The 112,129-nt window shown below is 67.5% G+C and carries 105 protein-coding genes and 6 tRNA genes (1 of these 111 cut by a window edge); 84 read left to right on the top strand and 27 right to left on the bottom strand.

Going from position 1 to position 112,129, the window contains the following annotated elements:
* From ACODRX_RS12985 to folE, 16 genes are all read left to right on the top strand, one after another.
* Positions 1–4,449, top strand: partial view of an alpha-2-macroglobulin family protein gene (locus tag ACODRX_RS12985; RefSeq protein ID WP_488871920.1) — the 3' portion only. 1,494 nt of this gene lie to the left of the window's left edge; 4,449 of the gene's 5,943 nt are visible here — the last part of the coding sequence; its start codon lies off the left edge, out of view; it ends in the stop codon at positions 4,447–4,449.
* A 60-nt stretch (positions 4,450–4,509) separates the two neighbouring features.
* Positions 4,510–4,923, top strand: a complete 414-nt coding sequence (locus ACODRX_RS12980; protein ID WP_488871919.1) for a gamma-butyrobetaine hydroxylase family protein — start codon at positions 4,510–4,512, stop codon at positions 4,921–4,923.
* Positions 4,924–5,068: 145 nt separating this feature from the next.
* Positions 5,069–5,800 (top strand): bifunctional demethylmenaquinone methyltransferase/2-methoxy-6-polyprenyl-1,4-benzoquinol methylase UbiE, encoded by a 732-nt coding sequence (ubiE, locus tag ACODRX_RS12975; RefSeq protein WP_488871918.1) that lies wholly within the window; start codon positions 5,069–5,071, stop codon positions 5,798–5,800.
* 142 nt (positions 5,801–5,942) lie between these two features.
* Positions 5,943–6,968, top strand: a complete 1,026-nt coding sequence (locus tag ACODRX_RS12970; RefSeq protein WP_488871917.1) for a TIM44-like domain-containing protein — start codon at positions 5,943–5,945, stop codon at positions 6,966–6,968.
* 49 nt (positions 6,969–7,017) lie between these two features.
* Entirely contained in the window at positions 7,018–7,632 is a 615-nt protein-coding gene (locus ACODRX_RS12965) for an SCP2 sterol-binding domain-containing protein (RefSeq protein WP_488871916.1), read from the top strand.
* Positions 7,629–9,194 carry a ubiquinone biosynthesis regulatory protein kinase UbiB gene (gene ubiB / locus ACODRX_RS12960; protein WP_488871915.1) on the top strand — a complete coding sequence of 522 codons (1,566 nt, stop codon included), beginning with the start codon at positions 7,629–7,631 and terminating at the stop codon, positions 9,192–9,194. The genes ACODRX_RS12965 and ubiB overlap by 4 nt, the downstream gene beginning before the upstream one ends.
* Before the next feature lie 130 nt (positions 9,195–9,324).
* Complete coding sequence (locus tag ACODRX_RS12955; protein WP_488871914.1) at positions 9,325–10,803, top strand: high affinity choline transporter 1; 1,479 nt, start codon at positions 9,325–9,327, stop codon at positions 10,801–10,803.
* A 32-nt stretch (positions 10,804–10,835) separates the two neighbouring features.
* Positions 10,836–11,123 (top strand): FmdB family zinc ribbon protein, encoded by a 288-nt coding sequence (locus tag ACODRX_RS12950; protein WP_488871913.1) that lies wholly within the window; start codon positions 10,836–10,838, stop codon positions 11,121–11,123.
* A 37-nt stretch (positions 11,124–11,160) separates the two neighbouring features.
* Positions 11,161–11,778 (top strand): DUF502 domain-containing protein, encoded by a 618-nt coding sequence (locus ACODRX_RS12945; protein ID WP_488871928.1) that lies wholly within the window; start codon positions 11,161–11,163, stop codon positions 11,776–11,778.
* 48 nt (positions 11,779–11,826) lie between these two features.
* Positions 11,827–13,626 (top strand): aspartate--tRNA ligase, encoded by a 1,800-nt coding sequence (gene aspS, locus ACODRX_RS12940; protein WP_488871912.1) that lies wholly within the window; start codon positions 11,827–11,829, stop codon positions 13,624–13,626.
* A gap of 195 nt (positions 13,627–13,821) precedes the next feature.
* Complete coding sequence (locus ACODRX_RS12935; RefSeq protein ID WP_488871911.1) at positions 13,822–14,103, top strand: type II toxin-antitoxin system prevent-host-death family antitoxin; 282 nt, start codon at positions 13,822–13,824, stop codon at positions 14,101–14,103.
* Entirely contained in the window at positions 14,103–14,438 is a 336-nt protein-coding gene (locus ACODRX_RS12930; RefSeq protein WP_488871910.1) for a CcdB family protein, read from the top strand. The genes ACODRX_RS12935 and ACODRX_RS12930 overlap by 1 nt, the downstream gene beginning before the upstream one ends.
* Before the next feature lie 39 nt (positions 14,439–14,477).
* Complete coding sequence (locus ACODRX_RS12925) at positions 14,478–15,299, top strand: CsgG/HfaB family protein (RefSeq protein ID WP_488871909.1); 822 nt, start codon at positions 14,478–14,480, stop codon at positions 15,297–15,299.
* A 5-nt stretch (positions 15,300–15,304) separates the two neighbouring features.
* Complete coding sequence (gene nudB / locus ACODRX_RS12920; protein ID WP_488871908.1) at positions 15,305–15,763, top strand: dihydroneopterin triphosphate diphosphatase; 459 nt, start codon at positions 15,305–15,307, stop codon at positions 15,761–15,763.
* Positions 15,763–16,533, top strand: coding sequence for an endonuclease/exonuclease/phosphatase family protein (locus ACODRX_RS12915; RefSeq protein ID WP_488871927.1), 771 nt, complete (start codon positions 15,763–15,765; stop codon positions 16,531–16,533). Before nudB ends, ACODRX_RS12915 begins: the two co-directional genes overlap by 1 nt.
* A 112-nt stretch (positions 16,534–16,645) precedes the next feature.
* Complete coding sequence (gene folE / locus ACODRX_RS12910; protein ID WP_488871907.1) at positions 16,646–17,374, top strand: GTP cyclohydrolase I; 729 nt, start codon at positions 16,646–16,648, stop codon at positions 17,372–17,374.
* On the opposite strand, the gene ACODRX_RS12905 is transcribed toward folE, so the two are convergent.
* Complete coding sequence (locus tag ACODRX_RS12905) at positions 17,295–18,263, bottom strand: LysR substrate-binding domain-containing protein (protein ID WP_488871906.1); 969 nt, start codon at positions 18,261–18,263, stop codon at positions 17,295–17,297. The genes folE and ACODRX_RS12905 overlap by 80 nt on opposite strands.
* Before the next feature lie 122 nt (positions 18,264–18,385).
* On the opposite strand from ACODRX_RS12905, the gene ACODRX_RS12900 reads away from it, so the two are divergent.
* The 4 genes from ACODRX_RS12900 to ACODRX_RS12885 are packed head-to-tail and all read left to right on the top strand — an operon-like array spanning position 18,386 to position 21,459.
* A complete protein-coding gene (locus ACODRX_RS12900; protein ID WP_488871905.1) occupies positions 18,386–19,009 on the top strand; it encodes a LysE family translocator in 624 nt (207 codons plus the stop codon).
* A 5-nt stretch (positions 19,010–19,014) separates the two neighbouring features.
* Positions 19,015–19,905, top strand: coding sequence for an EamA family transporter (locus ACODRX_RS12895; RefSeq protein WP_488871904.1), 891 nt, complete (start codon positions 19,015–19,017; stop codon positions 19,903–19,905).
* 8 nt (positions 19,906–19,913) lie between these two features.
* Positions 19,914–20,765, top strand: coding sequence for a DUF429 domain-containing protein (locus ACODRX_RS12890; RefSeq protein ID WP_488871903.1), 852 nt, complete (start codon positions 19,914–19,916; stop codon positions 20,763–20,765).
* 34 nt (positions 20,766–20,799) lie between these two features.
* A complete protein-coding gene (locus ACODRX_RS12885; RefSeq protein ID WP_488871902.1) occupies positions 20,800–21,459 on the top strand; it encodes a LysE family translocator in 660 nt (219 codons plus the stop codon).
* 21 nt (positions 21,460–21,480) lie between these two features.
* Here ACODRX_RS12885 and queF read toward each other — a convergent pair whose 3' ends face one another.
* The 4 genes from queF to ACODRX_RS12865 form a co-directional block, all read right to left on the bottom strand.
* Entirely contained in the window at positions 21,481–22,338 is an 858-nt protein-coding gene (queF, locus tag ACODRX_RS12880; RefSeq protein WP_488871901.1) for an NADPH-dependent 7-cyano-7-deazaguanine reductase QueF, read from the bottom strand.
* Positions 22,339–22,356: 18 nt separating this feature from the next.
* Complete coding sequence (locus ACODRX_RS12875) at positions 22,357–23,211, bottom strand: 2OG-Fe(II) oxygenase (protein WP_488871899.1); 855 nt, start codon at positions 23,209–23,211, stop codon at positions 22,357–22,359.
* A 43-nt stretch (positions 23,212–23,254) separates the two neighbouring features.
* Positions 23,255–24,043, bottom strand: coding sequence for a peroxide stress protein YaaA (yaaA, locus tag ACODRX_RS12870; RefSeq protein WP_488871898.1), 789 nt, complete (start codon positions 24,041–24,043; stop codon positions 23,255–23,257).
* A 108-nt stretch (positions 24,044–24,151) separates the two neighbouring features.
* A complete protein-coding gene (locus ACODRX_RS12865) occupies positions 24,152–27,130 on the bottom strand; it encodes an Rne/Rng family ribonuclease (protein WP_488871897.1) in 2,979 nt (992 codons plus the stop codon).
* Positions 27,131–27,701: 571 nt separating this feature from the next.
* Here ACODRX_RS12865 and ACODRX_RS12860 point away from each other — a divergent pair.
* From ACODRX_RS12860 to ACODRX_RS12845, 4 genes are all read left to right on the top strand, one after another.
* Positions 27,702–28,775, top strand: a complete 1,074-nt coding sequence (locus ACODRX_RS12860) for an RluA family pseudouridine synthase (RefSeq protein ID WP_488871896.1) — start codon at positions 27,702–27,704, stop codon at positions 28,773–28,775.
* Between the two features lie 103 nt (positions 28,776–28,878).
* Entirely contained in the window at positions 28,879–29,535 is a 657-nt protein-coding gene (locus tag ACODRX_RS12855; protein ID WP_488871895.1) for an HAD-IA family hydrolase, read from the top strand.
* A 14-nt stretch (positions 29,536–29,549) separates the two neighbouring features.
* The gene (locus ACODRX_RS12850; protein WP_488871894.1) at positions 29,550–29,927 is read left to right on the top strand and encodes a Rieske (2Fe-2S) protein; all 378 of its coding nucleotides are present in this window, start codon (positions 29,550–29,552) and stop codon (positions 29,925–29,927) included.
* Between the two features lies 1 nt (position 29,928).
* Positions 29,929–30,957: a S49 family peptidase gene (locus tag ACODRX_RS12845; RefSeq protein ID WP_488871893.1), complete on the top strand. Its 1,029-nt coding sequence runs from the start codon at positions 29,929–29,931 to the stop codon at positions 30,955–30,957.
* Between the two features lie 23 nt (positions 30,958–30,980).
* Here ACODRX_RS12845 and ACODRX_RS12840 read toward each other — a convergent pair whose 3' ends face one another.
* Both ACODRX_RS12840 and ACODRX_RS12835 read right to left on the bottom strand, forming a co-directional pair.
* Positions 30,981–31,766, bottom strand: a complete 786-nt coding sequence (locus ACODRX_RS12840) for an SAM-dependent methyltransferase (protein WP_488871892.1) — start codon at positions 31,764–31,766, stop codon at positions 30,981–30,983.
* A gap of 8 nt (positions 31,767–31,774) precedes the next feature.
* Positions 31,775–32,362 carry a Maf family nucleotide pyrophosphatase gene (locus ACODRX_RS12835; protein WP_488871891.1) on the bottom strand — a complete coding sequence of 196 codons (588 nt, stop codon included), beginning with the start codon at positions 32,360–32,362 and terminating at the stop codon, positions 31,775–31,777.
* A gap of 28 nt (positions 32,363–32,390) precedes the next feature.
* On the opposite strand from ACODRX_RS12835, the gene ACODRX_RS12830 reads away from it, so the two are divergent.
* The 21 genes from ACODRX_RS12830 (at position 32,391) to ACODRX_RS12730 (ending at position 52,517) form a co-directional block, all read left to right on the top strand.
* A complete protein-coding gene (locus tag ACODRX_RS12830) occupies positions 32,391–32,942 on the top strand; it encodes a YceD family protein (RefSeq protein WP_488871890.1) in 552 nt (183 codons plus the stop codon).
* 111 nt (positions 32,943–33,053) lie between these two features.
* Entirely contained in the window at positions 33,054–33,236 is a 183-nt protein-coding gene (gene rpmF, locus ACODRX_RS12825; protein WP_005794249.1) for a 50S ribosomal protein L32, read from the top strand.
* Positions 33,237–33,346: 110 nt separating this feature from the next.
* On the top strand, positions 33,347–34,390 hold the full coding sequence (plsX, locus tag ACODRX_RS12820) for a phosphate acyltransferase PlsX (protein WP_488871889.1): 1,044 nt from the start codon (positions 33,347–33,349) through the stop codon (positions 34,388–34,390).
* 5 nt (positions 34,391–34,395) lie between these two features.
* Positions 34,396–35,373, top strand: coding sequence for a beta-ketoacyl-ACP synthase III (locus ACODRX_RS12815; RefSeq protein WP_488871888.1), 978 nt, complete (start codon positions 34,396–34,398; stop codon positions 35,371–35,373).
* Between the two features lie 50 nt (positions 35,374–35,423).
* Entirely contained in the window at positions 35,424–36,374 is a 951-nt protein-coding gene (gene fabD / locus ACODRX_RS12810) for an ACP S-malonyltransferase (protein ID WP_488871887.1), read from the top strand.
* On the top strand, positions 36,371–37,126 hold the full coding sequence (fabG, locus tag ACODRX_RS12805; protein ID WP_488871886.1) for a 3-oxoacyl-ACP reductase FabG: 756 nt from the start codon (positions 36,371–36,373) through the stop codon (positions 37,124–37,126). The genes fabD and fabG overlap by 4 nt, the downstream gene beginning before the upstream one ends.
* A 113-nt stretch (positions 37,127–37,239) precedes the next feature.
* Positions 37,240–37,479 (top strand): acyl carrier protein, encoded by a 240-nt coding sequence (gene acpP, locus ACODRX_RS12800; protein WP_460480271.1) that lies wholly within the window; start codon positions 37,240–37,242, stop codon positions 37,477–37,479.
* Positions 37,480–37,630: 151 nt separating this feature from the next.
* Positions 37,631–38,875 carry a beta-ketoacyl-ACP synthase II gene (gene fabF, locus ACODRX_RS12795; protein WP_488871885.1) on the top strand — a complete coding sequence of 415 codons (1,245 nt, stop codon included), beginning with the start codon at positions 37,631–37,633 and terminating at the stop codon, positions 38,873–38,875.
* Between the two features lie 134 nt (positions 38,876–39,009).
* A complete protein-coding gene (locus tag ACODRX_RS12790) occupies positions 39,010–39,456 on the top strand; it encodes a hypothetical protein (protein WP_488871884.1) in 447 nt (148 codons plus the stop codon).
* Between the two features lie 149 nt (positions 39,457–39,605).
* Entirely contained in the window at positions 39,606–40,244 is a 639-nt protein-coding gene (gene rpoE, locus ACODRX_RS12785) for an RNA polymerase sigma factor RpoE (protein WP_488871883.1), read from the top strand.
* A gap of 41 nt (positions 40,245–40,285) precedes the next feature.
* A complete protein-coding gene (locus ACODRX_RS12780; RefSeq protein ID WP_488871882.1) occupies positions 40,286–41,020 on the top strand; it encodes a sigma-E factor negative regulatory protein in 735 nt (244 codons plus the stop codon).
* A 192-nt stretch (positions 41,021–41,212) separates the two neighbouring features.
* Positions 41,213–42,694 carry a DegQ family serine endoprotease gene (locus ACODRX_RS12775; protein WP_488871881.1) on the top strand — a complete coding sequence of 494 codons (1,482 nt, stop codon included), beginning with the start codon at positions 41,213–41,215 and terminating at the stop codon, positions 42,692–42,694.
* 102 nt (positions 42,695–42,796) lie between these two features.
* Complete coding sequence (lepA, locus tag ACODRX_RS12770; RefSeq protein ID WP_488871880.1) at positions 42,797–44,605, top strand: translation elongation factor 4; 1,809 nt, start codon at positions 42,797–42,799, stop codon at positions 44,603–44,605.
* A gap of 13 nt (positions 44,606–44,618) precedes the next feature.
* Complete coding sequence (gene lepB, locus ACODRX_RS12765) at positions 44,619–45,584, top strand: signal peptidase I (RefSeq protein ID WP_488871879.1); 966 nt, start codon at positions 44,619–44,621, stop codon at positions 45,582–45,584.
* A gap of 30 nt (positions 45,585–45,614) precedes the next feature.
* Positions 45,615–46,301, top strand: a complete 687-nt coding sequence (rnc, locus tag ACODRX_RS12760) for a ribonuclease III (protein WP_488871878.1) — start codon at positions 45,615–45,617, stop codon at positions 46,299–46,301.
* Positions 46,302–46,308: 7 nt separating this feature from the next.
* Positions 46,309–47,343, top strand: a complete 1,035-nt coding sequence (gene era / locus ACODRX_RS12755) for a GTPase Era (RefSeq protein ID WP_488871877.1) — start codon at positions 46,309–46,311, stop codon at positions 47,341–47,343.
* Between the two features lie 102 nt (positions 47,344–47,445).
* The gene (recO, locus tag ACODRX_RS12750) at positions 47,446–48,207 is read left to right on the top strand and encodes a DNA repair protein RecO (RefSeq protein WP_488871876.1); all 762 of its coding nucleotides are present in this window, start codon (positions 47,446–47,448) and stop codon (positions 48,205–48,207) included.
* Positions 48,204–48,989 carry a pyridoxine 5'-phosphate synthase gene (locus ACODRX_RS12745; RefSeq protein ID WP_488871875.1) on the top strand — a complete coding sequence of 262 codons (786 nt, stop codon included), beginning with the start codon at positions 48,204–48,206 and terminating at the stop codon, positions 48,987–48,989. Before recO ends, ACODRX_RS12745 begins: the two co-directional genes overlap by 4 nt.
* 52 nt (positions 48,990–49,041) lie before the next feature.
* A complete protein-coding gene (gene acpS / locus ACODRX_RS12740; RefSeq protein ID WP_488871874.1) occupies positions 49,042–49,437 on the top strand; it encodes a holo-ACP synthase in 396 nt (131 codons plus the stop codon).
* A gap of 73 nt (positions 49,438–49,510) precedes the next feature.
* Entirely contained in the window at positions 49,511–50,593 is a 1,083-nt protein-coding gene (gene nagZ, locus ACODRX_RS12735) for a beta-N-acetylhexosaminidase (RefSeq protein WP_488871873.1), read from the top strand.
* Between the two features lie 109 nt (positions 50,594–50,702).
* The gene (locus ACODRX_RS12730; protein WP_488871872.1) at positions 50,703–52,517 is read left to right on the top strand and encodes an ABC transporter ATP-binding protein/permease; all 1,815 of its coding nucleotides are present in this window, start codon (positions 50,703–50,705) and stop codon (positions 52,515–52,517) included.
* Positions 52,518–52,574: 57 nt separating this feature from the next.
* On the opposite strand, the gene ACODRX_RS12725 is transcribed toward ACODRX_RS12730, so the two are convergent.
* Entirely contained in the window at positions 52,575–53,192 is a 618-nt protein-coding gene (locus ACODRX_RS12725; protein ID WP_488871871.1) for a mechanosensitive ion channel domain-containing protein, read from the bottom strand.
* Between the two features lie 28 nt (positions 53,193–53,220).
* Entirely contained in the window at positions 53,221–54,651 is a 1,431-nt protein-coding gene (locus tag ACODRX_RS12720) for a CHASE3 domain-containing protein (RefSeq protein ID WP_488871870.1), read from the bottom strand.
* Between the two features lie 84 nt (positions 54,652–54,735).
* Between ACODRX_RS12720 and ACODRX_RS12715 the strand changes: the two genes are divergently transcribed.
* Complete coding sequence (locus tag ACODRX_RS12715; protein WP_488871869.1) at positions 54,736–55,368, top strand: response regulator; 633 nt, start codon at positions 54,736–54,738, stop codon at positions 55,366–55,368.
* A 29-nt stretch (positions 55,369–55,397) separates the two neighbouring features.
* Here ACODRX_RS12715 and ACODRX_RS12710 read toward each other — a convergent pair whose 3' ends face one another.
* The 4 genes from ACODRX_RS12710 to gpmA all read right to left on the bottom strand — a co-directional run bounded on the left by ACODRX_RS12710 (position 55,398) and on the right by gpmA (position 59,095).
* Positions 55,398–55,799, bottom strand: coding sequence for a response regulator (locus tag ACODRX_RS12710; protein WP_488871868.1), 402 nt, complete (start codon positions 55,797–55,799; stop codon positions 55,398–55,400).
* Positions 55,800–55,904: 105 nt separating this feature from the next.
* Positions 55,905–56,666: a HesA/MoeB/ThiF family protein gene (locus tag ACODRX_RS12705; protein WP_488871867.1), complete on the bottom strand. Its 762-nt coding sequence runs from the start codon at positions 56,664–56,666 to the stop codon at positions 55,905–55,907.
* Between the two features lie 75 nt (positions 56,667–56,741).
* Positions 56,742–58,241: a S41 family peptidase gene (locus ACODRX_RS12700; protein ID WP_488871866.1), complete on the bottom strand. Its 1,500-nt coding sequence runs from the start codon at positions 58,239–58,241 to the stop codon at positions 56,742–56,744.
* Between the two features lie 110 nt (positions 58,242–58,351).
* Positions 58,352–59,095, bottom strand: coding sequence for a 2,3-diphosphoglycerate-dependent phosphoglycerate mutase (gpmA, locus tag ACODRX_RS12695; RefSeq protein WP_488871865.1), 744 nt, complete (start codon positions 59,093–59,095; stop codon positions 58,352–58,354).
* 224 nt (positions 59,096–59,319) lie between these two features.
* Here gpmA and ACODRX_RS12690 point away from each other — a divergent pair, with 224 nt between their 5' ends.
* From ACODRX_RS12690 to ACODRX_RS12675, 4 genes are all read left to right on the top strand, one after another.
* Positions 59,320–59,727: a rhodanese-like domain-containing protein gene (locus ACODRX_RS12690; protein WP_488871864.1), complete on the top strand. Its 408-nt coding sequence runs from the start codon at positions 59,320–59,322 to the stop codon at positions 59,725–59,727.
* Between the two features lie 17 nt (positions 59,728–59,744).
* A complete protein-coding gene (grxC, locus tag ACODRX_RS12685) occupies positions 59,745–60,002 on the top strand; it encodes a glutaredoxin 3 (protein WP_488871863.1) in 258 nt (85 codons plus the stop codon).
* A 92-nt stretch (positions 60,003–60,094) separates the two neighbouring features.
* Complete coding sequence (gene secB, locus ACODRX_RS12680) at positions 60,095–60,550, top strand: protein-export chaperone SecB (RefSeq protein WP_488871862.1); 456 nt, start codon at positions 60,095–60,097, stop codon at positions 60,548–60,550.
* A gap of 117 nt (positions 60,551–60,667) precedes the next feature.
* Entirely contained in the window at positions 60,668–61,669 is a 1,002-nt protein-coding gene (locus ACODRX_RS12675) for an NAD(P)H-dependent glycerol-3-phosphate dehydrogenase (protein ID WP_488871861.1), read from the top strand.
* A gap of 154 nt (positions 61,670–61,823) precedes the next feature.
* Here the strand turns inward: ACODRX_RS12675 and ACODRX_RS12670 are convergent, their stop codons facing one another.
* Together ACODRX_RS12670 and lysA are read right to left on the bottom strand one after the other, a co-directional pair.
* Positions 61,824–62,708, bottom strand: coding sequence for an NAD(P)-dependent oxidoreductase (locus ACODRX_RS12670; RefSeq protein ID WP_488871859.1), 885 nt, complete (start codon positions 62,706–62,708; stop codon positions 61,824–61,826).
* Positions 62,709–62,733: 25 nt separating this feature from the next.
* On the bottom strand, positions 62,734–64,002 hold the full coding sequence (gene lysA / locus ACODRX_RS12665) for a diaminopimelate decarboxylase (RefSeq protein WP_488871858.1): 1,269 nt from the start codon (positions 64,000–64,002) through the stop codon (positions 62,734–62,736).
* A 148-nt stretch (positions 64,003–64,150) separates the two neighbouring features.
* Here lysA and ACODRX_RS12660 point away from each other — a divergent pair, with 148 nt between their 5' ends.
* Positions 64,151–65,116, top strand: coding sequence for a LysR family transcriptional regulator (locus ACODRX_RS12660; protein WP_488871857.1), 966 nt, complete (start codon positions 64,151–64,153; stop codon positions 65,114–65,116).
* Positions 65,117–65,135: 19 nt separating this feature from the next.
* Here the strand turns inward: ACODRX_RS12660 and ACODRX_RS12655 are convergent, their stop codons facing one another.
* Positions 65,136–66,107 carry a tripartite tricarboxylate transporter substrate binding protein gene (locus ACODRX_RS12655; protein WP_488871856.1) on the bottom strand — a complete coding sequence of 324 codons (972 nt, stop codon included), beginning with the start codon at positions 66,105–66,107 and terminating at the stop codon, positions 65,136–65,138.
* A 171-nt stretch (positions 66,108–66,278) separates the two neighbouring features.
* On the opposite strand from ACODRX_RS12655, the gene ACODRX_RS12650 reads away from it, so the two are divergent.
* The 3 genes from ACODRX_RS12650 to ACODRX_RS12640 are packed head-to-tail and all read left to right on the top strand — an operon-like array spanning position 66,279 to position 69,747.
* Entirely contained in the window at positions 66,279–67,328 is a 1,050-nt protein-coding gene (locus ACODRX_RS12650) for a cyclase family protein (RefSeq protein ID WP_488871855.1), read from the top strand.
* A 17-nt stretch (positions 67,329–67,345) separates the two neighbouring features.
* Positions 67,346–68,947, top strand: a complete 1,602-nt coding sequence (locus tag ACODRX_RS12645; protein WP_488871854.1) for an AMP-binding protein — start codon at positions 67,346–67,348, stop codon at positions 68,945–68,947.
* Between the two features lie 26 nt (positions 68,948–68,973).
* Complete coding sequence (locus ACODRX_RS12640) at positions 68,974–69,747, top strand: GntR family transcriptional regulator (RefSeq protein ID WP_488871853.1); 774 nt, start codon at positions 68,974–68,976, stop codon at positions 69,745–69,747.
* Positions 69,748–69,777: 30 nt separating this feature from the next.
* Here the strand turns inward: ACODRX_RS12640 and panC are convergent, their stop codons facing one another.
* Both panC and panB read right to left on the bottom strand, forming a co-directional pair.
* Positions 69,778–70,617 (bottom strand): pantoate--beta-alanine ligase, encoded by an 840-nt coding sequence (panC, locus tag ACODRX_RS12635; RefSeq protein WP_488871852.1) that lies wholly within the window; start codon positions 70,615–70,617, stop codon positions 69,778–69,780.
* Positions 70,618–70,641: 24 nt separating this feature from the next.
* The gene (gene panB, locus ACODRX_RS12630) at positions 70,642–71,520 is read right to left on the bottom strand and encodes a 3-methyl-2-oxobutanoate hydroxymethyltransferase (protein ID WP_488871851.1); all 879 of its coding nucleotides are present in this window, start codon (positions 71,518–71,520) and stop codon (positions 70,642–70,644) included.
* A gap of 148 nt (positions 71,521–71,668) precedes the next feature.
* On the opposite strand from panB, the gene pabB reads away from it, so the two are divergent.
* Both pabB and ACODRX_RS12620 read left to right on the top strand, forming a co-directional pair.
* The gene (gene pabB, locus ACODRX_RS12625) at positions 71,669–72,817 is read left to right on the top strand and encodes an aminodeoxychorismate synthase component I (RefSeq protein ID WP_488871850.1); all 1,149 of its coding nucleotides are present in this window, start codon (positions 71,669–71,671) and stop codon (positions 72,815–72,817) included.
* Positions 72,817–73,452 (top strand): aminotransferase class IV, encoded by a 636-nt coding sequence (locus ACODRX_RS12620; protein ID WP_488871849.1) that lies wholly within the window; start codon positions 72,817–72,819, stop codon positions 73,450–73,452. Before pabB ends, ACODRX_RS12620 begins: the two co-directional genes overlap by 1 nt.
* A gap of 23 nt (positions 73,453–73,475) precedes the next feature.
* On the opposite strand, the gene ACODRX_RS12615 is transcribed toward ACODRX_RS12620, so the two are convergent.
* The 4 genes from ACODRX_RS12615 to ACODRX_RS12600 form a co-directional block, all read right to left on the bottom strand.
* Positions 73,476–73,844 carry a 5-carboxymethyl-2-hydroxymuconate Delta-isomerase gene (locus ACODRX_RS12615; RefSeq protein ID WP_488871848.1) on the bottom strand — a complete coding sequence of 123 codons (369 nt, stop codon included), beginning with the start codon at positions 73,842–73,844 and terminating at the stop codon, positions 73,476–73,478.
* Between the two features lie 6 nt (positions 73,845–73,850).
* Positions 73,851–74,297, bottom strand: coding sequence for a GatB/YqeY domain-containing protein (locus ACODRX_RS12610; RefSeq protein ID WP_488871847.1), 447 nt, complete (start codon positions 74,295–74,297; stop codon positions 73,851–73,853).
* A 97-nt stretch (positions 74,298–74,394) separates the two neighbouring features.
* Entirely contained in the window at positions 74,395–74,607 is a 213-nt protein-coding gene (gene rpsU, locus ACODRX_RS12605; protein WP_007833691.1) for a 30S ribosomal protein S21, read from the bottom strand.
* A 128-nt stretch (positions 74,608–74,735) separates the two neighbouring features.
* Positions 74,736–76,013: a BaiN/RdsA family NAD(P)/FAD-dependent oxidoreductase gene (locus tag ACODRX_RS12600; protein WP_488871846.1), complete on the bottom strand. Its 1,278-nt coding sequence runs from the start codon at positions 76,011–76,013 to the stop codon at positions 74,736–74,738.
* A gap of 150 nt (positions 76,014–76,163) precedes the next feature.
* Between ACODRX_RS12600 and ACODRX_RS12595 the strand changes: the two genes are divergently transcribed.
* Complete coding sequence (locus tag ACODRX_RS12595) at positions 76,164–76,640, top strand: acyl-CoA thioesterase (protein ID WP_488871845.1); 477 nt, start codon at positions 76,164–76,166, stop codon at positions 76,638–76,640.
* Between the two features lie 19 nt (positions 76,641–76,659).
* Here the strand turns inward: ACODRX_RS12595 and cobA are convergent, their stop codons facing one another.
* The 3 genes from cobA to ACODRX_RS12580 form a co-directional block, all read right to left on the bottom strand.
* A complete protein-coding gene (cobA, locus tag ACODRX_RS12590) occupies positions 76,660–77,457 on the bottom strand; it encodes a uroporphyrinogen-III C-methyltransferase (RefSeq protein ID WP_488871844.1) in 798 nt (265 codons plus the stop codon).
* 4 nt (positions 77,458–77,461) lie between these two features.
* Positions 77,462–78,418 (bottom strand): DNA-binding protein YbiB, encoded by a 957-nt coding sequence (ybiB, locus tag ACODRX_RS12585; protein ID WP_488871843.1) that lies wholly within the window; start codon positions 78,416–78,418, stop codon positions 77,462–77,464.
* Positions 78,419–78,494: 76 nt separating this feature from the next.
* On the bottom strand, positions 78,495–78,938 hold the full coding sequence (locus ACODRX_RS12580; protein ID WP_488871841.1) for an HIT family protein: 444 nt from the start codon (positions 78,936–78,938) through the stop codon (positions 78,495–78,497).
* A 269-nt stretch (positions 78,939–79,207) separates the two neighbouring features.
* Between ACODRX_RS12580 and guaD the strand changes: the two genes are divergently transcribed.
* The 4 genes from guaD (at position 79,208) to ACODRX_RS12560 (ending at position 83,697) form a co-directional block, all read left to right on the top strand.
* On the top strand, positions 79,208–80,500 hold the full coding sequence (guaD, locus tag ACODRX_RS12575; protein ID WP_488871840.1) for a guanine deaminase: 1,293 nt from the start codon (positions 79,208–79,210) through the stop codon (positions 80,498–80,500).
* Positions 80,501–80,602: 102 nt separating this feature from the next.
* The gene (dcd, locus tag ACODRX_RS12570) at positions 80,603–81,169 is read left to right on the top strand and encodes a dCTP deaminase (RefSeq protein WP_488871839.1); all 567 of its coding nucleotides are present in this window, start codon (positions 80,603–80,605) and stop codon (positions 81,167–81,169) included.
* Between the two features lie 124 nt (positions 81,170–81,293).
* The gene (gene ypfJ, locus ACODRX_RS12565) at positions 81,294–82,163 is read left to right on the top strand and encodes a KPN_02809 family neutral zinc metallopeptidase (protein WP_488871838.1); all 870 of its coding nucleotides are present in this window, start codon (positions 81,294–81,296) and stop codon (positions 82,161–82,163) included.
* Between the two features lie 94 nt (positions 82,164–82,257).
* On the top strand, positions 82,258–83,697 hold the full coding sequence (locus ACODRX_RS12560) for a DEAD/DEAH box helicase (RefSeq protein ID WP_488871836.1): 1,440 nt from the start codon (positions 82,258–82,260) through the stop codon (positions 83,695–83,697).
* Between the two features lie 104 nt (positions 83,698–83,801).
* Here ACODRX_RS12560 and ACODRX_RS12555 read toward each other — a convergent pair whose 3' ends face one another.
* Positions 83,802–84,647 carry a symmetrical bis(5'-nucleosyl)-tetraphosphatase gene (locus tag ACODRX_RS12555; protein WP_488871835.1) on the bottom strand — a complete coding sequence of 282 codons (846 nt, stop codon included), beginning with the start codon at positions 84,645–84,647 and terminating at the stop codon, positions 83,802–83,804.
* 24 nt (positions 84,648–84,671) lie between these two features.
* Between ACODRX_RS12555 and ACODRX_RS12550 the strand changes: the two genes are divergently transcribed.
* From ACODRX_RS12550 to ACODRX_RS12530, 5 genes are all read left to right on the top strand, one after another.
* A complete protein-coding gene (locus tag ACODRX_RS12550) occupies positions 84,672–85,979 on the top strand; it encodes a hemolysin family protein (RefSeq protein ID WP_488871834.1) in 1,308 nt (435 codons plus the stop codon).
* Positions 85,980–86,069: 90 nt separating this feature from the next.
* On the top strand, positions 86,070–86,357 hold the full coding sequence (locus ACODRX_RS12545; protein WP_488871926.1) for an H-NS histone family protein: 288 nt from the start codon (positions 86,070–86,072) through the stop codon (positions 86,355–86,357).
* A 272-nt stretch (positions 86,358–86,629) separates the two neighbouring features.
* Complete coding sequence (locus tag ACODRX_RS12540) at positions 86,630–89,536, top strand: aconitate hydratase (protein WP_488871833.1); 2,907 nt, start codon at positions 86,630–86,632, stop codon at positions 89,534–89,536.
* 170 nt (positions 89,537–89,706) lie between these two features.
* A complete protein-coding gene (locus tag ACODRX_RS12535; protein WP_488871832.1) occupies positions 89,707–91,458 on the top strand; it encodes a putative bifunctional diguanylate cyclase/phosphodiesterase in 1,752 nt (583 codons plus the stop codon).
* Between the two features lie 77 nt (positions 91,459–91,535).
* Entirely contained in the window at positions 91,536–92,735 is a 1,200-nt protein-coding gene (locus ACODRX_RS12530; RefSeq protein ID WP_488871831.1) for an FAD-dependent monooxygenase, read from the top strand.
* A gap of 18 nt (positions 92,736–92,753) precedes the next feature.
* Here ACODRX_RS12530 and ACODRX_RS12525 read toward each other — a convergent pair whose 3' ends face one another.
* Positions 92,754–93,950 carry an MFS transporter gene (locus tag ACODRX_RS12525; RefSeq protein ID WP_488871925.1) on the bottom strand — a complete coding sequence of 399 codons (1,197 nt, stop codon included), beginning with the start codon at positions 93,948–93,950 and terminating at the stop codon, positions 92,754–92,756.
* Between the two features lie 183 nt (positions 93,951–94,133).
* Here ACODRX_RS12525 and ACODRX_RS12520 point away from each other — a divergent pair, with 183 nt between their 5' ends.
* The 18 genes from ACODRX_RS12520 (at position 94,134) to ACODRX_RS12435 (ending at position 112,038) form a co-directional block, all read left to right on the top strand.
* Positions 94,134–95,036: a DNA-3-methyladenine glycosylase 2 gene (locus tag ACODRX_RS12520; protein WP_488871830.1), complete on the top strand. Its 903-nt coding sequence runs from the start codon at positions 94,134–94,136 to the stop codon at positions 95,034–95,036.
* 43 nt (positions 95,037–95,079) lie between these two features.
* Positions 95,080–97,029, top strand: a complete 1,950-nt coding sequence (gene uvrC / locus ACODRX_RS12515) for an excinuclease ABC subunit UvrC (RefSeq protein WP_488871829.1) — start codon at positions 95,080–95,082, stop codon at positions 97,027–97,029.
* 45 nt (positions 97,030–97,074) lie between these two features.
* Complete coding sequence (pgsA, locus tag ACODRX_RS12510; protein ID WP_488871924.1) at positions 97,075–97,641, top strand: CDP-diacylglycerol--glycerol-3-phosphate 3-phosphatidyltransferase; 567 nt, start codon at positions 97,075–97,077, stop codon at positions 97,639–97,641.
* 311 nt (positions 97,642–97,952) lie between these two features.
* Positions 97,953–98,225: an HU family DNA-binding protein gene (locus ACODRX_RS12505; protein WP_021026954.1), complete on the top strand. Its 273-nt coding sequence runs from the start codon at positions 97,953–97,955 to the stop codon at positions 98,223–98,225.
* A gap of 16 nt (positions 98,226–98,241) precedes the next feature.
* A tRNA-Val gene (locus ACODRX_RS12500) sits at positions 98,242–98,317 on the top strand.
* A 69-nt stretch (positions 98,318–98,386) separates the two neighbouring features.
* Positions 98,387–100,303, top strand: a complete 1,917-nt coding sequence (locus tag ACODRX_RS12495) for a SurA N-terminal domain-containing protein (protein WP_488871828.1) — start codon at positions 98,387–98,389, stop codon at positions 100,301–100,303.
* A gap of 65 nt (positions 100,304–100,368) precedes the next feature.
* A tRNA-His gene (locus tag ACODRX_RS12490) sits at positions 100,369–100,444 on the top strand.
* A gap of 203 nt (positions 100,445–100,647) precedes the next feature.
* Positions 100,648–101,178 (top strand): sigma-70 family RNA polymerase sigma factor, encoded by a 531-nt coding sequence (locus ACODRX_RS12485; RefSeq protein WP_488871827.1) that lies wholly within the window; start codon positions 100,648–100,650, stop codon positions 101,176–101,178.
* Between the two features lie 70 nt (positions 101,179–101,248).
* On the top strand, positions 101,249–102,430 hold the full coding sequence (locus ACODRX_RS12480; protein ID WP_488871826.1) for a FecR family protein: 1,182 nt from the start codon (positions 101,249–101,251) through the stop codon (positions 102,428–102,430).
* A gap of 118 nt (positions 102,431–102,548) precedes the next feature.
* Entirely contained in the window at positions 102,549–104,906 is a 2,358-nt protein-coding gene (locus tag ACODRX_RS12475; RefSeq protein WP_488871825.1) for a TonB-dependent siderophore receptor, read from the top strand.
* 534 nt (positions 104,907–105,440) lie between these two features.
* Positions 105,441–106,751 carry a trigger factor gene (gene tig / locus ACODRX_RS12470; protein ID WP_488871824.1) on the top strand — a complete coding sequence of 437 codons (1,311 nt, stop codon included), beginning with the start codon at positions 105,441–105,443 and terminating at the stop codon, positions 106,749–106,751.
* 117 nt (positions 106,752–106,868) lie between these two features.
* Entirely contained in the window at positions 106,869–107,474 is a 606-nt protein-coding gene (gene clpP / locus ACODRX_RS12465) for an ATP-dependent Clp endopeptidase proteolytic subunit ClpP (RefSeq protein ID WP_488871822.1), read from the top strand.
* Positions 107,475–107,571: 97 nt separating this feature from the next.
* A complete protein-coding gene (clpX, locus tag ACODRX_RS12460) occupies positions 107,572–108,846 on the top strand; it encodes an ATP-dependent Clp protease ATP-binding subunit ClpX (RefSeq protein ID WP_488871821.1) in 1,275 nt (424 codons plus the stop codon).
* Between the two features lie 208 nt (positions 108,847–109,054).
* The gene (lon, locus tag ACODRX_RS12455) at positions 109,055–111,499 is read left to right on the top strand and encodes an endopeptidase La (protein ID WP_488871820.1); all 2,445 of its coding nucleotides are present in this window, start codon (positions 109,055–109,057) and stop codon (positions 111,497–111,499) included.
* A 114-nt stretch (positions 111,500–111,613) separates the two neighbouring features.
* Positions 111,614–111,689, top strand: a tRNA-Gly gene (locus ACODRX_RS12450).
* 38 nt (positions 111,690–111,727) lie between these two features.
* Positions 111,728–111,801: transfer RNA gene (locus tag ACODRX_RS12445), tRNA-Cys, on the top strand.
* A gap of 48 nt (positions 111,802–111,849) precedes the next feature.
* A tRNA-Gly gene (locus tag ACODRX_RS12440) sits at positions 111,850–111,925 on the top strand.
* Between the two features lie 37 nt (positions 111,926–111,962).
* Positions 111,963–112,038, top strand: a tRNA-Gly gene (locus tag ACODRX_RS12435).
* Positions 112,039–112,129 lie beyond the last annotated feature (91 nt).

Here is a 112,129-nt window from a genome sequence, read left to right as displayed (position 1 = left end):
TCGCCGATGCTGGGCGAGGCGCTGCTGGGCGAGCAGTACGGCGAGCGGCGCACCATGTATGTGCGCACTTCGGCGCTGGTCACCAACCTGGGCGTGCATTTCAAGCTCGGCCGCGAAAACTCCATGGCCTGGGTGACCACGCTGGACAAGGGCAAGCCGGTGGCGGGCGCGCAGGTGCGTGTGTCCGGCTGCGACGGCACTGCGCTGATGCAGGCCGAAACCGACAAGGACGGCGTGGCCCGCTTCGAGGGCCTGTCGCCCGAGGGCGGCAAGGAATGCCGCTACAACCGCGCCTACTTCGTGAGCGCCCGCGCCACGGTGAACGGCGCGCCCGACATGGCCTTCGTCTGGAGCGACTGGCAGCGTGGCATCGAGAGCTGGCGCTTCAACCTCGACCACAGCATGAGCGCCTCGCCCGACTATGTGGCGCACACGGTGCTCGACCGCAGCCTGCTGCGCGCCGGCGAAACGGTTTCGATGAAGCACTTCATTCGCGCCCAGACCAGCGGCGGCCTGGGCAGCCTCAAGGATGCCGACCTGCCCGATGCGGCGACGCTGACCCATATGGGCAGCAGCGACGAGTTCAGCGTGCCGGTGAGATGGCAGCGCCGCGCCGATGGCGGCTTTGCCGGCGTGTCCGAATTCAGGATACCGCCGGCCGCCAAGCTGGGCCGCTACAGCATCGCCCTCAAGAACCTGGGCGAGCACAACAGCAGCCTGGAGACCGGCGACTTCCGCGTCGAGGAGTTCCGCCTGCCGGTGTTCACCGGCCGCGTGGCCGCCGCCAGCCCGGCGCCGCTGGTGCAGCCCAAGGACCTGGCCGCCAGCGTGCAGCTGTCGTACGTGTCGGGCGGCGCCGCGGCCCGGCTGCCGGTGCAGGTCTCGGCCATGGTGCAGTCCAAGTACCTGGAGTTCGCCGACTACGGCGAATACTCGTTCACGCCGCCGCAAAGGCGCGGCGGCATCTCGGCCGAGGACGACGCGCCCGAGGTCGCCAGCGGCAGCGACCGCCGCATCGTGGCCGACAAGCTGGCGCTCACGCTCGATGCCAACGGCAGCGGCAAGGTGGCGCTGGGCGACATGCCGGCCTCGCCCGCCGCTCAGGACCTGGTGATCGAGGCCAATTTCTCCGATCCCAACGGCGAGGTCCAGACCCTGTCCAGCCGCAGCACGCTGTGGCCCGCCGCGGTGGTGGCCGGCATCAAGGCCGAGAGCTGGGCCTCGGCCGGCAAGCAGCTGAGCTACCAGGCGCTGGCGCTTTCCACCGACGGCAAGCCCGCCGCCGGCGTGCCGCTTCAGGTACGCGCCAGCGCCCGCATCACCACCTCGGTGCGCAAGCGCATGGTCGGCGGCTTCTACAGCTACGACAACCAGCAGGAAACCAAGGACCTGGGCGTGGTCTGCTCGGGCAAGACCGATGCGCGCGGTCTGCTGCTGTGCAGCTCCGAGCTCAAGCAGGACGGCGAGGTCCAGCTCGTCGCCGAGGCCAAGGACGGGCAGGGCCGCGTGGCGCAGGCCGCCACCTCGGTCTGGGTCACCAGGCAGGGCGAGCTGTGGTTCGGCGGCCAGGACCATGACCGCATGGACCTGCTGCCCGAGAAGAAGTCCTACCAGGCCGGCGAGACCGCGCGCTTCCAAGTGCGCATGCCATTTCGCCATGCCACCGCGCTGCTCACCGTGGAGCGCGAGGGCATCATCGCCGCCCGCGTGGTCGACATCGAGGGCAGCGATCCGACGGTGAGCCTGAAGATCGAAGACGGCTGGGGCCCCAATGTGTACGTGAGCGTGCTCGCGCTGCGCGGCCGCCTGGTCGAGGTGCCTTGGTACAGCTTCTTCACCTGGGGCTACAAGTCGCCGCGCCAGTGGTGGACCGCCTTCTGGTACGAGGGCAAGGAATATGTGGCGCCCACCGCGCTGGTCGACCTGTCCAAGCCCGCCTACCGCCTGGGCGTGGCCGAGATCCGTGTTGGCATCCGGGAGCGCCAGCTCGCGGTGAGCGTGAAGGCCGACCAGGACAGCTACCAGGTGCGCGGCAAGGCCAAGGTGCGCATAGAGGCCAAGCTGCCCGACGGCAAGCCCGCCGCCGGCGCCCAGGTGGCGCTGGCCGCGGTGGACCAGGCGCTGCTGGAGCTGCGCCCCAACACCTCGTGGAACCTGCTGGAGGCCATGTACCAGAAGCGCGCCTGGGGCGTGGAGAACTCCACCGCGCAGATGGAGATCATCGGCCGCCGCCACTATGGCCGCAAGGCCGTGGCCGCGGGCGGCGGCGGCGGCCTGGGCCAGACCCGCGAGCTGCTCGACACGCTGCTGCTGTGGCGCCCCGATGTGCAGCTCGATGCCAACGGCCAGGCCGAGGTCGAGGTGCCGCTCAATGATGCGCTCACCAGCTTTCGCATCGTCGCGGTCGCCGACAGCGGCCTCGCGCTGTTCGGCACCGGCAGCACCACCATCCGCACCACGCAGGACCTGCAGATCATCAGCGGCCTGCCGCCGCTGGTGCGCGAAGGCGACCAGTTCGAGGCCCAGCTCACGCTGCGCAACACCACCGCCAAGGCGATGAAGGTCGAGGTCGCACCGCGCGCCACGCTGCTGCAGCTCGACGCCAAGACCGTCGAGATCCCGGCCGGCGAATCCAGGCTGGTGTCGTGGCCGGTCACCGCGCCGCAGCAGCTGGCCGCCACCCGCCCCGGCGAGCTGCTGTGGGAGCTGTCCGCCAAGGATGCGAACGGCGGCGCCAGCGATGCGCTCAAGCTCAGCCAGCGCATCGTGCCGGCCGTGCCGGTCAGCGTGCGCCAGGCCACGCTGGTGCAGCTCGATGGCAGCTATGAGCTGCCGCTCGAGATTCCCGCCACGGCGCTGCCCGGGCGCGGCGGCATCGCCATGTCGCTGATGCCCAAGCTCGCCGAAGGCCTGCCCGGCGTGCGCGACTGGTGGAGCCGCTACCCCTATGCCTGCCTGGAGCAGCAGTTCAGCAAGGCCATCGGCCTGGGCGACGCGCAGATGTGGCAGGGCGTGATGGAGCGCCTGCCCACCTACCTGGACGACGACGGCCTGGCATACTACTTCCCGCCCTCGGGCGGCAGCCGCAACAGCGGCAGCGACACGCTCACCGCCTACCTGCTCAGCGCGGGCGCCGAGATGCGCAGGCTCGATCCGGCCTACGCGGTGCCGGCCGAGGCGCTCCAGCGCATGAGCGCGGGCCTGGCCAACTTCGTGCAGGGCAAGATCGAGCGCAAGTTCTGGAGCCCGCGCGCCGACCTCGACATCCGCAAGCTCGCCGCCATCCATGCGCTGGCGCGCTATGGCAAGGCCACGCCGGCCATGCTCGGCAGCATCACCATCGCGCCCAACCAGTGGCCCACGCACGCGGTGATCGACTGGCTGTCCATCCTCAAGCTGATGAAGGATCTGCCCGAGCGCGCCCAGCGCAGCGAAGAGGCCAGCCAGATCCTGCGTGCCCGCCTGTCCTACCAGGGCACCAAGCTGGTCTTCAGCACCGAGAAGGACGACTACTGGTGGTGGCTGATGCAAAACGGCGACGTGAACACCGCCCGCCTGATGCTGGCGGTGATGGACGACCCGGCCTGGAAGGACGACATGCCGCGCCTGGCCAATGGTTTCATCGCCCGCCAGCAAGGCGGGGCCTGGTACACCACCACCGCCAATCTGTGGGGCGCGATCGCGTTGCAGCGCTTCTCCAAGGTGTTCGAGTCCGTGCCGGTCACCGGCACCACCCAGGCCAGCCTGGGCGGAAAGACGGCCGAGGTGGACTGGAGCAAGGTGGTGAGGAAGGCCGAGCAGCCCGACCAGCCCAAGCAGCACACCAAGACCTTCACCGGTGCGCCCACCGCGCCCGGCAACTGGCTGAACAACACCATGCTGCTGCCCTGGCCCAGTGGCGCGGGCAGCCTCAAGGTGCAGCAAAACGGCAGCGGCAAGCCCTGGCTCACGGTGCAGTCGCTGGCCGCCGTGCCGCTGGCCGCGCCGGTGGCCGCCGGCTACCAGATCAAGAAGACGGTGACCCCGGTGGAGCAGGCCGACAAGAGCCTGCCCGCCGGCCGCTACACGCGCGGCGACGTGCTGCGCGTGACGCTGGAGGTCAACGCCAGCGCCGACATGACCTGGGTGGCCATCACCGACCCGGTGCCCACCGGCGCCACCATCCTGGGCGGCGGCCTGGGCCGCGACTCGGCCATCGCCACCGAGGCGCGGGGCGGCGGCGAGAAGCGCGCGGGCTGGGGCTGGCCGGCCTTCGAGGAGCGCAGCTTCGAGGCCTACCGCAGCTACTACGAATACCTGCCCAAGGGCACGGTCAAGATGGAGTACACGGTGCGCCTGAACAGCGTGGGCGATTTCAGCCTGCCGCCCAGCCGGGTCGAGGCCCTGTATGCGCCGGAGATGTTCGGCGAGCTGCCCAACGCCAAGGTGCTGGTGCAGGCCGCGAAGTGAGGCGCCTGCCGGCCCGGGCCGCATCTGCGACAATTCCAACCTGGTTTCAGGAGTGGTTTCATGGCTGGTTTGCAGGCGGGCACCCCGGTGCCGCAGGCGCTCACGGTGCACGGCAAGTCGCGGGTGCTGGAGCTGGTGTTTTCAGACGGCAGGGCGTTTCGCCTGCCGTTCGAGTTCCTGCGCGTATATTCGCCGTCGGCCGAGGTCCAGGGCCATGGGCCGGGGCAGGAGGTGCTGCAGACCGGCAAGCGCGATGTGGCCATCGTGCAGATCGAGCCGGTGGGCAACTATGCGATCAAGCCGCTGTTCTCGGACGGGCACGAAAGCGGCCTGTACAGCTGGCAGTACCTGTACGAGCTGGGCAGCCGCCAGGACGAGCTGTGGGCCGACTACCTGCAGCGGCTGCAGCAGGCGGGGCTGGAGCGCGACCAGCCCATGGCGCCCAAGGGCGGGCACGGCTGCTCGCACCATTGATGGGATGGCGTGGCGCCGCAGCGGCCCCTCGGGGGGCAGCGGCTACGCACAGTGAGCCAGCGTAGGGCGATATTTTTCACGCATACCCTGCAGCACGGCGGGGTTGTAGCCGCTGGCGGGCCAAATGCTGGTTAGCATTGCGCTCATGACCACCACCCATTTTGGATACGAGACCGTAGACGAGCAGGACAAGGCGCGCAAGGTGCGCGGCGTGTTCGATTCCGTCGCCAGCAAGTACGACGTGATGAACGACCTGATGTCGGCCGGCCTGCATCGGGTGTGGAAGCAGTACACGGTCATGGTGGCGAACCTGCAGCCCGGCCACAAGGTGCTGGACATCGCCGGCGGCACCGGCGACCTGGCCATGGCGTTTGCCAAGAAGGTGGGGCCGAGCGGCCAGGTGGTGCACACCGACATCAACGAGGCCATGCTGCGCGTGGGGCGCGACCGCCTGATCGACAAGGGCCTGGTGCTGCCCACGCTGGTGTGCGATGCCGAGGAGCTGCCTTTTCCCGACGGCCATTTCGACGTGGTGAGCGTGGCCTTCGGCCTGCGCAACATGACGCACAAGGACCGGGCGCTGGCCGAGATGAACCGCGTGCTGAAGGCCCGCGGCCGGCTGCTGGTGCTGGAGTTCTCGAAGGTGGCCAGGCCGCTGTCCAAGGCCTACGACCTGTATTCCTTCCAGGTGCTGCCGCGCATCGGCCAGCTGGTGGCGGGCGACGCCGACAGCTACCGCTACCTGGCCGAGTCCATCCGCATGCACCCGGGGCAGGAAGAGCTCAAGCGCATGATGCAGGCGGCGGGCTTTGGCCATGTGGACTACCACAACATGACGGCGGGCATCACCGCGCTGCACGTCGGCATCAAATGCTGAATCAAGCCGCCTGATGGCGAAAAGCATGCGTGTTTCCCCCAGCGCGCATTGAAATACAACATAAAGGACATCAGATGGCAAACCATGGGGTACCGATGAAGGCGGCGCAAGCCGGCCTTCGCCAACAGGAGAAACGAAAGCGATGAAAACGAAAATCTGGTCGATGGTGCTGGTGCTGCTGCTCGCGGTCGTGCACCTGGACGCCGATGCCCGGCGCATGGGCGGCGGCAAGTCCATGGGCCGCCAGTCGAGCAATGTGACGCAGCGCGAAGCCGCGCCGACGCAGGCGCCGGGCAATACTGCGGCGCCGGCGCAAAGCGCGCAGAGCCGTCCGGCAACGCCCGCGGCGCAAACGCCGCAGGCCGCGCCCAAGCGGCCCTGGGGCGCGATGCTGGGCGGGCTGGCCGCGGGCCTGGGCCTGGCCTGGCTGGCGAACTCGCTGGGCCTGGGCGCGGCGTTCGGCAACTTCCTGCTGATCGCGCTGCTGGCGCTGGTGGCGGTGGCGGTCATCGGCATGGTCATGCGCCGCAAGGCGGGTGGCGCAGCCGGCCAGTCGCCTTATGCCTACCAGGGGCAGGGCGCCTCGGGCGCGCCGGGCGGCTTCGACAACGCTCCGCAAAATGCGCCGGTGGCGCGCCAGTACAACCCCGAGAAGATCGGCAACGACGCCTCGGCCCGGCCGTGGGAGCATGGCGCCACGCCGGCCGCCACGGGCGCCGGCGGCAGCATGATCGGCTCGGCGCTGGCCGGCTCGCAGAACTGGGGTGTTCCCGAGGGCTTCGACACCCAGGGCTTCCTGGAGGCCGCCAAGCGCAACTTCGTCACGCTGCAGGCTGCCTGGGACCGTGCCGACATCGCCACGCTGCGCTCGATGATGACCGACGACATGCTCAACGAGGTGCGCAGCCAGCTCGACGACCGCGAGCAGCACCGCGGCACGCCCCAGCAGGCCGGCCAGCCCAACCAGACCGATGTGGTGATGCTCGATGCGCAGCTGCTCGGCATCGAGGACCTGGGCCATGCCTACATGGCCAGCGTGGAGTTCTCGGGCATGATCCGCGAGGAAAGCCACACCGGCCCCAGCCCCTTCCGCGAGGTCTGGAACATGACCAAGCCCAAGGACGGCACCAGCGGCTGGCTGGTGGCGGGGCTGCAGGCGCTGCAATGAACGGTTTTTGGCGCTAGGGCGGCGGTGCGCCGCAGATAAAATGGGGACTATGGCAACACAGTCCCCTTTTTCTTTGGCTGGCGATCTGATCCAGCGTCTGCTTGGCTCGGCGCGGCCGCCCGAGTGGCTGGTGCATGAGGTGCAGCACCGCGCGGTGCTGTTCCTCAACCATGTGCTGATGCAGGAGAGCGAAGCCATGGACCGCCTGGCGCGCCAGAGCGGCCGCGTGGTGCAGCTGCAGTGGCGCTCGGTGAGCCTGGCGCTGCAGATCACCCGCGCCGGGCTGCTCGAGCTGGCCGCGCCCTCGGCCACGCCGGACCTGCGGGTGCACATGGCCGACGAGTCGGCGCTGGCGCTGGCCGGCAGCGTGCTGCAGGGCGAGCGCCCGGCCATCCGCATCGATGGCGACGTGCAGTTCGCCGCCGAGATCCAGTGGCTGGTCGACCATGTGCGCTGGGATGTGGAGGAAGACCTGTCCCGGCTGATCGGCGATACGCCGGCGCACTGGATCGCCTCGGCCGGCCAGCGCGTGGCGCAGGCGCTGCGCCAGTTCGTCGCCGCCGGCATGCGCACCATGGCCTCGCGCCGCCAGGCCGCCCAGCCCGAGGCGCCGCCCACGCCGGCGGGCTATGGCGCGCCGGCCGCTCCCGCGTCCGATTCATGAAGCGCTTTTTTCGCGGCTTCACCATCCTGTGGGTGGTGTTCCGGTACGGGCTGGACGAGGTGGTGCTGTCCAGCTTCGACCACCCCTGGCTCAGGCGCATCAGCTCGGTTGCGCGGCTGGGCCGCAGCTGGAGCGAGCCGCGCGGCATGCGCCTGCGCCAGGCGCTGGAGCGGCTGGGGCCCATCTTCGTCAAGTTCGGCCAGGTGCTGTCCACGCGGCGCGACCTGCTGCCGCCCGATATCGCCGAAGAGCTGGCGCTGCTGCAGGACCGCGTGCCGCCCTTCGATTCGCAGGTGGCCATCGCCACCATCGAGCGGGCGTTCCGCAAGCCCATAGGCGAGGTCTTCGTGCAGTTCGACGTGCAGCCGGTGGCCAGCGCGTCGATCGCGCAGGTGCACTTCGCCACCATCCGCACCCGCGATGGCGAGCTGCGCGAGGTGGCGGTCAAGGTGCTGCGCCCCGGCATGCTGCCGGTGATCGACAGCGACCTGGCGCTGATGCGCATGATGGCCAACTGGGTGGAGCGCCTGTCGGCCGACGGCAAGCGCCTCAAGCCCCGCCAGGTGGTGGCCGAGTTCGACAACTACCTGCACGATGAGCTGGACCTGATGCGCGAGGCCTCCAACGCGGCGCAGCTGCGCCGCAACATGGAAGGGCTCGACCTGGTGCTGATCCCCGAGGTCTACTGGGATTTCTGCCACCAGGACGTGATGGTGATGGAGCGCATGCAGGGCGTGCCCATCAACCAGGTCGAGACGCTGCGCGAGGCCGGCGTGGACATTCCCAAGCTGGCGCGCGACGGCGTGACCATCTTCTTCACCCAGGTGTTCCGCGACGGCTTCTTTCATGCCGACATGCACCCGGGCAACATCATGGTGAGCCTGGCGCCGCAGTCGTTCGGGCGCTATATCTCGCTGGACTTCGGCATCGTCGGCACGCTCACCGAGTACGACAAGGAATACCTGGCGCAGAACTTCACGGCGTTCTTCAGGCGCGACTACAAGCGCGTGGCCGAGCTGCACATCGAAAGCGGCTGGGTACCGCCCGAGACGCGGGTGGACGAGCTGGAGTCGGCCATCCGCGCGGTATGCGAGCCGTATTTCGACCGGCCGCTCAAGGAGATCTCGCTGGGCATGGTGCTGATGCGGCTGTTCCAGACCTCGCGGCGCTTCCATGTCGAGATCCAGCCGCAGCTGGTGCTGCTGCAAAAGACGCTGCTCAACATCGAGGGCCTGGGCCGGCAGCTCGACCCCAACCTCGACCTGTGGAGCACCGCCAAGCCCTTCCTCGAAAAATGGATGCTCGACCAGATGGGCCCGCAGCGGCTGTGGCGCGAGCTGCGCGCGCAGGCGCCGCGCTACGCCAAGCTGCTGCCCGACATGCCGCGCCTGCTGCACCGCTACCTGGAGCGCCAGGGCGATGCGCACGACGCGCTGATCCGCGAACTGCTGGAGCAGCAAAAGCGCACCAACGGCCTGCTGCGCATGATCGTTGCCGGCGGCATCGGCTTTGCGCTGGGGCTGCTGGTGGTGCAGCTGCTGATCCGCATGCGGCTGTTCTGATGGTTGTGGATAAAAAATAATAGCTGCTAGCGCTTTCCTGTAAACGATTTCAATATGAAAAATATTGGAAAACGTTTAGTAGCAAGCGCTGGCAGCTCCTGAATTTGAAATGCTTGACACGCCCTGAACCATGAACCACTTGATCGCGTGGGTGATTGCCTATCTGTTCGCCACCATCGCCATCGGCCTGTGGGCCGCGCGGCGCGTGAAGAACACGGCCGACTTCGCCATTGCCGGCCGGCATCTGCCGATGTACATGATCATCACCACCACCTTCGCCACCTGGTTCGGCTCGGAGATCGTGCTGGGCGTGCCGGCCAAGTTCATCGGCGGCGGCCTGCACGCGGTGGTCGAAGACCCGTTTGGCGCCGGCATGTGCCTGATCCTGGTGGGCCTGTTCTTCGCCGGCAAGCTCTACCGCATGACGCTGCTCACCATCAGCGACTACTACCGCACCCGCTTTGGCCGCGGCATCGAGATCATCTGCTCGCTGATCATCATGCTCAGCTACCTGGGCTGGGTGTCGGCCCAGGTCACCGCGCTGGGCCTGGTGTTCAACCTGCTGTCGGGCGGCGCGGTAAGCATCTCGATGGGCATGTTCATCGGCGTGGTCTCGATCCTGGCCTATACGCTGTTCGGCGGCATGTGGTCGGTGGCGGTGACCGATTTCATCCAGATGATCATCCTGGTGGCCGGCCTGCTGGTGCTGGCCTTCTTCGCCAGCGACATGGCCGGCGGCGCCACGCGCGTGATCGACCTGGCGGTGAGCCGCGAGCTGTTCAGGTTCTGGCCCGAGCCGAGCTGGCACGAGATCGTGTTCTTCTTCGGCGCCGCCATCACCATGATGCTGGGCTCCATCCCGCAGCAGGACGTGTTCCAGCGCGTGATGTCGGCCAACACCGAGAAATCCGCGGTGCGCGGCACGGTGATCGGCGGCAGCGCCTACATCCTGTTCGCCTTCGTGCCCATGTTCCTGGTGGCCAGCGCGCTGCTCATCATGCCCGAGCAAACGGCCTCGCTGCTGCAGGACGATCCGCAGAAAGTGCTGCCCACGCTAGTGATGGAGCGCATGCCGCTGGTGATGCAGGTGCTGTTCTTCGGCGCGCTGCTGTCGGCCATCAAATCCTGCGCCTCGGCCACGCTGCTGGCGCCCAGCGTCACCTTCACCGAGAACATCTGGCGCCAGTTCCGCCCGCACATCAGCGACCGCGAGAACCTGCTGACCATGCGCATCAGCGTGCTGGTGTTCGCCGCCTGCGTGCTGCTCTATTCCATCAAGATGCAGGGCACGCCGATCTACGAGCTGGTGTCCGGCGCCTACCAGGTGCCGCTGGTGGGCGCCTTCGTGCCGCTGGTCTTCGGCCTGTACTGGAGGCGCGCCACCACGCAGGGCGCGCTGGCCGCGGTGTTGCTGGGCATAGGCGTGTGGCTGGCCGGCCTGGGCATGGCCTGGGGAGCGCTGTTCCCGGCGCAGCTGGCGGGCGTGCTGGCCGCGATGGCGGGCATGGTGGCCGGCTCGCTGCTGCCGCAATGGGTGCGCAACCAGCACACGCCGCTCCAGCCCTTCGAGCCCGAGGCCGGGGCGATGGCTTCGCCGGCCCGCATATAATCAAGGGTTTTCCTCGATTTTGATGTAGCGACATGCCCATTTACGCATACAAGTGTGCCGCCTGCGGCTTCGCCAAGGACGTACTGCAGAAGGTATCGGATGCGCCCCTCGCCCAATGCCCCGCGTGCGGCGAAGCGCGCTTTTCCAAGCAGCTGACCGCGCCCGGCTTTCAGTTGAAAGGCACGGGCTGGTACGCCACCGACTTCAGCGGCAAGGCCAAGGCTGCGGCCCCCGCTGCAGCCCCGGCATCGGATGCCGCGGCTGCGGCCCCGGCTCCGGCTCCGGCTCCGGCTGCTGCGGCGCCTGCCGCCTCGGCCTGAGCACGGCGGCGCGGACATGGCGAAGGGGCAGGCGATGATGGCTACGCTGCGCAAATGGCTGCTGAGCGGCATGCTGGTCATCGTGCCCGGCGTGATCACCGTCTGGGTGCTGAGCTGGATCGTCGGCACGCTGGACCAGACGCTGAACATCCTGCCCGACCGCTGGCAGCCCGATGCGCTGCTGGGCCTGCACATTCCCGGCTTCGGCGTGCTGCTCACGCTGGCCATCCTGCTCGCGGTGGGGGGCATCGCCAGCAACTTCGTCGGCCGCAAGCTGGTGTCCTGGGGCGACGCGCTGGTCAGCCGCATCCCGGTGGTGCGCTCCATCTACTCCAGCGTCAAGCAGGTCTCGGACACGGTGTTCTCCGACAGCGGCAACGCCTTTCGCACCGCGGTGCTGGTGCAGTGGCCGCATCCGGGCATGCACACCATCGCTTTCGTGACCGGCACGCCGGCTGCCGGGGTGGCGCAGCATCTGCAGGGGGAGTTCGTCAGCGTTTTCGTGCCCACCACGCCCAATCCCACGGGCGGCTACCTGGTGACGGTGCCCAAGCGCGACTGCGTGGAATTGGACATGAGCGTGGACGAAGCGCTCAAGTACATCGTATCGATGGGAGTCGTGGCCCCCGAGCCGCGCCCCGCGGGTTCCAAATGAATGAATCGGGCGCCCACCAGGCGCCATACTTGAAGGCATAGAAACAACATGGCAATGCGTTCCCACTACTGCGGTCTGGTGACCGAGGCCCTGATGGGCGAAACCGTGACCCTGTGCGGCTGGGTGAACCGCCGCCGCGACCATGGCGGCGTGATCTTCATCGACCTGCGCGACCGCGAAGGCTATGTGCAGGTGGTCTGCGATCCCGACCGCGCCGAGATGTTCAAGACCGCCGAAGGCATCCGCAACGAATTCTGCGTGCAAGTCAAGGGCCTGGTGCGCGCGCGCCCCGCCGGCACCACCAACGACAAGCTCAAGAGCGGCCAGATCGAAGTGCTGTGCCACGAGCTCGCCGTGCTCAACGCCTCGGTCACGCCGCCGTTCCAGATGGACGACGAGAACCTGTCCGAGACCGTGCGCCTCACGCACCGCGTGATGGACCTGCGCCGCCCCGCCATGCAGCGCAACATGATGCTGCGCTACAAGACCGCGATCCAGGTGCGCAACTTCCTCGACAAGGAAGGCTTCATCGACATCGAGACGCCCATGCTGGGCAAGAGCACGCCCGAGGGCGCGCGCGACTACCTCGTGCCCTCGCGCGTGCACGACGGCCAGTTCTTCGCGCTGCCCCAGTCGCCCCAGCTGTACAAGCAGATGCTGATGGTGGCCGGCTACGACCGCTACTACCAGATCACCAAGTGCTTCCGCGACGAAGACCTGCGCGCCGACCGCCAGCCCGAGTTCACGCAGATCGACTGCGAGACCTCGTTCCTGAACGAGGAAGAGATCCGCGCGATCTTCCAGCGCATGGTCACCGAGGTGTTCAAGACCCAGCTCGATGTGGACCTGGGCGAGTTCCCGATCATGACCTACCAGGACGCGGCGCACCGCTTCGGCTCGGACAAGCCCGACCTGCGCGTCAAGCTCGAATTCACCGAGCTGACCGAAGTCATGAAGGACGTGGACTTCAAGGTCTTCTCCACGCCCGCCACGACCAAGGGCGGCCGCGTGGTGGCGCTGCGCGTGCCCGGCGGCGCCCAGATCTCGCGCGGCGAGATCGACGGCTACACCGAGTTCGTCAAGATCTACGGCGCCAAGGGCCTGGCCTGGATCAAGGTCAACGAAGTTGCGAAAGGCCGCGACGGCCTGCAGTCGCCCATCGTCAAGAACCTGCACGACGCGGCCATCGCCGAAATCCTCAAGCGCACCGGCGCGCAGGATGGTGACCTCATCTTCTTCGGTGCCGACAAGGAAAAGATCGTCAACGACTCCATCGGCGCGCTGCGCATCAAGATCGGCCACAGCGAGTTCGGCAAGGCCAGCGGCCTGTTCGAGGACCGCTGGGCGCCGCTGTGGGTGGTGGACTTCCCCATGTTCGAGCACGACGAGGAAGACGATCGCTGGGTGGCCGTGCACCACCCCTTCACCTCGCCCAAGGACGGCCATGAGAACCTGATGGACACCGATCCCGGCAAATGCATCGCCAAGGCCTACGACATGGTGCTCAACGGCTGGGAGCTGGGTGGCGGCTCGGTGCGTATCCACCGCGCCGACGTGCAGAGCAAGGTGTTCTCGGCGCTGAAGATCTCGCCCGAGGATGCCCGCGCCAAGTTCGGCTACCTGCTCGATGCGCTGCAGTACGGCGCGCCCCCGCATGGTGGCCTGGCCTTCGGCCTGGACCGTCTGATCACGCTGATGACGGGTTCCGAATCGATCCGCGACGTGATCGCCTTCCCCAAGACCCAGCGTGCGCAGGATCTGCTCACCCAGGCGCCGTCGCCGGTCGACGAAAAGCAGCTGCGCGAGCTGCACATCCGCCTGCGCAACGTGCAGCCCGCGGCGCAGTAAGCGGCTGGGCTCCTTGCCAAGAAAACGCCAAGGCGCTTCGGGGCTTTGGCGTTTTTTCATTGCCGGGCCGCCCCAAGATGAAAAGCGCCCCCTCGGGGGACAGCGGCTACACGCAGTGAGCAAGCTTGGGAGCCATTTTTCATGAAGGGACGAATGGCTAAAATGGCCATTCACCGATTCTGACCGGGAGTTCTCATGCGAGTCACTGCCACCGAAGCCAAGAACCGCTTTGGTTATTACCTCAGCCAGGCCGAGCGCGAGCCGGTGCAGGTGCTCAAGAACGAGCGGGTTGCCGGTGTGATCGTGTCTGCCGCGCGCTATGCCGAGCTGACCGCGCTTGAGCAGAAGAGGACCCTGGCGCAGCGCAGGCGCGAGTTCAATGAGACCTACAAGGACTGGATAGCCGAGCAGAATGCCCATCATGAGGCGCAAGGCCTATGGTGCGAAGGGCTGGTGGCCTGGCAGGACCAGGACTGATGGCCCAGTTCGACGTTTATCCCAATCCGAGTCCCGTCTCGCGGGAGGCGATGCCCTTTGTGATCGATGTGCAAAGCGGCCTGATCGACGCCTTGCCGACCCGTTTGGTGATGCCCCTGTCCCGGCTGGGTGCACAGCAGGCCAGGCCACCGGTGAATCTGTGCCCGCCCATGGAGGTGGGCGGGGAGACATTGACGCTGATGCCGCACCTGGCCGCGCCGCTCGACAAGCGCTTGCTGCGCCGGCCGGTGCACTCTCTCGCGCACCGTGTCCATGACATCAGCGCGGCACTGGACGCCGTGGTTGCACGACGTGCATGCACCTATGCACAGTAATCTTATCAAACGCATCGATTCTGATTTTTTCATCGAGGAATGAATATGCGGGGCAAGCTGTGTACGGTCGTAGGTTCTGTATTTGCGCTTCTTCTCGTCGCCTGCGGCGAGAAGAAGACCGAACTCGGCCAGGGCGGCTCGGAGATCTCCGGCTCCGCCGGGCCGGCCGGTGCCCGCGATGCCCATGCTTCGCTGGAGCGCTGCGATGCGCCCATCGCCACCGTGGCGCTGCTGGAGAACCCGCGCGGCTATGTGATGCCATCATCCGCCAGCTTGCCGCCCACGCCGGTGCCGCTGGTGCGCCTGCTGATGCAGCAAAGCGGGTGCTTTCGCGTGGTGGACCGCGCCGGCGGCCTGCAAGGCACGATCCGCGAAGGCGAGCTCCAGGATGCCGGCGTGCTGCGGCCGAACGGCACCGTGGCCAAGGCCAGAGGCTACGAGGCGCAGTACACCATGGTGCCCAGCCTGACCTTCAGCGAGCAGGATGCGGGGCGCGGCCTTGCAGGCATCATCGCGATGATTCCGGTGCTGCGCGACATCGCCGGCCTGGCCGGCGTGGCCGAGCAGGTCAAGCTCAAGGAGGCGCAGACCGCGCTCTTCCTCACCGACAACGAAACCACCGAGCAGCTGGCCGCGGCCACCGGCGCGGCGCGCGCCACCGACCTCGGCGTGGGCGGCGTGCTGCTGGGCCGCCTGGGCGGCGGCGCGGGCGCGGGCTGGAGCAATACCAACGAAGGCAAGGTGATCGCCGCCGCCTTCCTCGATGCGCACAACCAGATGGTGCGGCAGCTGCGCTTGCTGCAGGCCAAGCCGCTGCCGCCGGCGGCGCCCACGGCCAACCCGCCGGTGCGCAAGGGCTGAGTGCGATGCCGCGCGCCTGGAAGATTCCCGAATCGGTGCTGGTCATCATTCATACGCCTGCGCTGCAGGTACTGCTGCTGCGCCGTGCCGATGCCGACGAATACTGGCAGCCGGTGACCGGCAGCAAGGACGCGCCGCACGAGCCCTGGGCGCAGACCGCCGTGCGCGAGGTGCGCGAGGAAACCGGCATCGACGCCCTCGCCCCCGGCTGCGTGCTGCGCGACTGGAACCTGGAGAACATCTATCCCATCTACCCGCAGTGGCTGCACCGCTACGCGCCGGGCGTGTGCCTCAACACCGAGCATGTGTTCAGCCTGCAGGTGCCCGCCGGCACGCCGGTGGCGCTGAGCCCGCGCGAGCACACCGAGCATGCCTGGCACGGCTGGCGCGAGGCCGCGGACCGCTGCTATTCCATTGCGAATGCGGAGGCCATACTATGGTTGCCGCGATTCATGGCGCCATGATGAAAGACAAGCAACACCACGAGCAAGCGCACGACCACCCGGTCCTGCGCGTGGCTACCTACAACATCCACAAGGGCGTGCAGGGCATGGGCCCGGCGCGGCGGCTGGAGATCCACAACCTGGGCCTGGCGGTGGAGCAGATGGATGCCGACATCATCTGCCTGCAGGAAGTACGCAAGATGAACCACCGCGAGGCGGCCTACTTTCCCAACTGGCCGGTGCAGCCGCAGGCCGACTTCCTGGCCCCGCTGGGCTACGAGGCGGCCTACCACACCAATGCCCGCACCCGCTGGGGCGAGCACGGCAATGCGCTGCTGTCGCGCTGGCCCATCAGGGCGACCGGGCACATGGACATCTCGGACCACCGCTTCGAGCAGCGCGGCCTGCTGCATGCCGAGCTGGACGTGGCCGGCCATCCCGTGCATGCCATCGTGGTGCACCTGGGGCTGGTGCATGGCAGCCGGCTGCGCCAGGTGGCGCAGATCCACGGCTACATCAAGCGCAACGTGCCGCCCGACATGCCGCTGGTGGTGGCGGGCGACTTCAACGACTGGGGCCTGCAGGTCAAGCGCATGCTGGCGGGCTTCGGCCTGTTCGAATACGACGAGCGGCCACTGATGACCTACCCCTCGCGCCTGCCGGTGGTGCAACTCGACCATGTCTATGCCCGGGGCCTGACGCCCTGCGGCTGGATGGTGCCGCGCGGGCGCATCTGGCGCCGCATGTCGGATCACCTGCCGCTCATCGCGGAGTTTCGCCTGCGCGACTGAAGAACACCTTGTGTTGCTGTAAAAATAATAGCTTTTATCGCATGTACCAATTGGGATAAGGCCCAAAAACACCAATATTTGAGGGGCCAGCGTTCGCTGGTACCATGCCGCTATGTTTACAAAGCTTACCGATCCGAGCCAGGTGCAGGCGCCCGCTTCCAGCGAGGGCGTGCCTGTCTCCGTCAAGATCCGCGAACGGATCGTGGCTGCGCAAAAGCGCTTCCATGCCAACGACAACATCGCCGAATTCATCCGCCCCGGGGAGCTGGAGCTGCTGGTGGACGAGGTGGCGCACAAGATGCAGGGCGTGCTCGACAGCATGGTCATCGACACCAAGGGCGACCACAACACCCACAGCACCGCGCGGCGCGTGGCCAAGATGTATCTGGGCGAGGTGTTCAAGGGCCGCTACCAGCCGCAGCCGGCGGTGACCGCCTTCCCGAATGCCGAGCACCTGAACGAGCTGATGATCGTCGGCCCCATCACGGTGCGCAGCGCCTGCAGCCACCACCTGTGCCCGGTGATCGGCAAGGTCTGGATCGGCGTGCTGCCCAACAAGAACACCAATGTCATCGGCCTGTCCAAGTACGCCCGCCTGGTGGACTGGGTGCTGGGCCGCCCGCAGATCCAGGAAGAGGCCATCGTGCAGCTGGCCGACCTGATCATGACCAAGACCTCGCCCGACGGCCTGGCCGTGGTGCTCGAGGCCTCGCACTTCTGCATGTCCTGGCGCGGCGTGCGCGAGATGGACTCGAAGATGCTCAACTCGGTGATGCGCGGCGCCTTCCTGACCGACCCGAACCTGCGCCGCGAATTCCTGTCGCTGATTCCCGGCCGGTAGGGCTAGTGGCCACCGGCGCCGCGGCGCACAGCCAGTCCACGAAAGCGGCAACACGGGCCGAGTCGCGCCGTGTTCCCAGTGCGAAAGAATAGCCGCCTGTGCGTACCGCGCAGGTGCCCAGCTGGCGCAGCGCGCTGCTTTCCAGCATGGTGGATACGAACAATGCGGGCGCCACCAGCACGCCCAGCCCCTGTAATGCGGCCTGGATGGCCAGCACCGTATTGTCGAACCACAGCGTGGGCTCCAGCGGCGCCGAGCGCGGATACAGTTGCCGGCTCCAGCTCGGCCACAGATCGGGCCGGGAGTGCGCACCTATGCGCGGCGCTTCGGACAGCCAGCGTTTGCTCAACGGTCCGCCGCGCGCGGCCAGCAGCGCGGGGCTGGCGACGATGATGGCATGCTCGTCCATGAAGGGCTGGGCGGCCAAGCCCGGCAGTTCGCCGACGTCCCTGCGGATGTAGAGATCGGCCGGAGTCTTGGGATCGGCCGCCCCATCGCTGGTGCGCACTTCCACATGCCAGTGCGGATGCAGCTGCGCAAAGAAGCGCAGCTGTGGAATGAGCCAGTACATGGCAAGTGTCACGCTGGTATCCACGAGAATGCTCGAGCGCCGGGGCTGGTGCGCCGGAATATTCTCCATCGCCGCATGAATGGCCGCTACCGGCTCGGCCACGCGCTTGTAGAGCCGCCGGCCCGCCGGAGTCAGCTGCCCCGGCCCGCCTGCCGCGCGCTGGAACAGCGCTTGCGATAGATAGGCTTCCAATGACTGGATCTGGCGGCTGACCGCACCAGGCGTGACATGCAGTACCTCGGCCGCATTGCGAACGCCGCCCTCGCGCACGGCGGCGCAAAACACATTCAGGGCATTCAGGGGTGGGCGCAGGGACATGGCGGCGGGGCCGGTAAAGGGCCAAGTGTTGCGTGTTGTGCAACACAGCGTAGCAGAAGATTCGCTGGCGCTGTGGCGCTGCGTGCCGGACACTGCGGCGCATTCCAACCCCAGCGCGTTCCATGAACCAGGCATTTCTTTTTCTGGCAATGATCTGTGCCACCGTGGCCAGCCCGGGCCCGGGCGTGATGATGTCGCTGGACAACGCTGCGACCCTGGGCTGGCGCTCGTCGTTGTATGGCATTGCGGGCCTGGCTGTCGGCGCGGCGGTGATGGCGGGGCTGTCTGCCGCGGGCGTGGGGCTGCTGGTGCAGGCATCCCCCGCCATGTTCAAGGTGTTGACCTGCGCCGGCTCCGGCTATCTCTGGTATCTGGCCTATCGTGCCTGGCGGCGTTCTGGCGCGGCAGGCGCGCTGCCCGCGCAGCGGCAGGCATCCCAGCCGAGGCCGCATCAATTGTTGCTGCGTGGTGCGCTGCTGCAAACCAGCAATCCCAAATCGCTGCTGTTCTTTGTGTCGGTTTTGCCGCAGCTGGCAGCCGCCGATGCGATGGGAGGTACGCCAGCCACCAGGCTGCTTGCCGGTATTGCGGCCTATTGTGGAGTGCTGGTGTGCATCCATGCGGCATACGCCGGGCTGGCGGCGCGGGCGCGCAAGTGGCTGCAGAGGCCAGTGGTTGCGCGTACCATGGCGCGTTTGAGCGCGGCGGTGTTTGGACTGTTTGGGACGGCCATGCTGCTGCGCTGAGATTTATGTCGCTACAAGCATTTGCCCTGGTCCTGCTGGCCGGCGTGATCCACGCCGGCTGGAACATCGTCGCCAAGAAGGCGGGCGGCGATGCCCGCTTTTCGCTGTTCACCTCGCTGTGCATGGCCGTGGTCTGGGCGCCGCTGGGCTGGTGGCTGGGGCGCGATGCGGTACCGCTGTGGGGCGCCACCGAATGGGCGCTGGTGGCGGCCAGCGCGCTGCTGCACGTGCTGTATTTCGTGGTGCTGCTGCGTGGCTACCGCGTGGCCGACCTCACCGTGGTCTACCCGCTGGCGCGCGGCACCGGGCCGCTGCTCTCGTCGCTGGTGGCGGTGCTGCTGCTGGGCGAGCGGCTGTCGGCGCTGGGCGTCGCCGGTATCGCCGGCGTGGTTGTGGGGGTGTTCCTGATCGCCGGCGGCCCCGGCATGCTGCGCACTGCGGCGCACCCGGTGTCGCCGCAGGCCCGGGCGCGCGTGCTGGCGGGGCTGTACTACGGGGTGCTCACCGGGCTGTTCATCGCCGCCTATACCGTGGTCGACGGCTATGCGGTCAAGGTGGTGATGCTGTCGCCCATCCTGGTCGACTATGTCGGCAACCTGCTGCGCTGCGTGGTGCTGGCGCCGGTGGGCCTGATGGACCTGCCCGCCGCGCGGCGGCTGTGGCGCGAGCAGTGGCGCTTTGCCTTGCTGGTGGGCATTTTCAGCCCGATCGCCTACGTGCTGGTGCTGTATGCGGTGCAGCTCGCGCCGATCTCGCATGTGGCGCCGGCGCGCGAGGTGTCGATGCTGTTCGCCGCGCTGATCGGCGGGCGCTTGCTGGGCGAGGGCGACCGGGGCCTGCGCATCGTCGGCGCGGTGCTGATCGCGCTGGGCGTTGTGGCGCTGGGCCTGGGGTGAGCAGGCCCATGCCAGCCTCTATGCAGGTGCTGGGCTGCGATTTCAGCAGCAGCCCGTCGCGCCGCAAGCCGGTGGTGGTGGCGCTGGGGCGGCTGCAGGGCAGGGCGGTGCGGCTCGATGGCTTCGAGCGCTTCAGCGAGCTGGATGCCTGGGCGCGCTGGCTTGGCGCCGATGGCGCCTGGACGGGCGGCTTCGATCTGCCTTTCGGCCTGCCGCGCGAGCTGGTGCGGGAGCTGGGCTGGCCCGAGGACTGGCTAGCCTGCATGGCGCACTACGCCAGCCTGTCGCGGGCCGAGATCCGTGCCGTGTTTGCCGCGTTCTGCCAGCGCCGCCCGGTGGGCGGCAAGTTCGCCCACCGCGCCACCGACGGGCCGGCGGGCTCCAGCCCGTCGATGAAGTGGGTGAACCCGCCGGTGGCCTTCATGCTGCATGCCGGCGTGCCGCGGCTGCTGCAGGCCGGCGTGCACCTGCCGGGCCTGCACGCGGCGGCCAGCCCCAAGGTGGCGCTGGAAGCCTACCCGGGCCTGCTGGCGCGATCCATCGTCGGGCGGGCCAGCTACAAAAGCGACGCTGCCGCCCGCCAGAGCGCGGAGCGCGCCCGCGCCCGCCGCGATATCGTGCAGGCCTTGCTCGCGGGCGCGCATCCGCTGCGGCTGCAATTGCAGGCCAGTGGGCCGCTGCAGGCGCAGCTGGCCGGCGATGCCTCGGGCGACCACCTCGACGCGGCGCTGTGCATGCTGCAGGCGGCCTGGGCGCTGTGCCGGCGCCTGGAGGGTGACGCGCGGTACGGCCTGCCCGCCGGCATGGACCCGCTGGAGGGCTGGATCGTCTCTGCGCCCTGGCCGCAGAGCGCGGGATAATCGCCCGACACCCTTTTTCGCAGATCGATATCCGATGCCCGCTCTTCATACTCTGTTTGCCTTCTTCGGCGTTGCCGTGCTGCTGGCCCTGTCGCCGGGGCCGGACAACCTGTTCGTGCTGATGCAGTCCATCCAGCGCGGCTGGCGCATGGGGATCGCGGTGGTGGTGGGTCTGTGCCTGGGCATCGTGGTGCATACCAGCGCGGTGGCACTGGGGCTGGCGGCGGTGTTCGCGGCGTCAAGTGTGGCTTTCTCGGTGCTCAAGTGGTGCGGCGCGGCCTACCTGGTCTACCTGGCCTGGGGTGCCTGGCGCGCGCCGGTGTCTGCCGGCGGCAGTACCGCCGGCGCCGGTGCACCGGGCGGCGCCAGCGATGCGGCAAGCCACCGGCAGATGCTGCGCATGGTGGGCCGCGGCGTGGTGATGAATCTCACCAACCCCAAGGTGCTGATCTTCTTCCTGGCCTTCTTGCCGCAGTTCGCCGATCCGGCGCTGGGTCCGGTGGCGCCGCAGATCTTCGCCTTCGGCGCGGTGTTCATCCTGGCGGCCTTTCTGGTGTTCGGCGCCATCGCCCTGTTCTCGGGCGCGTTTGGCCAGCTGCTGCTGCGCTCGCCCCGGGCGCAGCGCTGGCTCAACAAGGTGACCGCCGTGGTGTTCGTGGGGCTGGCGGTGAAGCTGGCGACGGCGCAGCGCTGATCGAACAGCGGCGCTACTGCCCTACTGCCGCGCCGTGCGCACGTTGGCCGGCAGGCGCTGCGGATGGCTGGTGCGGATGGGGTTGATGTCCAGCCCGCCGCGGCGCGTGTAGCGGGCGTAGACCGTGAGCCTGATGGGCTTGCAGCGCGTCCAGAGGTCCATGAACATGCGCTCGACGCACTGCTCGTGGAATTCGTTGTGGTTGCGAAAGCTGACGATGTACTGCAGCAAGCCGGCCTGGTTGATCTCGGGGCCGCTGTAGCTGATCTGCACGCTGCCCCAGTCGGGCTGGCCGGTGACCAGGCAGTTGCTCTTGAGCAGGCCGCTGGCCAGGGTTTCGCTGACCGGGGGCTCGTCGAACAGGGCGGTCAGCAGCTGCGGCGCGGGCTGGTAGTGCGTGCATTCCACGTCCAGGCGGTCCAGGCTCAGGCCATCCAGCTCCTGCAGCGGCTGCTGGTCGAAGGCGTCGGGCGCGATCAGCTGCACGCCTATGCCGGCCGCATGCGGCGCGCCGCGCCATACGGCCTCGGCAATATCGGCCTGCAGCTTGGCGCGCACCTCGGCGGCCGAGGCGAAGCGGGTGTTGTTGAAGCTGTTGAGATAGAGTTTGAACGACTTGCTTTCGACGATGTTCGGCGTCTCGCACGGAATGGTGAAGCTCGCCAGCGCCACCTGGGGCTTGCCGCGCAGGTTCAGCCACGACAGTTCGTAGGCGGTCCACAGGTCGGCGCCGAAAAATGGCAGCTGGCCTTCGCTCAGCCCCAGCTCGGCGCGCTTGGCGCTGCGCGGCAGCGGAAACAGCAGCGTGGGGTCGTACTGGTCGATATAGGCCGAGGCCTGGCCGAGCGGCGATTGCTCGGGGGTGTGGGTGGGAGACATGGTAGTTGGGACGGTGGCTTAGTGGAATTCGCCCTGGCGCAGCCATTTGGTGGCCACCCATTTCTCGCCGCGCACGACGGGCGTGCCGCCATGCAGCGACTTGCTCGACGGATCGGGCGTGGCGTAGCTGAAGAACACCGCGTTGCCGCGGCGCGGCGCGACTTCGAGCTGTACGTCGGGAAAGACCGTGCCGCCGCCGGCCTCGGGGTTGTTGAGGTAGATGACCAGCGTGCCCACGCGCTGGCCGCCGCGCCTGAGGATGGTGGGCGTGCCGGGCTGGCCGGGGTCGAAATAGTCGTAGTGCGGCTTGTATTCGGCGCCGGGCCGGTAGTGCAGCACCTGCAGGCCTTCGCCGTTTTCGAGCGGCCAGTTCAGCAGCCTGGCGACGCGCGCCTCGAGCCGGGCGACGACCGGGGTTTCACCGCGCGCGAAGAACATGCCGTCGCTGGTGCGGTCGGCATTGATCTCTTCGCCGCCGGTCTGGTTCTGCACGGTGAGCGAGCGTTTCATGCGCGGGTCGGCATCGCTGATGAGGGCCTCGCACTCCGCGTCGGACAGCAGGTTGCCGAAGACCACGATGCGCGGATGCTGCATCGCGAGCAGCACCGAGACTTCGCGGTCGCCCACGTCGATGCTGCCGGGCGAGCCGCTGAGGTCGGGCCCGGGCAGCGGCGCGGCGGCGGCGCTGGGCGCTTGCTGCTGCGCGGCGAGGTGCTCGGTCAGCACCAGCTCCATCGCGTTCTCGGCCACGTCGGGGCTCCAGCCGGCATCGCACATGGCCTTGAAGACGGCTTCGGCGTTCACGCCCGCGCTGGCCTGCTCGATGATCCAGGCACGCAGTTCGGGTGTGATGGGCTGGCTGGCGGCGGACATGCAGTGTTTTCCTTTCGTTCAAACCAGGGGCGTTCGGGCCATGTTAAGCCACGCGGCGGCGAAAGACCAAATGGTCGGCCGTGGATACCTCGCTGGCGAAGGCATAGCCGTCGGCGTCGAATTTCTTCAGCGCGGCCACGCTGCCCAGGCGGTGCTGCACCGCGTGGCGCGCCATCAGGCCGCGCGCCTTCTTGGCGAAGAAGCTGATGATCTTGTACTGGCCGCTCTTCCAGTCCTCGAAGCTGCAGTCGAGCACGCGGGCGCGCAGCGCGCGGCGGTCCACCGACTTGAAATATTCCTGCGAGGCGAGGTTGACCACGATCGGGCGCTCCTCGTCGGCCTGCTGGCGGTTCAGGTGGTCGGCGATGCGGCTGCCCCAGAACTGGTACAGGTTCTGGCCATGCGCGGTGGCCAGGCGGGTACCCATTTCCAGGCGGTAGGGCTGCATCAGGTCGAGCGGGCGCAGCACGCCGTACAGGCCGCTGAGGATGGCGATGTGCTGCTGTGCCCATTCGAGCTGCCGTGGGCTGAGGCTTCTGGCCTGCAGGCCGTCGTAGACGTCGCCGTCGAAGGCGAGCACCGCCTGGCGCGCATTGCCGGCATGAAAGCGCGGCTCCCAGGCCGCGTAGCGCGCGGCGTTGAGCGTGGCGAGCTTGTCGCTGATGTCCATCAGGCTGGCGATCTGCGCGGGCGTCTTGCCCTGCAGCACCTCGATCAGCTCAGCCGACTGCGGCACGAACTGCGGCTCGGTGGCCGGCAGTTTCTTGGCCAGCGCCGGCGGCAGCGGGGTTTCGTAGTCCAGCGATTTGGCGGGGGAGAGCAGGAACAGCATGGTGAGGTTTTGCGTTGGGGGTTGCGCGTTGAGCGTGCCCGCAAGGATACCCTGCTCGCTCAATGCTCAATGCTCAACGCTCAACGCTCAACGCTCAACGCTCAACGCTCAACGCTCTTCCTGCTCGAAGGGCAGCACCAGCGCGTTCAGATCGCGGCGGGTTTCCACCAGCACCAGCGGGCCTTCGTCGAGGACGACCAGCGGGGGACGCTCGCGCGGCACGCGCACGGGGGCGGGCTCGGCGGCGATGGCGGCCTGCACTCGGGCGACCTTGTCGGCGTCGGAGTTGACCCACTGCAGGCCGGCCTGGCTGGCGATGCCTTCCAGGTCGGTCAGCGGCAGCACGTAGCTGGCGACGCGGGGCAGGCCGGTGGCGGCGACTGCGGCTGGCGCGGTGGCGACAGGCGCTGTGACGGGCACGGTTGCCGGCGCTGCGGCCACCGGGGCCGCAGCAGGGGCGGATACCACCGGTGCTGCTGCGACAGGGGCGGCCACGGGCGCGGCAGCTTCTGCCGCCGGTGCCTGCTCGGCCACAGCGGCAGGTGCCGGTGCGGCGGCGCTGCTGTCGAAGTAGCTGCGGCGCGGTGCGGACGCATCGGCGGCCTCGCTGGCGACGGACTCGGGCGCTTCCTGAGGCACGCCGGCATCGGCGTCGGCCGTCAGTTCGTCGCGCTGCTCTTCATGCGGACGGTCGGCGCGCTCGCCACGGTTGCGGCGATCGCGGCCGTAGCGGTCGCGGGAGCGGCGCTCGCGGCGCTCGCCGTTGGCCGCTGCGCCTTCGTCCGGGGCCGTGCTGCCATCGACCAGGTCCAGCGAGGGCAGGGCGGCGATGGCGGCTGCGCCAGCTTCGGCCAGGGCTGCCGGGTTGGCGGCCTGGGCTTCGTCCACGGCAGGGCGGTTGTCGGCGCGCTCGGCACGCTCACTGTTGCGCTCGCGGCGGTTGTCGCGCGGTGTGCGCTCGGCACGCTCAGGGCGGTCGGATGCCGGTGCGGCGTTCGCCGGCGCCTGGGTGGCGGCGTCGCTCACCACGGTTTCGGCATCGCGGCGGCTGCGCTCGGGACGCTCGCCGCGGTTGCGGCGGCCGTCACGGTTGCCGTCGCGGGCTTCGCCATCGCGGCGTTCTTCACGCTTGTCGCCGCGGCCGCTGCGGCCGTCACGGCCCTCGCGCGGCTCGCGGCCTTCGCCGGCCTCGGCGCGTTCCGGACGGGGTGGGCGGCTGCCGTCACGGCCACTGTTGCGGCGGTTGCCGCCACGGCCTTCCCGGTTGCCTTCGCGGCGCTGCTCCTTGGCGGGCTCGGCGGCGGCCGGCGCAGGCGTGGCCACTACTGGTGCCGGCGCCGGAGCCAGACCCAGCAGGCGCTTGATCCAGGCGAGGAGGCCGGTTTCCTGCACCGGCACGGGTGCGGGCACCGGTGCCACGGCGGGCGCAGGCGCCGGGGCGGGCTTTTCGGCGCGCGGCGGGCGCGGCTCGGCCACCGGCGCGGGCGCGTCGGGCAGCACGCCCTTGATCACCGGGGTCTGCTTATTGGTGGGCTCCTGCGAGCGGCGGGTGAAGGTGAGCGGCTCTTCGGTCTCGTCGGCGAGCTTGTAGCTCGATTCCTGCGAGTCGAGGCGGGCGTCGTCGTGCTTGAGGCGATCGAGCTTGTAGTGCGGCGTCTCCAGCGAGCGGTTGGGGATGATGGTGATCGAGACGCGCTGCTTGATCTCCAGCTTCTGGATCTCGGTGCGCTTTTCGTTGAGCAGGAACGAGGCCACTTCCACCGGCACCTGGCATTGCACCGCGGCGGTGTTGTCCTTCATCGCCTCTTCCTGGATGATGCGCAGCGTTTGCAGCGCGGAGCTTTCCGCATCGCGGATGTGGCCCGAGCCGCCGCAGCGCGGGCAGTTGATGTGCGCGCCTTCGGAGAGGGCGGGCTTGAGGCGCTGGCGGCTCATCTCCATGAGGCCGAACTTGCTGATGGTGCCGAACTGCACGCGGGCGCGGTCCTGGCGCAGCGCGTCGCGCAGGCGGTTCTCGACCTCGCGGCGGTTCTTGCTCTCCTCCATGTCGATGAAGTCGATCACCACCAAGCCACCCAGGTCGCGCAGGCGCATCTGGCGCGCCACTTCGTCGGCGGCCTCCAGGTTGGTGCGGGTGGCGGTTTCCTCGATGTCGCCGCCCTTGATGGCGCGGGCCGAGTTCACGTCGATGGAGACCAGGGCCTCGGTGTGGTCGATGACGATGGCGCCGCCGGACGGCAGGGTCACGGTGCGCGAGTAGGCCGATTCGATCTGGTGCTCGATCTGGAAGCGGCTGAACAGCGGCGCGTCGTCGCGGTAGCGCTTGACGCGCGCGGCATGCTCGGGCATGACGTGCGCCATGAACTGCTGCGCCTGCTCGTAGATGTCGTCGGTGTCGATCAGGATGTCGCCGATGTCATTGTTGAAGTAGTCGCGGATGGCGCGGATCACCAGGCTCGACTCCTGGTAGATCAGGAAGGCGCCGTTGCTGGCCTTGGCGGCGCCGTCGATCGCGTTCCACAGCTTGAGCAGGTAGTTCAGGTCCCACTGCAACTCGGGCGCGGCGCGGCCGATGCCGGCGGTGCGCGCGATGATGGACATGCCCTTGGGGTATTCGAGCTGGTCCATCGCCTCCTTGAGCTCGGCGCGGTCCTCGCCTTCGATGCGGCGGCTCACGCCGCCGCCGCGCGGGTTGTTGGGCATCAGCACCACGTAGCGGCCGGCCAGCGAGATGAAGGTGGTCAGCGCCGCGCCCTTGTTGCCGCGCTCTTCCTTCTCGACCTGGACGATCATCTCCTGGCCTTCGCGGATCACGTCATTGATGCGCGCCTGGCTGGGCGAGACGCCCTCGGCGAAGTACTGCTTGGAGATCTCCTTGAACGGCAGGAAGCCGTGGCGGTCCTCGCCGTAGTCGACGAAGCAGGCTTCCAGCGACGGCTCCACGCGCGTGACCACCGCCTTGTAGATATTGCCCTTGCGCTGTTCGCGGCCCTCGATCTCGATCTCGTAGTCCAGCAGCTTCTGGCCGTCGACGATGGCAAGGCGGCGCTCTTCGGCCTGGGTAGCATTGATCAGCATCCGTTTCATGATGCGGGTCCTCTTTCATGCGGGGCCGGCGTGGTGCACGCCGGCCTCCAATTCCTGACACATACAGCCCTCAGTGGAGCCACAGATGCTTGGACGGACGCAGAGAAACGAATGGAATAACAGGGCGTGCCATGGCGTTGCTGGGGGTACTCATGTCAGCAAGGGCGGCTTGGGCACGCGGGAGAGGGCGCAGACATAACCGGCCAGCCGATGCTTGTTTGCACGGCTTTGAATGACTGGCCGGGCTTCAGGCCCAGGGGACGGGAGCATGGCGCGGACCAGAACGGCAGCGGGCGCACGCTTGAGCGTGCGCCAGAGACTGACCATCCATGTCCAAAGTATCAACATGCTCGCGGTTGGAAGACGGGCAGCGCGCCGCACATGGGATGCATGCAGGCGGACTGCCGGTCGGAAATCCGTTTATTCGATTGTTTCTCAGCGTCTGTCCGCTGTGCCAAGCCGCAAACCGGCGGGCACTTGGGCATCGACCTGCCTGCGCGGCCTCGCAACAGGGGCATGACGGGTGAATTAAACTGCTCACCGGTCAACCATCCACTTTTGTGACGCGCAGGTGAAACACATTATAGGGGGCAATCCGGGCGCTGCCCGCGCTGCCGATGCATCTCCGGTCCCATCTTCAGCAGGGTCTGCCACGCCAGCTGCTGCAAACGTCAGGCAGATCCTGGTCCATGCGGACGACGCGGGCCAGCGCCTGGACAATTTCCTGATGCGCCATCTCAAGGGCGTGCCCAAGACCCATGTCTACCGCATCATCCGCAGCGGCGAGGTGCGCATCAACAAGGGTCGCACCTCGGCCGATGCGCGCGTGCAGGGCGGCGACGTGGTGCGCATTCCGCCAGTGCGCATGGCCGAGCGGCCCGAGGGCGCGGAGCTGGCGGTGCCGGGCCGTGAGTTCCCGCTGCTGTTCGAGGACGAGGCGCTGCTGGCGATCGACAAGCCCGCCGGCGTGGCGGTGCACGGCGGCAGCGGCGTGAGCTTCGGCGTGATCGAGCAACTGCGCCGCGCCCGCCCCGCGGCGCGCTTTCTGGAGCTGGTGCACCGGCTGGACCGCGAGACCTCGGGCATCCTGCTGGTGGCCAAGAAGCGCTCGGCGCTGACCCATCTGCAGGACCAGTTCCGCGAGCGCGAGACGGGCAAGACCTACCTGGCGCTGGTGATCGGCGAATGGCCGGCCGGCAAGAGGGTGATCGACCTGCCGCTGCGCAAGTACCTGCTGCCCGATGGCGAGCGGCGCGTGCGCACCACCACCGCGGACGACCCCGAGGGCATGCGCTCGGTGTCGCTGGTCAAGGTGCGCCAGGTGCTGGCGGCGCGCCATGCGCAGGGCCTGCCGGCGATGAGTCTGCTGGAGGTCACGATCAAGACCGGGCGCACGCACCAGATCCGGGTGCACCTGGCGAGCCAGGGCTGCGCCATCGTGGGCGACGAGAAGTACGGCGACTTCGAGCTCAACCGCCGCGTGGCCAAGCTGGGGCTCAAGCGCATGTTCCTGCATGCCTGGCGGCTGCAGTTCACGCACCCGCAGTCGGGCGAGCGCATCACGCTGAACGCTGGGCTGCCGCCCGAGCTGGCCGGGTTCGTCGCGGCCGCCGTGGACCAGCCGGGGAATGCGGCAGAATCCTGAAAAAACCATAGCTGCCAGCATTGGTATCATCTTGTTTTTGAATTGAAAACTATTTGAAACCATTGATGAAAGCGCGCAAGATGCTCTTATTTTTTGTATCGCCATGAGCCGACGATTTGACCTGATCGCCTTTGACTGGGATGGCACCCTGTTCGACTCTGCCGCGGCCATTGCGCTGAGCATCCAGGATGCGGTGCGCGATGTGGGCGGCACCGTGCCCACGCTGGAGGCGGCGAAGTACGTCATCGGCATGAGCCTGAGTCGCGCGCTCGCCCACGCCGCGCCCGACGTGCCCGCCGGGCGCCACGCCGAGCTGGGCAGCCGCTACCGCTACCACTACCTGCGCCGGCAGGAGGAGGTCACGCTGTTCGATGGCGTGCTGCCGCTGCTCGACGCGCTGGCCGGCAGCGGCCACCTGCTGGCGGTGGCCACCGGCAAGAGCCGGCGCGGGCTCGACGAGGTGCTGGCGACCACGCTGCTGAAGGGGCGCTTTCATGCCTCGCGCACCGCCGACGAGACCGCCGGCAAGCCCAGCCCGCTGATGCTGCAGGAGCTGATGGCCGAGCTCGACGTGGAGCCGGCGCGCGTGCTCATGGTGGGCGACACCACCCACGACCTGGAGATGGCCGTCAATGCCGGTTGCGCCAGCGTGGGCGTGAGCTACGGCGCCCACGATGCCGCGGGCTTCGAGGCCTTTCGGCCCCTGTATGTGGCTGATACTGTTGCGCATCTGCAACGCTGGATGGCAGACAATGCATAGCCATGGAGCAGGCGATGAGCGATACCGGCGAGCGGCGGATTGCGCTGTGCGATAGCGCGGCGCTGAGCAATGGCGGCCGCGCCGTGGCCTTCGACGTGGCGCTGGCCGGCCAGGCCTGCCGGGCCTTCGCCATCCGCTACCAGGGCGCGGTGCACGCCTATCTCAACCGCTGCAGCCATGTGGCGATGGAGATGGATTACCAGGAGGGGCGCTTCTTCGACGACAGCGGCGAATGGCTGCTGTGCGCCACGCATGGCGCGGCCTACCGGCCCGATACCGGCGCATGCGCCGGTGGCCCATGCCGGGGCGGCCTGGTCAAGATAGCACTGGTGGAGCAGGCCGGCGTGGTGTACTGGTGCTCCGATGACCGTTTGAAACCTGTCGAGTTTTGATATGAATGCTTCGCAAACCCCCGACGGCAGCAGCGCTGCGCCCGATCTGTGGGGGCAGGCCGGGCCCAGGCCCGATGCCGCGGCCTCGGCCTCGGCTGCCTCCGGCGAGCTGCGCGAGCGCCTGGCGCTGGAGCGGCTGGCGTCCGACTGGCTCAAGGAGCAGCGCTCGGCGCGCCGCTGGCGGATCTTCTTTCGCCTGTCGTGGCTGCTGCTGTTCGTCGCGCTGGCGATCTACCTGTTCAAGACCGAGGCGCCGGCCACCAATTCGCCCAGCCACACCGCGGTGGTGGAGCTCAAGGGCGAGATCGCCTCGGGCGCGGATGCGAGCGCCGAATTCGTGATCGCCGCGCTGCGCTCGGCCTTCGAGGACTCCGGCTCCAAGGCGGTGGTGCTGCTCATCAACTCGCCCGGCGGCAGCCCGGTGCAGGCCGGCATGATCAATGACGAGATCGTGCGCCTCAAGGCCCTGCACAAGAAGCCGATGTACGCGGTGGTCGAGGAGACCTGCGCTTCGGCGGCCTACTACATCGCCGCCGCGGCCGACAAGATCTATGTGGACAAGGCCAGCATCGTCGGCAGCATCGGCGTGCTGATGGACGGCTTTGGCTTCACCGGCACGATGGAAAAACTCGGCGTCGAGCGCCGCCTGCTCACCGCTGGCGAGAACAAGGGCATGCTCGATCCGTTCAGCCCCATGAGCGACAAGCAGCGCGCCTACGCGCAAAGCATGCTCGACCAGATCCACAAGCAGTTCATCACCGTGGTCAAGGAAGGGCGCGGCAATCGCCTGAAGGAAACGCCCGACACCTTCAGCGGCCTGTTCTGGACCGGCCAGCAGGCGGTGGAAATGGGCCTGGCCGACGGCCTGGCCAGCGTGGACCATGTGGCCCGCGACGTGGTCGGCGCCGAGGAGATCGTCGACTACACCCGCCGCGACAACGTGGCCGAGCGCCTGGCCAAGCGCTTTGGCGCGGCCATGGGCAGCGGCGCGGTGCAGGCGATGAAGGGCGCGCTGCCCACGCTGCGCTGAGGCCCGGCCCCGGTCCGCGGCAATCAGCGGCCGATGGCAAACACCATCGGCGTGCGGTTGTCCAGCACGGGTTGCCCGCCCTTCCACTGGCGCACCGTCTGGCTTTGGGTACGCGCCGCAGCCAGCGTGAGGCCGCTGGAAACCGACAAGCGCGTATGCGGCTGCAGGGTCTGCAGCAGCGCCTGCAGCAGCGCGGCATTGCGGTAGGGCGTCTCGATGAAGAGCTGGGTCTGGCCCTGGCGCAGCGCCAGCTGCTCCAGCTCGCGCAGCCGCGCGGCGCGCTCGGCCGCATCGCTGGGCACATAGCCGACGAAGGCGAAATTCTGGCCGTTCAGCCCGCTGGCCGCCAGCGCCAGCAGCAGCGACACCGGCCCCACCAGCGGCACCACCGGTGCGCCCGCTTCGTGCGCGGCGCGCACGATGGAGCTGCCCGGATCGGCCACCGCCGGCATGCCGGCCTCGCTGACCAGGCCCATGTCGTGCCCCGCCAGCAGCGGTGCCAGCAGCGCCGCCGCATCGAAGCTGGCGCTGCCCTTGCCGCCGTGGTCGCCCTTCTTGTGTGCCTCGCGCGGCAGCTCGGCGATGTGCTGCTGCTGCAGTGGCGCCGCCAGCGGGTGCAGCGCATCGATGCGCTTGAGATAGGCGCGGCAGCTCTTGGCGTTCTCGCAGACCCAGTGCGTGAGCCGCGCGGCGGTGCGCAGGCTGTGCTCGGGCAGCACATCGACCAGCGGCGCCGCCGCGTCGCAGCCGAAATCCAGCGGCGCGGGCACCAGGTAGAGCGTGCCGGGCGCGGGGGAGGGAGCGCTCATGGCAGCACTCATGGCAGCACCATTCCGGCCGCGCGCAGCATGCGGGCGGTGCGGATCAGCGGCAGCCCCACCAGCGCGGTGGGATCGTCGCTGTCCATGGCGTCGAGCAGGGTGATGCCCAGGCCCTCGCTCTTGGCGCTGCCGGCGCAGTCGTAGGGCTGCTCGGCGCGCAGGTAGCGCTCGATCTCGGCGTCGGCCAGCTGGCGAAAGCGCACGCTGATCACCGCGGTGTCGCTTTGCACGAAGCCCGAGGCCTGGCACACCACCGCCACCGCGGTATGGAACAGCACGGTGTGGCCGCGCATCGCCTGCAGCTGCGCCACCGCCTTGTCATGCGCCAGCGGCTTGCCCAGCGGCCGGCCCAGCAGGTCGGCCACCTGGTCGGAGCCGATCACGATGGCCTCGGGGCGCTGCGCGGCCACGGCCTGGGCCTTGGCCAGCGCCAGCCGGCTGGCCAGGGCGGCGGGGGATTCGCCGGCGCGCGGAGTCTCGTCGACATCGGGGGCCAGCACTTCGAAGGGCAGGCGAAAGCGCTCCAGCAGCTCGCGGCGGTAGCGCGAGGTGGAGCCCAGGATCAGGGGGCGTTGCACGGTCATGGGGGCAGATTCTCTTACACTGCCGGGCATGACGAAGGAATTTTCTGCGGATCGCCTGGACATCAACGCTTTCGCCAAGCAGCAGGGGCGGCTGGAGGGCGATGAGCCGCTGGCGCGCTTTGCCCGCCTGGCGCAGGAGCAGGTGGCGGGCGCGCCCGAGGCGCTGGTGCGCTGGCAGGCCGATGGCGAATGGCAGGCCGAATCCGGCTCGGCCGGCCGCGCATGGCTGCACCTGCACGCCAGCGTGGATTTGACGCTGACCTGCCAGCGCTGCCTGCAGCCCGCGCTGATCCCGGTGCAGGCCGAGCGGTCCTTCCGCTTCGTGGCGGACGAGGCCACCGCCGCGGCCGAGGACGAGGACAGCGATGAGGACGTGCTGGTTGCCAGCCGCGATTTCGAGCTGCGCGAGCTGGTCGAGGACGAACTGCTGATGGCGGTGCCCATGGTGCCCATGCACGCGCAGTGCCCGGATACGGTCCAGCTCAGCGCCTCGTCGCCCGAGTTCGAAGCCAGCGGCAGCGAAAAGGCGAACCCGTTCGCGGCGCTGGCCCGCCTGCGGATCGACAAGAGTGGGGAATGATTGCGGGCCCAAAAACATTCTTGTTATAATCCAAGGCTTCGCGCGAAACCCCCTCGTGTCTTTAATGGGCTGATCGCGTATTTACCAACCCTTCAAGACTCAGGAGCCATCATGGCTGTTCAGCAAAACAAGAAATCTCCTTCCAAGCGCGGCATGCACCGTTCGCACAACGCCCTGAATGTGCCCGGCATCGCCGTGGAGCCCACCACCGGCGAAACCCACCTGCGCCACCACATCAGCCCCAACGGCTTCTACCGTGGCCGCCAGGTGCTGAAGAACAAGTCGGAAGCCTGAGCTTAGACCTACCCAAGGCCCGCAGCTACATTTGGTGTAGCGCGGGCCTTTGCCTATTCTGCGGCAGAATAGTCAGGTTTGTTTGGGCTGTTTGAGCTTCTTGTCTACATATGATCACTTTGGCTGTTGACTGCATGGGAGGGGACGCCGGGCCGCCGGTGACCCTGGAGGCCTGCAAACGTTTTCTCGACAAGCACCCCGAGGCGCGCCTGCTGCTGGTGGGCCAGGCCGAGCGCCTGCAACCATTCGAGCACGAACGCGCCAGCGTGGTGGTGGCCAGCGAGGTCGTCACCATGGACGATCCGGTCGAGGTGGCGCTGCGCAAGAAGAAGGACTCGTCCATGCGCGTGGCGATTGCCCAGGTCAAGTCCGGCGCCGCGCAGGTCGCGGTCTCGGCCGGCAACACTGGCGCGCTGATGGCCATTGCCCGCTACCTGCTCAAGACGCTGGACGGCATCGACCGCCCGGCCATCGCCACGCAGATGCCGCATGCCAAGGGCGGCGCCACCACGGTGCTCGACCTGGGCGCCAACGTCGACTGCTCGGCCGAGCACCTGCTGCAGTTCGCGGTGATGGGCACCGCCCTGGTCGGCGCGCTGCAGGACAAGGACAACCCCAGCGTGGGCCTGCTCAACATCGGCGAGGAAGCCATCAAGGGCAGCGAGACCATCAAGCGCGCCGGCGAGCTGCTGCGCGCCGCGGGGCAGGCGGGCGACCTGAACTTCTTCGGCAATGTCGAGGGCAACGATATCTACAAGGGCACCGTGGATATCGTGGTCTGCGACGGCTTCGTGGGCAATGTGGCGCTCAAGGCCAGCGAGGGCGTGGCCAGCATGATCGTGGGCGGACTCAAGCAAGAGTTCAAGCGCAATATCTTCACAAAAATGGCTGCCATCATCGCTTATCCGGTGCTATCTGCGCTGATGAGGCGCATGGACCACCGCCGCTACAACGGCGCGGCGCTGCTCGGGCTGCGCGGCCTGGTGTTCAAGAGCCATGGCTCGGCCGACGTGCTGGGCTTCGAGCAGGCGCTCAACCGCGCCTACGAGGCGGCCCGCCACGACCTGGTCGGGCGGGTGCAGGCCAAGATCGAGCATGCGGCACATCTGTTGGTGCCCGCGGGCGCTATAGTCACGGAATCGTCATCCTCCTGAATCTGATGCAAATCTATTCCCGCATTACCGGAACCGGCAGCTACCTGCCGCCGCGCCGGGTGACCAACGACGAGCTGGCGGCCGAGATGGCAACGCGCGGCCTGGAGACTTCCGACGAGTGGATCGTGGAGCGCACCGGCATCAAGGCCCGCCATTTCGCGGCCCCCGAAGTGACCAGCAGCGACCTGGCGCTCGAAGCCTCGAAGAACGCGCTGCAGGCCGCGGGCCTGCAGCCCACCGACATCGATCTGATCATCTTCGCCACCTCCACGCCGGACATGGTGTTCCCCTCGTCCGCCTGCATACTGCAGAACAAGCTGGGCGCCAACGGCTGCCCCGCGTTCGACGTGCAGGCCGTGTGCAGCGGCTTCGTCTATGCACTGTCGGTGGCCGATGCGATGATCAAGGCCGGCACCGCCCGGCGCGCCCTGGTGGTTGGCGCCGAGGTCTTCAGCCGCATCCTCAACTTCAACGACCGCACCACCTGCGTGCTGTTCGGCGACGGCGCGGGCGCGGTGGTGCTCGAAGCCGCCAGCGAGCCCGGCATCCTGGCGAGCGAGCTGCGTGCCGACGGCAGCCATGTAGGCATCCTGTGCGTGCCGGGCCACGTCTCGGGCGGCCAGGTGATCGGCGAGCCGCTGCTGCACATGGACGGCCAGGCGGTCTTCAAGCTCGCGGTGGGCGTGCTCGACAAGGCGGCCCGCGCCACGCTGGCCAAGGCCGGCCTGACCGAATCCGACATCGACTGGCTGGTGCCGCACCAGGCCAACCTGCGCATCATGCAGGGCACGGCCAAGCGGCTGAAGCTGCCGCCCGAGAAGGTCGTGGTCACGGTTGACCAGCACGGCAACACCTCGGCCGCATCGATACCGCTGGCGCTCGACCATGCGGTGCGCGCCGGCCAGATCCGCAAGGGCCAGCATGTGCTGCTCGAAGGCGTGGGCGGCGGCTTCACCTGGGGGGCGGTGCTCATCAAGATGTAGCGCCAGGCTATTCGTACATAGGCAGTCGAAGCACTTTTGATACCAAGAACATGAAGAAATTCGCATTTGTATTCCCCGGCCAGGGCTCGCAATCGGTGGGCATGCTCGATGCCTGGGGCGAGCACCCGGCGGTGCGCGAGGCGGTGCAGGAAGCCTCCGATGCGCTGGGCGAGGACCTGGGCGCGCTGATCCATGGCGGCCCCAAGGAAGCGCTGGCGCTGACCGCCAACACCCAGCCGGTGATGCTGCTGGCCGGCGTGGCCGCCTGGCGCGTGTGGCGCGCCGAGGGCGGCGCGCTGCCGCTGGCGCTGGCCGGGCATTCGCTGGGCGAGTATTCGGCCCTGGTGGCCGCCGGCGTGCTGACGCTGGCGCAGGCCGCGCCGCTGGTGCGCCTGCGCGGCGCGGCCATGCAGGAGGCGGTGCCGGTGGGCGTGGGCGCCATGGCCGCGGTGCTGGGCATGGAGGCCGGCAAGGTCATCGAAGGCTGCCGCGAGGCGGCCGCATCCTTCGGCCCGGGTTCGGCCGAAGTGGTCGAGGCGGTGAACTTCAACGACCCGGCCCAGACCGTGATCGCCGGCACCAAGGCCGGCGTGGACAAGGCCTGCGAGCTGCTGAAGGCGGCCGGCGCCAAGCGCGCGCTGCCGCTGCCGGTGTCGGCGCCGTTCCACTCCAGCCTGATGAAGCCCGCGGCCGAAAAGCTCAAGGCCGCGCTGGCCGGCCTGCAGCTGCAGGCGCCGCAGATCCCGGTGCTCAACAACGTCGACGTGGCGGTGGTGCAGGACGCGGACGCGATCCGCGACGCGCTGTACCGCCAGGCCTTCGGCCCGGTGCGCTGGGTCGAGTGCGTGCAGCAGCTGCGCCAGATGGGCGCCACGCATCTGGTAGAGTGCGGCCCTGGCAAGGTGCTGACGGGCATGACCAAGCGCATCGATGCGGAACTGGTCGGCGCCACCATCTTCGACCCTGCCACGCTGAAAGAAACCCAGGAACTCCTCGCATGACCGAAACCACCGCAAGCTCGCCCGCCCCGCAAGTCGCCCTGGTGACGGGGGCTTCCCGCGGCATCGGCGCCGCCATCGCCCAGGCGCTGGGCGCCGCCGGCTACCAGGTGGTGGGCACCGCCACCAGCGACGAGGGCGCGGCGCGCATCGGCCAGGCCCTGGCGGCCTTTCCCGGCTCGCGCGGGGTGAACCTGAACGTCAACGACGGCGCCGCCGTCGAGGCCCTGATCGACGAGATCGTCAAGACCCAGGGCGGCCTGCATGTGCTGGTCAACAACGCCGGCATCACCCGCGACACCCTGGCCATGCGCATGAAGGACGAGGACTGGGACGCGGTGCTGGGCACCAACCTCAAGGCCGTGTTCGGCGCCAGCCGTGCGGCCATCCGCCCGATGATGAAGCAGCGCTACGGCCGCATCATCAGCATCACCAGCGTGGTCGGCGCATCCGGCAATGCCGGCCAGGCCAACTACGCGGCCGCCAAGGCCGGCGTCGCCGGCATGACGCGCTCGCTGGCCAAGGAGCTGGGCAGCCGCGGCATCACGGTCAACTGCGTGGCCCCGGGCTTCATCGAGACCGACATGACCGCCCAGCTGCCAGAAGAGCAGAAGAAGGCGCTGCAGTCGCAGATCGCCCTCGGCAAGCTCGGCCAGCCGCAAGACATTGCCAACGCCGTGGTCTATCTCGCGTCCAAGGGCGCGGGCTACGTGACCGGGCAGGAGCTGCATGTCAACGGCGGCATGTACATGTGATTTCCGGATATTCGGGAAAAGTCAATGCCGTTTCCTCGCGTCGGCAGCTTGCGCTCAGGTATTCCTGGTGCAGCTAGAATCGCGGGTTCATTCACAACCCCCAGAGGGAAACCATGAGCGATATCGAAGCACGTGTCAAAAAAATCATTGCCGAACAACTCGGCGTGGAAGAGTCTCAAGTCACCAACGAAAAGGCCTTCGTGGCTGATCTGGGCGCAGACTCGCTGGACACGGTCGAGCTGGTGATGGCCTTGGAAGACGAGTTCGAAATCGAGATCCCTGACGAAGACGCAGAAAAGATCACGACGGTGCAAAACGCCATCGACTACGCTACCAGCCACCAAAAGGCCTGATAGCGAAAGCGCTCGTTCCAGCGCTTTTTCTTCGTTCCTGTCGAGAAACCAGATTAGGGCTTACGCACCAGTGGGGCGCCTTGGCGGCCGCATTGCCGGCCATGCCGGAGCCTGTGCCGCGTAAGCCGTGCAGATCAGAAAGTTGTAACGCATGAGCCGTCGTCGCGTCGTCGTGACCGGCCTGGGTTGCATCAGCCCCGTGGGAAACACGGTGGCGGATGCCTGGGCCAATGTCCTGGCTGGTAAATCCGGCATTGACCTCATCACCAAGTTTGATACCACCGACTTCAGCTGCAAGATCGCGGGCGAGGTCAAGGGCTTCAATCTTGAGTCCTACATGAGTGCCAAGGAAGCGCGCACGATGGACAGCTTCATCCACTACGGCATCGCCGCGGCCCAGGAGGCCGTGAAGGATGCGGGCCTGCCCACCGGCGAAGCCCTGGATGAGGAGCTGGCGAGCCGCATCGGCTGCGTGATCGGCTCCGGCATCGGCGGCCTGCCGCTGATCGAGGACACCCACAGCGAATATGCGCGCCGCGGTGCGCGCCGCATCACGCCGTTCTTCGTGCCCGCGTCCATCATCAACATGGTGGCGGGCCATGTGTCGATGCGCTTCGGCTTCAAGGGGCCCAACCTGTCGGTGGTGACGGCCTGCACCACCGGCCTGCACAGCATCGGCGAGGCCGGCCGCATCATCGAGTACGGCGATGCCGACATCATGGTGGCGGGCGGAACCGAAGCCACCGTCTCGCCGCTGGGCGTGGGCGGCTTTGCCGCGATGCGCGCGCTGTCCACCCGCAACGACGACCCGCAGGCCGCCTCCCGTCCCTGGGACAAGGGCCGCGACGGCTTCGTGCTGGGCGAGGGCGCGGGCGTGCTGGTGCTCGAAGAGTACGAGCATGCCAAGGCCCGCGGCGCCAAGATCTACGCCGAGCTGCTGGGCTACGGCATGAGCGCCGACGCCGGCCACATGACCGCCCCGAACATGGACGGCCCGCGCCGCGCCATGCAGAACGCGCTGCGCAATGCCGGCATCAACGCCGACCAGGTCGACTACCTGAACGCGCACGGCACCTCCACCCCGCTGGGCGACCTCAACGAAACCAATGCCATCAAGGCGGCGCTGGGCGAGCACGCCAAGAAGATGGTGGTCAGCTCCACCAAGTCCATGACCGGCCACCTGCTGGGCGGCGCGGGCGGGCTGGAGAGCGTGTTCACCGTGATGGCGCTGCAGGAGCAGAAGATCCCGCCGACCATCAACCTGATCGACCAGGACCCGGAGTGCGACCTGGACTACTGCGCGAACGTCGCGCGCGATGCCAAGCTGGACATCGCGGTCAAGAACAACTTCGGCTTTGGCGGCACCAACGGCACGCTGGTATTCAAGCGCGTCTGATCCTCCATCCACGCCGCGCTGTGCGGCCAACTCTCAAAATGAGAGCTGCCAGCGCTTGTTTTATAAGGGATTGCGATTGAAAAATATCTGCATTGCTTATGAATCAAGCGCTGGCAGCTCTTGTTTTTGATAGCATGCGGCAGCTCGCGCCCGCACTGGCCCGGCCCCGCAGCTATCCGGCGCTTGCCGGCCGCCGCCTGCGCTGGTGCATCGCCATCTTCGGCGCGCTGGCGCTGGCCGTGCTGGCGGCCTGGGTTGCCGCCGCCGAAGGCTGGAGCCTGCGCTCGGCGCTGGCATGGCTGCTGTGGCTGGCCTGCTGCGGCTGGGCACTGGCCGCCGCCGGCGGGCCGCCTGCGCTACTCCACTGGGACGGCGCCGCCTGGTGGCTGCGCCCGCCCACTGGGCCCGCGGTGGCGGTTACCGGCCTGCGCATCGCCATCGATGGGCAGCGCTGGCTGCTGCTGCGCCTGCGGCTGCAGGCGCGCCCGGCCCGCTGGCTGCTGTTGCGCGCTTCGGATGCGGCCGCAAATCCGGCCGCCTGGCTGGGGATGCGCAGGTGCTTATACTCGACGGTTTGCTGATTTTCCCGGGGCCTTTTTTCAGCCGCTTCTCGGCCCCTGCGAGAGCGCGCCGGCGCGCGCCTCGATCCCGTTTTTACCCAGGCCCTATCCGCCCTATCGATCGTGAATCCAGAAACTCCTGCCCGCAACCCGGGTGAAAGCCGGCCTGCATGACGCCACAGCCCGCCACTGCCGAGCGCGCCAGCAGCGCCGACAGCGACTTCCAGCTGGTGCGCCAGACGGTCGCCGGCGACCAGAAGGCATTCGGCCTGCTGGTGATGAAATACCAGCGCCGCATCGAGCGCCTGATCGGGCGCATGGTGCGCGACGTCGACCTGGTGCCCGACCTGGCCCAGGAAACCTTTCTGCGCGCCTACCGCGCGCTGCCGCAGTTCCGCGGCGAGGCCCAGTTCTACACCTGGCTGTACCGGATCGCGGTGAACACCGCCAAGAAGGCGATGGCCGAGCTCAACCGCGACCCGGTGATGACCGAGGGCGCGCTGCGCAATGGCGACGATGATGACGAAACTTCTGCGCCCGGCCGGGAACTAATCAGCTCGGAAACGCCCGAAACCGTCATGGCGGCGCAGGAAATCGCCACCGCGGTGAACACCGCGATGGAGGCCTTGCCCGAGGAACTGCGCCAGGCCATCGTGCTGCGCGAGATCGAAGGCCTGTCGTACGAGGATATCGCCGAGGCGATGGACTGCCCGATCGGCACCGTGCGGTCGCGGATTTTCCGGGCGCGCGAGGCGATATCGGCCAAGGTCAAGCCGATGCTGGAACGCCAATCCGGCAAGCGCTGGTAAGTAGCTAGAGCTGAGGCTCAAGGATGAATGCGATGAAACCGATGACAAGCACAGAAAATGCCGCGTCCATCGAGATGCAGGAGCAGCTGTCGGCCCTGGTCGACGGCGAGCTGGACGAGCAGGCGCTGGCGCAGCTGCTGGCGCGCATGGACGAAGGCGGCGATGGCAGCGATGGTGGACTCCAGTTGCGCACGCACCAGGCGTGGCAGACCTACCACCTGATCGGCACAGCCCTGCGCGAGCCGCGGGGCGCCGCATCCTGCATGGGCTCGCAGGACTTTCTGCAGCGCCTGAACGCGCAGCTGGCGCTGGAGCAGCCGCTGTCGGCGCCGCCGCAGGCCTGGGAGCAGCGGCCACAGACGGAGGCGGCCGCGGTGGCGCAGCCGGTGCACCTGCCCCGGCGCGAGGCCGCCAACCAGTCGGTCTTCCGCTGGAAGATGCTCGCCGGCCTGGCCTCGCTGGCGGTGGTGTCGCTGCTGGGCTGGAACCTGATCGGTGGCGCGCCCGCGGACGGCGGCGCACGGCAGCTGGCGGCCAACACCCCGGCACCCACCACGGTGGCCACGCAGACCCTGGTGCAGATGCCGGTCACCGTGGGGCAGAACGCCTCGGTGATGCTGCGCGATCCGCGCCTGGACGAGTTGCTCGCGGCGCGCGGCCAGATCGGCGGCACCGCCAACCTGCAGATGCCGGCGGGCTTTCTGCGCAATGCCACCTTTGCCGAAGAAAAGCGGCAGGGCGGCAACTGCGCCGACAAGGCCTCGCGGCTGTGCTGAACGGCGGCGCCTAGGGTCGAAAAAGCACCTGGATACAGGTGCTTTTTGTTTTGCGCTTGAATCAGCCGCGGTCACTACCATATGCGCAGCAGGCGCGCGCGGGCGGGAGAGGCCGGTAACCTGGGAACCATTTGCATGCCAGGGCTTCATATCACTGGGCCGCGCCGCGGCAACCAAACAACAAGGAGTGCTATGTCCGGAAATCGTTGGAAGTCCATTCAGGTCAGTGCGCTGGCGGCCATGCTGGCGGCCATGCTGGCGGTCACCAGTGCCGCCATGCTGCCGCTGGCGGCCGAGGCGCAGGCGGCGCCGGTGGTGCGGGGGCTGCCCGACTTCACCGAACTCGTGGACCAGGTCGGGCCGTCGGTGGTCAACATCCGCACGATGGAGAAGGTGTCCAGCCGCCAGGGGCCGGGCGGCATCGATCCCGACATGCTCGAATTCTTCAAGCGCTTCGGCATCCCCGTGCCCCAGGTGCCGCGCCAGCAGCGGCCGCAAAAGCCCGATTCGGACGAAGAGCAGCCCAGCGGCCTGGGCTCGGGCTTCATCCTCACCTCGGACGGCTATGTGATGACCAATGCCCACGTGGTGGACGGGGCCGACGACGTCATCGTCACGCTCACCGACAAGCGCGAATTCAAGGCCAAGATCGTGGGCGCGGACAAGCGCACCGACGTGGCCGTGGTGAAGATCGACGCCACCGGCCTGCCGGCGGTGAAGATCGGCGACGTCAACCAGCTCAAGGTGGGCGAGTGGGTGATGGCGATCGGCTCGCCGTTCGGCCTCGAGAACTCGGTCACCGCCGGCATCGTCAGCGCCAAGCAGCGCGACACCGGCGACTACCTGCCCTTCATCCAGACCGACGTGGCCATCAACCCCGGTAATTCGGGCGGCCCGCTGCTGAACATGCGCGGCGAGGTGGTGGGCATCAACAGCCAGATCTACTCGCGCTCGGGCGGCTTCATGGGCATTTCGTTCTCGATCCCGATCGACGAGGCGGTGCGCGTGAGCGACCAGCTGCGCGCCACCGGCCGCGTGGTGCGCGGCAAGATCGGCGTGCAGATCGCCACCGTCAGCAAGGACGTGGCCGAGTCCATCGGCCTGGGCAAGGCGCAGGGCGCGCTGGTGACCGGCATCGAGGCGGGCTCGCCCGCGGAGAAGGCCGGCATCGAGGCTGGCGACGTGATCACCAAGTTCGACGGCAAGCCGCTGGAAAAGCTCGCCGACCTGCCGCGCTGGGTGGGCAACACCAAGCCCGGCAGCAAGAGCGCGGTGACGGTGTTCCGCCGCGGCAAGTCGCTGGACCTGCCCATCACCATCGTCGAAGTGCCTGCCGAGGGCTCGGCGGTGGCCAAGGCCGCCTCCAAGCAGTCCGACAAAGGCAAGGCCTCGGCCTCGGCCCAGCAGCTGGGCCTGGTGGTGAGCGAGCTGAGCGAGGCGCAGAAGAAATCGCTCAAGGTCAAGGGCGGCGTGCAGATCGTCTCGGCCGACGAGGGCGCGGCGCGCGCGGGGCTGAAGGCCGGCGACGTGATCCTGGCCATTGCCAATGTGGAGATCCACGACACCAAGGAGTTCGAGGCGGCGGTGGCCAAGGCGGACAAGTCCAAGCCGGTGAACGTGCTGTTTCGGCGTGGCGACTGGGCGCAGTACGTACTCATTCGTCCGGTCAAGTAAGCGTTGCTACAATGCCGGCTTCTGCCGCTTGCCGGGCGGCCTATGAGAAAGACGCCTTGCGGGGCGTCTTTTTTCGCTAAGGCGTATTTTTCCTGATCGTTGATGCAGCACATCCGCAATTTCTCCATCATTGCCCATATTGACCATGGCAAATCCACGCTGGCAGACCGGCTGATCCAGCGCTGCGGCGGCTTGGCCGAGCGCGACATGGAGGCCCAGGTGCTGGACTCGATGGACATCGAGAAGGAGCGCGGCATCACCATCAAGGCCCAGACCGCCGCGCTGCAGTACAAGGCCCAGGACGGCCAGGTCTACAACCTGAACCTGATCGACACGCCCGGCCACGTCGACTTCTCGTACGAGGTGAGCCGCTCGCTGTCGGCCTGCGAGGGCGCGCTGCTGGTGGTCGACGCCTCGCAGGGCGTCGAGGCCCAGACCGTGGCCAACTGCTACACCGCGCTCGACCTGGGCGTGGAGGTGATGGCGGTGCTCAACAAGATGGACCTGCCCCAGGCCGACCCGGACAACGCCAAGGCCGAGATCGAGGATGTGATCGGCATCGACGCCAGCGACGCGATTCCCTGCTCGGCCAAGACCGGCATGGGCATCGACGAGATCCTGGAGGCGGTGGTCGCCAAGGTGCCGCCACCCAAGGGCAAGCCCGAGGGCCCGCTGCGCGCGATGATCATCGACAGCTGGTTCGACGCCTATGTGGGCGTGGTCATGCTGGTGCGCGTGGTCGACGGCGAGCTCAAGAAGGGCGAGCGCTTCAAGATGATGGCCACGGGCGCCGCCTACGAGGCCAACAGCCTGGGCGTGTTCACCCCGGCCAACCAGCCGCGCGAGTCGCTCAAGGCCGGCGAGGTGGGCTACATCATCGCCGGCATCAAGGAGCTCAAGGCGGCCAAGGTGGGCGACACCATCACGCTGGAGAAGAAGCTGCCCAACAACGCCGGCCCGGCCAGCGAGGCGCTGCCCGGCTTCAAGGAAATCAAGCCCCAGGTGTTCGCCGGCCTGTACCCCACCGAGGCTTCCGAATACGACCAGCTGCGCGATGCGCTGGAGAAGCTGCAGCTCAACGACTCGTCGCTGCAGTTCGAGCCCGAGGTGTCGCAGGCGCTGGGCTTCGGCTTTCGCTGCGGCTTCCTGGGCCTGCTGCACATGGAGATCGTGCAGGAGCGCCTGGAGCGCGAGTTCGACCAGGACTTGATCACCACCGCGCCCAGCGTGGTCTACCAGGTGGTCAAGGGCGACGGCGAGGTGATCGACGTGGAGAACCCGTCCAAGATGCCCGAGGCCGGCCGCATCCAGGAGATCCGCGAGCCCATCGTCACCGTGCACCTGTACATGCCGCAAGACTATGTCGGCCCGGTGATGACCCTGGCCAACCAGAAGCGCGGCGTGCAGATGAACATGCAGTACCACGGCCGCCAGGTCATGCTCACCTACGAGCTGCCGCTGGGCGAGATCGTGCTCGATTTCTTCGACAAGCTCAAGTCGGTGTCGCGCGGCTATGCGTCGATGGACTACGAGTTCAAGGAATACCGCGCCTCCGACGTGGTCAAGGTCGACATCCTGCTCAACGGCGAGAAGGTCGATGCGCTGTCCATCATCGTGCACCGCAGCCAATCCACCTATCGCGGCCGCGCGGTGGTGGCCAAGATGCGCGAGATCATCAGCCGCCAGCAGTTCGACGTGGCCATCCAGGCGGCGATCGGCGCCAACATCATCGCGCGCGAGACCGTCAAGGCGCTGCGCAAGAACGTGCTGGCCAAGTGCTACGGCGGCGATATCACCCGCAAGCGCAAGCTGCTCGAAAAGCAGAAGGCCGGCAAGAAGCGCATGAAGCAGATCGGCTCGGTGGAAGTGCCGCAGGAGGCCTTCCTGGCGATCCTGCAGGTTGAAGAGTAAATCCCAAGGTGCTATGCAAATCCTGACATCGCTGATCCTGGCCGCATTCGTGGCCTACATGGGGGCCTGGTATACCGGCGCCATCGAAGGCAATTTCGCGCTGCTGCTGCTGCTGGCGACCGCGGTGACCGGGGCCTACTGGCTGGCCGAGCGCCTGCACTTCCTGCCGCGGCGGCGCGCGGCCGCGGCGGCGCTGGAGGCCTCGGCCGCCAAGCGCCGCGCCGAGCTCGACCAGATGGGCATCAAGAAGGTGGACACCGATGTCGAGGAAGGCAAGCAGCGCATCCTGATGCAGCCCTGGTGGCTGGACTGGACCGCGGGGCTGTTCCCGGTGATCGCGGTGGTCTTCGTGCTGCGCTCGTTTTTGTTCGAGCCGTTCAAGATCCCCTCGGGCTCGATGATCCCGACGCTGCTGGTGGGCGACCTGATCCTGGTCAACAAGTTCACCTACGGCGTGCGCCTGCCGGTGATCAACAAGAAGATCAGCGACGGCACGCCGCCCGCGCGCGGCGACGTGATGGTGTTCCGCTACCCGCCGCAGCCCAGCATGGACTACATCAAGCGCGTGGTGGGCGTGCCCGGCGACGAGGTGGCCTACCTGAACAAGCGCCTGACCATCAACGGCAAGCCGGTGCCCACCAGCAACATGCCGGACTACTTCGAGCAAGACGCGATGCGCTACTTCAAGCAGATCGAGGAACAGCTCGGCGAGAAGAAGCACCGCTCCATCATCAACCCCGACGTGCCCAACTTCGTGCAGGGCGCGAGCGACTTCAAGTACAAGGACAACTGCCGCTACAGCGTCGAAGGCGTGGTCTGCAAGGTGCCTGCGGGGCATTACTTCATGATGGGCGACAACCGCGACAATTCGCTGGACTCCCGCTACTGGGGCTTCGTGCCCGATGAGAACATCGTCGGCAAGGCCTTCTTCGTGTGGATGAACTTCGGCAATCTCAAGCGCATCGGCTCGTTCAACTAGGCGGGTATTCCGCAGCAAGGACCGGGGCAGGTGGACGACGCAGGCTTGCAAGCGCTGCAGCAGCGGCTGCAGCATAGTTTCGAGGACCCGGGCCTGGCGCGCCGGGCGCTGACGCATCGCAGCTTTTCGGCCGAGCACTACGAGCGCCTGGAGTTCCTGGGCGACTCGGTGCTAGGGCTGGCCGTGTCCACGCTGCTGTTCCAGCAGCTCAAGGGCACGCCCGAGGGCGATCTCTCGCGCATCCGCGCCAACCTGGTCAAGCAGGACACGCTGCACCAGATCGCCAGGCGGCTGCAGCTCGCGCCGCTGCTGCGCCTGGGTGAGGGCGAGGCCAAGTCCGGCGGCCGCGAGCGACCCTCGATCCTGGCGGATGCGGTGGAGGCGCTGATCGGCGCGGTCTACCTCGACGCAGGCTACGGCCGGGCCGAGGCGGTGGTGCACCGGCTGTATGCGGGCCTGGAGATATCCAAGGCCATGCCCGCGGCCTCGAAAGACCCCAAGACCGCGCTGCAGGAATGGCTGCAGGCACGGCGCAAGCCGGTGCCGCAGTACGAGGTGGCCAATATCTCCGGCGCGGCCCATGCGCAGACCTTCCATGTGCAGTGCACGGTGGCCGGGCTGCAGGCCCGCACGCTCGGGCAGGGCCCTTCGCGCCGCGCGGCCGAGCAGGCTGCCGCCGCGGCCATGTTGCAACAGCTGCAGGCGCAGCACCGATAATGTGTGAATGACTGATCCCACCCCTTCCGAAGCGGAGCAACCGCAATCCGCCGCCGATCTCGATGCCATGCTGGCCGCCGCCAAGCCGGGCGCCGGCGCGGCGCGCGCCGACGGCGCAGGCAGCGCCGAGGCCGATGCCGCGCCAGGCCCGCAGCGCTGCGGGCTGATCGCCATCGTCGGCAAGCCCAATGTGGGCAAGTCCACGCTGATGAATGCGCTGGTGGGCCAGAAGATCAGCATCACCTCGCGCAAGGCGCAGACCACGCGCCACCGCATCACCGGCATCCGCAGCCTGGGCAACACCCAGTTCGTGTTCGTCGACACGCCGGGCTTTCAGACCCGCCACAGCACCGCGCTGAACAAGTCGCTGAACAAGGCGGTGATGGGCGTGATCGGCGATGTGGACCTGATTCTTTTCGTGGTCGAGGCCGGCAGCTTCACGCTGGCCGACGCCAAGGTGCTGTCGCTGTTCAAGCCCGGCATTCCCACGCTGCTGATCGCCAACAAGCTCGACCAGGTGCACCGCCGCGCCGAGATCGCGCCGTGGCTGAAGGACATGCAGGAGCGCCACCCCTTCGCCGAGTTCGTGCCCATGTCGGCCAAGAACAAGGGCGACATCGAGCGCCTGTTCGGCATCTGCGCCAAATACCTGCCCGAGCAGCCCTGGTGGTATGCCGAGGACGAGCTGACCGACCGCAGCGAGAAATTCCTGGCCGGCGAGACGGTGCGCGAGAAGCTGTTCCGCTTCACCGGCGACGAGCTGCCCTATACCTCCACGGTGGTCATCGACAAGTTCGACGAAGAGCCCAGCAAGCAGCACAAGCGCTTCGTGCGCATCGCCGCGACCATCGTGGTCGAGCGCGACGGCCACAAGGCCATGGTGATCGGCGAGAAGGGCGAGCGCCTCAAGCGCATCAGCACCGAGGCGCGGCAGGAGCTGGAAAAACTCATGGACGCCAAGGTCTTCCTCGAAGTCTGGGTCAAGGTGCGCTCCGGCTGGGCCGACGACGAGGCGCGTGTACGCTCCTTCGGCTACGAATGAGCGGTGGCCCCCACGCTTGCTCACTGCGTGTAGCCGCTGCCCCCTGGGGGGGCCGGGCGGCGAAACCCCAGCGCCCTCTGGTGCATACCGCGCTGTAGCCCCATGGCAATCAAACGCGTCACCGACGAACCGGCCTTCATCCTGCACCGTTACGACTGGAGCGAGTCCAGCCTGATCCTGGAGTGCTTCAGCCGCCACCGCGGGCGCGTGGCGCTGGTGGCCAAGGGGGCCAAGAAGCCCACCTCCAGCTTTCGCCCGGTGCTGCTGGCGCTGCAGCCGCTGCGCCTGTCGTGGGGCATGGCGGCCGAGGGCGGCTCGGACATCCATACGCTCAAGAGCGCCGAATGGGTGGGCGGCCATGTGATGCCCACCGGCGACAGCCTGCTCGCCGGCCTGTACCTGAACGAGCTGCTCATGCGCCTGCTGGCGCGCGAAGACCCGTTCGCCGCGCTGTTCGACGTCTATGCCGGCGTGGTGCGGGTGCTGGCCAGCGACCACGGCGATGCGCTGGAGCCGGTGCTGCGCGCCTTCGAGCTGCTGCTGCTGCGCGAGCTGGGGCTGCTGCCGGCGCTCGATGCGCAGACCCTGTCGCTGCAGGCGCTGGCGCCGGCGCAGCGCTATGTGATCAGCCCCGATGCCGGGCTGCGCGCGGCCGAGCCGGCTGAGCGCTCGGGCCTGCCCGGCGCGCGCTGGCTGGAACTCGAAGCGGCGCTCGCGGCTCCAAATCCCTATCCGGCGGTGTTGCGCTCTTGCGCGTTGTGTGCCGGCGAGTTAAAAGCCCAACTACGGGCATTGCTGCAACACCATTGCGGACAGACCGTGCTGCGCACCCGCCAGTTGATGATGGATATCCAATCGCTATGACGCCTACTGCTTCCAAGACCGCCAGGACTGCGCTGTCGGTCAACCTCAACAAGGTCGCCCTGGTGCGCAATACGCGCCACCTGGGCATTCCCAGCGTCACCCGGGCCGCGCGCCTGTGCCTGGAGGCCGGTGCGCAGGGCATCACCGTGCATCCGCGCCCGGACGAACGCCACATCCGCGCCGACGATGTGCACAAGCTCGCCGAGGTGCTGGCCACCTGGCCCGAGCAGCGCGAATTCAACATCGAGGGCAACCCCTTCCACAACCTGATGGATTTCGTGCGCCAGCTGCGGCCCACGCAGGCCACCTTCGTGCCCGACAGCGAAGGCCAGTTCACCAGCGACCACGGCTGGAGCTTTCCGCAGGATGCCGAGCGCCTCAGGCCCTTGATCGCCGAATGCAAGGCGCTGGGCGTGCGCGTGAGCCTGTTCATGGACCCCGTGCCCGAGCAGATGGCCGCGGCCAAGGCGGTGGGCGCGGATCGGGTCGAGCTCTACACCGAGCCCTATGCCGCGGCCTTCGGCACCGAGCGCCAGGCGGCCGAGCTGCGGCGCTATGCCGCCGCGGCCGAGGCCGCGCAGAAGGCAGGCCTGGGCGTGAATGCCGGGCACGACCTGAGCCTGCGCAACCTCACGCCTTTCGTCTCCCATGTGCCGGGCGTGCTGGAGGTCTCCATCGGCCACGCCTTCGTCGCCGATGCGCTGGAGATCGGCTACGCCGAGGCGGTGCGTGCCTACCTGCGCTGCCTGGAGGCGCGGCCCGACGGCGTGCTGTTGGGCTGATGGCCGTCGACGCTGGGGCCGCAGGCGGCTGCGGCCCATTCCCATCCCATCCATGATCCACGGCATAGGCACCGACATCTGCGACATACGCCGCATACGCGCCGCGCTTGCGCGCAGCGGCGAGCGCTTTGCGCGCAAGGTGCTGGCCGACGGCGAATGGCAGGTCTGGCAGGCGCGCTCCGCGCGCTGGCCCGAGCGCGGCGTGCGCTACCTGGCCACGCGCTTTTCCGCGAAAGAGGCCTTCTCCAAGGCGGTCGGGCTGGGCATGCGCATGCCCATGACCTGGCGCCACTGCGAGATCGTCAACCTGCGCTCCGGCAAGCCCGAGATCCGCCTGCATGGCGAGCTCAAGACCTGGTTCGAGGCCCAGGGCCTGAGGGCGCACATCACCGTCACCGACGAATCCGAATACGCGGCCAGCTTCTGCGTGGTCGAAAAGGATGTATAGCCCGGCTGGCCGCCACGCCAGGTTTGAAGAGCGCCACGGGCGCATTTTTTAATACCAGTTCACTTCCTGTTCCATGACCCAGCACGCACCCTTGATCATCGATATCGCCGGCACCGGACTCACCGAGGTGGACCGCCGGCGCCTGGCCCATCCGCTGGTGGGCGGCATCATCCTGTTTGGCCGCAACTGGAGCAGCCGCGCGGCGCTGGTGCAGCTGTGCGCCGACATCAAGGCGATCAGGCCCGAGCTGCTGATCTGCGTCGACCACGAAGGCGGCCGGGTGCAGCGCTTCAAGACCGACGGCTTCACGCATATACCGCCGATGCGCGCCTTTGGCGAGCTGTGGATGCAGGACGGCAAGGCCGGCGAGGGCAGCGGCGCCATGCGCGCGCTGAACGCCGCCACCGCCGCCGGCTATGTGCTGGGCAGCGAGCTGCGCGCCTGCGGCGTGGACTTCAGCTTCACCCCGGTACTGGACCTGGATCATGGCGAGAGCAGCGTCATCGGCGACCGCAGCTTTCACCGCGACCCGCGCGTGGTGGCGGCGCTGGCCAGGAGCCTGATGCACGGGCTGCTGCAAGCCGGCATGGGCAACTGCGGCAAGCACTTTCCGGGCCATGGCTTCGTCAAGGCCGACTCGCATGTCGACATCCCCGTCGACCGGCGCAGCCTCGCGGCCATCCTGGCGGAAGATGCCGCGCCATACCCCTGGCTGTCGTCGGTGCTCACCGCGGTGATGCCGGCGCATGTGGTCTACCCCAAGGTGGATCCGCGGCCCGCGGGCTTCAGCGAGAAGTGGCTCAAGCAAGTGCTGCGCGGCCGCCTGGGCTACGACGGCGCGATCTTCAGCGACGACCTGAGCATGGAGGGCGCGCGCCGCATCGGCGGCCAGCTGATCGGCTACACCGACGCGGCCCTGGCCGCGCTCTCGGCCGGCTGCGACATGGTGCTGCTGTGCAACCAGAGCCTGGGTTTTGGCGCGCATCTGGACGAGCTGCTGGCCGGCATGCAAGAGGCCCTTGCCAGCGGCCGCTGGACGCCCGACGCAGACAGCGAATCGCGCCGCCTGGCGCTGCTGCCCGACAGCCCGCCGCAGGTATGGGACGAGCTGATGGTGCAGCCGGCCTACATGCGCGCGCTGGACCTGCTGCCTTGAGCGGCGTTGTGCGCTGAGCGTTTTGCGTTTGGTGTTTGGCATGAAAGCCGGGGTTATGTCCAACGCCATTTAAGTCCTGCCTCATGGTGCCGGGCTAGTCTGCGCAGGTATGAACCTCCTTGCAGCTCTGCGTGACCGCGCTGGCAGGCTATGGGCGCCCTGCAGCCAGGCGCTGGCCCTGACCCGGCCCTACTTCCGCTCCGACGAAAGGCTGCGCGCCTGGAGCCTGCTGGCGGCCATCGTCGCCCTCAACCTGGCGGCCGTGTACATGCTGGTGCAGATCAACGACTGGAACCGCGTGTTCTACGACGCGCTGCAGCAGCGCGATGCCAGCGTGTTCTGGCAGCAGCTGCGGCGCTTTGGCTGGCTGGCGGCGGCCTATGTCGTCATCGCGGTCTACAAGTTCTACCTCACCCAGCTGCTGCAGCTGAACTGGCGGCGCTGGCTCACCCGCCACATGCTGCAGCGCTGGCTCGCGGCCAAGGCCTTCTACCGGCTGGAGCTCAACCGCTTCGGCGCCGCCGCAGGCGCGCCCGCCATGCCCGACAACCCGGACCAGCGCATCCAGGAAGACCTGAACCTGTTCACCAGCCAGAGCGTGGCGCTGAGCATGGGCCTGCTCAATGCCGTGGTCACGCTGCTGAGCTTCGTCGGCATCCTGTGGGGGCTGAGCGCCAGCGTGGGCATCGGCCTGCCGCAGGCGCTTGGCGGGCAGCACTGGCAGATACCCGGCTTCATGGTCTGGATGGCGGTGCTGTACTGCGCCGTGGGCAGTGCCATCACCTTCTGGATCGGCAAGCCGCAGGTGCGGCTGAACTGGCGCCAGCAGCAGCTGGAGGCCAATTTCCGCCACCACATGATCCGGGTGCGCGAGCATGCCGAGGCGATCGCCCTCGATGGCGGCGAGCGCGTGGAAGGCGAGCAGCTCTCGCTGCGCTTTGGCGACGCGCTGGGCAACTACCTGCGCCTGGTGCAGACGCAGAAGCACCTGGTGTGGTTCACCTCCTTCTTCGGGCAGGCGGCGGTGGTGTTTCCCTTCATCATCGCGGCGCCGCGCTTTTTCAGCGGCGCGATCCAGCTGGGAGACTTGATGCAGATCGCCTCGGCCTTCGGCCAGGTGCAGGGCTCGCTGAGCTGGCTGGTCGACAACTATCCGGATCTCGCCACCTGGCACGCCACCACCCAGCGCCTCACCGGCTTCGAAGCCAGTCTGGCTCAGGCTGGGCAGGGCGGCGCGCTGCAGGTGCAGCCGGGCCCGGCGCTGGCGGCGCAGGCCCTGCAGGTGGCGCTGCCCCAGGGCCGCAGCCTGCTCGATGGCGCATCGCTGCGCGTGGCGCCGGGCGACTCGGTGCTGATCAGCGGCGCATCGGGCAGCGGCAAGTCCACGCTGCTGCGCGTGCTGGCCGGCATCTGGCCCTATGCGCGCGGCCGGGTGGAGCGGCCTTGCGACGCGATGTTCCTGGCGCAGCGCCCGTATTTCCCCGATGGGCCGCTGCGCGCTGCGCTGGCCTACCCCGAGGCGCCATCGCGCTACACCGATGCCGAGCTGCGACATGCACTGGCCGATGCGCTGTTGCCCGAGCTGGCCGAGCGCCTCGATGAGCCCGGCGCCTGGAACGCACTGCTGTCGGGCGGCGAGCAGCAGCGCCTGGCGCTGGCGCGGGTACTGCTCAAGCGCCCGGCCTGGGTCTTCGCGGACGAGGCCACCAGCGCGCTCGACGGCCCGGCCGAGCGCCAGCTGTACCAGCGGTTGCGCCAGCTGGTGGCCCAGCGCGGCGGCGCCCTGGTGTCGGTGGCCCACCGCGACAGCGTGCGCGGCTTTCACCGCACACAGTGGACGCTGGACCAGGCCGCGCGGGAGCTGCGGGTGGAGCCGGTGGAACCGGTAGAGCAGCAAAAAAGGGAGCTGGCAGCGCTTGTCTAGAAACGATTTCCAATATTTTTATATTTGAAAACAAGTCATATCAAGCGCTAGCAGCTCTTATTTTTGATCTTCCGGCCCGGCAGGCTGGGGTGGCGGAGAGGGCGGCAGCGGCGCAGGCGGCGCCAGCCAGCGGCGTACGGTCTTCTGGAAGATCTGCGTGTTCGGCACCTGCAGCAGGGCGGCGGCGCCGGGCCCGGCGCTGCTGTCCTCCAGCGTGGTGTAGAGCATGTTGATGTCGATCACGCGTCCGCGCGCGCCGGGCTTGTCGAAGCCGTCGATGACCTCGATGTGGTCGCCCAGGCGGAACGGGCGCGCGGTGAAGATCAGCAGCGCGCAGAAGAAGTTGGACAGCACGCTCCAGGCCGCGAAGAAGGCGACCGCGCCCACGGCGGCAAAGCCCGAGATCGCGGTCCACAGCACGGCGGCGCTGACGCCCATGCGCTCCAGCACCAGCAGGAAGCTCAGGCCCACGATCAGCCAGCGCAGCACGCCCTTGACCGGCACCTCCAGCTCCAGCGGCCAGTCGTAGTGCCGCGCGATGCGGCGCAGGAGCTTGCGGATCGCATAGTGCACCGCGGCGGCGAGCGCGACGATGAGGATGATTTGTGCGCCGGGGACGATGATGTCGAGCCAGTCCTCGGCCCAGGCGGGCAACAGGGCTTTCAAATGCAGCATGGATGATGGGGGCAGCGGCGGCGGTGTTTCAGGCGGCAGGCGGTACGGGAGGTTCCATGGGGGGCGAGGCCCGGCCTGGGGCGGCCCGGCCTGTCCGCAGGGTAGCGGACAGGGGGCGGGCGTCGTCCTGCGGCAGCACGGCGGCGATCTGCGTGCCCCGGCCGGGCGCCGAGCTCACGGTCAGGCGGCCGCCGGCGGCCTCCACCCGGTGCTTCATGCCGGCCAGCCCGTGCGAGCTGGGGCGGATGTTCTGCGCGTCGAAGCCCACGCCATCGTCCTGCACCTGGATGGCAATGTGGCTGGGGTAGTTCTGCACGTTCACCAGCACGTTGCGGGCCTGGGCGTACTTGCCGATATTGGTCAGCGACTCCTGCACCAGGCGGTAGATGGTCAATTGCGTGGCCTCGGCCAGCTGCACGGGTTCGATGTTCAGCTCCACGTTGATGCTGCTGCTGTCGGAAAACTCCTGGGCCAGGATCTCCAGCGAGGCCGTCAGGCCGAGGTTGGACAGCGACGAGGGCCGCAGATCCTCGATGATGCGGCGCTTGAGCGCGATGCCGCTGTTGAGCGTATCGGTGAGGTGCTTGACCCGGTCGGAGATGTCGCTCGATTGCATGTCCACCTTGGATTTGAGGCGCGCCACGTCGAGCTTGGCCGCCGTCAGCAGCGCGCCCAGCTCGTCGTGCAGCTCGCGCGCCAGGTGCGCGCGCTCGTCCTCGCGCACCTGCTGCAGGTGGGTGGCCAGCTCGCCCAGCGTGGCGGTGCGCTCGTGCACCAGGGCTTCGAGCCGGTCGCGCTCCTGCTCCAGCGATTTCTGCTCGCGGATCATGAATTCGGTCAGCGTGCCGCTTTGGCGCAGGTAGAGGTAGAAGGCGATCAGCCCGACCACGGTGACGACGGCGATGCCGATGCGCGACAGCATCAGCGAGCGCAGGATTTCCGCCTGGTTGGCTGCGCGCTGGCCGTCGTTGTGATCGGCCAGCTGGCTGGCCAGCTGGCGGATGCGGTCCATGTTGTCCTGCACCGCGGGGTGGGAGATGACATACTTCCACGCGCCGTCGAAGCCTTGGTCGTGCAGCTGGATGCTCATGTCCAGCTCGGCGATCTTCTTCGACACCTCCAGGCCCAGGCGCGACGAGGTCAGCTGGTCTTCGGATGGAGCCGCGTAGGCCTTGCGCAGCCGGTCGATGGTGCTGTGGATGCTGGCTACCGAGCTCTTGTAGGGATCGAGGTAGCTCTTGTCCGAGGTGAGCAGGTAGCCGCGTACGCCGGTTTCCGCATCGACGATCTGCTGCAGCAGCTTGTCGATGGCGGTGCGGGTGTGAACGCTGGCGTTGAGCGAGTCCAGCGCCTGGCGCGAGCGGAAATAGCCGATCTCGTCGATACCGATCAGGATGGCGGCTGCCAGGAAGGCGGTAGGCAGGCTGATGGCCCACTTGCGCAAATGTGACCAACGCATGCGATTTCCTTTGCTTTGGTGTACCGGAGATTTGTGAATAATAGAGGAGTCGGGTTTTTACCGACGCGATAAACAGGAGTCTTAATGATCAAGGTCGGGATTGTGGATGACCACGCCATTGTGCGCTCCGGGCTCAAGCAGTTCTTCAGCGAGCATGTGGATTTGCGGGTGGTCGGCGAGGCGGCGAATGGCCGTGAGGCCATTGATCTGGTGCGCAACGAGGAGATCGATGTGCTGGTGATGGACCTGTCCATGCCCGGGCAAAGCGGTATCGATGCGCTGGCCATGCTGCGCGCCAAGGCGCCCGACATGGGCATTCTGATTCTGAGCGGCTACCCGGAGGAGCACTACGCGATCAACCTGATCCGCCAGGGCGCCAGCGGCTACCTGAACAAGGAGTGCGATCCGCAGGAGATCGTCGAGGCGATCCGTACCATCTCGCTGGGCAAGCGCTACCTCACCCCCACCGTGGCCGATCTGCTGGCCCAGCAGCTGGGCCGCAAGGACGACGTGCCGCCGCATGAGCAGCTGTCGGAGCGCGAATTCCAGGTGTTCCTCAAGCTGGCGCGCGGCGAGACGGCGGGCGACATCGCGAAGTCGCTGTCGCTCAGCGTCAAGACGGTGAGCACCTACCGCACCCGGCTGATGGAGAAGATGGCCTTGTCGTCCAATAGCGATCTGACCTACTACGCGCTGAAAAAAGGGCTGATCGATTGATGGCGGGCGGCTGAAAGCCCACGACGGCACTATTGCCTGGGCGGCAGCGTGCCGCTCTGTGCGTATTCGACGCAGAAGTCGATGAGCGCATCGATGTCCTGGGATTTGTCGAACACCCGGTCCGCGCCCAGCTGGGTGCAGCGGTCGCGGATGCTTGGCGTCGAGTAGTTGCTCAGAACCACCAGATGCTGGTGCTTGCCGCGCTGCTGCAGGTGTTCGAGCACGCCCAGGCCGCTGCCCTCCTGCAGGAAGATGTCGACGATCGCCAGGTCCCAGGAATCTTCATTGGAGCGCAGCCAGGATTTGGCGGCGGTTTCCGTTTCCGCATAGCCGATGGTCACCACTTCGGCCAGGTCTTCCAGCGTGGCGATAAGGTTGTCGCGGATGGTGGGGTTGTCTTCCACCAGGTAGGTTCTCAGCTTGTTTGGCATACCGGCAGCACAATCGGTACCTGTGTCACACTGTAACGATCTTAGCAGCCAGCCTGGGCCCGGGGGACAGTCCAGGGCCGCTCTCCGGGTAGGACAAATGCCAATTCAAGCGGCCGGGTGCGCGCCGCCGCAGACCGGGCAATCCGGGTTGGCGCCAACGCGCATGCTGGTCCATTCCATGTGCTTGGCATCCAGCATCAGCAGCCGGCCATCGAGCGTCTGGCCGACCTGGGCGAGCAGCTTCAACGCCTCGCAGGCCTGCATCGCGCCAATCACGCCCACCAGCGGCGCGAACACGCCCATGGTGGAGCAGCTCACTTCCTCGAACTGCTCGTCGGGCGAGAACAGGCAGGCGTAGCACGGGCCCGAGCGCGAGCGCCGGTCGAACACGGCGACCTGGCCGTCGAAGCGGATCGCCGCGCCGCTGACCAGCGGCCGGCCATGCTCCACGCAGGCCCGGTTGATGGCCTGGCGGGTGAGGTAGTTGTCGCTGCAGTCCAGCACCACCGAGGCCTGCGCCACCAGGGCACCCAGCTCCTGCGCCGCCACCCGCCGCTGCAGCGGGCGCACCTCCACGTCGGGGTTGATCTCCTGCAGCGCGGCGGCGCACGACTGCACCTTGGGCATGCCGACGCGCGCCGTGGTGTGGGCAATCTGCCGCTGCAGGTTGGTCAGGTCCACCGCATCGTCGTCCACCAGCGTGATGGTGCCCACGCCCGCCGAGGCCAGGTACAGGGCCGCCGGGCTGCCCAGGCCGCCGGCGCCGATGATCAGCGCATGCGCGGCGCGCAGCCGCTCCTGGCCCTCGATGCCGATCTCGTCGAGCATCAGGTGGCGGGAATAGCGCAGCAGTTGTTGGTCGTCCATGGCGGTGCAAGCAATCAAAACAAAAAAGGCTGGTGCGCAGCGCGGCACCAGCCTGGTTCGGGGAAGGCCGGCCTCTTACTTCTTGGGCGCGGCGCCGTCGGCCGGCTTGTCTGCGCCCGGGGTGGCGGAGGCCTTGGCGGCGTCGTCGTCCTTCTTCTCTTCGGGGCGCTCGGTCTTGGTCTGGCTGACCTTGACCGGCTCGCCCTTGAGCTGGTGCAGCGCCTGCTGCAGCTGGAAGTCCTTGTCCGAGCCCAGCTCGGGCGGGCGGCGCTCGGACTCGGGCTTCTTGGCCTCTTCCTCCAGCCGCTTGCGGGCTTCCTCGCGGGCCTTTTCGCGGGCCTCGTCCTTGACCTCGGCGCCCTGGCCGCTGGCCAGGTGCTTGTCCAGGTCGGCCTCGCGCATGCGCAGCGCGGCAAACAGGTCGCCCTCAGCCGTCTCGTCCACCATGATGTCGGGCACGATGCCCTTGGCCTGGATGGACTTGCCGCTCGGCGTGTAGTAGCGCGCGGTGGTCAGCTTGATGCCGGTGTCGGGCCCCAGCGGGCGCACGGTCTGCACCGAGCCCTTGCCGAAGGTTTGGGCGCCCATCAGCACGGCGCGCTTGTGGTCCTGCAGCGCGCCCGAGACGATCTCGCTGGCCGAGGCCGAGCCTTCGTTGACCAGCACCACCAGCGGCACGGTCTTGAGCGCCGCCGGCAGCGAGCGCAGCGGATCGGTGCCGCGGCGCGCATAGAACTCGGGGTTGGCGCGGAAGATGGCCTTGCTCTCGGCCAGCTGGCCGTTGGTGGAGACCACGGTCACGTCCTTGGGCAGGAAGGCGGCGGAGACGGCCACGGCCGCATCCAGCAGCCCGCCGGGGTCGTTGCGCAGGTCGAGCACCATGCCCTTGATGTCGGGGTTCTGCTTGTACAGATCGTCCACCTTGCGCACGAAATCGTCCACCGTGCGTTCCTGGAACTGCGAGATGCGCACCCAGGCGTAGCCGGGCTCGACCATCTTGACCTTGACCGACTGGGTCTTGATTTCCTCGCGGGTGATGGTCACCGGGAAGGTGCGGCCCTCGTCCTTGCGGAAGATGGTGAGCGTGACCTTGGTGTTGGGGTTGCCGCGCATGCGCTTGACCGCCTCGTTCAGCGACAGGCCCTTGACCGCGGTGTCCTCGATCTTGGTGATCAGGTCGTTGGTCTTGAGCCCGGCGCGGTCGGCGGGCGAGCCCTCGATGGGCGAGACGATGCGGATCAGGCCGTCTTCCTGCGTGATCTCTATGCCTACGCCGACGAACTTGCCCGAAGTGCCTTCCTGGAATTCCTTGAAGGTCTTCTTGTCGAAATACTGCGAATGCGGATCCAGCCCCGAAACCATGCCCGAGATCGCGTCGGTGATCAGCTTCTTGTCATCCACCGGCTCGACATAGTCGGTCTTGATCAGGCCGAAGACGGCGGACATCTGCTGGATTTCCTCCAGCGGCATCGGCGACAGCGAGCCGCGAGCCACGGTCTGCAATGACACGGTGGTGAGCGCTCCGGCCACCACGCCCAGTGACACCCAGCCGGCAATCTTGAGTTTCTCGCCCATATATCCCATCAATTCAATAGCGCTCCAATATACACCCTAGAGCGCCGCGGCTGGCGGCGGTTCCTGAGTGCTGGAGCTTTTGCACGGACTTTACCTGGGGCTGCGCGCGCTCATGCCTTGCCCTGGTTGGCGACCGCGTTGGCCGCCGCCTGGGCCGCCTCGGCATCGCCCAGGTAGTAGCGGCGAATGGGCTGCAGCTGCGCATCGAGCTCGTACACCAGCGGAATGCCATTGGGGATGTTCAGGCCCACGATCTCGTCGTCGGAGATCTTGTCCAGGTACTTGACCAGCGCGCGGATGGAATTGCCGTGCGCGGCCATCACCACGCGCTGGCCGCCCTGGATGGCGGGCGCCATGGTTTCGCGCCAGAACGGCAGCACCCGGGCGACCGTGTCCTTCAGGCATTCGGTCAGCGGCACCTCGCCCTCGGCCAGGCCGGCGTAGCGGCGGTCGCCGCGCTCGCTGCGCGGGTCGCCCGCTTCGAGTGCCGGCGGCGGCGTGTCGTAGCTGCGGCGCCAGACCAGCACCTGCGCGTCGCCGTACTTCTTGGCGGTCTCGGCCTTGTTCAGGCCCTGCAGGCCACCGTAGTGGCGCTCGTTGAGGCGCCAGCTGTGCACCACGGGCAGCCAGGTGCGCTCCATTTCGTCGAGCACATGCCACAGCGTGCGCGTGGCGCGCTTGAGCACGCTGGTGTAGGCGATGTCGAAGTCGTAGCCCTCGGCCTTGAGCAATTGCCCCGCCTGCTTGGCCTGCGCGATGCCGGTGGCGGTCAGGTCCACGTCGGTCCAGCCGGTGAAACGGTTTTCCAGGTTCCAGGTCGATTCGCCATGGCGGATCAGAACGAGCTTGTACATGAATTTCCTTGGGGATGCTGATGAAAACAGGGAAGCGCTCGGGCCTATTGGGCCTTGGGCCGATATTGGGCCGACATTGTATAGAGCGCGGCCTGCTGGCTGGGAACCTGGGGAATGGCTGCCCACGCCCCCCCAAAGGGGGCCTTGAAAGGCCCCTTTGCCGGCGCATGGCCGCCAGCCTCTAAAATGCAAAGCTTTTTTGCGGCTTTGTACAAGGGATTGGTGTGAGCTTCTTTATCGACAACTGGTATCTGTTCGTGCTGGCCATCGGCTCGGGGGCCTTGCTGCTGATGCCTGCCATGAAGGGCATGGGCGGCGGCAGCCTGTCCGCGGCCAACGCGGTGCAGCTCATCAACCGCGAGAAGGCCGTGGTGGTGGACGTGCGCGACGAGAGCGAATTCGCCCAGGGCCACATCGTGGGCGCCCGCAACGTGCCGCTGGCGCAGCTGGAGGAAAAGCTGCCCCAGGCGGCCAAGAACAAATCGCTGCCGCTGGTGCTGGTCTGCGCCCAGGGCCAGCGCGCCCAGCGCGGCGTGGCGGTGGCGCAAAAGCTCGGCTATGCCAACACCCAGGCGCTTGCCGGCGGCATGAAGGCCTGGCGCGATGCGCAGATGCCGATCGAGAAATCCTGAGCCAAGGAGGTAGCGCCATGCAACCCGTGAAGATGTATACCACCGCCATCTGCCCCTATTGCATCCGGGCCAAGCAGATTCTCAAGGCCAAGGGCGTCGACGCGATCGAGGAGATCCGCATCGACGAAGACCCCGCCCAGCGCATGCACATGATGGAGCTGACCGGCCGCCGCACCGTGCCGCAGATCTTCATCGGCGAGACCCATGTGGGCGGCTGCGACGACTTGGTGGCGCTGGACCAGCGCGGAGGCCTGGCGCCGCTGCTGGGCGATTGAGCGGGCTGCGCGCTGCATAATGCGCGGTGGTGCCCAGGCGGCTTCCAGACTCCTATTTTTTCTCAACGGTTTTCATCGAAAGACTCACAAGCATGGCAGATCAAGACAATCCCGTGTTCCAGATCCAACGCGTGTACCTGAAGGACGCGTCGCTGGAGCAGCCCAACTCGCCTGCCATCCTGCTGGAGCAGGAGCAGCCGAACGTGGACATCCAGCTGGGCGTGGAAGCCACCCCGGTGGCCGAAGGCATCTTCGAGGTGGCCGTCACCGCCACCGTGCAGACCAAGATCCAGGACAAGACCGTGTTCCTGGTCGAGGCCAAGCAGGCCGGCATCTTCGAGATCCGCAACATCCCCGAAGAGCAGATGGGCGCGGTGATCGGCGTGGCCTGCCCGCAGATCATCTACCCCTACCTGCGCGGCAACGTGGCCGACATCGTCACCCGTGCCGGCTTCCCGCCGGTGCATCTGGCGGAAATCAATTTCCAGGCCATGTACGAGCAGCAGCAGGCTGCCGCCAACGGCGCCACCGAGACGCTGCCCCAGTAAGCGGCAGGCGCCTGCCTGCCTGCATGGAAGGCCTCTTGCCCTGGCGGGCACGAGGCCTTTGTTCTTTCCCTTCCCCTATGATCGGCTTGGCATGGATCGGATAAAGGTAGTTTTGCTATGAAGATTGTGGTCATCGGCGCGGGCGCCTGGGGCACGGCGCTGGCCATGAATGCGGCGGCCCGCCACGAGGTGCGCCTGTGGGCCCGCGATGCGGCCCAGGCCCAGGCCATGCAGGCGCGGCGAGAGAATGCGCGCTATCTGCCCGGCATCGCCTTCCCGCCGGCGCTGCAGGTCGTGGGCGGCGATGCGCGTGCCGCGCTGGCGGGCGCCAAGCTGGTGATCCTGGGCACGCCGATGGCGGCGCTGCGCGGCTGGCTCACCGAGCTGCGCGACTGCCCGCTGCCGCTGGCCTGGCTGTGCAAGGGGTTCGAGGCGGTGCCGGCCGGTGCGGCCGCCGGCGCCACGGGCCTGCTGGCCAGCGAAGTCTGCGCGCAGGTGGCGCCCCGGCTGCCGGCCGGCGTGCTCAGCGGCCCCAGCTTCGCGCAGGAGGTGGCGCGCCACCAGCCCACCGCGCTGGTGGCCGCGAGCCCGCATGCCAGCGTGCGCGATGCGCTGGTGCAGGCCTTCCATGGCGGCAACCTGCGGGTCTACGCCAATGCCGACATCACCGGCGTCGAAGTGGGCGGCGCGGTCAAGAACGTGCTGGCCATCGCCACCGGGCTGTGCGACGGGCTGGCGCTGGGGCTGAACGCGCGCGCCGCGCTCATCACCCGGGGGCTGGCCGAGATGACCCGGCTGGGCCTGGCGTTGGGCGCGCAGGCCGATACCTTCATGGGCCTGTCGGGCCTGGGCGACCTGGTGCTTACCGCCACCGGCGAGCTGTCGCGCAACCGCAAGATCGGCCTGCTGCTGGCGCAGGGCCAGAGCCTGGAGCAGGCGGTGCAGTCGCTGGGCCATGTGGCCGAGGGCGTCTACAGCGCGCGCACCGTGCTGGCGCGCGCGCAGGCGCTGCGGGTGCAGATGCCGATCACCGAGACCGTGGTGGCCCTGCTGGGCGGCGCGATGCCGGCGCAAGAGGCGGTGCAGGCCTTGATGGCGCGCGAGCCGCGCGCTGAATAAGACCGGCCTGGCGTGGTGGATGAAAAATTAATAGCTTAACGCGCTTTTTTTTAACGGTTTCAATATGTTTTCATATTGAAAATAAGTGAAGGCAAGCGCAGGGAGCTATCAAAATGCATGCGAAAGCCATGCCGGCTGGGCTTGGCCGCCGCACTCAGCCGGCCTGCAGCAGCCGGATCAGCTCCGGCAGCATGGCCGCGCCATGCCCGGCCGCCACCTGCGACTGCAGGCTGGCCGCGGCCGCGTCGGCGATGCGGCTGGCGGCCTGGGCGTCGTGGGCCATGGTGGCGTAGTAGCCCAGATCCTTGGCGGCATTGGCGACGGAGAACGCGATGCCCGAAGGATCATCGCGCAGGATGAAGGCGGACAGGCGCTGCAGCGCCACGCCCGCGCCGCCGCCGCCGGCCAGCACCTCGTGGAAGACCTGCATGTCCATGCCCGCGCCGCGCGCGCAGGCGGTGGCTTCGGCCAGCAGCGCCATGCTGCCCACCGAGACGAAGTTGTGCAGCAGCTTCATGCGGTGGCCGCTGCCGATGGGGCCGACATGCGTCAGCGTTTCGCTGAAGGCGGCGAGCACCGGGCGCACCTGCTCCAGCACCGCGGCGTCGCCGCCGACCAGCAGGTTGAGCGTGCCGTCGTGGGCCTGTTGGGCGGTGCGGGTCATGGGCGCATCGATGAAGCGGCCGCCCGCGGCCTGCACCGCCTGCGCCATGCGCTCGGTGGAGGCCGGCACCGCGGTGGAGCAGTCCACCACGATGGTGCCCGGGCGCAGGCCGGCGAGCACGCCGCCGTCGCCGGTGAGCACCGCCTCGACCTGCGGCGAGCCGGTCACGCACAGGATGATCACCGCGCAATGCGCCGCCAGCTCGGCCGGCGCGCGGCAGGTCTGCGCGCCCAGCGAGAGCAGCTCGTCGAGCGGCTGGTTGCCGGGATGCTCCAGCACCTGGAGGGCAAAGCCCTTGCGGGCCAGGTTGCGGCCAATGCCATGGCCCATCAGGCCAACGCCGATCAGGCCCACGGTGGGCGGTGCTGCGGACATATCCGGTCTCCTTGTCATGCGGCGCTTACAGCCCCAGCTCCAGCGCCAGCAGCTCCTCCACGCTCTGGCGGCGGCGGATCAGGCGGGCCCGGCCGCCATCGACCAGTACCTCGGCCGCGAGCGGGCGGGTGTTGTAGTTGCTGGACATGGAGGCGCCGTAGGCGCCGGTGTCGTGGATCACCAGCAGGTCGCCCACCCGCGCATCGCCCAGCGGCCGTGGCAGCACCACGCCGCCGTCGCCCTGGGTGAAGACGTCGCCCGACTCGCACAGCGGCCCGGCCACCACGGCATCGCGGGCACCATTGCCGGTGTCGGGCAGCACGCTCGCGCCGCGCCGCTGGATGTGCATCGCATGGTGGCTGCCGTACATGGCAGGGCGCATCAGCTCGTTGAAGCCGGTGTCCACCAGCACGAAGTGGTTGCTGCCGGCATCCTTGGTGGCGCGCACCTGGCCCAGCAGCACGCCGGATTCGGCCACCAGGTAGCGGCCCGGCTCCAGCTCCAGCGCGAGCGCATGGCCGACGATGGCCTCGGCCTGCTTGCGCGCGGCGTCCCACAGGCCGAAGTAGTGCGCGGTGTCGATGCGCGCCTCGCACTCGCGGTAGGGAATGGACAGGCCGCCGCCGGCCGAGATGGCATGCAGGTCGTGGCCGGCATCGCGGGTGGCCTGCACCAGCTGCACCATGGCGCCGCAGACCTGCTGCAGGTGGCCGTAGTCCACGCCCGAGCCGATGTGCATGTGCAGGCCCGCGAGCCGCAGGCCGCGCTCGGCGATCACCGCCAGCGCCATGCCCAGATCGGTGTGCCAGATGCCGTGCTTGCTGTGTTCGCCGCCAGTGTTGGTCTTGTTGCTGTGGCCGTGGCCGAAGCCCGGATTGATGCGCAGCCACACCGCATGGCCGGGCGATGCCGCGCCCAGCTGGTGCAGCATGTCGATGGAGCCGGCGTTGACCGGCACGCGGTGCTCCACCACCGTGGCCAGCGTGGCCGCGTCCATCACGTCGGCGGTGAAGACGATGCCGCTCGGCGATTCATCGGCGGCGCCGGCGGTATAGCCCGCCGCCAGCGCGCGCAGGATCTCGCCGCGCGACACCGCGTCCACCTGTACGCCTTGCTCGCGCATGAGCTCGAGGATATGGATGTTGGAGCAGGCCTTCTGCGCGAAGCGCACCGTGTCGAAGGCCGCGAGCTGCGCGATGCGCGCGCGGATGGTGGCCGCGTCGTACACCCACAGCGGGGTGCCGTACTGGTCGGCCAGCTGCCACAGCAGCTCGGGGGAAAAGGGATTGCTCATGGTCCTGCTCTCGATCGGACTGCAGGCGGTGGCGCTGCCGCCGGTGGTCACAGTTGCTGAAAAATGCTCCAGCCCATCATGCCCGGCTTTGGGTATTTGGTCGAATACTTTGTTTTGCTAGATGTATTCATGTTTGATATGCTGCGCCATGGCTTACCCATCCACGCCGGCCGATGCCGCCGGCCGCATCGCGCACCGGCATATCGAGGTGTTCCGCGCCATCATGCTGGCGGGCGGGGTCAGCAGCGCGGCGCAGCTGCTGCGCACCTCGCAGCCCACGGTGAGCAGGGAGCTGGCGCGGCTCGAAAGCCTGCTGGGCTATGCGCTGTTCGAGCGCGGCGGCGGCCGGCTGCGCCCGAATGCGCGCGCGCTGGCGCTGTGGGATGAGGTGCAGCGCTCGTGGCAGGGGCTGGAGAAGGTGGTGGCGCGCGCCCAGGCGCTGGCGCAGGCCACGCCGGCGCGGCTGGAGGTGCTGTGCCTGCCGGCGCTCTCGCATGCGCTGCTGCCGGCCGCGCTGGCGCGTTTGTCAGGGTTTTGGCCGGCCGAGGCCGCCGGCCTGCAGATCGCCATCACCCCGCAGGAGTCGCCGCTGCTGGACGAGTGGATGAGCGCCCAGCGCTTCGACCTGGGGCTGGCCGAGGCGGCCGGGTCGCCAGACTCGCCGGCGCCGCCGGCGGGCACGCGCGCGCTGGCGCTGGCGGCGCTGGACGAGGTGGCGGTGCTGCCTGCGGCGCATCCGCTGGCCGCCAAACCGGTGCTGGCGCCGGCCGATTTTGCCGGCCAGCCCTTCATCGGCCTGGCCGAGGGCGACCCCTACCGCGCGCAGATCGATGCGGTGTTTGCCGCCGCCGGCGTGCAGCGCCGCCAGCACCTGCAGACGCACAGCGCGGTTGCGGTCTGCGCCATGGTGCAGCAGGGGCTGGGGCTGGCCATCGTCAACCCCTTCACCGCCCGCGCCTGCGCCGGGCCGCAGCTGGCGGTGCGGCCGCTGGCGTTCTCGATTCCCTACCGGGTGCACATGCTGCTGCCGCTGCACCGGCCGGCGCTGGCCGAGGTGCAGTGGCTGCTGCAGGCGCTGGAGCAGACGGCCGGCGCCATGCAGCGGCCATCTTGACCGCCCTTGGGAACTGCTCCTACTCCTTGCTGGCGAACTGCCTGAGCAGGGGCGTCCAGCGGTTCAGCGTGTCCTTGAGATAGGCGCCGAAGGCAGCGGAGTCCTTGAAGTCGGGCTTGAGGCCGAACTGCTCGGTGCAGCTGCGGAAGTCGGCCGTCTGCATGGCCTTGTAGAAGGCATCCTGCAGCTTGCCGACCGTGGCTGCTTCCATTTTTGCCGGGCCGTAGATGCCCAGGATGCTCGGCGCCACCAGGTCGTAGCCCAGCTCCTTGAGCGTGGGCGCGTCAAAGCCCTGCATGCGCTCGTCGGTGTAGACCGCCAGCAGCCGCAGGCGGCCGTCGCGCACCTGCGCCACCCACTCGGCGGTCTGCGCCATGAAGTCCACGTCGCCGCGCAGCACCGCGGTCACCGCCTCGGGGCCGCTCTTGTAGGGGGCGTGCACCCATTGCACCTTCACCTTCTGGGCCAGCCGCTCGGAAGTCAGGTGCTGCGGCGTGCCCACGCCCGCGGTGCTGTAGCTCAGCGGCTTCTTGCCAGCCTGCGAGGCCTTGATCAGCTCGCCCATGGATTGGTAGGGCGAATCCGCGCGCACCAGCACGCCGACCTGGTACTGGGCCACCATCGCGATCGGGGTGATGTCCCTGGTGATGTCGTACTTGATGCCGGGCGTGAGCACCTGGTTGAGCAGGCCGCCGGTGGACAGCGAGGCGATGCTGTAGCCATCGGGCCTTTGGCGGATGGCATAGCCCACCGACAGCGACGAACCCGCGCCGGGCTTGTTGTCCACCACCACCGGCTGGCCCAGCTGCCTGCCGACGTCGAGCGCCAGCGCGCGGTTGCACACGTCGGTGCCGCCGCCCGCGCCATAGCCCACGACCAGGGTGATCGGATTCCTGGGAAAGTCGTCCGATGCGAAGGCCGTGGCGGCAAGCGCGGCCAGCCCGGCGGCGAGCGCGAGGCGCTTGAGGCGTGTGAGGCTGAAAGGGATCATGGCTTGGTCTCCTGCTGCTTGGGTGGTGGTCTGGAGCGGGCATTCTTGCTAATCTAAAAGTCTATATATATAGATGTTTATACTAATGAATTTTCGGCGCGGCATGCGTAGCATCGGCGCCAGCAGGCTCCAAGCCCTGTACCGAACACCATTGATGCAAAGGAAACACACATGAAGCGCTGGACCCACAGGCCCCCGGGATCGACCTGGGGCGATTTCGGCGAGGACGACCAGCTCGGCCGGGTCAACCTGCTGACCGAGGAGCAGGTGCTCAAGGGCGTGCGCGAGGTGAGGCTGGGCAAGGCCTTTTGCCTGTCGCTGCCGCTGGACCTGCCCGGCGGCATGGCGCTGAACCCGCGCCGCAGGCCGCCGCGCCTGAGCGGCACCGAGCGCGACGGCGTGCCCTACATGAACTTTCCGATGGAGCGGCTCGATCCGTCCTCGATCGATGTGCTCAGCGACGACCAGGTGCTGATGTCGCTGCAATACTCCACGCAATGGGATGCGCTGGCGCACGTGGGCGCCTACTTCGATGCCGACGGCAATGGCCGGCCGCGCAAGCTCTACTACAACGGCTACGAGGCGGGCAAGCACATCCTGGATGCCGGCCATGGCCAGGGGGACAGCGGCGGCGACGGCGGCTGCTGCGGCGCCCACGGCATGGGCGCGCTCAGGCTGGGCGTGGAGCATTTCGCCGTCAAGGGCATGCAGGGGCGCGGCGTGCTGCTCGACTTCACGCGCCATTTCGGCCGCGAGCGGCAGCTGGTTGGCTACCGGGAGCTGGCCGCGGTGCTGGAAAAGGACCGGGTCGAGCTCGAGCGCGGCGACATGCTGGTGCTGCGCACCGGCTTTGCCGAGCTCATCACCGAGATGGGCGGCCAGCCGGATGCCGAAAAGCTGCACCATGCCTGCAGCGTGCTCGACGGCGCCGACGAGCAGTTGCTCAACTGGATCAGCGACAGCGGCATCGCCGCGATCTGCGCCGACAACTACGCGGTGGAAGCCTATCCGGCGCGCGAGCGCGCGGGCCGGAAGTCCCTGCTGCCGCTGCACCACCACTGCCTGTTCAAGCTGGGCCTGCCGCTGGCCGAGCTGTGGTATCTCAAGGACCTGGCCGAAGCTCTGCACGGCCTGGGGCGCAACCGCTTCTTGCTGACCGCGCCGCCGCTGCGCCTGCCGGGTGCGGTGGGCTCGCCGGTCACGCCGGTGGCCACGATCTGAAGGGACGGATGCACACCATGGACTTCGCTACCTTGCTTGCCCGCCATGCCAGCGCCTGCCCCGACAAGCTGGCGCTGCAGGACCAGGACCGGGCCATCAGCTATGGCGAGCTGGCGCGCGAGGCCGGGCGGCTGGCCGCGCTGCTGCAGCAAAACGGCGCGCGGCGCGGCGACCGGCTGGCGCTGTGGATGCCCAACTGCATCGAGTGGCTGGTGAGCTTCCTGGCCTGCGCGCGGCTGGGGATCACGGTCGTTGCGGTCAATACGCGCTTTCGCGAGCACGAGGTGGGGCAGCTGCTGCAGCGCGGCCGCTGCGCCTGGCTGGCGCTGTGGCCGGACTTCAAGGGCCTGCCGTTCACCGAGATTCTCGCTGGCATCGACGCGGCGGCGCTGGCGGGGCTCAAGGGCATCGTGGGCGTGGGCGACTGCGGCCGGCTGCAGTCCATGCTCGGCAGGCAGCTGCCGCACCTGTCGCACCTGTCGCAACAGGCCTTGCTGCCCTACGGCGGCCAGCCGGCCGGCGCGGCCATCGCCGATCCGGGGCAGGAGGGCGATGGCGCGCTGGTCTACACCACCTCGGGCACCACCTCGGCGCCCAAGCTGGTGCTGCACCGCCAGGCCGGCTTGCTGCGCCATGGCGCCATCGCGGCGCGGGCCTATGGCGTGGCGCCGGACAGCGTGGTGCTGCTGGCCGCGCCGCTGTGCGGGGCCTTTGGCTTTTCCACGCTGCTGGCCGGCCTGGCGGTGGGCGCCAGCCTGGTGTCGCTGCCGGTGTTCGATGCAGCGCTGACCGTGCGCCAGATCCGGGACTTCGGCGTCACCCACACCTTTGCGAACAACGAGCTCATCAACCTGCTGCTGCGCGAGGTGGCCGCTGAGAGCAGGCCTTTCCCCTCGCTGCGGTACGTGGGTTTCGCCAGCTTCGCGCCATCGATGGACGACCTGCCCGAGCGCGCCCTGGCCGCCGGCATGCCGATCGCGGGCCTGTATGGCTCCAGCGAGCTGCAGGCGCTGGTGGCGGGCCACAGGCTGGATGCCGACTGGCAGCACCGCCGCGCCGCCGGCGGCACCGTTGCCGCGCCCGAGGGCCGCGTGCGCGCGGTCGATGCGCACAGCGGCGCGGCCCTGGCGCATGGCGAGATCGGGCAGATCGAGATCAAGGCGCCCAGCATCATGTCCGAATACCTGGACAACCCCGAGGCCACGCGGCAGGCGATTTCGGCGGACGGCTATTTCCGCACCGGCGACCTGGGCTACACGCTCGACGAGCGGAGCTTCGTCTTCCAGGGGCGCGACGGCGAGCACCTGCGCCTGGGCGGCTTTCTCGTCAACCCCATGGAAATCGAGCAGTTCATCGAAGGCCTGCCCGGCGTGCGGGCGGTGCAGGTGGTGGGCGCGCAGCTGCAGGGCCGGACCGTGCCGGTGGCCTTCGTGATCGCGGCGCCCGGCGGCGAGGGCGATAGCGAGGGCGCTATCATTGCCAGCTGCGCGGCCGCCATGGCCAAGTTCAAGGTGCCGCAGCGCGTGGCCTTCGTCGAAGCTTTTCCCATGGTGCAAAGCGCCAACTCCAACAAGGTGCAAAAGCATCTGCTGCGCAAGATGGCACAGGAGTTGCTGTAGTCACCTCCTTCACGCATCGACCCGACATGGCTGCCAAGTCACAGGCCCACTCCCCGGCGCAGGCCCTGCCCTCAGAAGTGCTCTCGCGCAGCAAGCAGCCGATCTACCTGCAACTGGTGGCTGAATTCAGGCGCAACATCGAGCAGGGCGTCTGGGCGCCCGGCAGCCAGATGCCGTCGCTGGAAGAGCTGATGGAGCGCTACCAGGTGGCGCGCATGACCATCCGCAATGCGATCGGCATCCTGGAGGCCGAGGGCTATATCCGCCGCGGCCGCGGCAAAGGCACCTTCGTGCAGGCCAAGATCCCCGGCGTGGCGGAGCTGCAGATACCCTCCAATTGGCAGGAAACCGTCGCGCTCAGCGATTTGCTGGACACGCAGACCATCTTCGACCGCGAGGACGTGCGGGCCGGCCTGCCCGAGCTGGGCATGAAGTACGCGGGCAGCTTTGCCGAGGCCTACCGCCACCTGTGCCGGCTGCATGTGAAGGACGGCGTGCCCTATTGCTTCAGCGAGGTGTTCCTGGCCGAGGACCTGTTCAAGAAGCACAAGGCGGCCTTCTCCAGGTCGGCGGCGGCCTCGGTGCTGGCCCGCATGCCGGGGCTGGTGCTCAGCGAGGCGCGGCAGAAGATCACCATCGTCGGCGCCGGCATCACATCGGCCCAGGCGCTGGACCTCAATGTCGGCGACAGCGTGGCCGAAGTGCGGCGCTATGCCTGCGCCGACGGGCGGCTGATCTACTTTGCGCGCCTCGAATTCCCCACCAAGTTCGTGAAGCTGGAGTTCGACCTGCTCAAGTGAGGCCGCGCCTGGCGTTGCCTGGCGCGGCTCTCAGAACTCCAGGTTGTCGATCAGCCGGGTGCTGCCCAGGCGCGCGGCGCCCAGCGCCACCAGGGGCTGCTGCAGGTCTGCGGGCGGCTGCAGGTCACCCCTTTGGCGCACCGTGAGGTAGTCGGGCTCCCAGCCCTTGGCGCGCAGCGCATCCAGGGCCTGGGCTTCGAGCTGGGCCAGCGGCTGGCCGCCGGCACGCGCGGCGGCGGCCAGCGCGGCGAGCGCCTGCGATAGCGCCGTGGCCTGCGTGCGCTGCGCCTCGCTCAGGTAGCCGTTGCGCGAGCTCAGCGCCAGGCCGTCGCCGGCGCGGGCGGTGTCGCCGGCGATGATCTCTATGGGCAGGGCAAACTGCTGCACCATGCGGCGGATCACCATCAACTGCTGGTAGTCCTTCTTGCCGAACACGGCGGCGCCGCCGCCGGTGGTGGCGAAGACGCAGGAGAACAGCTTCATCACCACGGTGCAGACGCCGGTGAAGAAGCCGGGCCGGAAATGCCCTTCGAGCAGGTCGGCCAGCGCCGGCTCGGGCTGGATCTTGAAGGTCTGCGGCTCGGGGTAGAGGTCGCTCTCGCGCGGCGCGAACAGCAGCTCGCAGCCCGCGGCCCGCAGCTTGGCGCAGTCGTCGTCCCAGGTGCGCGGGTAGCTGTCGAAATCCTCGTGCGGCAGGAACTGCAGCCGGTTGACGAAGATGCTGGCGACCACCACATCGCCATGCTGGCGCGCGCTGCGCACCAGCGACAGATGGCCCTCGTGCAGGTTGCCCATGGTGGGCACGAAGGCGGGGCGGCCGCGCTCGGCCAGGGCGGCGCGCAGATCGGCGATGGTGTGGGCGATGTGCATGGGTTGGCTCTCTCGGGGGGGGGCTTACCAGGCGTGCACCGCGTCGTCGGGGAACTGCCCGTGCTTGACGGCCTGCACATAGGCCTCGATGGCGCCGCGCACGCTGCCGGCGTCGTCCATGAAGTTGCGCACGAAGCGGGCCATCTTGCCCAGGTTGATGCCCAGCATGTCGTGCAGCACCAGCACCTGGCCGGCAGTGCCGCTGCCCGCGCCTATGCCTATGGTGTGGCAGTGCGCCAGCTCGGCGGTGAGCGTGCGCGACAGCTGCGCCGGCACCATCTCCAGCACCAGCATGGCGGCGCCGGCGTCCTGCAGCTCCAGCGCATGGCTGCGCAGCACGGCGGCGGCGGCATCGTCCTTGCCCTGCACCCGGTAGCCGCCCAGCGCATGCACGGTCTGCGGGGTCAGGCCCAGGTGGGCGCAGACCGGCACGCCGCGCTCCACCAGGAACTGCACCGTGGGCGCGGTCCAGCCGCCGCCTTCGAGCTTGACCATGTGCGCGCCGGCCTGCATCAGCCGGCAGGCGCTGGCCAGGGCCTGCTCGCGCGATTCGTGGTAGCTGCCGAAAGGCAGGTCGGCGATCAGCCAGGCCGTGCCCTGCACACGGTGCAGGCCGCGCGCGACGCTGGCGGTGTGGTAGGCCATGTCGTCGAGCGAGACGCCCACCGTGCTGGGCAGGCCCTGGCAGACCATGCCCAGCGAGTCGCCGACCAGGATGCATTCCACGCCGGCGGCATCGGCCACGGCGGCAAAGGTCGCGTCATAGGCGGTGAGCATGGTGATCTTTTCGCCGGCGGCGCGCATCTGCGCCAGGCGCGGCAGGCTGATGGGCCTGCGCTGGGGCGGCGGCGAGGCTGGCGGAATGGTGCCGTAGGGCGTAGCGGAGGTGGCGGCAGACGTCATGGCGGCAGGGCTCGGGCAGCGGTGTAAAGTGCCGCGAGTCTATACGATGTGCGCTGGCGGGGGTATAGGGTGATGTCGCTTAGAATCGCCTGCTCTTATATATATAGCTTGATGCATAACGTACATATGTGCCAGGGCCTGATTTGACGTGAATTCCTGCATCGATTTTCCCGATCCGCGCGATGTGGCCGCGCCCCGGCTGCGGCGGCGCTTCGGCCCGCCGTCGGCGGTGCTGGCCGCCTACCGCCCCAGCGAGGTGGTGCCGCTGCTGCAGGCGGTGGAGCAGGCGGCGCAGGCCGGGCGCTGGTGCCTGGGCTGGCTGCGCTACGAGGCCGCGCTGGCCTTCGATGCGGCCTTTGCCGATGCGCTGCATGCGCCGCCGGCCGGCGAGCCGCTGGCATGGTTCGGCGTGCACGAGCAGGCGCTGGATTTCGAGCAGCCGGGCGCGGCATGGCCGCAGCCCCGGGCGCATTGGTGGCCGGGCATGGCGCGGGCCGACTTCGATGCGGCGCTGGCCGAGATCCTCGCGGCGATTGCCGCGGGCGACTGCTACCAGGTCAACTTCACGGCCCAGCTGCGCGGGCGGTTGCAGGGGCCGGGCGATGCGGCGGCGCTGTTCGCCGCACTGCGCAAGGCGCAGCCCATGGGCTATGTGGCCGCCATCGACAGCGGCGCGCAGCAGGTGCTGTCGGTGTCGCCCGAGCTGTTCTTCGACTGGGATGGCGAGCGCATCCTGACGCGGCCGATGAAAGGCACGGCCCCGCGCGGCGCCACGCCCGCCGAGGATGCGGCCCGCGCCGCGGCCATGCGCGCATCGCCCAAGGAGCGCGCCGAGAACGTGATGATCGTCGACCTGCTGCGCAACGACCTGTCGCGCATCGCGCTGGCGCACAGCGTGCAGGTGCCGCGGCTGTTCCATGCCGAGGCCCTGCCCACGGTGTGGCAGATGACCTCGGACGTGGTGGCGCGCACCCGGCCCGAAGTGCAACTGGCTGACGTGTTTCGCGCGCTGTTCCCCTGCGGCTCGGTCACCGGCGCGCCCAAGCGCCAGGCCATGCGCTGGATCCACCGGCTGGAGAGCGGCCCGCGCGGCGTGTACTGCGGCGCGGTGGGCGTGGTGCGGCCGGGCGCCGCGGCGGGCCGCGTGCATGCGAGCTTCAATGTGCCGATCCGCACCGTGGTGGCGCGCGGCGGCGCGCTGAGCTGCGGCATCGGCAGCGGCATCACGGCCAGCAGCGGCGCCGGGGCCGAATGGCAGGAATGGCGCCACAAACGGCTTTTTCTGGAGCAGATCTGATGGAGACGGATTTCGACATCTTGGAAACCCTGGCGCTCAGGGAGGGCCGATTCGTGCATCTGCCGCTGCATCTGGCGCGCATGCAGGCCACGGCCCGGCACTTTGGCCGTGCCTGGCCCGAGGCGGCGCTGCAGCAGGCGCTGGCGCTGCTGCGCGAGCGCCACGGGCAGGGCGACTGGCGCGTGCGCCTGGCGCTGGCGGGCGACGGCGGCGTGGCGCCGCAGGCGCAGCCGCAGCCGCTGCTGCCCACGGCCGAGCCGGTGCGGCTGCAGCTGGCCCGCGAGCCGCTGGCCAATGCGCTGGTGCATGGCGACTGGGTGCGCTTCAAGACTTCGCGGCGCGGGCACTATGCCGCCTTCGAGCCGGCCGATGCGGCGGTGTTCGACACCGTGCTGTTCAACGAGGATGGCGAATTGACCGAGGGCACGCGCGGCAACATCGCGCTGCTGCTCGATGGCCGCTGGGTCACGCCGGCGCTGCGCTGTGGCCTGCTGCCCGGCGTGGGCCGGGCGGTGTGCCTGCAGCAGGGCCGGGTGGTGGAGCAGGTAGTGCGGCTGGAGGATGTGCCGCGCGCGCAGGGCTGGGCCTTCGTCAACAGCCTGCGCGGCTGGCTTGGGGCGCGGCTGGAGTCCTAGCGGCAAGCAGCAGTGGCGGCAGCCTACAGCTTGGCCTTGGTGTAGGCGGCGCGGTCCATGTCGACGATGTCCACGCTCAGCTGCACCAGCATGCCCTCGGGCTGCGGCGTGCGCGCGCGCAGCACGGCGGCGATGCGGTCCGACAGCTCGCGCTTGATCTCGGGCGTGCGGCCCGACAGCAGGCGCAGCTCGGCATGCACGAAGCCGCGCGGCTCGGCCTGCCGGGCGCTGGCGCCGATGGCATAGCTGCCGGCGCGCACGCAGCGGCTCTTGAGGTCGTGCTCCTCGGCGATCTGGCCGCTGGCGATGATGCTGTCGTTCAGCTCGGCCAGCGCTTGCGCCTCGGGAAAGTCGCCCAGGTTGGCGCTGTATTCGATGATCAGGTGTGGCATGGCGTTTTACGGGTTCAGTGCGGCCTTGACCGCGGCGGATACCTGGGCCATCTCGGCCTTGCCGGCCAGCTGGGCCTTGGCCGCGCCCATGACCTTGCCCATGTCGCCCGGGCCGCTGGCGCCGAGCTCGGCCACGATGGCCTGCACCGCGGCGCTGACGGCCTCGGCCGACATGCGCTCGGGCAGGTAGGCCTGGATCACCGCGATCTCGGCCTTTTCCTTGTCGGCCAGGTCCTGGCGGCCGGCGCCTTCGTAGGCGGCGATGCTGTCCTTGCGCTGCTTGATCATCTTGTCGACGATGGTGATGACCATCGCATCGTCGAGCTCCACGCGCTCGTCGACTTCCTTTTGCTTCATCGCCGCCTGCAGCAGGCGGATGGTGGCCAGGCGCTCGGTTTCCTTGGCGCGCATGGCGCTTTTCATGTCTTCGGTGATGCGTGCCTTCAGGCTCATGGGATTTCGCTCCGTAGAAAAACAAAAAACCGCGCTTGGCGTCCCTAGCGCGGTTGGTGTGCGAGTGCTCGGGCGACAGCGCCGAAGCGGTGCGCGATCAGTACAGCTTCTTGGGCAGCTGCATGCTGCGCACGCGCTTGTAGTGGCGCTTGACGGCCGCTGCCTTCTTGCGCTTGCGCTCGGCGGTGGGCTTTTCGTAGAACTCGCGGGCGCGCAGGTCGGTCAGCAGGCCCAGCTTTTCGATGGTGCGCTTGAAGCGGCGCAGGGCGACGTCAAAGGGTTCGTTCTCTTTTACACGGATGGTGGTCATTAGCTAATTTCCAAATTTGCCATCAGAGGGTTTCCGGGAAGATCGGGCCCGAAAGCCTTGAATGGCGGTTGTGCCCCGTCGTATCGACTAGTATTGGCAGGCGGGGCTATTGCCAGCAAAGTCGAGCATTATAGCGGTTTTTCAAAATGCGCCGCGTGGCGCTGCGAAAGCGCATCGGCGCAGGCCGCCGCGCTGGCCCAGGCCCACTGGAAGTTGTAGCCGCCCAGCCAGCCGGTGATGTCCACCACCTCGCCGATGAAGAACAGGCCGGGGTGGCGGCGGCTTTCCATGGTCTGCTGCGACAGCTCGGCGGTGGCGACGCCGCCCACGGTGACTTCGGCCTTGCGGTAGCCCTCGGTGCCGGTGGGCGTGATCTCCCAGCGCGCCAGGCGTTCGGCCAGGCGCAGCAGGGCCTTGTCGCCGGCCTCGGCGATGGGGCGCTGCCACTGCTCGTCCTGCTGCACCCAGGCCTGGGCCAGGCGGGTGGGCAGCACGTTGGCCAGCTCGTTGGCGATGCTCTTGCGCGAATGCTGCTTGGCGCGCAGCAGCCAGTCGGCCAGCTCCAGCTCGGGCGCCAGGTTGATGGTGATGGGCGTGCCCGGCTGCCAGTAGCTGGAGATCTGCAGGATGGCCGGGCCGGACAGGCCGCGGTGGGTGAACAGCAGGTCTTCATGGAATTCGATGCGCTGCTGCTTGCCGCCGGTGCTGACCGCCACCGGCAGCGCCAGCCCGGCCAGCTCGGCATAGGGCTGCCAGGCGGCGGCGTCGAAAGTCAGCGGCACCAGCCCGGGCATGCGCGGCGTGAGCTGCAGGCCGAACTGCGCGGCGATGCGGTAGCCCAGGTCGGTGGCGCCGATCTTGGGGATGGACAGCCCGCCGGTGGCCACCACCAGGCTGCGCGCCTGCACGGTGCCGCGTTCGGTCTCTATCTGGAAGCCGCTTGCGCCAGGTGCCTCGGCGCTGGGGGGCAATGGAGTGATCTTTTTCACGCCGCAGGGCTGCCAGCGTGCGACCTGGCCGCGTTCGCATTCGGCCAGCAGCATCGCGATCAGCTCCTCGGCCGAGCGGTCGGCGAACAGCTGGCCCTTGTGCTTCTCGTGGTAGGCGATGCCGTGCTTCTCGACCAGGGCCACGAAGTCCGCCGGCGTGTAGCGCGACAGCGCCGAGCGGCAGAACTGCGGGTTCAGCCCCACGAAATGCCGCTGCGGCTGGCGCGGATCGAGGTCGCGGTTGGTGAAGTTGGCGCGGCCGCCGCCGGAGATGCGGATCTTCTCGGCCAGCTTGGGCGCATGGTCGATCAGCAGCACCTTCAGGCCGCGCTGCGCCGCCCGGCCCGCGCAGAACAGGCCGGCGGCACCGGCGCCGAGGATGGCGACGTCGTAGAAGGGAAGGGCGGGCTGGTTCATGGCAGGGGCAGGCTGGGCGCAGACAGCCCGCGATTATCGGGGAAGGCTGGCGGCTCGGTGCCTTGGCGTGGTGCAACCGCAGCTGGAACGCTCCAAAACAGGGCGGCAGAAAGATTGCAGGCGCTGGCCGCCTCTCTACAATTGCTGCCTATGCGACTCCCAGACCACCAACTCACGATGACCGTGCTGATGTCCCCGGACATGGCCAACTTCTCCGGCAATGTGCATGGCGGCGCCATCCTGCGCCAGCTCGACAACGTGGCCTATTCATGCGCCAGCCGCTATGCCGGCCGCTACGTGGTGACGCTGAGTGTCGACCAGGTGATGTTCCTGGAGCCCATCCATGTGGGCGAGCTGGTCACCTTCCTGGCCAGCGTCAACTACACCGGCACTTCGTCGATGGAGGTGGGCATCAAGGTGGTGGCCGAGAACATCCGCGAGCGCAGCGTGCGCCATGTCAACAGCTGCTTCTTCACCATGGTGGCGGTGGACGAGCACCGCAAGCCGGTGCCCGTGCCGCAGCTGCAGCCCGAGACCGAAGAGGAAAAGCGCCGCTGGCAGGCGGCGCTCACGCGCAAGGAGCTGCGCAAGGAGCTGGCCAAGCGCTTCGCGCAGACGCGCCAATGAGTTTGGTTTTTCGGGCCGGCTAGCCGGCCTTGCGGGCCTGTTCCGCCTGGGCATCGCAGGCCCGCGCCGCCAGCGACACGCAGTCCACCACCGAGCCCACCACGATCACGCTGGGGCTGGCCAGTTGCGTGCGGCGCAGCGTTTGCGGCAGCTGCGCCAGCGTGGTGATGGCGTGGCGCTGCTGCGGCAGGCTGGCGTTTTGCACGATGGCCACCGGCGTATCGGCCGCCAGCGCAGTCTGCAGCCCGGTGGCGATGGCTTCGCTGCTGCCCACGCCCATGTAGATCACCAGCGTGAGCCGCGCGGCGCTGGCGGCCTGCGCCAGCTGCGCCCAGTCGGGGCCGGCATCGCCGGGCTTGGCATGGCCGGTGACGAACACCACGCCATGCGCATGCTCGCGGTGGGTGAGCGGCGCGCCCAGCGAGCTCAGCCCCGCCAGCCCGGCGGTGATGCCATTGACCACCACCGGCTCCACGCCGTGGGCCCGCAGGTATTCGACCTCTTCGCCGCCGCGGCCGAAGATGAAGGGGTCGCCCCCCTTGAGGCGCACCACCTGCTCGCCCTGCTGCACGGCCTGCAGCATCAGCTTCTGGATGAAGGCCTGTGGCGTGCTCTTGCAGCCGCCACGCTTGCCCACATGCACGATGCGGGCGCCAGGCGCGGCATAGGCCAGCACCGCGTCGCCGACCAGGTCGTCCACCAGCAGCACGGTGGCGCGCTGGATGGCCTTCACCGCGGCCAGCGTGAGCAGGTCGGGGTCGCCCGGGCCGGCGCCTACCAGCGTGCAGCGGCCTGCGCTCAAGAATGTCTGTGCCATGGTCTCAGTTTCCGGTGGGTGGTGTGGTTATGGTTGCAGAGGCATGCAAGCTGCGTGCCATATTCTTCGCCAGCTCGGCGATGAGCTGCACCTGCTGCGCCAGCCCCGCGGGCACCGGCAGGCGGCCCGCGAGCACGTCTTCGGTGTAGCGCGCGGTGGTGTCCGCATCGTTGCGCTCGGGCAGGCCGGGCACGCCGGCTTCGGTGCCGCCGGCGCGGGCCTGCAATTGCCGCTGCTGCCCGGCCAGAAAGCCGTCGTACTGCGGCGTGCGGCGCGGGTCGGCGCAGACCTCGCCCTCCAGCCCGCGCGAGAGCAGGGCGTTGAGCCCCAGTGCGCCCAGCGTGGCCTGCAGCATCGGCAGGTACTCGGGATGGGTGTAGCTGCCCAGCAGAATGCTGTGCGTGTCGCAGGGCTGCAGCAGCTTGGCCACGCTATGGCCGGGGTTGCGCAGGCCGATCACCTGGCGTACCGCCAGCAGGCGCGCCAGCGGCGGCAGCAGGCTGGCGGTGTGGATGGCGGCCACGCTGCCGTCGGCAAGCGCATGCGGCGCGGGGCTGGGCGCGATGCCCAGCCGCTCCAGCACCGCGAAGGCGCTGACCCGGCTGGGCTCGGTGCTCATGCCATGCACCAGCACCGGTAGGCCTTCGCGCGCCAGCAGCAGCGCCAGCAGCGGCGTCAGCGTGGGCAGGCGGCGCGCGCCGTTATAGCTGGGGATGACGATCAGCGGTGCGTCGGTGCGCGCAAAGCGCCGGATGCGCTGCTGCACCGCATCCCAGAAGCCGCACATCTCCTCGGCCGTCTCGCCCTTGATGCGCATGGCGATGCAAAAGGCGCCGACCTCGTAGTCGCTGGCCTGCTGGTCCAGCACCTGGCCCAGCAGGTCGGCCGACTGCGCGCGCGTCAAGGCCTTGGCGCCCCGCGCGCCGCGCCCGATTTCCTTGATGTAGTGGCCGATACCCATGCTGCCGCCTTATGTTTGACGGCATATTATTCGCTATTTTTTAGATGATTTGGTTATAAAGAGAATGCGAATGCGCTCAGGGCTGCAGCGCCTGGCGCAGGCGCTGCGCGTAGCCTTGCAGCGCCTGCATGCCGGGCTCCTTGCGCGGCCAGTCGAAGCCCACGCCGTCGCCCGCATGGCGCGGCAGCACGTGCAGGTGGAAATGCGCCACGGTCTGCCCGGCGACCGCGCCGTTGAACTGCAGCAGGTTCAGCCCCTCGGGCGCAAAGGCCGCCTGCGCCGCCAGCGCCACGCGGCGCGCGGTCTGCATCACCGCGGCGGCTTCTTCGGAGGTGATGTCGAGCAGCGTGGCCGCATGGCGCCTGGTGGCCACCAGCACGTGGCCGGGGTTGACCTGGCCGATGTCCATGAAGGCGAGGCTGAGCGCGTCCTCGTGGACCTTGGCGCACGGGATCTGGCCCTGGGCGAGTTTGCAGAAGATGCATTCGCCGGGCGGCGAGGTGTCGACGAAGGCTGGCATGGCTGGCTCCCCCGGGGCAAAAGCCCGAGTGTAGGAGATCGCCGCAAGTTATACCCGTTCACTGTGGGCCGATCTGTGGAAAACCCTTGGGACAACTCGCGCAGGCCGCGCCAGCCTTGGCGCTGCGGGCCGTGCCTGTTTTTTAGGCGCGCCCGGCCGCGGTCTCGGCGATGGCGCTGCTTGCGGGGAAACCCTAGGCCTGGTGCCGCGGATGGCGGCTATAGCAAAGCCTGTATAGCCGCGCGGGGCGCCTCCATTAAGCTTGCCGCATGCATATCTACCGATCCTCCCTGTTGCGCTTTGCCGAAGACGGCCGGGCGCTCTACGACGAAGACGGCCTGCTGGCCGTGCAGCCGGGCGCGGACGGCCGCGAGCGCGTGGTGGCCGCCGGCAGCTGGCAGGCGCTGGCGCCGCAGTATGCGGCGCAGCCGGGCGTGCGGCTCACGCAGCTGCCGGGCCGCATCATCGCACCGGGCTTTGTCGACATGCACATCCACTATCCGCAGACCGATGTGATCGGCTCGCCCGCGCCGGGCCTGCTGCCGTGGCTGGAGAACTACACCTTCCCGCACGAGTCGCGCTTCGTGGACGAGGGCTATGCGGCCGCGGTGGCGCGCTTCTTCGTCGACGAGCTGCTGCGCAACGGCGTGACCACCGCGCTCACCTTCGCCACCTCGCACCCCAGCTCGGTGGATGCCTTGTTCGCCGAGGCGCGGCAGCGCCAGCTGCGGCTGATCACCGGCAAGGTGCTGCAGGACCGCAACTCGCCCGACGGCGTGCGCGACGACACCGAGCAGAGCCTGCTCGATACCGAGGCCCTGATCCGCCGCTGGCATGGCGTGGAGCGCCTGGGCTACGCGATCACGCCGCGCTTTGCGCCCACCAGCAGCGATGCGCAGATGCGCGGCGCCGGCGAGCTGGCGGCGCGCTACGGCGATGTGTGGATACAGTCGCATGTGGCCGAGAACCTGGACGAGGTGCGCTGGGTGGCCGAGCTGTACCCCGCGGCGCGCAGCTACCTGGCGGTGTACGACGGCTTCGGCCTGATGCGCGAGCGCGCGGTGTATGCGCACTGCATCCACTTCGACGCCGCCGACCGCGCGCTGATGCGCGAGCGTCGCACCGCCGCCGCGGTCAGCCCCACCAGCAACCTGTTCCTGGGCAGCGGTTTCTTCGACTACCTGGGCGCCGACGAGGCCGGCTATGGCTACGGCCTGGCGAGCGACGTGGGCGGCGGCACCAGCTTCAGCCCATTTCGCACCATGCTGGCGGCCTACTGCGTGGGGCGGGAGGGACAGACCAAGCGCGGCCTGAGCCTCACGCCGGCGCAGCTATGGTGGCAGCACACCGCGGGCGCGGCGCGCGCGCTGGGGCTGGGCGGGGTGATCGGCAACCTGCAGCCGGGCTGCGAGGCCGACTTCGTGGTGCTCGATCCGCGCGCCACGCCGCTGCTGGCGCGCAAGGCCGAGCAGGCGCGCAACCTCGACGAGCTGCTGTTCGGCATGATCGTGCTGGGCGACGACCGCCTGATCGAGCGCACGGTGATTGCCCAGAAAATCTGATGAAAACAGCTTGTGGCGCAAGTATTTCAAGCGCCACAAGCTATTCATTTGATAGTATTTGCGCGACCCCAGCGGCTACAATCGCGCCGCAGGAGTTGTGACATGACTATCAAGAGCGACAAGTGGATCCGCCGCATGGCCGAGCAGCACGGCATGATCGAGCCTTTCGAGCCCGGCCAGGTGCGCGAGGCCGATGGCAAGAAAATCATCAGCTACGGCACCAGCAGCTACGGCTACGACATCCGCTGCGCGCGCGAGTTCAAGGTGTTCACCAATATCCACAGCACCGTGGTCGACCCGAAGAACTTCGACGAGAAGAGCTTCGTCGATTTCGACGGCGACAGCTGCATCATCCCGCCCAACAGCTTTGCGCTGGCCCGCACCATGGAGTACTTCCGCATTCCGCGCAACGTGCTCACCGTCTGCCTGGGCAAGAGCACCTATGCGCGCTGCGGCATCATCGTCAACGTCACGCCGTTCGAGCCCGAGTGGGAGGGCTATGTCACGCTGGAGTTCTCCAACACCACGCCGCTGCCCGCGCGCATCTATGCCGGCGAGGGCTGCGCGCAGGTGCTGTTCTTCGAAAGCGACGAGGAGTGCGAGGTCAGCTACCGCGACCGCGCCGGCAAGTACCAGGGGCAGGTCGGGGTGACCCTGCCCAAGGCCTGAGGGCAGGTGATCATTGCAAAAGAAGGTAAATCTTTGTGCGGCCTGTGGCGGATCGCGTGCGGTGCGGCGTTGAGTGTCGTGAAATACGGCGAACGCAACGCGGACACAACGAAGGAGTAGCGCCATGAGATGGGAAGGCAATCGGGAATCGGACAACGTCGAGGACCGGCGGGACGGCGGGGGCGGCGGCCCGGTCTTTGGCGGGCGCAGCATCGGCATCGGCACCATCGTGCTGGCGCTGATCGGCGGCGCGGTGTTCGGCGTCAATCCGCTGACCATCCTGGGCTTTCTGAGCGGCGGCGGCTCGCCCCAGGTGCAGCAGCAGGCGCCGGCGCACAAGCCGCCGGCCGACGACCAGGGCGCCAAGTTCGTGTCCACCGTGCTGGCCTCGACCGAGGACGTATGGGGCGAGATCTTCCGCCAGGCCGGCGCGCAGTACCGCCCGCCCAAGCTGGTGCTGTACCGCGGCGTGACGCGCACCGCCTGCGGCACCGGCCAGTCGGCGATGGGCCCGTTCTATTGCCCCGGCGACCAGAAGGTCTACCTGGACATGGACTTCTTCGACACCATGAGCCGCCAGCTCGGCGCGCCCGGCCAGTTCGCCCGCGCCTACGTGGTGGCGCACGAGGTCGGCCACCATGTGCAGAACCTGATCGGCACCTCGGGCAAGGTCGACAGCATGCGCGGGCGGGTCGGCGAGCGCGAGCAGAACGCGCTGTCGGTGCGGCTGGAGCTGCAGGCCGACTGCTTTGCCGGCATCTGGGCCAACAAGTCGCAGCAGGCCAAGCACTGGCTGGATCAGGGCGACCTCGAATCGGCGCTGAACGCCGCCCAGCAGATCGGCGACGACAAGCTGCAGCGCGAATCCACCGGCACGGTGCGGCCCGACAGCTTCACCCACGGCACCAGTGCGCAGCGCCAGCGCTGGTTCACCACCGGGTTCAAGACCGGCAGCGTGCAGTCCTGTGACACCTTCAATACCAACAGCCTGTAGCGCGTGCTCCAGGCCCTGGGAAAACCAGCCTTGCCGGGCTGGTTTTTTTGCATTTCGAGGGCGAATCCGGGAAATGCGACAATAGCAGGCTCAAATGACAAGTTCTTTTTCAAATCTTCAACTGGCCGAGCCCCTGATGCGGGCGATTGCCGAGATGGGCTTCACCTCGATGACGCCCATCCAGGAGCAGGCCATCCCCGTGGTGCTCACCGGCAAGGACGTCATGGGTGCGGCGCAGACCGGCACCGGCAAGACGGCGGCTTTCTCGCTGCCGCTGCTGCAGCGCATGATGGTGCACGAGAACAGCTCCGCCTCGCCCGCCCGCCATCCGGTGCGCGCGCTGGTGCTGCTGCCCACGCGCGAGCTCGCCGACCAGGTGGCCCAGCAGATTGCCCAGTTCGCCAAGCACACCAAGCTGCGCAGCACGGTGGTGTTCGGCGGCATGGACATGAAGCCGCAGACCATCGAGCTGAAAAAAGGCGTCGAGGTGCTGGTGGCCACGCCCGGCCGGCTGCTGGACCACATCGAGGCCAAGAACGCGGTGCTCAACCAGGTCGAATACGTGGTGCTGGACGAGGCCGACCGCATGCTGGACATCGGCTTTTTGCCCGACCTGCAGCGCATCCTGTCGTACCTGCCCAAGCAGCGCACCACGCTGCTGTTCTCCGCCACCTTCTCGCCCGAGATCAAGCGCCTGGCGTCGAGCTACCTGCAGAACCCGGTGACCATCGAGGTGGCGCGCCCCAACGAGACCGCATCCACGGTGGAGCAGCGCTTTTTTGCCGCCACCGATGACGACAAGCGCCGCGTGGTGCGCAAGATCCTCAAGGACCGCGAGATCCGCCAGGCCTTCGTCTTCGTCAACAGCAAGCTCGGCTGCGCCCGCCTGGCCCGCGCGATGGAGCGCGACGGCCTGCGCGCCGCGGCCCTGCACGGTGACAAGAGCCAGGACGAGCGCCTGAAGGCGCTCGAAGCCTTCAAGCAGGGCGAGGTCGACCTGCTGGTGTGCACCGACGTGGCGGCGCGCGGCCTGGACATCAAGGACGTGCCGGCGGTGTTCAACTACGACGTGCCCTTCAACGCCGAAGACTATGTGCACCGCATCGGCCGCACCGGCCGCGCAGGCGCATCGGGCCTGGCGGTCACGCTGGTCACCTCCAGCGATGCGCGCAACGTGAACGACATCGAGAAGCTCATCAAGAAGAAGATCGAGGTCGAGCCCTTCGCGCTCGAGGGCGAGCGGCGCGAACGCCACAACGACGGGCACCGCACCGAGCGCGCAGAGCGTGGTGACCGCGGCGAGCGCCGGCGCGAGGGCCGCGGCGGCGGCGAGGCCGACGGCGACCGGCGCGAGCGCTACCGCCCCGCGCCGGTGTCGCGCGATCCCTTCTTCGACAAGCCCTACGAGCCCAGCGCGGCTGACGCGCCCGCGGCCTGGGATGCCACGGCCAAGCCCGCGCCGGCGCGCGGCGCTTCGGCCAACATCAAGTCGCGCCGCAAGGTGGCCGCGCTGTTCAAGCCGGTGCCACGCTGATCGTTAAATAAAAAGAGAGCTATTCGCGCTTGACTGGCTTGGTTTTCAGATGGTTTTGTATCTGAAAACGTTGCCTGGAAAGCGCTAGCAGCTCTCTTTTTTATTCAGCCGCCAGGCGCCTGCGCCTGCTCGCACTGCACATCGATCAGCTCGCGCTCCTGCAGGCTGGCGCCGAAGCGCACCGCGCTCAGGCATCCGCCCCAGACGCAGCCGGTATCCAGGCCCAGCAGCCGGGGGCGGTTCAGCAGGCCCAGCGTGGACCAGTGGCCGAAGGCGATGGCCGTATGCTGCGCGCGCCGCCCCGGCACCTCGAACCACGGCATCAGCCCCGGCGGCGCGGCATCGGCGCCCTCGGCACTGTCGAAATCCATGCGCCCGTCGGCGCTGCAAAAGCGCATGCGCGTCAGCACATTGGTGATCACGCGCAGCCGCGGCAGGCCAGTGAGCGCCTCGCTCCACTGGTCGGGCTCGTTGCCATACATGGCCTGAAGGAAGTCCTGCAGCCCCGCGCCCTGCAGCGCCTGCTCCACCTCGCGCGCCAGGCGCAGCGTATCGGCCTCGCTCCAGTGCGGATGCACGCCGGCATGCACCATCAGCAGCGTCTCGCCGGCCAGCGTGTGGCTGCGCGCCAGCGGCTGGCGCCGCAGCCAGGTCAGCATGGCATCGGCGTCGGGCGCATCGAGCACATCGCGCAAGGTGTCGCGCCGCGAGGATTTGCGCCGCCCGCCGGCAGCGGCCAGCAGGTGCAGATCGTGGTTGCCCAGCAGCACGCGGATGCTGCCCTCGTGCCGCATGCAGCGGCGCAGCGTGCTGGCCGATTGCGGGCCGCGGTTGACCAGGTCGCCCAGCAGGTACACCGTGTCGCGGCTGGGTGAAAAAGCTATGGCGCCAAGCAGGCGCTCCAATGCGCCGTCGCAGCCTTGGATATCGCCGATACAGTACAGTGACATGCTCTGAAACTCTGATTTATTTCGATGGACTTATTGCTGATTGCATTTTTGACGCTGCTCAACGGCGTGTTCGCCATGTCGGAACTGGCGCTGGCCTCCAGCCGCAAGTCCCGCCTGCTGGCCATGTCGGAGAGCGGCGACAAAGGTGCTGCCGCCGCCCTGAAGCTGATGGACAACCCGACGCAGTTCCTGTCCTCCATCCAGGTGGGCATCACATCCATCGGCATGCTCAACGGCATTCTGGGCGAGGCCGCGTTCAGCGACAGCCTGGCCACCTGGCTCATGGAACTGGGCGTGCCGAACCAGGCGGCTTCGATCGGCGCCACGGCGGTGGTGATTGCCGTGATCACCTTCGTGACCATCGTGTTCGGCGAACTGGTGCCCAAGCGCATCGGCCAGATGTACCCCGAGGCGTCGTCGCGCATTATCGCCTTGCCGCTGGCCTGGGTGGCGCGCGTGGCCAAGCCGTTCGTGTGGCTGCTGGCGATTTCCACGCAGGCCATCCTCGGGCTGCTGCGCATCAAGGACGAATCGAATCGCGCGGTCACCGAGGCCGAGATCGTCGCCAGCCTGGACGAAGGCCGCGATGCCGGCGTGATCGAGCGCCAGGAGCACCAGATGGTGCAGAACGTATTCCACCTCGACGACCGCCCGCTGATCTCGATGATGGTGCCGCGGGTGGACGTGCAATGGCTCAGCGCCGACCTCAGCGTGGCCGAGGCGCTGCGCGAGATGGGGGCCGCGGGCGGCAAGGGCGCCCATTCCTGGTATCCGGTGTGCCGCGACTCGCTGGACAACGTGGTCGGCCTGATCGGCGTGGCCGGGCTGCTGGATGTGCCCGATCCCGCGCAGGCGAGCATTGCCGACCATGTGCAGCCCGCCACCTATGTGCCCGAGACGCTCAGCGGCTTCGAGCTGCTGGAGCAGTTTCGCGCCCGCGCCGGGCGCATGGTCTGCGTGGTCGATGAATATGGCGTGGTCCAAGGCATTATGACCCCGCGCGATTTACTGGAAGCCATTACCGGCGAGCTCAAGCCCGGCGCGTCCAGCGAGGCCTGGGCCGAGAAGAACGACGACGGCTCCTGGCTGCTCGAAGGCGTGATGCCTGTATCCGAGCTCAAGGCGCGGCTGGAAATCAAGGAGCTGCCGGACGAGGACAAGGGCCTCTATAACACCTTGGCCGGCATGCTGATGGCCGAGTCCGGCCATATGCCGGTGGTGGGCGAGAAGATATATGGCGCGGGCTGGGTATTCGAGGTGCTGGTGCTGGAGGGCAAGAGAATAGATAAAGTCATTGCGCGGCTGGATGTCGATCAGCACAGCGTGGAGTAGCCCATACGCCAATATGGGCGGCAGATGGTGTTGCAGATATTGATTTTTCTGTATACTCTGCCACTGAATCCATTTTTATCGTTGATTACCATGACTGCTACCTACCAACAGCTTACCGAACAGATCAAGGCCTTGCAGCAGCAGGCGGAAGAAGCCCGCAAGCGCGAGCTGAGGGACGCCGTGGTGCAGGTGCAGGAAATAGTGCGTCAATATGGCCTGACGGCGGAAGACGTATTCTCGCCGGCGCGCGGTAAATCCTCCACTGGCAGCAAGGTCGCCCCCAAGTACCGCGACCCCGCCACCGGCGCCACCTGGACTGGCCGCGGCAAGGCGCCTAAATGGATTCAGGACCAGGATCGTGAGCAGTTCGCCATTTGATTGATCCCGTGGCCTGATACGTAGAATTACCGAGAACCCGCCTTGAGCGGGTTTTTTAATGGGCGCAATGTAAAAAAATATAGATTTGTATTTTCAAAATATGCACAAGCAATGGATATTTTGCGTGTGCATTGTGAGTTCTGTTCGATGCTGCGGTGCCGCAATCCCCCTACGGCCCCGAATGGGTACCTGGCTGACATCCTCGGATCACACAGCGGGAGTAGACTATGGAGATCTATCCCACGGTGTCAGTATTTTGAACAGGAGCCGCCATGAGTTCACCTTCCCCTTCGTTGGCCGTTGATGCATTTGCAAACACATTGAAATCCTTTGCCATCGGCTCGGGCAAGAAGAACAAGGGGCAGCTCCATTCGCTGCCCGAACTGGCCAAGCAATACCCCAATATCCAGCGCATGCCGGTGTCGCTGCGGATCGTGCTCGAATCGGTGCTGCGCAATTGCGACGGCCAGCGCGTGCTGCCCGAGCACGTGGAGCAGCTGGCCAACTGGCAGCCCAATGCGCCGCGGGTCGAGGAAATCCCCTTCGTGGTCTCGCGCGTGGTGCTGCAGGATTTCACCGGCGTGCCGCTGCTGGCCGACCTGGCCGCCATGCGCAGCGTGGCCGAGAAGCTGGGGGCCAACCCGCGCAAGATCGAGCCGCTGGTGCCGGTCGACCTGGTGGTCGATCACTCGATCATGGTCGACTACTACGGCACCAAGAAGGCGCTCGACCTGAACATGCGGCTGGAGTTCGCGCGCAACAAGGAGCGCTACCAGTTCATGAAATGGGGCATGCAGGCCTTCGACACCTTCAAGGTCGTGCCGCCGGGCTTCGGCATCGTGCACCAGGTCAACCTTGAATACCTGGCGCGCGGCGTGCACCGCAACAAGAAGACCGATGTCTACTACCCCGACACGCTGGTGGGCACCGACAGCCACACCACCATGATCAACGGCATCGGCGTGGTCGGCTGGGGCGTCGGCGGCATCGAAGCCGAGGCGGCGATGCTGGGCCAGCCGGTGTATTTCCTCACACCGGATGTGGTTGGCTTCGAGCTGACCGGCCAGCTGCGCGAAGGCGTCACCGCCACCGACTTGGTGCTGACGGTGACCGAAATCCTGCGCCGCCACAAGGTGGTCGGCAAGTTCGTGGAATTCTTCGGCGAGGGGGCGCGTACGCTGTCGCTGCCCGACCGCGCCACCATCAGCAACATGGCGCCCGAATACGGCGCGACCATGGGCTTCTTCCCGGTGGACGAGCGCACCATGGACTACTTCCGCGGCACCGGCCGCAAGAAGTCCGAATGCGAGGCGTTCGAGAGCTATTTCAAGGCCCAGGGCCTGTTCGGCATCCACTCGGCCGGCGCGGTGGACTATTCGGAAACCGTGCACCTGGACCTGGGCGATGTCACGCCCAGCCTTGCCGGCCCCAAGCGCCCGCAGGACCGCATCGAGCTCGGCAACGTATCGAGCCAGTTCCGCACGCTGTTCAGCAAGCCCAATGCCGAGAACGGCTTCAACCTCCCGGCCGAGCAGCTGTCGCGGCGCGTGCCGCTGGCGGCCAGCGCCGACGAGGTCGAAGTGGCGCCGGTGCTGGCCGCGGTGCCTGGCGACGCCGGCCGCTCGACGGTGGAGATGGTAGCCAACAAGCCCGAGCAGGTTGTGGCCACCGCGGTGCCCGAGCCCGAGCCGGCCAAGCCCTCGGGCGTGGCCATCGGCCATGGCGACGTGCTGATCGCCGCCATCACCAGCTGCACCAATACCTCCAACCCCGGCGTGCTGCTGGCGGCGGGGCTGCTGGCGAAAAAGGCGGTCGAGGCTGGGCTGCGGGTGCAGCCGCACATCAAGACCTCGCTGGCGCCGGGCTCGCGCATCGTCACCCAGTACCTGCAGGAAACCGGGCTGCTGCCCTACCTGGAAAAGCTCGGCTTCGACGTGGCCGGCTACGGCTGCACCACCTGCATCGGCAATGCCGGCGACCTCACGCCCGAGATCAACGAGGCCATCAGCAGCAACGACCTGGTGTGTGCGGCGGTGCTGTCGGGCAACCGCAACTTCGAGGCCCGCATCCACCCGAACATCAAGGCCAACTTCCTGGCCAGCCCGCCGCTGGTGGTGGCCTATGCGATCGCCGGCACGGTGCTCACCGATCTGATGACCCAGCCGGTGGGCAAGGGCAAGAAGGGCAAGGACGTCTACCTGGGCGACATCTGGCCCACCAGCGACGAGATCTATGCGCTGATGCGCTATGCGATGAACGGCAAGGCCTTCCGCGAGAACTACGACAAGGTCACGACCAAGCCCGGCGCGCTGTGGGACAAGATCAAGGGCGTTGAAGGCCTGGTCTACACCTGGCCGCAGAGCACCTACATCGCCGAGCCGCCCTTCTTCGAAGGCTTTGCGCTGCCGGCCGCGAGCGCGGCCAAGGAGGCCGCGCCCGCGGGCCATGCGGTGCATGGCGCGCGGGTGATGGCGCTGTTCGGCGACTCCATCACCACCGACCACATCTCGCCCGCCGGCTCGATCAAGGAGAACTCTCCGGCCGGCCAGTGGCTGCTGGCCCACGGCGTGATGAAGCCGGACTTCAACAGCTACGGCTCGCGCCGCGGCAACCACGAGATCATGATGCGCGGCACCTTTGCCAACGTCCGCATCAAGAACCTCATGCTGCCCGCCAAGGACGACGGCTCGCGCGAGGAGGGCGGATACACCATCTACCAGAACCCGGGCGACGATGCCGGCAGGAAGCTCTTCATCTACGACGCGGCGATGCGCTACCAGGCGGCCAAGACGCCGACGGTTGTCTTCGCGGGCGAGGAATACGGCACCGGTTCAAGCCGCGACTGGGCGGCGAAGGGCACGCAGCTGCTGGGCATCAAGGCCGTGGTGGCGCGCAGCTTCGAGCGCATCCACCGCTCCAACCTGGTGGGCATGGGCGTGCTGCCGCTGCAGTTCGCCGAAGGCGAGAGCTGGGAGAGCCTGGGGCTGCGCGGCGACGAGGAGATCGATGTCATCCCCGATGCCGCGCTCACGCCGCGCAGCCAGGCCAAGCTCATCGTGCGCCGTGCCGACGGTTCGCGTGCAGAAGCTTCGTTGATGTTGCGTATTGATACACCAATCGAAGTCGAATACTACAAATCCGGTGGCATATTACCTTTTGTCCTGGGACAGCTGCTGTAGAACAACTGGCGACAAATTGTTCCTGCAAGTGTGCGGCGGACTCCGAAAGAGGGTGGAGTCCGTTTGCATTTATTATAAATTATGAGTACATTCAATATATCTATTAAGTGGCCTGTGGCCCACTTGTGTCGCGTGCATGGGTGAGCGCGACATGCTTGGAGGAGTTTCTGTTGGAGAACAGGTACGGGAGAGACGGCGCCTGCATGGCGGTGGGCAGCGGCGCTGCAGTGCCGCCGGACCTGGCCATCCTCGATGGGCTGACGGCCGGTGTGGCCTGTATCGATGCCGCCGGGCAGGTGGTCTATGCCAACCGGCAGCTGGGCAACTGGCTGGGTTCGCCATGCGCGTCGTGGTTTGACTGGCCATGGGAGCCGCCGCATTCCGAAGCGGCTTTTGCCGCCGCGCTGATGCAGCAGGCGCTCACCCAGGGCCAGGTGGTCTTCCATGCGCGCCTGCGTTCGGCGCAGGCGCCGCTGCAACTGCAGTGCACGCTGACCCGGCTGGAGGGCGAGCCGCCCCGGCTCCTGCTGCTGGCCAATGACTTCACCAGCCTGCCCGAGCAGGCGTCCCAGCGCGGCGCCCCTGCCCGGCCAGAGCGCCAGGCCTTCGTCGATGCCACCACCGGCCTGCCCAACCGCCTGGCCCTGCTCGACCGCCTGGCCTGGGCCGTCGGCGACAGCCGGCAGCGCGGCTCGTTCTGCGCCCTGCTGTGCATCGACCTCGACCATTTCAAGAACCTGAACGACTCCCAGGGGCACCGCCATGGCGACCAGCTGCTGTCCGAAGTCGGCAAGCGGCTGATGACCTGCGTGCGCAGCGGAGACATGGTGGCGCGCTTCGGCGGCGACGAGTTCGTGATCCTGGTGGAGCACCTGGGCCATGAGCGCCAGGAGGCGGAGGCCCATGTGCGCTCGGTGGTCGAGCATCTGATCTTGCGCCTGCGCCAGCCTTTCGATCTGTTCGGCCACTGGTACTACACCACGCCCAGCGTCGGTGTCGTGGTCTTCGGCGACGATGAGGTGCCCGAGGCGGAGGAGCTGCTCAAGCGCGTGGACATGGCCATGTACGAGGCCAAGTCCGCCGGCCGCAACACCCAGCGCTTTTTCGATCCCCAGATGCAGCTGGTCGTCAATGCCCGGGCCAGCATGGAGGCGGACCTGCGCCATGCGCTGATGCGCGGCGAGCTCTGCGTGCACTACCAGCCGGTCACCGACCAGCAAGGGGCCTTGCTGGGCGCCGAGGCGCTGGTGCGCTGGATGCATCCGGTGCAGGGCATGGTGGGCCCCAATGCCTTCATCGAGCTGGCCGAGCAGACCGGGCTGATCGTCGAGCTGGGGCGCTTCGTGCTGCGCACCGCGTGCGAGCAGCTGGCGCTGTGGGCGCAGCAGCCGGCCACGGCCGCGCTGACCATCTCGGTGAACGTCAGCCCCCGGCAATTCCGCCATCCGATGTTCGTCGACGAAGTACTGGCCCTGATCGATGGCATCGGGATCGATCCGCGCCGCCTCAAGCTGGAGCTGACCGAGAACCTGCTGCTCGGCGACCTGGCTGAAACCGTGCAGCGCATGGGGCAGCTCAAGGCGCGGGGGGTCGGCTTTGCGCTGGATGACTTCGGCATCGGCTATTCGTCGCTGCGCTACCTCAAGGCCTTGCCGCTGGACCAGCTCAAGGTCGACCGCAGCTTTGTCAACGACGTGCCGGGAGACCGGAATGGCGCGGCCATCGTCCAGGCCATCCTGACGCTGGCGCAAAGCCTGCAGATGGAGGCCTTGGCCGAGGGCGTGGAAAGCGCGGCGCAGGTGGAGTTCCTGACCAGCCATGGCTGCACGCGCTTCCAGGGCTTTCATTTCGGCCACCCGATGGCGATCGAGGATTTCGAAGGCTCGCTGCTGTTCAGGACGGCTGCCGCAGCGGTGCATTGAGGGTTTCTTGATCTGGCTGCTGGCCGGCGCGGGCCATCCGCGGCCCGGCTGCGGCACAACCGCTGCACAATTGCGGCATGCAAAAGCAGATACTGATCGCGGGGGGCGGTATTGGCGGCCTGGCGGCGGCGCTGGGCGCGTCGCGCGCCGGCATGGCGGTGCGCCTGTTCGAGCGGGCGGGCGAGTTCGGCGAGGTCGGGGCTGGCGTGCAGCTCGGGCCCAACGTGGTGCGCCGCCTGCAGGCCTGGGGCCTGGAGCCGGCCTTGCGGGCATGTGCCGCCTTTCCGCAGGCGCTGGTCTCGCGCAGCGCCATCACCGCGGCGGAGCTGGCGCGCATGCCGCTGGCGGGCGAGATGGAGCGCCGCTATGGCGCCCCCTATGCCACCATCCATCGTGCCGATCTGCACCAGCTGCTGCTGGCTGCGGTGCGGCAGCGCGCCGACATCCACCTGAACCTCGATTGCGCGGTGCAGGGCCATGCCGACCTGGGCGCGGTGGTGACGATCGCCACCTCGCGGCGCGAGGCCGTGGAGGGTGACGCGCTGATCGCGGCCGATGGCGTCTGGAGCCAGACGCGCCAGCGCCTGCTGGGCGACGGGCCGCCGCGCGTGAGCGGGCACCTGGCCTACCGCGGCGCGGTGCGGCAGGCGGATCTGCCTCCGGCCCTGCGCAGCCAGTTGGTCACCGCCTGGATGGGGCCGCGCTTTCATGTGGTGCACTACCCGGTGCGCGGCGGCGAAATGCTGAATGTGGTGGTCATCGTCGAGGGCCCGGTACCCGAAGATCGCGAGCACTGGGACCATGCCGCCCATGCGGCCGACCTGCTGCGCAGCCTGGGCGGCGCCCATGCTTCGCTGCGGGCCATGCTGCAGGCGGTGACCGAGGCCGGCGCCAGCTGGCGGCTGTGGCCGCTGGCCGACCGCCCGCCGGTGGCCGGGCCGCAGCAGATGGCCCGGGGGCTGGTGGCGCTGCTCGGCGACGCAGCCCATCCGATGCGCCCCTACCTCGCCCAGGGCGCGGGCATGGCCATCGAGGACGCCTTCGAGCTGCAGACCGTGCTCGCGATGGACGAGCTGAACCTGCCCCTGCGGCTGCGCCGCTATGCCCTCAACCGCTGGCAGCGCAACGCGCAGGTGCAGGCGCGCTCGCTGCGCAACGGCGCCATCTTCCATGCCGCCGGCGCGCTGCGCTGGGGGCGCGATGGCGCGCTGCGGCTGCTGGGCGCCCGCTTGATGGACATGCCCTGGCTGTACGGCCATGCGCCGGCGCTGCCATAGGCGTTTGCTTCGATACGCCTATTTCCTGGATGCGGCCTGCAGCAGCGGCGATTGCGGCATCCAGGCAAAGGCCGCGCTGCCCGCCAGCAGCATGGCCGCCACCAGCAGCATCACGTACTGGTAGCTCTCCAGGCCGTGCCGCGTGGCCAGCGCCGCCACCAGGCCCGAGAGCCATTGCATCAGGGCGATGCCCAGGAACATCGACATGGTGTAGACCGACAGCGCGCGGCCGGTGATCTCGGGCGGGTACGACGAGCGCACATCGGCGTAGAGCAGCACCGAGTAGCCCGAGATCAGGCCCATCAGCAGGATCAGGGCCACGCTGGCCAGGGCGTGGTGCACCAGCCCGAGCGCCGCGCAGGCGCAGGCCATGGCGATGGCCATGCGGATGATGCGCGCGCGTCGGCGGCCGGGGCCGGGGTCGAGCCGGCCGAAAACCGAGGGGCTGAACAGCGAGACCAGCGACACCACCAGCGCCACGTTGCCGGTGGCCACCAGCGAGAACTGGTAGCGGTCCATCAGCATGGTGCTCAGCCACAGGCCGCGCACGGTCAGGAACGAGGCATAGCTCACCATGCCCATCAGGAAGATGCTCCAGGTCTGCGGCAGCAGCAGCAGGCCGCCGAAGCCCTTGGTGGCCTGCAGCCAGCTGGGCTTGGGCTGGTGGTCCGAGGGGTGGGGCGGCTCATGCACGCGCCAGAAGATCAGCGCCCACGACAGCGCGCACAGCACCGCCAGCAGGCCGAAGCCCACGCGCCAGCCATGGTGCTGCACCAGCCAGGCCAGCGGCGTGCCGGTGAACAGCAGCCCCAGCCCGCCCACACCCATGCCCACCCCCGACATGAAGGCGAAGCGATCGCTGGGGAAATGCCGGGTGATGAACATGGTGCAGGCCAGGAAGGCGGGCGAGCAGCCCACACCGATCAGCAGCTGGCCCAGCATCAGCCAGGGATAGCTGGGCGCGGCCGCCGACAGGGCCGAGCCCGCGATGGTCAGCGGAAAGGCGGTGAGCAGCGTGCGGCGCAGGCCATACAAGTCCATGCCCACGCCCATGAACAGCTGGGTCACGCCGAAGGACAGTCCGAACAGGCCCGCGAATGCTCCCAGCGACTGCGCCGACAGGCCGAAATCGGTGCGCAGCCCGTCGGCGATGATGGCGGTGATGGTGCGAAACGCCTGGCTCAGCGCAAAACCCGACAGCAGGGTCAGCAGCATGGTCCACAGCAGGCGCGAAGACGGCGTGGGTTCGGAGGGGGAAGGAGCGGTCGGCGGCACGGAAGATGGCTGGGGCTTGGTGCGCAAGAATGAGGGCGCGGCGCGGCCTGGGACCGCGTAGCATTGCGGCATGCATTGTACGGATCAGGCGGATGAAGGACGGGGAAGATGGCTGTTGTGGTGATGCAAAGGCGTCTGCGCCTGCCTGTGTCGTTCCGCGCCGAGGATGCGCTGGCCATCCACCGGCGCGACCCCGCGTCGCAGGCCGAGTCGGTGCAGGGGCGGGTGCTCGACAAGGGGCTGTGCTGGCAAGGGCGGCCGGCGCGGCTGCGGCTGCGCCTGACGCCGCGCATGGCGCAGGCGGAGCTGGCCCTGGATGCCGCGCCGGGCGAGCGCGTGGCGGCCGACTTGCCGGCGCTCGAAGCGATGCTGGGGCGCATGCTGGGCTTGCAGGCCGATGTGGATGCGTTTGAAGCGCAGCATGCGGCCCATCCGGTGCTCGGGCCTTTGCTGCGCCGGCAGCGGGGGCTGCGCCCGCCGGCGATGGGCACGCCTTTCGAGGCCCTGGTCTGGGCCATTGCCGGCCAGCAGATCAGCGTGGCCGCGGCCCTGGCCCTGCGCCGCCGCATGCTCGAGGCCTGCGGCTTGCGCCACAGCAGCGGCATGCTGTGCTTTCCCGATGCGGCCGCGCTGATGCGCCTGGCGCCCGAGGAACTGCGCGCCGCCGGGTTTTCCGCAAGCAAGATCGCCAGCGTGCGCGCGGTGGGCGCCGCGGTGCTCGATGGCAGCCTGCCGCTCGACGACTGGGCCGCGGCGGCCAGCGTGCCGGTGGCCGACATCGAGCCCGCGCTGCTGGCCATCAAGGGCATAGGCCCGTGGACGGTGCACTACACGCTGCTGCGCGGCTTTGGCTGGCTCGACGGCAGCCTGCACGGCGATGTGGCGGTGCGCAATGCGCTGGCGCGGCTGCTGCGGCTGGAATCGGTCTCGCCCGCCCAGGCCCAGCAGTGGCTGGGCGAATTCTCGCCCTGGCGCGCGCTGGTGGCGGCGCACCTGTGGGCCAGCCTGTCGGCGAAGTCGTTCTGACGTAAACACGTTCTGCGCGGCGCCGGCGCGCGACAATGCGGGCATGAGCCATTCCGAAGACTTGCTGGCCCAGGTGGCGGCGCTGCCGCAGCTGCCGGGCGTATACCGCTATTTCGATGCGGGCGAGGTGCTGCTGTACGTGGGCAAGGCGCGCAACCTGAAGCGCCGCGTGTCCAGCTATTTCAACAAGAACCATGGCGGCACCCGCATCGGCCACATGGTGGGCAAGATCGCGCGCATGGAGACCACGGTGGTGCGCTCCGAGGCCGAGGCGCTGCTGCTCGAAAACAACCTCATCAAGACGCAGCACCCCAAGTACAACATCCTGTTTCGCGACGACAAGAGCTACCCCTTCCTCAAGATCACCGGCGTGGCCGACAAGGACGGCGCGGCCGCCGCCCCGCCGGCGCAGCAATTTCCGCGGCTGGCCTACTACCGCGGCTCCATCGACCGCAAGCACCGCTATTTCGGGCCCTACCCGAACGCCTGGGCGGTCAAGGAGACCATCCAGCTGCTGCAGAAAGTGTTTCGCCTGCGCACCTGCGAAGACACGGTTTTCGCCAACCGCACCCGGCCCTGCCTGCTGTACCAGATCAAGCGCTGCACCGGGCCTTGCGTGGGCCTGATCTCCGGTGCCGACTACGCCCGCGACGTGGCCAGCGCCGAGGCCCTGCTGCGCGGCGAGGCCGACGAGCTGGTCAAGGCGCTGGAGGTGCGCATGATGGAGCATGCCGAGCGGCTGGAATACGAGCAGGCGGCCGAGGTGCGCAACCAGATCAAGGCGCTGGCCAACGTGCTGCACCAGCAATCGGTGGAGACCGCCGCCGACAAGGATGCCGACATCCTGGCCGTGCGGCTGCAGGGCGGCCGGGCCTGCGTGAACCTGGCCATGGTGCGCGGCGGCCGGCACCTGGGCGACCGTGCCTATTTCCCGGTGCATGTGGACGACCACGCGCTCATCGCCCAGGCCGGGCTCGACGATGGCGCCGCGGCATCTGCGCCGCCCTCGGTGGAGGCGCAGGTGCTCGAAGCCTTCGTGGCGCAGCACTACCTGCAGGTGCCGCCGCCGCCCACGCTGATCGTCAGCGCGCCGCTGCAGCCCGAGCTGCTGCAAGCCTTGTCCGAGCAGACCGGGCAGCGCATGGCCGCGGTATCGCAGCCCCGCGAGCAGCGCCGCCTGTGGCTGGAGATGGCGCAGAAGAACGCCGAGCTGCAGCTCGCCCGCCTGCTGGCGGAAGAGGGCTCGCAGCAGGCCCGCACCCGGGCCCTGGCCGAGGCGCTGGACCTGCCGCAGGACGACATCGACGCGCTCACCATCGAATGCTTTGACATCTCGCACACCGCGGGCGAAGCGACCCAGGCCTCGTGCGTGGTGTTTCGCCAGCACAAGATGCAAAACAGCGACTACCGGCGCTACAAGATCGAGGGCATCACCGGCGGCGACGACTACGCCGCGATGCGCCAGGTGCTCATGCGCCGCTACAGCAAGGTGGCCGAGGCGCAGCGCGATGCCGGCGGCGCGGAAGTGGCAGCGGGCCAGGCCCGGCTGCCCGACATCGTGCTGATCGACGGCGGCAAGGGCCAGGTCGGCATCGCCCGCGAGGTCTTCGAGGCGCTGGGGCTGGATCTGGCGCGCATCGTGGGGGTGGAGAAAGGCGAAGGCCGCAAGGTCGGCCTCGAAGAGCTGGTCTTTGCCGACGGCCGTGGCAAGGTCTATCTCGGCCGCGACTCGGCCGCGCTGATGCTGGTGGCGCAGATCCGCGACGAAGCCCACCGCTTCGCGATCACCGGCATGCGCGCCGCGCGGGCCAAGGTGCGGGTGGGCGGCAGCAGCCTGGAGGAAATCCCCGGCGTCGGGCCGAAGAAGCGGGCCCGGCTGCTGCAGCGCTTTGGCGGGGTGCGCGGCGTGGGCGGCGCCAGCGTGGAGGACTTGATGACCGTGGACGGGATCTCCGCCGTGCTGGCGCAGGAGATCTACAACGCCCTGCATTGAAAGGGCATCTGAAATCGCCGCCGCGCCATGCCACAATCGCTGTCCATGTTCTTCACCATTCCAACCCTGATGACCTGGACGCGCATCGTCGCGATCCCCTTCATCATCGGTGTGTACTACGCGCCCTTCGAGCTGGGCACCAAGAATCTGGCCGCCGCGCTGATGTTCATGGTGTTTGCCTTCACCGACTGGCTTGACGGCTTCCTGGCCCGCAGGCTGAACCAGACCTCGGCCTTCGGTGCGTTCCTCGATCCGGTGGCCGACAAGTTCCTGGTCTGCGCATCGCTGCTGATCCTGGTGCACCTGCAGCGCGCCGACGTCTTCGTCGCGCTGATCATCATCGGCCGCGAGATCGCCATTTCGGCTTTGCGCGAATGGATGGCCCGCATCGGCGCCAGCAAGAGCGTGGCGGTGCACATGCTGGGCAAGCTCAAGACCACGGTGCAGATGGTGGCGATCCCGTTCCTACTCTACGACGGCAGGATCGCCGGCGTGGACACCGGCGTCTGGGGCACGGTGCTGATCTGGCTGGCGGCGGTGCTGACCGTCTGGTCCATGGTGTACTACCTGCAAAAAGCCTTGCCCGAGATCAAAGCTAGGGTTGGTTCGTAGTTGGCGAACGCGCCTGCGCGTGTAGACTGTGCGGGTTCTGCGTGGCCCGACCGGGTTGTGCCCAAACGCTTGTCAGGTACGCAGGCACAGGGCGCGGCGATGAAATTGAGGCCTGAAAAAACCACAATTTTTCAGAATCCAATTCCAAAAACCGTCTAGAATCCATCCCGTTACTGAGACGCAGGGATTGCTGCAATCCCTGGCTCAGGTGGTGTTGTTTTTCGGAATTTTTCTGTCAGATGCTAGGCATCATGATGGAAAGGTCGTAAAACAGGCACTTCCATAACTCTCTTGATTGACAGAGGCTGCTTGTGAATAAAACTGAACTCATTGAGCACATTGCGAATAATGCGGACATCTCCAAGGCGGCAGCTGCTCGCGCGCTGGAGTCCACCATTGATGCAGTGAAGAAGACCCTGAAAAAAGGTGGTACAGTCTCTCTGGTAGGTTTTGGTACTTTTGCTGTTGGTAAGCGCGCAGCCCGTACAGGTCGTAATCCTCGTACCGGTGCAGCTATCAAGATCAAGGCTGCCAAGGTGCCTAAGTTCCGCCCCGGCAAAGCGTTGAAGGATGCTTTGAACTGATCAGGTATAGCAGGTTGGGTGCTTAGCTCAGTTGGTAGAGCGGCGCCCTTACAAGGCGTAGGTCGGCGGTTCGAGACCGTCAGCACCCACCACAACCGAATTGAACTGAGAAAAGGCGAACGTAAGTTCGCCTTTTCTTTTTTTGCGCGAAAGTAGTGACCATGTTTGAATCGATACGCAAGCATTCCAAGGCGGTAATGATCTTGCTGTTCGTGTTGATCATTCCCTCGTTCATCTTTGTCGGGGTCAATCAGAATTACTTCCACGAGAAGAGCCCGGTGGTTGCCAAGGTCAATGGCAAGGACATCACCCAGGCTGACTGGGACAATGCGCACCGCATGGAGTCGGATCGCATGCGCAGCCAGTCGCCCGGCATGGACCCCAAGCTGCTCGATTCGCCGCAGGCGCGCTATGCCACGCTGGAGCGGCTGGTGCGCGACCGCGTGCTGGATGTGGCGGTGCAGAAAATGCACCTCTATGCCAGCGACGCGGCCCTGGCCGCAGCCTTGCAGCAGATCCCGCAGATCGCCGCCTTGAAGAAGGCCGACGGCAGCCTGGATGTGGCGGCCTACCGTGCCCTGGTGGGTGCGCAGGGCCTGACGCCCGAAGGCTTCGAAGCCAATATGCGGCGCGACCTCTCGCTCAGCCAGGTGCTGGGCTCGGTCGTCAATACCGCCTTCGTGACCGATGCGCAAACCCAGGTCGCGGTCGATGCGCTGTACCAGCAGCGCGAAATCCAGGTGGCACGCTTTGCCGCCAAGGACTTCGCCTCGAAGGTCGTGGTCTCGGATGCCGACATCGAGGCCTTCTACAAGGACAACCAGTCGCTGTTTCGCCAGCCCGAGCAGGCCTCCATCGAGTACGTGGTGCTGGACAGCGCGGCCGTGCGGGCCTCGATCAAGCTCAGCGATGACGACCTGCGCACCTACTACAAGGAAAACCTGAGCCGCTTCATGGACAAGGAGCAGCGCCGTGCCAGCCATATCCTCATCAATGCGCCCAAGTCGGCATCCGCCGAGGACCGCGCCAAGGCCAAGCAAAAGGCCGAGGCCCTGCTGGCCGAGGTGAAGGCGCATCCCGAGCAGTTCGCCGACATCGCCAAGAAGAATTCGCAGGACACGGGCTCGGCCCCGAATGGCGGCGACCTGAACTTCTTCAGTCGCGGCGACATGGTCAAGCCCTTCGAGGATGCGGCATTCGCGATGAAGCCGGGCGATATCAGCGATGTGATCGAGTCCGATTACGGCTACCACATCATCAAGCTCACCGATGTGAAGACGCCCCGCACGCCGAGCTTTGAAGAACTGCGCCCCAAGATCGAGAACGAGCTGCAGCAGCAGCAGGCGCAGCGCAAGTACGCGGAAGTGGCGGAGTCGTTTTCCAACCTCGTCTTCGAGCAGTCCGACAGCCTCAAGCCGGTGGCGGACAAGCTGGGCCTGAAGATCCAGACGGCCGAGCACGTGGAGCGCACGCCGGCGGCGGGCGCCACCGGCGCGCTGGCCAACCCCACGTTCCTCGAAGCCCTGTTCTCCAGCGATTCGCTGAAGAACAAGCGCAACACCGAGGCGCTGGAAGTGGCGCCGAACACCATGGCCTCGGGCCGTATCGTGAACTACCAGGAAGCGCGCGTGCTGCCGCTCGACGAAGTCAAGGCCAAGGCCCGCGATCTGCTGGTGGCGCAGAAGTCGGCCGAGCTGGCCCGCAAGGATGGCGAGGCCAAGCTCGCCGAGTGGAAGGGCAACGCGGCCACGGCCGCGCTGCAGGCGCCCGTGGTGGTGTCGCGGCAGAATGCGCAGCAGCAGCCTGCCGCCTTGCTCAATGCGGCCATGCATGCGAAGGTGGAGGCTTCTGCCCCCGCATGGGTGGGCGTGGACCTGGGCGCAGACGGCTATGCGGTGGCACGGGTGAACAAGATCGTTCCCCGGGCGGAAGACTCTGCCGAGATGCGCCTGCGGCAACGCCAGGAGTTCGAGCGCATCGAGGGCTATGCCGAGGCCATGGCGTACTACGAACTCCTGAAGGAGCGCTTCAAGGCGCAGATCCTGGCGCCGCGGCCCGGGGCGCAATTGGGCTCCTGAGAAAAAACGGCGCCCGGCTCGGAAAGGCGCCAGTTTTGACGCTATAATTGCGGCTTCACCAAACGGTGGCTGTAGCTCAGTTGGTAGAGTCCAGGATTGTGATTCCTGTTGTCGTGGGTTCGAGTCCCATCAGCCACCCCAAGAAATTTCGATGCAAAACAAGGCCCTACAGGGCCTTTTTTGTTGTCTGGGGATAGACCGGGGATGGCGCAGCTTCGAGTCGCCCCCATCCAAAAACTATAATCGGCGCATTCCCGTCCCTCCCGCGCCAAAGATACAGCCGCCGCCACATCTGAGCCAGCACCCGACGGGCATCGTCAATGCATCGATGGACTGGATTTTCCGTGGCCGCGCACTATTACAAGGAACTGCTGAATTTCTGCGCCCGCACCCTGAGAGACCGCCATGCCGCGGCCGATCTGGTGCAGGAGGCCTACATGCGCTTCCTGGTGGCCCAGCGATCCGGGGCGGTCATCACGGATCCGCGTGCCTTGCTCTTTCGCACCACGCGCAACCTGCTGGTTGACCAGCACAGGCGCGCCGCCGTCCGGGAGTGCCAGAGCCTCGATGCGTTGGCGCTGAATGACCAGCCGCTTGCGCCCCAGCACCTGCAGCCTGAAGAGATCTATGCCTTCAGCCAATACGCGCAGGCTCTCTATACTGCCATCGAAAGCTTGCCACCGCGCTGCCGCGAGGCCTTCGTATTGAACCGCTTCGACGGCCTGTCGCACCAGGAAGTGGCTGACAGGATGGGTATCTCGCGCAATATGGTGGCGCAGCATGTGATCCGCGCAGTGCTGGTCTGCAAGGCCTGCGATGAGCGGTTTCGCCGCCGTACGAGCCCGCAGGCTCCGGGCCCGCAAGCCGCGGAGTGAATGGAGCACCGAACCCTCCACTGTTTCGGCGCTCATGCGTCTACACCGATAAGAAGCCTGTTTGCACCCCATGAGTCCTCCAGTTCCCCACCGTCCAGCTGCCGGCAGCCCGGAGCCAGCGCCATCCCGCTCGGAGGATGCGGATGCGAGTGGCTTCGCCGATTTCATCGCCGGGCAGGATCCGCTGGATGCGGCGGCGGCCGGCTGGATGGTGAGGCGTCATGACGGGCTGACACCGCAGGAAGAGGCAGAATTGCAGCAGTGGCTGGCGGCCGATCCGGCGCATGCACTGGCGCTGGCGGAGGTGGAGGGCGTCTGGGGCCGGATGGACGAATTGCCCGATGACGGAGTCGAGGCGCTCAAGGCGGGCTTGCCCTCGGGCGAGGCCGCTGCTGTGGGGGCGCCCGGGCCGGCGCTGGGGCGGGCGCCTGCGTCGCTCGCCTCGCCGGGCCGCCGTGCCTGGTTTTTCGATCTGGGCCGGCTGGTCCCCCAGGCTGCTGCGGCGGCCATTGCCTTCGGGGTGCTGGGGGGCGGCTGGTATGGCTGGAGTGCCTGGCAGCGCCAGCCCACATTTTCCGCCAGCTATGCCACCGCACGCGGCCAGCAGCAGAATATACGGCTGCCCGACGGCAGCACGCTGTGGCTGGATACGGCAACGCATGTCGACGTGGCCCTGTACCGCCAGCGGCGTGAAGTGCGCTTGTCCGAGGGGCAGGTGTTTTTTGCGGTGCAGTCCAACCCCGCGCAGCCTTTCGAGGTGCTGGCCGGGCCCACGCGCATCACGGTGGTTGGCACGCGCTTTTCGGTGCGGCGCACGCGCAGCGGGCTGCAGGGCGATGGCAGCGTCAGCGTCGTGGTGGAGGAGGGGCGTGTCCGCGTCGCTCGCAATCTGGCCGGGTCGCAAGAGCGAGCTGGGGAGGGCGTCGAACTCGGCGCGGGCCAGTCCGTCCTGGCCGATGCCGCGGGTACGCTCGCACCATTGCGCAGCGATGCGGCTGCTGCGGCCGCATGGCGCGAGGGGCGCCTGAACTTCAACGCCACCCCGCTGGCGAAGGCGCTGGCGGAGTTCGAGCGCTATGGAAATACCGGATTGGTGATCCGCGACCCTGCGGTTGCCGCGCTCAAGGTAAGCGGCAGCTTCGACCTGCGGCAGGTGGGCGCCTTCGTCCAGGCGTTGCCGCAGGTGCTGCCGGTACGGCTGCGCCAGGTGGAGGGGCGTACGGAGATCGTGGCCGCCCGCCCGGGGGGATAGGACACAGGGCCCCGGTGTGGAAAAGAGAGGGGCCAGTCCAGCGGCGACCTCAACAGTTGGCAAGCTCGTGCGTCTACACAGGCAGGAACCCTTCTTTTCTACCGTGGAGACCACTTTCATGCCGCACCCGCGCTTCCAACTCGCGCCCCTTACCCTGGTGGCGACATTCGCCTTGTCGTCTTTGGCGGGCATCGCCCTTCCTGCGCTGGCCCAGGAAAGCTCCGCAGCAGTGCCGATCTCGCTGCCGGCGCAGCCGCTGGGGGCGGCGTTGAACGAGCTGGCGCGGCAGGCGAAGCTGCAGCTGATGGTGCATCCCGATCTCGTCGCGGGCAAAAGGGCTCCGGCCGTCTCGGGCACACTGACTGCCCGGCAGGCGCTGGAGCGCTTGCTGGCGGGAAGCGGGCTGGAGGCGGCGGCGCAGGGCGGTGCGATTGTCGTCAGGGCCGCTCCTGCGGCAAGCGGCGCCACGATGACCCTGTCCACGGTGACGGTCACTTCGAGCCGTGAAAGTGCCGATGGCCCGGTGGGCGGCTTCGTGGCCAAGCGCAGTTCCACCGCGACCAAGACAGATGCGCTGCTGTCCGAGACGCCGCAGTCGGTGAGCGTCATCCCGCGCGAGCAAATCCAGGCCCAGGCAGCCGATTCGCTGGACCAGGCGCTGCAGTACACGGCGGGTGTTTCGATGTTCGAGGGCGGGGGCACGCGCAGCGTGGGTACGCGCTTCGTCGTGCGCGGCTTCAGCACGCTGGGCACCGCGGCACTGTACCTCGATGGGAGCAAGTTTCCCGCCAATTCCCTGACAGGCGCGATGGAGCCGTACCACTTCGAGCGCATCGAACTGCTCAAGGGGCCTGCCTCCATCATGTATGGGCAGACCACGCCTGGCGGCGTGATCAACCTCGTCGGCAAGCGACCGACCGCCGAGCCGCTGAGGGAGGTCGAGCTGCAGCTTGGCAGCTGGAGCCGCAAGCAGATCGCGCTGGACCTGGGTGGGCCTGCGACACAGGATGGGCGGGTCCGCTATCGCCTGACCGCCTTGCGGCGCGACAGCGACACCATGGTCAAGGAATACTCCAATGACAGGACATCCCTGTCCGGCACCCTGGAGTGGCAGCTGACTGGATCGACCCTGCTGACCCTGCTGGGGTCGTACGACGACATCCGCTCCGCGTTTGACCCGGGAAAGCCGCTGGACGGCACCCTGCTGCCCAACCCCGCAGGCAGGATATCCCGCAAACTCTTTGTCGGGGAGCCGGGGCAGGATCGGTTCGCAGGCCGAGGCCACACCCTGGGATACCGGCTGGAGCACAGTTTCAGCGATGCCTGGCAGTTTCGCCAGAACCTGCTGGCGTACGAGCGCGATGTCGACTGGAACTACTCGGCGATTTCCGCCCGGGTGAACATGGCCGCGCCCCGGCTGGGTACACGGGTGGCCGTCTTGCGCGCCGACACGGACCGCGGCTTGAGCATTGACAACCAGCTGCATGGCAAGGTTCGGCATGGCAGCTTCGAGCACAGCCTGCTGTTCGGTATCGACTTCGGCAAGAGCGATTTCAGGCGCAGCCAGCGGGTAGGGGCCCTGGCGCCCATCGATCTTTTCTCGCCCGTCTACGGTGCGCAGCCGGTCTACGGCGCGGCTGGCAGCGGCGTAGATCGCGCCCAGCAGCTCGGCTTCTACCTGCAGGACCAGATCAAGTTCGACAAGCGCTGGATCGCGCTGGTGGGCGGGCGCTATGACAGCACCCGCAATGATGCCGGCCCGGGCAAGGTGGCTGAAAAGGCCCACTCATTCACCCCCCGGCTGGGCCTGATGTACCAGTTCGACAACGGCGTCACGCCGTACTACAGCTATAGCCGCTCCTTCCAGCCAACCGCTGGCGCGGACTTTGAGCTCAACCGCTTCAAGCCGAGCACCGGTGTGCAGCACGAAATCGGCCTGAAGTACGAGCCGCCAGGCGGCAGCGCATCGGTGACGCTGGCGGCCTATGAGATCAAGCAGCAAAATGTGCTGACCAATGACCCTGCCCATGTGGGCTCGCTGCTGCAGACGGGGGAAGTCCGTTCGCGCGGGCTGGAAATCGAAGGGCGTGCCGACCTGAGCCGGCAGCTGAGCGTGATCGCTGCCTTCGCCGTGACCGATGCTGAAATCACCAGAAGCAACCAGGGCAACGTTGGCACGCGGCCGGCCGCGGTGCCCCGCAACACCGCCTCCATCTGGGCGGACTACCGGATAGCGTCGATGCCGGGGCTGAGCCTCGGCCTTGGCGCCAGGCGCGTGGGCGAGCAGCAGGTCAACCGGATGGCCGTCCCTGCCTTCACCGTCTATGACGCAGCCCTGCGCTACCAGTGGGACAAGTGGCAATTCGCGTTGAATCTGAAGAACTTGACCAACAAGACCTACGTCGCCGCCTGCCCCAGCGTCTGCTACTACGGCGACGAGCGCAACTTCCTGTTGACGGCGCGCTATCACTGGTAAGAGCGCGCAGGCATGCGTCCTGGGCCTGGCGCGCCTGCACCACGGCCGTGGCCCCTTGCTCGCGCTGCTTCCATTGGCGCCCGGCGTTAGGGGACAGCGGCTACATGCAGTGAGCAAGCGTGGGGGGCTTTTTTGCCGCCGGGCCGCCCCCAGGCAAAAAGCGGCCCCCTTGGGGGGCAGCGGCTACACGTAGTGAGCAAGCGTGGGGGCTTTTTTGCCGCCGGGCCGCCCCCAGGCAAAAAGCGGCCCCCTTGGGGGGCAGCGGCTACACGTAGTGAGCAAGCGTGGGGGCCTTTTTCAAGCTGCACGGAAATTCCGGGGCGGGCATATGCTCAATATATAATCACTGGCTTTGGTCTTCGTGCGGGCTGGCGTTTTGCCGGCCAGGCAGGCGCGGCGTGGCCGTGCCGACCAAAGTGGATTTGCCTGCGTGCCAAACACTGTTTGGCCGCGCTTTTTACGGAACCAGGCTGGCCAAAGCAGGTGCAAAGACCGCACCGGGACAAGCGGGTTCACGTCCAACGAGGAAACACCATGGCCGTTACTGTTGAAACTCTTGAAAAGCTGGAGCGCAAGATCTCGCTGAGCTTGCCGCTTGCTTCCGTGCAAACCGAGGTGGATGCCCGCTTGAAGCGCCTGGCCCGCTCCGTGAAGATGGACGGCTTCCGTCCCGGCAAGGTGCCCATGAATGTGGTGGCGCAGCGCTACGGCTATTCGGTGCAGTACGAAGTCCTGAACGAAAAGGTGGGCGAGGCCTTCGCCAAGGCTGCCAACGAGGCCGAACTGCGCGTGGCCGGCCAGCCGAAGATCACCGAAAAGGACGGCGCCCCCGAGGGCGAACTGGCCTTCGATGCGGTGTTCGAGGTGTTTCCCGAAGTCAAGATCGGTGACCTGGCCTCGGCCGAGGTCGAGAAGCTGTCGGCCGAGGTGGACGATGGCGCCATCGACAAGACCCTGGACATCCTGCGCAAGCAGCGCCGCACCTTCGCCCAGCGCCCGGCTGATGCGGCCGCGGTGGACGGCGACCGCGTGACGGTGGACTTCGAAGGCAAGATCGACGGCGAGCCGTTTGCCGGCGGCAAGGCCGAAGGCTTCCAGTTCCTGGTCGGCGAAGGCCAGATGCTCAAGGAATTCGAAGATGCCGTGCGTGGCATGAAGACGGGCGAGTCCAAGACCTTCCCGCTGGCCTTCCCCGAGGACTACCACGGCAAGGACGTGGCCGGCAAGACCGCCGACTTCCTGGTGACGCTCAAGAAGGTCGAGGCCGCCAACCTGCCCGAGGTGAACGAGGCCCTGGCCAAGTCGCTGGGCATTGCCGACGGCTCGGTGGAAGGCCTGCGTGCCGACATCAAGAAGAACCTGGAGCGCGAAGTGAAGTTCCGCGTGCAGGCCCGCAACAAGCAGGCGGTGATGGACGCCCTGGTCTCCAAGGCCGAGCTGGACCTGCCCAAGGCCAGCATCGAGTCCGAAGTGGAGCGCCTGCGCGACGGCGCCCGCGCCGAGCTGAAGCAGCGCGGCATCAAGGACGCCGACAAGGCCGAGATCCCCAGCGACGTGTTCCTGCCGCAGGCCGAGCGCCGTGTGCGCCTGGGCCTGGTGGTGGCCGAGCTGGTGAAGGCCAACAACCTGGTGGCCACGCCCGAGCAGATCAAGTCCCATGTGGACGAGCTGGCCAGCAGCTACGAGAAGCCCGAGGACGTGGTGCGCTGGTACTTCGGCGACCGCCAGCGCCTGGCGGAAGTGGAGGCGGTGGTCATCGAGAACAACGTGACCAACTTCGTGCTCGACAAGGCCAAGGTGACCGACAAGGCGGTATCGTTCGACGAACTGATGGGCCAGGCTTGATCCTGCCATAGCGTACATGCCGCACGGCGGCCGCGAAATCTGGGGCTTGTGCTTTGGGGCGCAAGCCCCATTTTCATGGAGTACAGTTCGGAGTCGATTTTCCCGATTGGAGATGTGATGAGCGAAGAAATCAAGAACTTGGGCCTGATCCCCATGGTGATCGAGCAGTCGGGGCGTGGCGAGCGCTCCTTCGACATCTACTCGCGCCTGCTCAAGGACCGCGTGGTGTTCCTGGTGGGCGAGGTCAACGACCAGACCGCCAACCTGGTGGTGGCGCAGCTGTTGTTCCTGGAAAGCGAGAACCCCGACAAGGAGATCTCCTTGTACATCAACTCCCCGGGCGGCAGCGTCACCGCGGGCATGGCCATCTACGACACCATGCAGTTCATCAAGCCCGAGGTCTCCACCATGTGCCTGGGTTTTGCGGCCAGCATGGGCGCGTTCCTGCTGGCGGCCGGCGCCAAGGGCAAGCGCTTCTCGCTGCCCAACTCCAAGATCATGATCCACCAGGTGCTGGGCGGCGCCCGCGGGCAGGCCACCGACATCGAGATCCATGCCCGCGACATCCTGCGCACCAAGGAGCAGATGAACCGCATCCTGGCGGATCGTACCGGCCAGGATTATGAGAAGGTCAAGAGCGACACCGAGCGCGACTATTTCATGACGGCGGCCGAAGCCAAGGACTATGGCCTGATCGACACCGTCATCGAAAAACGCCCCTGACAGGGGGCCTGCAGGGCGGCGCTTTCCCGCGAGGGAAGTGCCGTCTTTGATTTGAGTATCATTGTTTCCCGTTCCATCGATTGAAGGCGTAGCCCCCATGGCCGACAAAAAAGGCTCCTCTTCCAACGAAAAAACCCTGTACTGCTCGTTCTGCGGCAAAAGCCAGCACGAAGTCAAGAAGCTGATTGCAGGGCCGTCCGTCTTCATCTGCGACGAGTGCATCAACCTCTGCAACGACATCGTGCGCGACGAGGTGGCCGCGGAGGACAAGGAGGGCGCGCGCGCCGTGGGCAACGAGCTGCCCACGCCGGCGGACATCAAGAGCAATCTCGACAGCTATGTGATCGGCCAGGAGGCCGCCAAGCGCACGCTGGCCGTGGCGGTCTACAACCACTACAAGCGCCTGCTGCACAAGGACAAGGCCGGCAAGGACGAGGTGGAGCTGTCCAAGAGCAATATCTTGCTGATCGGGCCGACCGGCTCGGGCAAGACGCTGCTGGCCCAGACCCTGGCGCGCCAGCTGAACGTGCCCTTCGTGATGGCCGATGCGACCACGCTGACCGAGGCGGGCTATGTTGGCGAAGACGTGGAGAACATCGTCCAGAAGCTGCTGCAAAGCTGCAACTACGATGTCGAGCGGGCGCAGCGCGGCATCGTCTACATCGACGAGATCGACAAGATCACCCGCAAGGCGGACAACCCCTCCATCACCCGCGACGTGTCGGGCGAGGGTGTGCAGCAGGCGCTGCTCAAGCTCATCGAAGGCACGATGGCCAGCATTCCACCGCAGGGCGGGCGCAAGCATCCTAACCAAGACTTCCTGCAGATCGACACCACGAACATCCTGTTCATCTGCGGCGGCGCCTTTGCCGGGCTGGAGAAGCTGATCGAGAACCGCTCCGAGGCCTCGGGCATCGGTTTTGGCGCCACGGTGCGCAGCAAGCAGCAGCGCTCGGTCTCCCAGGCCTTCCAGGACATCGAGCCCGAAGACCTGATCAAGTTCGGCCTGATTCCCGAGCTGGTGGGCCGCCTGCCGGTGGTCACCGCGCTGGCCGAGCTCACCGAGGATGCGCTGGTGCAGATCCTCACCCAGCCCAAGAACGCGCTGGTCAAGCAGTACAGCCGGCTGCTGGCCATGGAAGGGGTCGAGCTGGAAGTGCGCCCGGACGCGCTGGCCGCAATCGCCAAGAAGGCCCTGGCCCGCAAGACCGGCGCGCGCGGCCTGCGCTCCATCCTGGAGCAGTCGCTGATGGGCACCATGTTCGACCTGCCCACCACCAGCAATGTCGCCAAGGTGGTGGTGGAAGAGGCCACCATCAGCGAAGGCAAGCCGCCGCTGCTGGTCTACCGCGAGGCGGCTAAAAAGGCTTGATGCGGCGCCCGCGGTCAAGACGCGCCGCCGCCTTGATCGCCAAGCCGCATGTCCCCAATTGCCCTGCGCGCCGCCGGGCAATTTCGTTTGGACGGCCGCAGTGCTCCCGCTAAGCTGTACCGTATTGGATGCCCGCAGATTTATGCGGGCAATGCCTTGAAAAATGGCTTTTGCGAAGCATCTTTGCAAGAACCTGTAAAGGATTCTCATGTCCGAAAACCCATCCACAGAAGTATTCAACCTGCCCATGCTGCCGCTGCGGGACGTCGTCGTCTTCCCGCACATGGTGATCCCGCTGTTCGTTGGCCGCCCCAAGAGCATCAAGGCGCTGGAGATGGCGATGGAGGGCGAGCGCAAGATCATGCTGGTGGCGCAGAAGACGGCCGCCAAGGATGACCCGACCGTGGGCGACATGTTCGCGGTCGGCTGCGTGTCCACCATCTTGCAGATGCTCAAGCTGCCCGACGGCACCGTCAAGGTGCTGGTCGAGGGCCAGCAGCGCGCCAAGGTCGCGCACATCGAAGACGCCGACAGCCACTTCGTGGCCCAGGTGAGCCTGGTGCCGGCGCAGGAGCTGGACGACAAGGCCAGCGAGACCGAGGCGCTGCGCCGTGCGGTGATGCAGCAGTTTGACCAATACGTCAAGCTCAACAAGAAGATCCCGTCCGAGATCCTGTCGTCGATCGCCGGCATCGAGGATGCCGGCCGCCTGGTCGACACCATCGCCGCCCACCTGCCGCTCAAGCTCGAGGACAAGCAGGCGGTGCTGGAGCTCGAAAGCGTGCAGGAGCGGCTCGACAACCTGCTCGGCCAGCTCGAGCGCGAGGTCGACATCCTGAACGTGGACAAGCGCATCCGCGGCCGCGTCAAGAAGCAGATGGAAAAGAGCCAGCGCGACTTCTACCTGAACGAGCAGGTCAAGGCCATCCAGAAGGAGCTGGGCGAAGGCGAGGACGGCGCCGACCTGGAAGAGCTCGAGAAGAAGATCAAGCTCGCCAAGATGCCGCTGGACGCGCGCAAGAAGGCCGAGGCCGAGCTCAAGAAACTCAAGCTGATGTCGCCCATGTCGGCCGAGGCCTCGGTGGTGCGCAACTACATCGACGGCCTGGTATCGCTGCCCTGGAGCAAGAAGACCAAGGTCAAGAAAGACCTGGTGGCGGCCGAGGAAGTGCTCAACGCCGACCACTACGGGCTGGAGAAGGTCAAGGACCGCATCCTCGAATACCTCGCCGTGCAGCAGCGCGTGGACAAGGTGAAAGCGCCCATCCTGTGCCTGGTCGGGCCGCCGGGCGTGGGCAAGACCTCGCTGGGCCAGTCCATCGCCAAGGCCACGGGCCGCAAGTACGTGCGCATGGCGCTGGGCGGCATGCGCGACGAGGCCGAGATCCGTGGGCACCGCCGCACCTACATCGGCGCCATGCCCGGCAAGGTGCTGCAGAACCTGACCAAGGTCGGCACGCGCAACCCGCTGTTCCTGCTCGACGAGATCGACAAGCTGGGCATGGATTTCCGCGGCGATCCGTCGAGTGCGCTGCTGGAGGTGCTCGACCCCGAGCAGAACAGCAAGTTCGGCGACCACTACATCGAAGTGGACTTCGACCTGAGCGACGTCATGTTCGTGGCCACCTCGAACTCGATGAACATCCCGCCCGCGCTGCTCGACCGCATGGAAGTCATCCGCCTGGCGGGCTACACCGAAGACGAGAAGACCAATATCGCGATGCGCTACCTGCTGCCCAAGCAGCTGGAGAACAACGGCGTGAAGCCGGGCGAGCTGCGCCTGACCGAAGACGCTGTGCGCGACATCGTGCGCTACTACACCCGCGAGGCCGGCGTGCGCTCGCTGGAGCGCGAGCTGTCCAAGATCTGCCGCAAGGTGGTCAAGAACATCCAGCTCAAGAAGGCCGGGCCCGAGGTGGTGGTGAGCGCCGACAACCTGCCCGACTACCTGGGCGTGCGGCGCTTCACCTACGGACATGCGGAGCACAAGAACCAGGTCGGCCAGGTCGTGGGCCTGGCCTGGACCGAAGTGGGCGGCGATCTGCTGACCATCGAGGCGGCGGCCATGCCGGGCAAGGGCGTGATCAACCGCACCGGCTCGCTGGGCGATGTGATGAAGGAATCGGTCGAGGCCGCGCGCACCGTGGTGCGCAGCCGCGCGCATTCGCTGGGCATCCGCGATGACGCGTTCGAGAAGCGCGACATCCACATCCATGTGCCCGATGGCGCCACGCCCAAGGACGGCCCCAGCGCCGGCGCGGCCATGACCACCGCGCTGGTGTCGGTGCTGACCGGCATTGCGGTGCGCGGCGACGTGGCGATGACCGGCGAGATCACCTTGCGCGGCGAAGTCACGGCGATCGGCGGCCTGAAGGAGAAGCTGCTGGCCGCGCTGCGCGGCGGCATCAAGACCGTGCTGATTCCCGAGGAAAACGTCAAGGACCTGGCGGAGATCCCCGACAACGTGAAGAGCGGGCTGGAGATCGTGCCGGTGCGCTGGATCGACAAGGTGCTCGAGATCGCGCTGGAGCGCCTGCCGGTGGCGCTGCCGGCCGACGAAGCGCCAGCCGCCGCGGTGGCGGCCGTGGTCGCCGAGGACGGCGCGTCGGCGCCTGCGCGCCGCACCCGGGCCGCGCGCGCGGTCAAGCACTGAGATCGCCGGGGGGAATGACGAAAAGTCCGTCTTTTCGGAATTCCCCTCGCTAAATTGCATTAGAATGGCAGTCTGTCACGAGAAAAGCAGACTATAATGCTTGACTCTGATTTTGCGGGAATAGCTCAGTTGGTAGAGCGCAACCTTGCCAAGGTTGAGGTCGACGGTTCGAGACCGTTTTCCCGCTCCAGATATCGGGGGTTGGCATGGCCGGCACCCAGTAACCAGGGCGCGATAGCAAAGCGGTTATGCCCCGGATTGCAAATCCGGTTAGACCAGTTCGACTCTGGTTCGCGCCTCCAAATATGTGCTGGTCAGTGCTGTTTGGGAACTGCGCAAGCAGAAAATTTGCGGGAATAGCTCAGTTGGTAGAGCGCAACCTTGCCAAGGTTGAGGTCGACGGTTCGAGACCGTTTTCCCGCTCCAGTTCAGTCTGGCCAGGCGCTGCGCCTGGCCGGCAAATGCGGGAATAGCTCAGTTGGTAGAGCGCAACCTTGCCAAGGTTGAGGTCGACGGTTCGAGACCGTTTTCCCGCTCCAGTTCAGTCTGGCCAGGCGCTGCGCCTGGCCGGCAAATGCGGGAATAGCTCAGTTGGTAGAGCGCAACCTTGCCAAGGTTGAGGTCGACGGT

The sequence above is a fragment of the Comamonas sp. FG99 genome (assembly GCF_057808605.1).
Note: the sequence above shows the minus strand (reverse complement) of the source record. Positions and strands in the feature narration are given on the sequence as shown.

Coding starts and splice junctions, on each gene's coding strand:
- lepB (WP_488871879.1), top strand. CDS start 44,619: ATGCAAATCCTGACATCGCTGATCCTGGCCGCATTCGTGGCCTACATG.
- panB (WP_488871851.1), bottom strand. CDS start 71,520: ATGACGTCTGCCGCCACCTCCGCTACGCCCTACGGCACCATTCCGCCA.
- ACODRX_RS12905 (WP_488871906.1), bottom strand. CDS start 18,263: ATGTCCCTGCGCCCACCCCTGAATGCCCTGAATGTGTTTTGCGCCGCC.
- ACODRX_RS12700 (WP_488871866.1), bottom strand. CDS start 58,241: ATGGGCGAGAAACTCAAGATTGCCGGCTGGGTGTCACTGGGCGTGGTG.
- ACODRX_RS12530 (WP_488871831.1), top strand. CDS start 91,536: ATGCAAAAGCAGATACTGATCGCGGGGGGCGGTATTGGCGGCCTGGCG.
- ACODRX_RS12745 (WP_488871875.1), top strand. CDS start 48,204: ATGACGCCTACTGCTTCCAAGACCGCCAGGACTGCGCTGTCGGTCAAC.
- ACODRX_RS12900 (WP_488871905.1), top strand. CDS start 18,386: ATGAACCAGGCATTTCTTTTTCTGGCAATGATCTGTGCCACCGTGGCC.
- ACODRX_RS12855 (WP_488871895.1), top strand. CDS start 28,879: ATGAGCCGACGATTTGACCTGATCGCCTTTGACTGGGATGGCACCCTG.
- lysA (WP_488871858.1), bottom strand. CDS start 64,002: ATGAGCAATCCCTTTTCCCCCGAGCTGCTGTGGCAGCTGGCCGACCAG.
- ACODRX_RS12945 (WP_488871928.1), top strand. CDS start 11,161: ATGGCTACGCTGCGCAAATGGCTGCTGAGCGGCATGCTGGTCATCGTG.
- clpX (WP_488871821.1), top strand. CDS start 107,572: ATGGCCGACAAAAAAGGCTCCTCTTCCAACGAAAAAACCCTGTACTGC.
- folE (WP_488871907.1), top strand. CDS start 16,646: ATGTTTACAAAGCTTACCGATCCGAGCCAGGTGCAGGCGCCCGCTTCC.
- acpP (WP_460480271.1), top strand. CDS start 37,240: ATGAGCGATATCGAAGCACGTGTCAAAAAAATCATTGCCGAACAACTC.
- ACODRX_RS12815 (WP_488871888.1), top strand. CDS start 34,396: ATGCAAATCTATTCCCGCATTACCGGAACCGGCAGCTACCTGCCGCCG.
- ACODRX_RS12620 (WP_488871849.1), top strand. CDS start 72,817: ATGGAGACGGATTTCGACATCTTGGAAACCCTGGCGCTCAGGGAGGGC.
- fabF (WP_488871885.1), top strand. CDS start 37,631: ATGAGCCGTCGTCGCGTCGTCGTGACCGGCCTGGGTTGCATCAGCCCC.
- ACODRX_RS12915 (WP_488871927.1), top strand. CDS start 15,763: ATGAAAGACAAGCAACACCACGAGCAAGCGCACGACCACCCGGTCCTG.
- ACODRX_RS12580 (WP_488871841.1), bottom strand. CDS start 78,938: ATGCCAGCCTTCGTCGACACCTCGCCGCCCGGCGAATGCATCTTCTGC.
- ybiB (WP_488871843.1), bottom strand. CDS start 78,418: ATGGGTATCGGCCACTACATCAAGGAAATCGGGCGCGGCGCGCGGGGC.
- era (WP_488871877.1), top strand. CDS start 46,309: ATGACTGATCCCACCCCTTCCGAAGCGGAGCAACCGCAATCCGCCGCC.
- ACODRX_RS12610 (WP_488871847.1), bottom strand. CDS start 74,297: ATGAGCCTGAAGGCACGCATCACCGAAGACATGAAAAGCGCCATGCGC.
- ACODRX_RS12725 (WP_488871871.1), bottom strand. CDS start 53,192: ATGCTGCATTTGAAAGCCCTGTTGCCCGCCTGGGCCGAGGACTGGCTC.
- ubiE (WP_488871918.1), top strand. CDS start 5,069: ATGACCACCACCCATTTTGGATACGAGACCGTAGACGAGCAGGACAAG.
- ACODRX_RS12840 (WP_488871892.1), bottom strand. CDS start 31,766: ATGAGCGCTCCCTCCCCCGCGCCCGGCACGCTCTACCTGGTGCCCGCG.
- tig (WP_488871824.1), top strand. CDS start 105,441: ATGGCCGTTACTGTTGAAACTCTTGAAAAGCTGGAGCGCAAGATCTCG.
- lepA (WP_488871880.1), top strand. CDS start 42,797: ATGCAGCACATCCGCAATTTCTCCATCATTGCCCATATTGACCATGGC.
- grxC (WP_488871863.1), top strand. CDS start 59,745: ATGCAACCCGTGAAGATGTATACCACCGCCATCTGCCCCTATTGCATC.
- secB (WP_488871862.1), top strand. CDS start 60,095: ATGGCAGATCAAGACAATCCCGTGTTCCAGATCCAACGCGTGTACCTG.
- ACODRX_RS12885 (WP_488871902.1), top strand. CDS start 20,800: ATGCCCGCTCTTCATACTCTGTTTGCCTTCTTCGGCGTTGCCGTGCTG.
- ACODRX_RS12555 (WP_488871835.1), bottom strand. CDS start 84,647: ATGTCACTGTACTGTATCGGCGATATCCAAGGCTGCGACGGCGCATTG.
- ACODRX_RS12475 (WP_488871825.1), top strand. CDS start 102,549: ATGCCGCACCCGCGCTTCCAACTCGCGCCCCTTACCCTGGTGGCGACA.
- ubiB (WP_488871915.1), top strand. CDS start 7,629: ATGAAGCGCTTTTTTCGCGGCTTCACCATCCTGTGGGTGGTGTTCCGG.
- ACODRX_RS12790 (WP_488871884.1), top strand. CDS start 39,010: ATGCGGCAGCTCGCGCCCGCACTGGCCCGGCCCCGCAGCTATCCGGCG.
- dcd (WP_488871839.1), top strand. CDS start 80,603: ATGACTATCAAGAGCGACAAGTGGATCCGCCGCATGGCCGAGCAGCAC.
- guaD (WP_488871840.1), top strand. CDS start 79,208: ATGCATATCTACCGATCCTCCCTGTTGCGCTTTGCCGAAGACGGCCGG.
- ACODRX_RS12705 (WP_488871867.1), bottom strand. CDS start 56,666: ATGGACGACCAACAACTGCTGCGCTATTCCCGCCACCTGATGCTCGAC.
- queF (WP_488871901.1), bottom strand. CDS start 22,338: ATGTCTCCCACCCACACCCCCGAGCAATCGCCGCTCGGCCAGGCCTCG.
- ACODRX_RS12890 (WP_488871903.1), top strand. CDS start 19,914: ATGCCAGCCTCTATGCAGGTGCTGGGCTGCGATTTCAGCAGCAGCCCG.
- lon (WP_488871820.1), top strand. CDS start 109,055: ATGTCCGAAAACCCATCCACAGAAGTATTCAACCTGCCCATGCTGCCG.
- ACODRX_RS12600 (WP_488871846.1), bottom strand. CDS start 76,013: ATGAACCAGCCCGCCCTTCCCTTCTACGACGTCGCCATCCTCGGCGCC.
- ACODRX_RS12655 (WP_488871856.1), bottom strand. CDS start 66,107: ATGATCCCTTTCAGCCTCACACGCCTCAAGCGCCTCGCGCTCGCCGCC.
- ACODRX_RS12660 (WP_488871857.1), top strand. CDS start 64,151: ATGGCTTACCCATCCACGCCGGCCGATGCCGCCGGCCGCATCGCGCAC.
- ACODRX_RS12970 (WP_488871917.1), top strand. CDS start 5,943: ATGAAAACGAAAATCTGGTCGATGGTGCTGGTGCTGCTGCTCGCGGTC.
- ACODRX_RS12495 (WP_488871828.1), top strand. CDS start 98,387: ATGTTTGAATCGATACGCAAGCATTCCAAGGCGGTAATGATCTTGCTG.
- yaaA (WP_488871898.1), bottom strand. CDS start 24,043: ATGCTGTTCCTGCTCTCCCCCGCCAAATCGCTGGACTACGAAACCCCG.
- ACODRX_RS12955 (WP_488871914.1), top strand. CDS start 9,325: ATGAACCACTTGATCGCGTGGGTGATTGCCTATCTGTTCGCCACCATC.
- ACODRX_RS12930 (WP_488871910.1), top strand. CDS start 14,103: ATGGCCCAGTTCGACGTTTATCCCAATCCGAGTCCCGTCTCGCGGGAG.
- cobA (WP_488871844.1), bottom strand. CDS start 77,457: ATGGCACAGACATTCTTGAGCGCAGGCCGCTGCACGCTGGTAGGCGCC.
- ACODRX_RS12845 (WP_488871893.1), top strand. CDS start 29,929: ATGAATGCTTCGCAAACCCCCGACGGCAGCAGCGCTGCGCCCGATCTG.
- ACODRX_RS12775 (WP_488871881.1), top strand. CDS start 41,213: ATGTCCGGAAATCGTTGGAAGTCCATTCAGGTCAGTGCGCTGGCGGCC.
- ACODRX_RS12595 (WP_488871845.1), top strand. CDS start 76,164: ATGCGACTCCCAGACCACCAACTCACGATGACCGTGCTGATGTCCCCG.
- ACODRX_RS12720 (WP_488871870.1), bottom strand. CDS start 54,651: ATGCGTTGGTCACATTTGCGCAAGTGGGCCATCAGCCTGCCTACCGCC.
- rpsU (WP_007833691.1), bottom strand. CDS start 74,607: ATGACCACCATCCGTGTAAAAGAGAACGAACCCTTTGACGTCGCCCTG.
- ACODRX_RS12965 (WP_488871916.1), top strand. CDS start 7,018: ATGGCAACACAGTCCCCTTTTTCTTTGGCTGGCGATCTGATCCAGCGT.
- ACODRX_RS12950 (WP_488871913.1), top strand. CDS start 10,836: ATGCCCATTTACGCATACAAGTGTGCCGCCTGCGGCTTCGCCAAGGAC.
- ACODRX_RS12545 (WP_488871926.1), top strand. CDS start 86,070: ATGACTGCTACCTACCAACAGCTTACCGAACAGATCAAGGCCTTGCAG.
- ACODRX_RS12925 (WP_488871909.1), top strand. CDS start 14,478: ATGAATATGCGGGGCAAGCTGTGTACGGTCGTAGGTTCTGTATTTGCG.
- rpmF (WP_005794249.1), top strand. CDS start 33,054: ATGGCTGTTCAGCAAAACAAGAAATCTCCTTCCAAGCGCGGCATGCAC.
- nudB (WP_488871908.1), top strand. CDS start 15,305: ATGCCGCGCGCCTGGAAGATTCCCGAATCGGTGCTGGTCATCATTCAT.
- pgsA (WP_488871924.1), top strand. CDS start 97,075: ATGTTCTTCACCATTCCAACCCTGATGACCTGGACGCGCATCGTCGCG.
- ACODRX_RS12480 (WP_488871826.1), top strand. CDS start 101,249: ATGAGTCCTCCAGTTCCCCACCGTCCAGCTGCCGGCAGCCCGGAGCCA.
- ACODRX_RS12850 (WP_488871894.1), top strand. CDS start 29,550: ATGAGCGATACCGGCGAGCGGCGGATTGCGCTGTGCGATAGCGCGGCG.
- ACODRX_RS12520 (WP_488871830.1), top strand. CDS start 94,134: ATGCAAAGGCGTCTGCGCCTGCCTGTGTCGTTCCGCGCCGAGGATGCG.
- ACODRX_RS12980 (WP_488871919.1), top strand. CDS start 4,510: ATGGCTGGTTTGCAGGCGGGCACCCCGGTGCCGCAGGCGCTCACGGTG.
- ACODRX_RS12715 (WP_488871869.1), top strand. CDS start 54,736: ATGATCAAGGTCGGGATTGTGGATGACCACGCCATTGTGCGCTCCGGG.
- fabG (WP_488871886.1), top strand. CDS start 36,371: ATGACCGAAACCACCGCAAGCTCGCCCGCCCCGCAAGTCGCCCTGGTG.
- uvrC (WP_488871829.1), top strand. CDS start 95,080: ATGAGCCATTCCGAAGACTTGCTGGCCCAGGTGGCGGCGCTGCCGCAG.
- recO (WP_488871876.1), top strand. CDS start 47,446: ATGGCAATCAAACGCGTCACCGACGAACCGGCCTTCATCCTGCACCGT.
- ACODRX_RS12935 (WP_488871911.1), top strand. CDS start 13,822: ATGCGAGTCACTGCCACCGAAGCCAAGAACCGCTTTGGTTATTACCTC.
- ACODRX_RS12670 (WP_488871859.1), bottom strand. CDS start 62,708: ATGTCCGCAGCACCGCCCACCGTGGGCCTGATCGGCGTTGGCCTGATG.
- ACODRX_RS12640 (WP_488871853.1), top strand. CDS start 68,974: ATGGCTGCCAAGTCACAGGCCCACTCCCCGGCGCAGGCCCTGCCCTCA.
- ACODRX_RS12675 (WP_488871861.1), top strand. CDS start 60,668: ATGAAGATTGTGGTCATCGGCGCGGGCGCCTGGGGCACGGCGCTGGCC.
- ACODRX_RS12730 (WP_488871872.1), top strand. CDS start 50,703: ATGAACCTCCTTGCAGCTCTGCGTGACCGCGCTGGCAGGCTATGGGCG.
- nagZ (WP_488871873.1), top strand. CDS start 49,511: ATGACCCAGCACGCACCCTTGATCATCGATATCGCCGGCACCGGACTC.
- ACODRX_RS12830 (WP_488871890.1), top strand. CDS start 32,391: ATGACGAAGGAATTTTCTGCGGATCGCCTGGACATCAACGCTTTCGCC.
- ACODRX_RS12650 (WP_488871855.1), top strand. CDS start 66,279: ATGAAGCGCTGGACCCACAGGCCCCCGGGATCGACCTGGGGCGATTTC.
- ACODRX_RS12875 (WP_488871899.1), bottom strand. CDS start 23,211: ATGTCCGCCGCCAGCCAGCCCATCACACCCGAACTGCGTGCCTGGATC.
- ACODRX_RS12540 (WP_488871833.1), top strand. CDS start 86,630: ATGAGTTCACCTTCCCCTTCGTTGGCCGTTGATGCATTTGCAAACACA.
- gpmA (WP_488871865.1), bottom strand. CDS start 59,095: ATGTACAAGCTCGTTCTGATCCGCCATGGCGAATCGACCTGGAACCTG.
- ACODRX_RS12615 (WP_488871848.1), bottom strand. CDS start 73,844: ATGCCACACCTGATCATCGAATACAGCGCCAACCTGGGCGACTTTCCC.
- ACODRX_RS12710 (WP_488871868.1), bottom strand. CDS start 55,799: ATGCCAAACAAGCTGAGAACCTACCTGGTGGAAGACAACCCCACCATC.
- plsX (WP_488871889.1), top strand. CDS start 33,347: ATGATCACTTTGGCTGTTGACTGCATGGGAGGGGACGCCGGGCCGCCG.
- acpS (WP_488871874.1), top strand. CDS start 49,042: ATGATCCACGGCATAGGCACCGACATCTGCGACATACGCCGCATACGC.
- ACODRX_RS12550 (WP_488871834.1), top strand. CDS start 84,672: ATGGACTTATTGCTGATTGCATTTTTGACGCTGCTCAACGGCGTGTTC.
- ACODRX_RS12525 (WP_488871925.1), bottom strand. CDS start 93,950: ATGCTGCTGACCCTGCTGTCGGGTTTTGCGCTGAGCCAGGCGTTTCGC.
- ACODRX_RS12560 (WP_488871836.1), top strand. CDS start 82,258: ATGACAAGTTCTTTTTCAAATCTTCAACTGGCCGAGCCCCTGATGCGG.
- ACODRX_RS12835 (WP_488871891.1), bottom strand. CDS start 32,362: ATGACCGTGCAACGCCCCCTGATCCTGGGCTCCACCTCGCGCTACCGC.
- ypfJ (WP_488871838.1), top strand. CDS start 81,294: ATGAGATGGGAAGGCAATCGGGAATCGGACAACGTCGAGGACCGGCGG.
- ACODRX_RS12780 (WP_488871882.1), top strand. CDS start 40,286: ATGACAAGCACAGAAAATGCCGCGTCCATCGAGATGCAGGAGCAGCTG.
- ACODRX_RS12645 (WP_488871854.1), top strand. CDS start 67,346: ATGGACTTCGCTACCTTGCTTGCCCGCCATGCCAGCGCCTGCCCCGAC.
- fabD (WP_488871887.1), top strand. CDS start 35,424: ATGAAGAAATTCGCATTTGTATTCCCCGGCCAGGGCTCGCAATCGGTG.
- panC (WP_488871852.1), bottom strand. CDS start 70,617: ATGCACATCGCCCACACCATCGCCGATCTGCGCGCCGCCCTGGCCGAG.
- ACODRX_RS12865 (WP_488871897.1), bottom strand. CDS start 27,130: ATGAAACGGATGCTGATCAATGCTACCCAGGCCGAAGAGCGCCGCCTT.
- aspS (WP_488871912.1), top strand. CDS start 11,827: ATGGCAATGCGTTCCCACTACTGCGGTCTGGTGACCGAGGCCCTGATG.
- ACODRX_RS12895 (WP_488871904.1), top strand. CDS start 19,015: ATGTCGCTACAAGCATTTGCCCTGGTCCTGCTGGCCGGCGTGATCCAC.
- clpP (WP_488871822.1), top strand. CDS start 106,869: ATGAGCGAAGAAATCAAGAACTTGGGCCTGATCCCCATGGTGATCGAG.
- rpoE (WP_488871883.1), top strand. CDS start 39,606: ATGACGCCACAGCCCGCCACTGCCGAGCGCGCCAGCAGCGCCGACAGC.